This window comes from Pseudotabrizicola sp. L79 (assembly GCF_036553525.1).
Classification (GTDB): domain Bacteria; phylum Pseudomonadota; class Alphaproteobacteria; order Rhodobacterales; family Rhodobacteraceae; genus Pseudotabrizicola.
On the sequence record NZ_JAZHDA010000046.1, the window covers coordinates 225,911 to 336,030 of the forward strand.

Annotated in this window: 112 protein-coding genes (2 of these 112 running past the window's edge); 59 read left to right on the forward strand and 53 right to left on the reverse strand. The window is 62.7% G+C overall.

From position 1 onward, the window contains the following. The 7 genes from V3C85_RS09415 to V3C85_RS09445 form a co-directional block, all read right to left on the reverse strand. Positions 1-386: the 5' portion of a DMT family transporter gene (locus tag V3C85_RS09415; protein ID WP_331794829.1), read on the reverse strand. It extends 502 nt beyond the left edge of the window; 386 of the gene's 888 nt are visible here — the first part of the coding sequence; it begins with the start codon at positions 384-386; its stop codon lies beyond the left edge, outside the window. Positions 387-475: 89 nt separating this feature from the next. Beyond that, positions 476-1,564, reverse strand: a complete 1,089-nt coding sequence (locus V3C85_RS09420; protein WP_331794830.1) for a flagellar motor switch protein FliG — start codon at positions 1,562-1,564, stop codon at positions 476-478. Positions 1,565-1,637: 73 nt separating this feature from the next. After that, on the reverse strand, positions 1,638-1,793 hold the full coding sequence (locus V3C85_RS09425; RefSeq protein WP_331794831.1) for a hypothetical protein: 156 nt from the start codon (positions 1,791-1,793) through the stop codon (positions 1,638-1,640). A 28-nt stretch (positions 1,794-1,821) separates the two neighbouring features. Then, positions 1,822-2,355: a tetratricopeptide repeat protein gene (locus V3C85_RS09430; RefSeq protein ID WP_331794832.1), complete on the reverse strand. Its 534-nt coding sequence runs from the start codon at positions 2,353-2,355 to the stop codon at positions 1,822-1,824. Positions 2,356-2,458: 103 nt separating this feature from the next. Further along, the gene (purB, locus tag V3C85_RS09435; RefSeq protein WP_331795272.1) at positions 2,459-3,763 is read right to left on the reverse strand and encodes an adenylosuccinate lyase; all 1,305 of its coding nucleotides are present in this window, start codon (positions 3,761-3,763) and stop codon (positions 2,459-2,461) included. Positions 3,764-3,848: 85 nt separating this feature from the next. Further along, entirely contained in the window at positions 3,849-4,292 is a 444-nt protein-coding gene (locus tag V3C85_RS09440) for a GNAT family N-acetyltransferase (protein WP_331794833.1), read from the reverse strand. Between the two features lie 127 nt (positions 4,293-4,419). Continuing rightward, positions 4,420-5,805: a M20/M25/M40 family metallo-hydrolase gene (locus tag V3C85_RS09445; protein ID WP_331794834.1), complete on the reverse strand. Its 1,386-nt coding sequence runs from the start codon at positions 5,803-5,805 to the stop codon at positions 4,420-4,422. A gap of 129 nt (positions 5,806-5,934) precedes the next feature. Here V3C85_RS09445 and V3C85_RS09450 point away from each other — a divergent pair, with 129 nt between their 5' ends. The 4 genes from V3C85_RS09450 (at position 5,935) to ispG (ending at position 10,322) form a co-directional block, all read left to right on the forward strand. Beyond that, positions 5,935-6,357 carry a hypothetical protein gene (locus V3C85_RS09450; protein WP_331794835.1) on the forward strand — a complete coding sequence of 141 codons (423 nt, stop codon included), beginning with the start codon at positions 5,935-5,937 and terminating at the stop codon, positions 6,355-6,357. Positions 6,358-6,529: 172 nt separating this feature from the next. Next, complete coding sequence (gene hemA / locus V3C85_RS09455; RefSeq protein ID WP_331794836.1) at positions 6,530-7,759, forward strand: 5-aminolevulinate synthase; 1,230 nt, start codon at positions 6,530-6,532, stop codon at positions 7,757-7,759. Between the two features lie 116 nt (positions 7,760-7,875). Then, positions 7,876-9,096, forward strand: coding sequence for a helix-turn-helix domain-containing protein (locus tag V3C85_RS09460; RefSeq protein ID WP_331794837.1), 1,221 nt, complete (start codon positions 7,876-7,878; stop codon positions 9,094-9,096). Positions 9,097-9,200: 104 nt separating this feature from the next. Further along, on the forward strand, positions 9,201-10,322 hold the full coding sequence (gene ispG, locus V3C85_RS09465; RefSeq protein ID WP_331794838.1) for a flavodoxin-dependent (E)-4-hydroxy-3-methylbut-2-enyl-diphosphate synthase: 1,122 nt from the start codon (positions 9,201-9,203) through the stop codon (positions 10,320-10,322). Positions 10,323-10,399: 77 nt separating this feature from the next. Here ispG and infC read toward each other — a convergent pair whose 3' ends face one another. After that, positions 10,400-11,074 carry a translation initiation factor IF-3 gene (gene infC / locus V3C85_RS09470; protein ID WP_445942003.1) on the reverse strand — a complete coding sequence of 225 codons (675 nt, stop codon included), beginning with the start codon at positions 11,072-11,074 and terminating at the stop codon, positions 10,400-10,402. 98 nt (positions 11,075-11,172) lie between these two features. Between infC and V3C85_RS09475 the strand changes: the two genes are divergently transcribed. Beyond that, a complete protein-coding gene (locus V3C85_RS09475; protein WP_331794839.1) occupies positions 11,173-11,814 on the forward strand; it encodes a hypothetical protein in 642 nt (213 codons plus the stop codon). An 88-nt stretch (positions 11,815-11,902) separates the two neighbouring features. On the opposite strand, the gene V3C85_RS09480 is transcribed toward V3C85_RS09475, so the two are convergent. The 6 genes from V3C85_RS09480 to cobA all read right to left on the reverse strand — a co-directional run bounded on the left by V3C85_RS09480 (position 11,903) and on the right by cobA (position 16,762). Then, positions 11,903-12,736, reverse strand: a complete 834-nt coding sequence (locus V3C85_RS09480; protein ID WP_331794840.1) for a ferredoxin--NADP reductase — start codon at positions 12,734-12,736, stop codon at positions 11,903-11,905. Between the two features lie 120 nt (positions 12,737-12,856). Further along, positions 12,857-13,261, reverse strand: a complete 405-nt coding sequence (locus V3C85_RS09485; protein ID WP_331794841.1) for a DUF934 domain-containing protein — start codon at positions 13,259-13,261, stop codon at positions 12,857-12,859. Then, positions 13,258-14,007: a phosphoadenylyl-sulfate reductase gene (locus V3C85_RS09490; RefSeq protein ID WP_331794842.1), complete on the reverse strand. Its 750-nt coding sequence runs from the start codon at positions 14,005-14,007 to the stop codon at positions 13,258-13,260. Before V3C85_RS09490 ends, V3C85_RS09485 begins: the two co-directional genes overlap by 4 nt. Next, positions 13,997-15,667: a nitrite/sulfite reductase gene (locus V3C85_RS09495; RefSeq protein WP_331794843.1), complete on the reverse strand. Its 1,671-nt coding sequence runs from the start codon at positions 15,665-15,667 to the stop codon at positions 13,997-13,999. Before V3C85_RS09495 ends, V3C85_RS09490 begins: the two co-directional genes overlap by 11 nt. A 10-nt stretch (positions 15,668-15,677) precedes the next feature. Further along, complete coding sequence (locus tag V3C85_RS09500) at positions 15,678-15,983, reverse strand: DUF2849 domain-containing protein (protein ID WP_331794844.1); 306 nt, start codon at positions 15,981-15,983, stop codon at positions 15,678-15,680. Then, the gene (cobA, locus tag V3C85_RS09505) at positions 15,980-16,762 is read right to left on the reverse strand and encodes a uroporphyrinogen-III C-methyltransferase (protein ID WP_331794845.1); all 783 of its coding nucleotides are present in this window, start codon (positions 16,760-16,762) and stop codon (positions 15,980-15,982) included. Before cobA ends, V3C85_RS09500 begins: the two co-directional genes overlap by 4 nt. A 138-nt stretch (positions 16,763-16,900) precedes the next feature. Here cobA and V3C85_RS09510 point away from each other — a divergent pair, with 138 nt between their 5' ends. Continuing rightward, entirely contained in the window at positions 16,901-17,362 is a 462-nt protein-coding gene (locus V3C85_RS09510) for an Lrp/AsnC family transcriptional regulator (protein ID WP_331794846.1), read from the forward strand. A gap of 8 nt (positions 17,363-17,370) precedes the next feature. On the opposite strand, the gene V3C85_RS09515 is transcribed toward V3C85_RS09510, so the two are convergent. The 10 genes from V3C85_RS09515 to V3C85_RS09560 form a co-directional block, all read right to left on the reverse strand. Further along, positions 17,371-18,552 (reverse strand): cytochrome P450, encoded by a 1,182-nt coding sequence (locus tag V3C85_RS09515; protein ID WP_331794847.1) that lies wholly within the window; start codon positions 18,550-18,552, stop codon positions 17,371-17,373. Positions 18,553-18,620: 68 nt separating this feature from the next. After that, the gene (gene tpiA, locus V3C85_RS09520) at positions 18,621-19,364 is read right to left on the reverse strand and encodes a triose-phosphate isomerase (protein ID WP_331794848.1); all 744 of its coding nucleotides are present in this window, start codon (positions 19,362-19,364) and stop codon (positions 18,621-18,623) included. Positions 19,365-19,510: 146 nt separating this feature from the next. After that, positions 19,511-19,870 (reverse strand): HesB/IscA family protein, encoded by a 360-nt coding sequence (locus tag V3C85_RS09525; protein WP_331794849.1) that lies wholly within the window; start codon positions 19,868-19,870, stop codon positions 19,511-19,513. A gap of 27 nt (positions 19,871-19,897) precedes the next feature. Then, positions 19,898-20,635, reverse strand: a complete 738-nt coding sequence (locus V3C85_RS09530; protein WP_331794850.1) for a DUF3307 domain-containing protein — start codon at positions 20,633-20,635, stop codon at positions 19,898-19,900. Next, positions 20,628-21,275, reverse strand: a complete 648-nt coding sequence (locus tag V3C85_RS09535) for a hypothetical protein (RefSeq protein WP_331794851.1) — start codon at positions 21,273-21,275, stop codon at positions 20,628-20,630. Before V3C85_RS09535 ends, V3C85_RS09530 begins: the two co-directional genes overlap by 8 nt. Before the next feature lie 77 nt (positions 21,276-21,352). Next, on the reverse strand, positions 21,353-21,712 hold the full coding sequence (locus tag V3C85_RS09540) for an SUF system Fe-S cluster assembly protein (protein ID WP_331794852.1): 360 nt from the start codon (positions 21,710-21,712) through the stop codon (positions 21,353-21,355). Positions 21,713-21,781: 69 nt separating this feature from the next. Next, entirely contained in the window at positions 21,782-22,624 is an 843-nt protein-coding gene (locus tag V3C85_RS09545; protein WP_331794853.1) for an arginyltransferase, read from the reverse strand. A 121-nt stretch (positions 22,625-22,745) separates the two neighbouring features. Continuing rightward, positions 22,746-23,198, reverse strand: a complete 453-nt coding sequence (locus V3C85_RS09550) for an RDD family protein (RefSeq protein ID WP_331794854.1) — start codon at positions 23,196-23,198, stop codon at positions 22,746-22,748. Between the two features lie 57 nt (positions 23,199-23,255). Continuing rightward, the gene (locus V3C85_RS09555) at positions 23,256-23,765 is read right to left on the reverse strand and encodes a DUF2852 domain-containing protein (RefSeq protein ID WP_331794855.1); all 510 of its coding nucleotides are present in this window, start codon (positions 23,763-23,765) and stop codon (positions 23,256-23,258) included. A 91-nt stretch (positions 23,766-23,856) separates the two neighbouring features. Further along, a complete protein-coding gene (locus tag V3C85_RS09560; RefSeq protein WP_331794856.1) occupies positions 23,857-24,363 on the reverse strand; it encodes a YbaK/EbsC family protein in 507 nt (168 codons plus the stop codon). Positions 24,364-24,462: 99 nt separating this feature from the next. Between V3C85_RS09560 and V3C85_RS09565 the strand changes: the two genes are divergently transcribed. Together V3C85_RS09565 and V3C85_RS09570 are read left to right on the forward strand one after the other, a co-directional pair. Next, the gene (locus V3C85_RS09565) at positions 24,463-27,261 is read left to right on the forward strand and encodes a [protein-PII] uridylyltransferase family protein (RefSeq protein ID WP_331794857.1); all 2,799 of its coding nucleotides are present in this window, start codon (positions 24,463-24,465) and stop codon (positions 27,259-27,261) included. 17 nt (positions 27,262-27,278) lie between these two features. After that, complete coding sequence (locus tag V3C85_RS09570) at positions 27,279-27,548, forward strand: hypothetical protein (protein WP_331795274.1); 270 nt, start codon at positions 27,279-27,281, stop codon at positions 27,546-27,548. A 7-nt stretch (positions 27,549-27,555) separates the two neighbouring features. Here V3C85_RS09570 and eda read toward each other — a convergent pair whose 3' ends face one another. Further along, the gene (gene eda / locus V3C85_RS09575) at positions 27,556-28,194 is read right to left on the reverse strand and encodes a bifunctional 4-hydroxy-2-oxoglutarate aldolase/2-dehydro-3-deoxy-phosphogluconate aldolase (RefSeq protein WP_331794858.1); all 639 of its coding nucleotides are present in this window, start codon (positions 28,192-28,194) and stop codon (positions 27,556-27,558) included. Between the two features lie 159 nt (positions 28,195-28,353). Beyond that, on the reverse strand, positions 28,354-29,811 hold the full coding sequence (locus V3C85_RS09580) for an amidase (protein ID WP_331794859.1): 1,458 nt from the start codon (positions 29,809-29,811) through the stop codon (positions 28,354-28,356). A gap of 174 nt (positions 29,812-29,985) precedes the next feature. Here V3C85_RS09580 and V3C85_RS09585 point away from each other — a divergent pair, with 174 nt between their 5' ends. Genes V3C85_RS09585 through V3C85_RS09600 form a run of 4 tightly spaced genes read left to right on the forward strand, consistent with a single transcriptional unit; the run spans position 29,986 to position 33,353 of the window. After that, positions 29,986-31,221 (forward strand): flavin-containing monooxygenase, encoded by a 1,236-nt coding sequence (locus tag V3C85_RS09585; protein ID WP_331794860.1) that lies wholly within the window; start codon positions 29,986-29,988, stop codon positions 31,219-31,221. A gap of 30 nt (positions 31,222-31,251) precedes the next feature. Beyond that, complete coding sequence (locus V3C85_RS09590; RefSeq protein WP_331794861.1) at positions 31,252-31,668, forward strand: RidA family protein; 417 nt, start codon at positions 31,252-31,254, stop codon at positions 31,666-31,668. Positions 31,669-31,724: 56 nt separating this feature from the next. Further along, positions 31,725-32,399: a DUF1028 domain-containing protein gene (locus tag V3C85_RS09595; RefSeq protein ID WP_331794862.1), complete on the forward strand. Its 675-nt coding sequence runs from the start codon at positions 31,725-31,727 to the stop codon at positions 32,397-32,399. A gap of 27 nt (positions 32,400-32,426) precedes the next feature. Further along, a complete protein-coding gene (locus V3C85_RS09600) occupies positions 32,427-33,353 on the forward strand; it encodes a LysR substrate-binding domain-containing protein (protein WP_331794863.1) in 927 nt (308 codons plus the stop codon). On the opposite strand, the gene V3C85_RS09605 is transcribed toward V3C85_RS09600, so the two are convergent. Then, positions 33,350-34,147, reverse strand: a complete 798-nt coding sequence (locus V3C85_RS09605; RefSeq protein WP_331794864.1) for a helix-turn-helix transcriptional regulator — start codon at positions 34,145-34,147, stop codon at positions 33,350-33,352. The two genes, V3C85_RS09600 and V3C85_RS09605, sit on opposite strands and share 4 nt — an antisense overlap. Positions 34,148-34,259: 112 nt before the next feature. Between V3C85_RS09605 and V3C85_RS09610 the strand changes: the two genes are divergently transcribed. From V3C85_RS09610 to V3C85_RS09635, 6 genes are all read left to right on the forward strand, one after another. Continuing rightward, a complete protein-coding gene (locus tag V3C85_RS09610) occupies positions 34,260-35,315 on the forward strand; it encodes an ABC transporter ATP-binding protein (RefSeq protein ID WP_331794865.1) in 1,056 nt (351 codons plus the stop codon). Next, entirely contained in the window at positions 35,315-36,238 is a 924-nt protein-coding gene (locus V3C85_RS09615) for an ABC transporter permease (RefSeq protein WP_331794866.1), read from the forward strand. The genes V3C85_RS09610 and V3C85_RS09615 overlap by 1 nt, the downstream gene beginning before the upstream one ends. Beyond that, positions 36,235-37,035 (forward strand): ABC transporter permease, encoded by an 801-nt coding sequence (locus V3C85_RS09620; RefSeq protein WP_331794867.1) that lies wholly within the window; start codon positions 36,235-36,237, stop codon positions 37,033-37,035. The genes V3C85_RS09615 and V3C85_RS09620 overlap by 4 nt, the downstream gene beginning before the upstream one ends. A gap of 21 nt (positions 37,036-37,056) precedes the next feature. After that, positions 37,057-38,079 carry an extracellular solute-binding protein gene (locus V3C85_RS09625; RefSeq protein WP_331794868.1) on the forward strand — a complete coding sequence of 341 codons (1,023 nt, stop codon included), beginning with the start codon at positions 37,057-37,059 and terminating at the stop codon, positions 38,077-38,079. A gap of 70 nt (positions 38,080-38,149) precedes the next feature. Further along, positions 38,150-38,905 carry a nitrilase-related carbon-nitrogen hydrolase gene (locus V3C85_RS09630; RefSeq protein WP_331794869.1) on the forward strand — a complete coding sequence of 252 codons (756 nt, stop codon included), beginning with the start codon at positions 38,150-38,152 and terminating at the stop codon, positions 38,903-38,905. Positions 38,906-38,908: 3 nt separating this feature from the next. Further along, a complete protein-coding gene (locus V3C85_RS09635; RefSeq protein ID WP_331794870.1) occupies positions 38,909-41,008 on the forward strand; it encodes an oxidoreductase in 2,100 nt (699 codons plus the stop codon). Between the two features lie 6 nt (positions 41,009-41,014). Here V3C85_RS09635 and V3C85_RS09640 read toward each other — a convergent pair whose 3' ends face one another. The 5 genes from V3C85_RS09640 to V3C85_RS09660 are packed head-to-tail and all read right to left on the reverse strand — an operon-like array spanning position 41,015 to position 45,213. Beyond that, positions 41,015-41,803, reverse strand: a complete 789-nt coding sequence (locus V3C85_RS09640; RefSeq protein WP_331794871.1) for an ABC transporter permease — start codon at positions 41,801-41,803, stop codon at positions 41,015-41,017. Beyond that, entirely contained in the window at positions 41,800-42,573 is a 774-nt protein-coding gene (locus tag V3C85_RS09645) for an ABC transporter ATP-binding protein (protein WP_331794872.1), read from the reverse strand. The genes V3C85_RS09640 and V3C85_RS09645 overlap by 4 nt, the downstream gene beginning before the upstream one ends. Continuing rightward, positions 42,570-43,010, reverse strand: a complete 441-nt coding sequence (locus V3C85_RS09650; protein ID WP_331794873.1) for a hypothetical protein — start codon at positions 43,008-43,010, stop codon at positions 42,570-42,572. Before V3C85_RS09650 ends, V3C85_RS09645 begins: the two co-directional genes overlap by 4 nt. A gap of 2 nt (positions 43,011-43,012) precedes the next feature. After that, on the reverse strand, positions 43,013-43,981 hold the full coding sequence (locus V3C85_RS09655) for a YVTN family beta-propeller repeat protein (protein WP_445942012.1): 969 nt from the start codon (positions 43,979-43,981) through the stop codon (positions 43,013-43,015). Then, positions 43,981-45,213 carry an ABC transporter substrate-binding protein gene (locus tag V3C85_RS09660; RefSeq protein ID WP_331794875.1) on the reverse strand — a complete coding sequence of 411 codons (1,233 nt, stop codon included), beginning with the start codon at positions 45,211-45,213 and terminating at the stop codon, positions 43,981-43,983. Before V3C85_RS09660 ends, V3C85_RS09655 begins: the two co-directional genes overlap by 1 nt. A 100-nt stretch (positions 45,214-45,313) precedes the next feature. Here V3C85_RS09660 and pedF point away from each other — a divergent pair, with 100 nt between their 5' ends. From pedF to V3C85_RS09690, 6 genes are all read left to right on the forward strand, one after another. Beyond that, entirely contained in the window at positions 45,314-46,015 is a 702-nt protein-coding gene (gene pedF, locus V3C85_RS09665) for a cytochrome c-550 PedF (RefSeq protein ID WP_331794876.1), read from the forward strand. A gap of 4 nt (positions 46,016-46,019) precedes the next feature. Beyond that, positions 46,020-46,958, forward strand: coding sequence for a transporter substrate-binding domain-containing protein (locus tag V3C85_RS09670; RefSeq protein ID WP_331794877.1), 939 nt, complete (start codon positions 46,020-46,022; stop codon positions 46,956-46,958). 70 nt (positions 46,959-47,028) lie between these two features. Next, the gene (locus tag V3C85_RS09675; RefSeq protein WP_331794878.1) at positions 47,029-47,571 is read left to right on the forward strand and encodes a CoxG family protein; all 543 of its coding nucleotides are present in this window, start codon (positions 47,029-47,031) and stop codon (positions 47,569-47,571) included. A gap of 43 nt (positions 47,572-47,614) precedes the next feature. Then, positions 47,615-48,100, forward strand: coding sequence for a (2Fe-2S)-binding protein (locus tag V3C85_RS09680; RefSeq protein ID WP_331794879.1), 486 nt, complete (start codon positions 47,615-47,617; stop codon positions 48,098-48,100). Positions 48,101-48,111: 11 nt separating this feature from the next. After that, positions 48,112-50,490 (forward strand): xanthine dehydrogenase family protein molybdopterin-binding subunit, encoded by a 2,379-nt coding sequence (locus V3C85_RS09685; protein ID WP_331794880.1) that lies wholly within the window; start codon positions 48,112-48,114, stop codon positions 50,488-50,490. A 15-nt stretch (positions 50,491-50,505) separates the two neighbouring features. Then, positions 50,506-51,294, forward strand: a complete 789-nt coding sequence (locus V3C85_RS09690; protein WP_331794881.1) for an FAD binding domain-containing protein — start codon at positions 50,506-50,508, stop codon at positions 51,292-51,294. Positions 51,295-51,377: 83 nt separating this feature from the next. On the opposite strand, the gene tyrS is transcribed toward V3C85_RS09690, so the two are convergent. Then, entirely contained in the window at positions 51,378-52,628 is a 1,251-nt protein-coding gene (tyrS, locus tag V3C85_RS09695) for a tyrosine--tRNA ligase (protein ID WP_331794882.1), read from the reverse strand. Positions 52,629-52,685: 57 nt separating this feature from the next. On the opposite strand from tyrS, the gene V3C85_RS09700 reads away from it, so the two are divergent. After that, complete coding sequence (locus V3C85_RS09700) at positions 52,686-53,780, forward strand: anhydro-N-acetylmuramic acid kinase (protein WP_331794883.1); 1,095 nt, start codon at positions 52,686-52,688, stop codon at positions 53,778-53,780. Here V3C85_RS09700 and V3C85_RS09705 read toward each other — a convergent pair. Genes V3C85_RS09705 through glmU form a run of 4 tightly spaced genes read right to left on the reverse strand, consistent with a single transcriptional unit; the run spans position 53,767 to position 58,178 of the window. After that, positions 53,767-54,453: a DNA alkylation repair protein gene (locus V3C85_RS09705; protein ID WP_331794884.1), complete on the reverse strand. Its 687-nt coding sequence runs from the start codon at positions 54,451-54,453 to the stop codon at positions 53,767-53,769. The genes V3C85_RS09700 and V3C85_RS09705 overlap by 14 nt on opposite strands. Before the next feature lie 2 nt (positions 54,454-54,455). Then, positions 54,456-54,977, reverse strand: a complete 522-nt coding sequence (locus tag V3C85_RS09710) for a DUF3833 family protein (RefSeq protein WP_331794885.1) — start codon at positions 54,975-54,977, stop codon at positions 54,456-54,458. A 39-nt stretch (positions 54,978-55,016) separates the two neighbouring features. Further along, positions 55,017-56,831 (reverse strand): glutamine--fructose-6-phosphate transaminase (isomerizing), encoded by a 1,815-nt coding sequence (gene glmS, locus V3C85_RS09715; protein WP_331794886.1) that lies wholly within the window; start codon positions 56,829-56,831, stop codon positions 55,017-55,019. Beyond that, positions 56,832-58,178 carry a bifunctional UDP-N-acetylglucosamine diphosphorylase/glucosamine-1-phosphate N-acetyltransferase GlmU gene (gene glmU, locus V3C85_RS09720; RefSeq protein WP_331794887.1) on the reverse strand — a complete coding sequence of 449 codons (1,347 nt, stop codon included), beginning with the start codon at positions 58,176-58,178 and terminating at the stop codon, positions 56,832-56,834. It lies immediately after the preceding gene. Between the two features lie 85 nt (positions 58,179-58,263). Here glmU and V3C85_RS09725 point away from each other — a divergent pair, with 85 nt between their 5' ends. The 26 genes from V3C85_RS09725 to V3C85_RS09850 all read left to right on the forward strand — a co-directional run bounded on the left by V3C85_RS09725 (position 58,264) and on the right by V3C85_RS09850 (position 81,544). Next, positions 58,264-58,926 carry an HAD-IA family hydrolase gene (locus V3C85_RS09725; RefSeq protein ID WP_331794888.1) on the forward strand — a complete coding sequence of 221 codons (663 nt, stop codon included), beginning with the start codon at positions 58,264-58,266 and terminating at the stop codon, positions 58,924-58,926. A gap of 73 nt (positions 58,927-58,999) precedes the next feature. Next, complete coding sequence (locus V3C85_RS09730) at positions 59,000-60,229, forward strand: DegT/DnrJ/EryC1/StrS family aminotransferase (RefSeq protein ID WP_331794889.1); 1,230 nt, start codon at positions 59,000-59,002, stop codon at positions 60,227-60,229. A gap of 242 nt (positions 60,230-60,471) precedes the next feature. Next, on the forward strand, positions 60,472-60,837 hold the full coding sequence (locus V3C85_RS09735; RefSeq protein WP_331794890.1) for an NADH-quinone oxidoreductase subunit A: 366 nt from the start codon (positions 60,472-60,474) through the stop codon (positions 60,835-60,837). Next, entirely contained in the window at positions 60,828-61,361 is a 534-nt protein-coding gene (locus V3C85_RS09740; RefSeq protein WP_331794891.1) for a NuoB/complex I 20 kDa subunit family protein, read from the forward strand. Before V3C85_RS09735 ends, V3C85_RS09740 begins: the two co-directional genes overlap by 10 nt. A 9-nt stretch (positions 61,362-61,370) precedes the next feature. Further along, entirely contained in the window at positions 61,371-61,976 is a 606-nt protein-coding gene (locus V3C85_RS09745) for an NADH-quinone oxidoreductase subunit C (RefSeq protein ID WP_331794892.1), read from the forward strand. Positions 61,977-62,004: 28 nt separating this feature from the next. After that, the gene (locus V3C85_RS09750; protein WP_331794893.1) at positions 62,005-63,246 is read left to right on the forward strand and encodes an NADH-quinone oxidoreductase subunit D; all 1,242 of its coding nucleotides are present in this window, start codon (positions 62,005-62,007) and stop codon (positions 63,244-63,246) included. Next, a complete protein-coding gene (gene nuoE / locus V3C85_RS09755; RefSeq protein ID WP_331794894.1) occupies positions 63,246-64,385 on the forward strand; it encodes an NADH-quinone oxidoreductase subunit NuoE in 1,140 nt (379 codons plus the stop codon). The genes V3C85_RS09750 and nuoE overlap by 1 nt, the downstream gene beginning before the upstream one ends. A gap of 49 nt (positions 64,386-64,434) precedes the next feature. Then, on the forward strand, positions 64,435-64,947 hold the full coding sequence (locus V3C85_RS09760; protein WP_331794895.1) for a hypothetical protein: 513 nt from the start codon (positions 64,435-64,437) through the stop codon (positions 64,945-64,947). A 9-nt stretch (positions 64,948-64,956) separates the two neighbouring features. Beyond that, entirely contained in the window at positions 64,957-65,181 is a 225-nt protein-coding gene (locus V3C85_RS09765; RefSeq protein ID WP_331794896.1) for a DUF5337 domain-containing protein, read from the forward strand. Positions 65,182-65,194: 13 nt separating this feature from the next. Continuing rightward, positions 65,195-66,490 (forward strand): NADH-quinone oxidoreductase subunit NuoF, encoded by a 1,296-nt coding sequence (gene nuoF, locus V3C85_RS09770; RefSeq protein WP_331794897.1) that lies wholly within the window; start codon positions 65,195-65,197, stop codon positions 66,488-66,490. A gap of 5 nt (positions 66,491-66,495) precedes the next feature. After that, entirely contained in the window at positions 66,496-66,744 is a 249-nt protein-coding gene (locus V3C85_RS09775; RefSeq protein WP_331794898.1) for a hypothetical protein, read from the forward strand. Between the two features lie 107 nt (positions 66,745-66,851). Continuing rightward, the gene (locus V3C85_RS09780; protein ID WP_331794899.1) at positions 66,852-67,253 is read left to right on the forward strand and encodes a DUF5333 domain-containing protein; all 402 of its coding nucleotides are present in this window, start codon (positions 66,852-66,854) and stop codon (positions 67,251-67,253) included. After that, the gene (locus V3C85_RS09785) at positions 67,250-67,747 is read left to right on the forward strand and encodes a DUF3291 domain-containing protein (RefSeq protein WP_331794900.1); all 498 of its coding nucleotides are present in this window, start codon (positions 67,250-67,252) and stop codon (positions 67,745-67,747) included. The genes V3C85_RS09780 and V3C85_RS09785 overlap by 4 nt, the downstream gene beginning before the upstream one ends. 4 nt (positions 67,748-67,751) lie before the next feature. Continuing rightward, entirely contained in the window at positions 67,752-69,761 is a 2,010-nt protein-coding gene (nuoG, locus tag V3C85_RS09790; RefSeq protein ID WP_331794901.1) for an NADH-quinone oxidoreductase subunit NuoG, read from the forward strand. Positions 69,762-69,765: 4 nt separating this feature from the next. Then, a complete protein-coding gene (locus V3C85_RS09795; RefSeq protein ID WP_331794902.1) occupies positions 69,766-70,167 on the forward strand; it encodes a hypothetical protein in 402 nt (133 codons plus the stop codon). Positions 70,168-70,183: 16 nt separating this feature from the next. Beyond that, positions 70,184-71,221, forward strand: a complete 1,038-nt coding sequence (nuoH, locus tag V3C85_RS09800) for an NADH-quinone oxidoreductase subunit NuoH (RefSeq protein WP_331794903.1) — start codon at positions 70,184-70,186, stop codon at positions 71,219-71,221. 5 nt (positions 71,222-71,226) lie between these two features. Then, the gene (gene nuoI, locus V3C85_RS09805; RefSeq protein WP_331794904.1) at positions 71,227-71,721 is read left to right on the forward strand and encodes an NADH-quinone oxidoreductase subunit NuoI; all 495 of its coding nucleotides are present in this window, start codon (positions 71,227-71,229) and stop codon (positions 71,719-71,721) included. A gap of 5 nt (positions 71,722-71,726) precedes the next feature. After that, positions 71,727-72,149: a carboxymuconolactone decarboxylase family protein gene (locus V3C85_RS09810; RefSeq protein ID WP_331794905.1), complete on the forward strand. Its 423-nt coding sequence runs from the start codon at positions 71,727-71,729 to the stop codon at positions 72,147-72,149. Further along, positions 72,146-72,760: an NADH-quinone oxidoreductase subunit J gene (locus tag V3C85_RS09815; protein WP_331794906.1), complete on the forward strand. Its 615-nt coding sequence runs from the start codon at positions 72,146-72,148 to the stop codon at positions 72,758-72,760. The genes V3C85_RS09810 and V3C85_RS09815 overlap by 4 nt, the downstream gene beginning before the upstream one ends. A 79-nt stretch (positions 72,761-72,839) precedes the next feature. Beyond that, complete coding sequence (gene nuoK / locus V3C85_RS09820; protein WP_331794907.1) at positions 72,840-73,145, forward strand: NADH-quinone oxidoreductase subunit NuoK; 306 nt, start codon at positions 72,840-72,842, stop codon at positions 73,143-73,145. Between the two features lie 6 nt (positions 73,146-73,151). Further along, positions 73,152-75,305, forward strand: a complete 2,154-nt coding sequence (gene nuoL / locus V3C85_RS09825; RefSeq protein ID WP_331794908.1) for an NADH-quinone oxidoreductase subunit L — start codon at positions 73,152-73,154, stop codon at positions 75,303-75,305. Between the two features lie 18 nt (positions 75,306-75,323). Further along, the gene (locus V3C85_RS09830) at positions 75,324-76,862 is read left to right on the forward strand and encodes an NADH-quinone oxidoreductase subunit M (RefSeq protein WP_331794909.1); all 1,539 of its coding nucleotides are present in this window, start codon (positions 75,324-75,326) and stop codon (positions 76,860-76,862) included. 11 nt (positions 76,863-76,873) lie between these two features. Beyond that, positions 76,874-78,313 carry an NADH-quinone oxidoreductase subunit NuoN gene (gene nuoN / locus V3C85_RS09835; RefSeq protein ID WP_331794910.1) on the forward strand — a complete coding sequence of 480 codons (1,440 nt, stop codon included), beginning with the start codon at positions 76,874-76,876 and terminating at the stop codon, positions 78,311-78,313. A 10-nt stretch (positions 78,314-78,323) separates the two neighbouring features. Beyond that, a complete protein-coding gene (locus V3C85_RS09840; protein ID WP_331795275.1) occupies positions 78,324-79,061 on the forward strand; it encodes a biotin--[acetyl-CoA-carboxylase] ligase in 738 nt (245 codons plus the stop codon). Positions 79,062-79,094: 33 nt separating this feature from the next. Beyond that, entirely contained in the window at positions 79,095-79,868 is a 774-nt protein-coding gene (locus V3C85_RS09845) for a type III pantothenate kinase (RefSeq protein WP_331794911.1), read from the forward strand. Further along, complete coding sequence (locus V3C85_RS09850; protein WP_331794912.1) at positions 79,865-81,544, forward strand: ribonuclease J; 1,680 nt, start codon at positions 79,865-79,867, stop codon at positions 81,542-81,544. Before V3C85_RS09845 ends, V3C85_RS09850 begins: the two co-directional genes overlap by 4 nt. Before the next feature lie 73 nt (positions 81,545-81,617). Here V3C85_RS09850 and V3C85_RS09855 read toward each other — a convergent pair whose 3' ends face one another. From V3C85_RS09855 to edd, 3 genes are all read right to left on the reverse strand, one after another. Beyond that, positions 81,618-83,246 carry a DEAD/DEAH box helicase gene (locus V3C85_RS09855; RefSeq protein ID WP_331794913.1) on the reverse strand — a complete coding sequence of 543 codons (1,629 nt, stop codon included), beginning with the start codon at positions 83,244-83,246 and terminating at the stop codon, positions 81,618-81,620. A 156-nt stretch (positions 83,247-83,402) separates the two neighbouring features. Beyond that, on the reverse strand, positions 83,403-84,956 hold the full coding sequence (locus V3C85_RS09860) for a hypothetical protein (RefSeq protein WP_331794914.1): 1,554 nt from the start codon (positions 84,954-84,956) through the stop codon (positions 83,403-83,405). 125 nt (positions 84,957-85,081) lie between these two features. Beyond that, entirely contained in the window at positions 85,082-86,887 is a 1,806-nt protein-coding gene (gene edd, locus V3C85_RS09865) for a phosphogluconate dehydratase (RefSeq protein ID WP_331794915.1), read from the reverse strand. A 205-nt stretch (positions 86,888-87,092) separates the two neighbouring features. Between edd and V3C85_RS09870 the strand changes: the two genes are divergently transcribed. The 4 genes from V3C85_RS09870 to V3C85_RS09885 all read left to right on the forward strand — a co-directional run bounded on the left by V3C85_RS09870 (position 87,093) and on the right by V3C85_RS09885 (position 92,384). Further along, complete coding sequence (locus V3C85_RS09870; RefSeq protein ID WP_331794916.1) at positions 87,093-89,783, forward strand: CHAT domain-containing protein; 2,691 nt, start codon at positions 87,093-87,095, stop codon at positions 89,781-89,783. A gap of 123 nt (positions 89,784-89,906) precedes the next feature. After that, positions 89,907-90,584 carry a DUF6778 family protein gene (locus V3C85_RS09875; RefSeq protein WP_331794917.1) on the forward strand — a complete coding sequence of 226 codons (678 nt, stop codon included), beginning with the start codon at positions 89,907-89,909 and terminating at the stop codon, positions 90,582-90,584. Positions 90,585-90,627: 43 nt separating this feature from the next. Continuing rightward, entirely contained in the window at positions 90,628-91,845 is a 1,218-nt protein-coding gene (locus V3C85_RS09880; protein ID WP_331794918.1) for an RSP_2647 family RNA methyltransferase, read from the forward strand. Next, positions 91,842-92,384, forward strand: coding sequence for an RSP_2648 family PIN domain-containing protein (locus tag V3C85_RS09885; RefSeq protein ID WP_331794919.1), 543 nt, complete (start codon positions 91,842-91,844; stop codon positions 92,382-92,384). Before V3C85_RS09880 ends, V3C85_RS09885 begins: the two co-directional genes overlap by 4 nt. On the opposite strand, the gene V3C85_RS09890 is transcribed toward V3C85_RS09885, so the two are convergent. The 7 genes from V3C85_RS09890 to V3C85_RS09920 all read right to left on the reverse strand — a co-directional run bounded on the left by V3C85_RS09890 (position 92,381) and on the right by V3C85_RS09920 (position 98,316). Then, on the reverse strand, positions 92,381-93,076 hold the full coding sequence (locus V3C85_RS09890; protein ID WP_331794920.1) for a M48 family metalloprotease: 696 nt from the start codon (positions 93,074-93,076) through the stop codon (positions 92,381-92,383). The genes V3C85_RS09885 and V3C85_RS09890 overlap by 4 nt on opposite strands. A 15-nt stretch (positions 93,077-93,091) precedes the next feature. After that, positions 93,092-93,727 carry a DedA family protein gene (locus tag V3C85_RS09895; protein ID WP_331794921.1) on the reverse strand — a complete coding sequence of 212 codons (636 nt, stop codon included), beginning with the start codon at positions 93,725-93,727 and terminating at the stop codon, positions 93,092-93,094. Continuing rightward, positions 93,724-94,080: a hypothetical protein gene (locus V3C85_RS09900; protein WP_331794922.1), complete on the reverse strand. Its 357-nt coding sequence runs from the start codon at positions 94,078-94,080 to the stop codon at positions 93,724-93,726. The genes V3C85_RS09895 and V3C85_RS09900 overlap by 4 nt, the downstream gene beginning before the upstream one ends. Continuing rightward, positions 94,077-95,258 (reverse strand): vWA domain-containing protein, encoded by a 1,182-nt coding sequence (locus V3C85_RS09905; protein ID WP_331794923.1) that lies wholly within the window; start codon positions 95,256-95,258, stop codon positions 94,077-94,079. The genes V3C85_RS09900 and V3C85_RS09905 overlap by 4 nt, the downstream gene beginning before the upstream one ends. A 4-nt stretch (positions 95,259-95,262) precedes the next feature. Continuing rightward, on the reverse strand, positions 95,263-95,433 hold the full coding sequence (locus V3C85_RS09910; RefSeq protein ID WP_331794924.1) for a hypothetical protein: 171 nt from the start codon (positions 95,431-95,433) through the stop codon (positions 95,263-95,265). A gap of 53 nt (positions 95,434-95,486) precedes the next feature. Beyond that, positions 95,487-96,866, reverse strand: coding sequence for a DUF2927 domain-containing protein (locus tag V3C85_RS09915; protein WP_331794925.1), 1,380 nt, complete (start codon positions 96,864-96,866; stop codon positions 95,487-95,489). A gap of 610 nt (positions 96,867-97,476) precedes the next feature. After that, entirely contained in the window at positions 97,477-98,316 is an 840-nt protein-coding gene (locus tag V3C85_RS09920; RefSeq protein WP_331794926.1) for an AAA family ATPase, read from the reverse strand. A gap of 171 nt (positions 98,317-98,487) precedes the next feature. Between V3C85_RS09920 and dksA the strand changes: the two genes are divergently transcribed. Beyond that, complete coding sequence (dksA, locus tag V3C85_RS09925) at positions 98,488-98,910, forward strand: RNA polymerase-binding protein DksA (protein WP_331795276.1); 423 nt, start codon at positions 98,488-98,490, stop codon at positions 98,908-98,910. A 123-nt stretch (positions 98,911-99,033) separates the two neighbouring features. Then, positions 99,034-100,218, forward strand: a complete 1,185-nt coding sequence (locus V3C85_RS09930; protein WP_331794927.1) for an FAD-dependent monooxygenase — start codon at positions 99,034-99,036, stop codon at positions 100,216-100,218. Here V3C85_RS09930 and V3C85_RS09935 read toward each other — a convergent pair. From V3C85_RS09935 to hutI, 4 genes are all read right to left on the reverse strand, one after another. Further along, the gene (locus tag V3C85_RS09935) at positions 100,215-101,288 is read right to left on the reverse strand and encodes a YeeE/YedE thiosulfate transporter family protein (RefSeq protein WP_331794928.1); all 1,074 of its coding nucleotides are present in this window, start codon (positions 101,286-101,288) and stop codon (positions 100,215-100,217) included. The two genes, V3C85_RS09930 and V3C85_RS09935, sit on opposite strands and share 4 nt — an antisense overlap. A gap of 204 nt (positions 101,289-101,492) precedes the next feature. Continuing rightward, on the reverse strand, positions 101,493-103,178 hold the full coding sequence (gene hutU / locus V3C85_RS09940; RefSeq protein ID WP_331794929.1) for a urocanate hydratase: 1,686 nt from the start codon (positions 103,176-103,178) through the stop codon (positions 101,493-101,495). A gap of 15 nt (positions 103,179-103,193) precedes the next feature. Then, positions 103,194-104,735: a histidine ammonia-lyase gene (hutH, locus tag V3C85_RS09945; protein ID WP_331794930.1), complete on the reverse strand. Its 1,542-nt coding sequence runs from the start codon at positions 104,733-104,735 to the stop codon at positions 103,194-103,196. Continuing rightward, entirely contained in the window at positions 104,732-105,922 is a 1,191-nt protein-coding gene (gene hutI, locus V3C85_RS09950; protein WP_331794931.1) for an imidazolonepropionase, read from the reverse strand. The genes hutH and hutI overlap by 4 nt, the downstream gene beginning before the upstream one ends. A 69-nt stretch (positions 105,923-105,991) precedes the next feature. On the opposite strand from hutI, the gene V3C85_RS09955 reads away from it, so the two are divergent. Both V3C85_RS09955 and V3C85_RS09960 read left to right on the forward strand, forming a co-directional pair. Continuing rightward, positions 105,992-107,353 (forward strand): formimidoylglutamate deiminase, encoded by a 1,362-nt coding sequence (locus V3C85_RS09955; protein ID WP_331794932.1) that lies wholly within the window; start codon positions 105,992-105,994, stop codon positions 107,351-107,353. Then, on the forward strand, positions 107,350-108,048 hold the full coding sequence (locus V3C85_RS09960; RefSeq protein WP_331794933.1) for a GntR family transcriptional regulator: 699 nt from the start codon (positions 107,350-107,352) through the stop codon (positions 108,046-108,048). The genes V3C85_RS09955 and V3C85_RS09960 overlap by 4 nt, the downstream gene beginning before the upstream one ends. Before the next feature lie 23 nt (positions 108,049-108,071). On the opposite strand, the gene V3C85_RS09965 is transcribed toward V3C85_RS09960, so the two are convergent. Further along, the gene (locus V3C85_RS09965) at positions 108,072-109,670 is read right to left on the reverse strand and encodes a peptide chain release factor 3 (protein WP_331794934.1); all 1,599 of its coding nucleotides are present in this window, start codon (positions 109,668-109,670) and stop codon (positions 108,072-108,074) included. A 75-nt stretch (positions 109,671-109,745) separates the two neighbouring features. After that, positions 109,746-110,120 carry the 3' portion of a Hint domain-containing protein gene (locus tag V3C85_RS09970; protein ID WP_331794935.1) on the reverse strand. Its footprint extends 642 nt past the window's final position, so only the last 375 of its 1,017 coding nucleotides appear in the window; its start codon lies off the right edge, out of view; the stop codon is at positions 109,746-109,748.

Below are 110,120 nucleotides of genomic sequence, written 5' to 3' on the forward strand. Positions count from 1 at the left end.
ATGCGGCGCGGCCCCAGCTTTTCGCCCAGAAACAGCGCCGCCCCCAGCGTGATGAACACAGGGTTCAGGTCGGTCAGCGCCGTCGCCTCGGCCAGCCCGATATGGGGCAGCGAGGCGAAAAAGCAGCCCGTTGCGCCCAGTTGGCAGGCCGAACGGATCAGATGCTGCACCGGATAGCGGGTGCGCAACGCGGCAAAGACCGCGCCCCGCAGGATCAGGCCGACGATCAGCACCTGCCCCAGAAAGCGCGCCCAGACCACCTGCGGCACGGGATAGCGCTGGATCAGCCCCTTGGCCGCTGCATCCATGGCGGTAAAGCACAGAATCGCCAACAGCATCAGCGCGATGCCGCGGGCGGTTTCAGAGGCGGTGGGAAGGGGGGTCATCTGCGCGGCTCCTTGACCGGCGCGACGCTAGGCTGTGCGGCGGTCCGGGGCAAGGGGGCGGTTTTTGGGGGGCGATTATGGAACGGGGGTCAGTCGTCTTCGGTGATCAGGGCCAGTTCGCCCGCTCCCTCTAGCTGGCGGATCATCAGGATGATCTGGGTCATCGCCTCTTCGCCGTCTTTTTCCTTGGGCTTGCCACGGGCCTCGATCTCTTCGCGCAAGGATTGGGCCAGACGCTGGGACATGTTGGCCAGAAGGAATTCGGCAACCTCGGCCAAGGTTTCGTTGGCCAAGGCGGCGGCAAGCGCGGTGACGATCTGATCTTGCGGCACCATGCGCAGCACCTTGGGCACGTCGCGCGGCATCAGCCGGGCGGGGATATGTTTGAAGGTAAAGATGGCGCGGCGTACCAGTTCGGCAAATTCGGCATCCTCAGCCTCCAGCCCTTGCAGCACGTCATCGCGGGTGGCAGAGCTGGAGATGTTGAGGATGGCGCCCACCCGTTCGACGGGCCCGGCCTCAAAGGCGCGGGGGGGCTGGGCATCAAGCTGGGCCGAAAGCGACTGGCCGATGCGGCGCACGGTTTCAGGATCGACATTCGCGGTCATCGACATGGCATAGGCCACGCGGCGGGCGCGATCACCCGGCAGCTTGCCCAAAAGTTCGGCCGAGCGGGTGACAGGCATTTTCGACAGCATCACCGCGGCCACTTCGGTGCTTTCGGCCTGCAAGACGGGCAGCAGGCGTTCGGCGGGCAGTTTGGTCAGCCGATCCCAGGGGTCGGCCTTGGCCGAAGCGCCCGCAAGGCGGCGCAGGCGGCTGGCGGCATTGGGGCTGATATGGCCATCCATCATGGTCAGCGCGCCCTCGATCCCACCGGGAAAGGACAGGCCCACCTCCTCCAGCTCGGCCAGGAATTCTTCGACGACGGCGGACAGGGTGGTGCGGTCGATCAGGCGCATCTGGCCCATCTGTTCGGTCAGCGCGGCCTGCATATGTTCGGGCAGGCCCGCCAGCGGCACCTGCGTGCCCTCGGCCAGCAACAGCCGCACGATGATGGCGGCCTTTTCGCGGGGCGAGGGGTCGGGGCGGGCCATGGCACGACCGGGCGGCACCGCAACGGCACGTTGCACCGGGGTGATCCGGGCAAGCGGTTGTGATCTGGCGTCTTGTGGCATCCGAATCCCCTGCGGTTGGTTTTGACAGCAGGGGCAGGGTGGGCCCGGCCCGGTTAAGGCCGGGTTAGCAGCATCAGGTCGTGGGTTTGGCCACGCATTCGGCCTTGGCATCATCCCAGACCATGCCTTCGACGCAAGACGAGGCATGCTGGCCGGCCGAGCACATGGCCCAGATGGCCGAGGGGGCCAGCATCAGGGCAATGACGGCGGCGGTGACTTTGGTCTTCATGGGTCGTCCTTTCCTGTGGTTGTGTCGTTCAGTAGCTGAGCGTTTGCCCGGTGCCGACCGCCTGTGACAGGCTGGCCTCGGCCCAGGTTCCGGCGCCGCCCCGCGCACGGATTTCGTCAAGCTGGGTGCGGGCCATGGCAATTTCGCCCATCTCGACCAGCATCTGCCCCAGATAGCTGCGGGCCAAGATATTATCGGGGTTCACCTCCAGCGCATGGGCGTAATGGTCAAGCCCCTGTTCCAGACGGCCGGCCTTGCGGTTGGCAAAACCCTTGTAGGTCAGCACCCGGTCGGTTTCGCCTTCGGTCATGGCGGCCAGCACGATCAGCGCCTGTTCGGGTTGCCCGGCCCAAGCCAATTCGCGCACGGCCTGAAAGCGGGTGTCATCATCCAACTGGCCCGACTGCGCATTCACGCAGCTTTGGGTCTTTTCATCCCAGACCTGCGCGTCGGTGCATTTCGTGGTGGTTTCGGTGGGCTTGGGCGGTTCGGTGTCATCGCTGCCGGCGGCAAACGCGGCAAGGGGCAGGGCGCACAGAACGGCGGCAAGGGCAAAGCGCATGAAAAAACCTCATTCCCGGATACAGGAATGAGGCTAGCACGATTGCCCAGCTTTCAAGGGAAAAAACAGGCGGGGCAGCAGGGCCCCGCCGATCACAGATGCATCAGGCGCCGAAAACGCGGGCAAAGATCGTATCGACATGCTTGGTGTGATAGCCAAGGTCGAACTTTTCCTCGATCTCTTCGGCCGACAGGGCCTTGCGCACCTCGTCATCGGCCAGAAGCTCGGTCTTGAAATCGGCGCCCTTTTCCCAGACTTTCATCGCATTGCGCTGCACCAGACGATAGCTGTCTTCGCGCGACACGCCCGCCTGTGTCAGGGCCAAAAGCACGCGCTGCGACATGACCAAGCCTTTGAACTTGTTCATGTTGCGCAGCATGTTGTCAGGATAGATCACCAGCTTTTCCACCACACCGGCCAGCCGGTGCAGCGCGAAATCGAGCGTGATCGTGGTATCGGGGCCGATCGCACGTTCCACGCTGGAATGGCTGATGTCGCGTTCATGCCACAGCGCCACATTCTCAAGCGCGGGCACCACCGACATGCGCACAAGCCGCGCCAGACCAGTCAGGTTTTCGGTCAGCACCGGGTTGCGCTTGTGCGGCATGGCGCTGCTGCCCTTTTGGCCGGGGCTGAAGAATTCTTCGGCCTCCAGCACCTCGGTGCGCTGCATGTGGCGGAATTCGATGGCGATATTTTCAATGCTGCTGGCAATCACGCCAAGGGTGGCAAAGAACATCGCGTGACGGTCGCGCGGGATAACCTGGGTGCTGATCGTCTCGGGCACCAGCCCCAGCTTTTCGCAGACATATTCTTCGACCCGCGGGTCGATATTGGCAAAGGTGCCGACAGCGCCCGAGATGGCGCCGGTGCGGATTTCTTCGCGCGCGGCCAGCAGACGGGTGCGGCCACGGGCCATTTCGGCGTAAAAGCGGGCCAGCGTCAGGCCCATTGTCGTCGGCTCGGCGTGGATGCCATGGCTGCGGCCGATGCGGACGGTGTCCTTGTGTTCATAGGCGCGGGCCTTGAGGGCGGCCAGAACCCGGTCCACCCCGGCCAAAAGCAGATCGGCGGCGCGCACCAGCTGGATGTTCAGCGTGGTGTCCAGCACGTCTGAACTGGTCATGCCCTGATGCACAAAGCGTGCATCCTCGGATCCGATATGTTCGGCCAGATGGGTCAGAAAGGCGATGACATCATGCTTGGTCACGGCCTCGATCTCGTCGATCCGGGCGACATCAAAGGTCACATCCTTGGCCTTCCACACGGCTTCGGCATTGGCCTTGGGGATCACGCCCAGCATGGCCTGCGCGTCGCAGGCATGGGCCTCGATCTCATACCAGATGCGGAACTTCGTCTCGGGCGACCAGATGGCAACCATGTCGGGGCGGGAATAGCGCGGGATCATCTTGAACCTCTGGATCACTACGGGAATGCCGTCCCCTTAGACCGGGGGGGCTGTTTTCGCAAGGTCAGCGCGGCCCGATCTGGTGTCAAAGCGTCAGGCGATAGCGGATATGGCCGTCATCCTGGCAAAAGCTGTCATAAAGCCTGCGGGCGGTGGCATTGTCGTGATTGGTGTTCCAATATAGCCGATGCCAGCCGTTCTGGCGCCCGATGGCGATCAGATCGTTGATCAAGGCCCGGCCCACGCCCCGCCCCCGTGCCGCAGCATCGACGAACAGATCTTCGAGATACACATCATCGCCCGGCACCCAGGACGAGCAATGGTGGTGATGAATGGCAAAGCCCAAGGCCTGCCCGTCATCAAAGGCCAGGCGGCAGGTCATCCGGTGGGTGGGGTCGATGATCCGCGCCCAGGTGGCGGCGGTGGTGGATTCGGGCACGGGCTGATTGTAATAGGCCAGAAAGCCCTGCCACAGGCGGCGAAAGGCCGTCTCGTCGGCGGCGGTTGCGGTGGCGATGGTCAGCGTCATGCGCAGCATCCTTTGGGGCGGGGGCGCGGCTGGCCCCCCGTCTGGGCAGGGCACCGGCACCGGGCATGACCGGGCCGGAGTGAAGGGGGCCGGGGTAAGGGGGGGGCGCGGCTGGGCTGGGGCGGGGTCAGCCCGCCAGCTTGGCCAGAACCCGCGCCCAGGACCGGATGCCCTTGTGGAAACATTCGACGTCATATTTTTCATTCGGGCTGTGGATCTGGTCGTCGTCGCGGCCAAAGCCCAACAGCATCGCATCCATGCCCAGAACCGTCTGGAAATAGCCCGCAATCGGGATCGACCCGCCACAGCCGACATAGGCGGCGGGGCGGCCCCATTCTTCGGTCAAGGCGGTGCGGGCGGCCTCAAAGGCGGGGTGGTCGATGGCCATGATGCCCGCGGGCGAATTGCCGTGGCCGTGGAATTCGGCGGTGCAATCTGCGGGCAGTTGCGCCTGCACCCAGGCGCGAAACTGGCTGCGGATCGCCTCTGGGTCTTGGGTGCCGACAAGGCGGAAGCTGACCTTTGCATGGGCCTGGCTGGGCAGCACGGTCTTGAAGCCGTCGCCCGTATAGCCGCCCCAGATGCCGTTGATTTCGGCGGTGGGGCGCGACCAGATCATTTCCAGCGGGGTGCGGTCTTGTTCGCCTGCGGGCACCGAAAGGCCGACATCGCCCAGAAAGCGCGCATGATCAAAGGCCAGGGCCTGCCATTGCTGGCGGATGGCATCGGGCAATTCGGTGACGCCGTCATAGAATTGCGGAATGGTGATGCGGCCCTGATCGTCGTGCATCCGCCCCAGAATGCGCGTCAGCACCCGGATCGGATTGGCCGCTGCACCGCCATACATGCCCGAATGCAGGTCTTTTGACGGGCCGGTGATGGTGATTTCCTCGCCCAGCAGCCCGCGCAGCATGGTGACGATCGCCGGGGCCGTGTCTTGAAACAGGCCCGTGTCGCAGATCAGGGCGATGTCGGCGGTCAGTTCGGCGGCATGCTCTTTCATAAAGGGCACCAGCGAAGGCGAGCCCGATTCTTCCTCGCCTTCCAGAAAGATCGTCAGGCGGCAGGGCAGGGTGCCGTATTCGGCTTTCCAGGCCCGCAGCGCCTCGAGAAAGGTCATCAACTGGCCTTTGTCATCCGACGCCCCGCGCGCGCGGATCACGCGGCCCTTGGGGGTGTCTTGCACCTGCGGGTCAAACGGATCGCGGTGCCACAGGTTCAGCGGATCGACGGGCTGCACATCATAGTGGCCGTAAAACAGAAGATGCGGCCCGGCCCCGTCTTTGTCGCCGCCGCCATGGGCCACCACCATCGGATGGCCGGGGGTGGGGCGGCTGGCGGCGTCAAATCCCAGCGATTTCAGATCGTCAACCAGCCAGTCGGCGGCGCGGGCGCAATCGGCCTTGAAGGCCGGGTCGGTTGAGATCGAGGGGATTCGCAACAGCTCTATCAGCCGATCAAGCGCCTGCGGCACATCCGCATCAATGCGGTTCAGGACAGAGGACAAGGACATGAGACCCCCTTTGGGTTCGATAATTCGTGATCTGGGCCGTGACCCTAACAGGCGGTTGGGGACTGTCCAGAGGGCGGCGCGTGGTGTATGGCCGGGCCGGGGACTTTTTGAACGCGCAAAGAGGCTGTCATGACAGGATATGCAAAAACTGTGGGGCGGGGGTTGGCCATCGGGCTGATCTGTGCGGCTGCGACCGGGGCTGTGGCCGTGGCGCAGGCCATCGAAGTGGAAGAAGCCGTGCTGGGGGATGCAACGGTGCGGCTGTATCTGCATCCGTTTCTGACACCTGATGAGCTGACGACGCTGCGTCTGGTGATGACGAATGAACAGGCGCTGGCGCTGTTCGTGCCCAATGCCGATGGCTTTGCCGCCCTTGCCGCCGCCCCGGCCGAGGGCGTGATCCGCGAGGGCCAGCCCGTGGCCTCGGCCATTGCCCTGGCCGAATTGCCCGATGCGGCGGCGGCATCCAAGGCCGCAACCGCGGCCTGCGATCAGGCCAAGGCCGGGGGCGAGCCCTGTGTCGTGGTCTTGGAAGTTGCGCCTGCCCAGTAGTGGGGCGACATATTCATATATTGTGAATGTGAGATAAAGGGGGTGGCAAATTGCCTACTTTCCCCGCATCTTTAATTGACGCAAGTCAAGGCTGCCCGCGTTGGTTCTGGTTTAACTGCCACAAACCCGGGCAGCGCCCGCAACGCACCGGGCCAAGCCAAGGAGAAAGACGATGAACTTTGATGCCGCCCTCGACACCGCCCTGCAGCGTCTGCATGACGAAGGCCGCTATCGCACGTTCATTGATATTGAACGGCAAAAGGGCCATTTCCCCCATGCCACCTGGACGCGTCCCGATGGCAGCCAAAAGCCGATCACGGTTTGGTGCGGCAACGATTATCTGGGCATGGGCCAGCATCCTGCCGTTCTTGGCGCGATGCATGAGGCGCTGGAGGCCACCGGCGCAGGGTCGGGCGGCACGCGCAACATCAGCGGCACGACCGTCTATCACAAGCGGCTGGAAGCCGAGATTGCCGATCTGCATGGCAAGGAAGCCGCGCTTGTCTTTACCAGCGCCTATATCGCAAATGATGCCACCCTGTCGGTGCTGCGGGCCATTTTCCCCGGCCTGATCATCTATTCCGACGCGCTGAACCATGCCTCGATGATCGAAGGCGTGCGGCGCGGCAATGGGTTGAAGCGCATCTTCCGCCACAATGACGTGGCCCATCTGCGCGAACTGATTGCCGCCGATGACCCCGAGGCCCCCAAGCTGATCGCCTTTGAATCGATCTATTCGATGGATGGCGATTTCGGCCCGATCAAAGAGATTTGCGACCTTGCCGAAGAGGTTGGCGCGCTGACCTATATCGACGAGGTGCATGCCGTGGGCATGTATGGGCCGCGTGGTGCAGGGGTGGCCGAGCGGGATGGCCAGATGCACCGGATCGACATCATCAACGCCACTTTGGCCAAGGCTTATGGCGTGTTTGGCGGCTATATTGCTGCAAGTGCGAAGATGGTGGATGCGGTGCGATCCTATGCGCCAGGGTTCATTTTCACCACCTCGCTGCCGCCTGCGGTGGCGGCGGGTGCGGCCGCCAGCGTGAAATTTCTGAAGACCGCCGAGGGCCAGAAACTGCGCGACACGCAGCAGTTGAACGCCCGGATTCTGAAGATGCGGCTTAAGGGACTGGGCCTGCCGATCATCGACCATGGGTCGCATATTGTGCCTGTGCATGTCGGTAACCCCATCCATTGCAAGATGCTGTCCGACATGATGCTGGAACATTACGGCATCTACGTTCAGCCGATCAACTTCCCCACAGTGCCGCGCGGCACCGAACGGCTGCGCTTTACGCCCTCGCCCGTGCATGATGCCAAGGAAATCGACGCGTTGATCGGTGCGATGGACAAGCTGTGGCAGCAATGTGCGCTAAATCGCGCCGAAGCGAGCGCTTGACCCGATCTCGCATGTGCAAAAGGTCTTGAGCTATGTTACAGCTTGGCTCAAACGCAGGCAGATGAGTCGTATCTAAAGCGACTTGAGGGACACGGGGATCACATGAGGCAGGTCGTATGATCGGGCGGAGGAACAAACCTTCGACGACAGAATCCGACAAACCCAAGGGGTTTGACGATTATGATTTGCGTCTGGGCGATGTCATGCGCGGCGAGCGTGCCACGCTGGGCAAATCCCTGCTGGATGTGCAGCGGGAGTTGAAGATCAAGGCCGCCTATATCGCCGCGATCGAGAATGCCGATGTGTCCGCCTTTGAAACCCAAGGCTTCGTGGCTGGCTATGTGCGGTCTTATGCCCGCTATCTGGGCATGGACCCGGATTGGGCCTTTATGCGCTTTTGCCATGAGGCAAAGTTTGAAGTCGCCCACGGGATGAGTGCGGCGGCATCGTCCAGCACCAAGGCCGTGGCGCGGGCGCGCAGCACGCAGGAATTCCGCGATCCGCTGGGCAACCCCAATGCCACCTTTGTGCCGCGTGGCGAAAGCCTGTTTGCGCGGGTTGAGCCGGGGGCTGTCGGGTCTTTGGTCGTGTTGGTGGCCCTGATCGGGGCTATCGGATATGGCGGCTGGTCGGTGTTGCAAGAGGTGCAGCGCGTGCAATTGGCCCCGGTGGATCAGGCCCCCACAGTGGTGGCCGAGATTGATCCCTTGGGCAATGTGGCGGGGTCTGCGCCCTTGGTGCGCTCGGCGCCCGAGGCTTTGGGCGAAACCGATCTGGCCGCGTCTGATCCGGTAGCCCAGGCGGAACGGGTGGATCGTCTCTATCGTCCGCAGGCGCTGGATGTGCCGGTGATGACGTCGCGCGATGGCCCGATTGCCGGGATCAACCCGCGTGAAACCGGGGCTTTGGCAGGCGATATGACCAATGCCGTCGCCGCCGCCCTGACCGAGGCGCTGGAAGAAGCGCCGGTTCAGGTGGTGGCACAGGCCCAGCCGGGGGTAGAGTTGCTGGCCGTGCGCCCGTCTTGGGTGCAGGTCAAGGCCGCCGATGGCACGGTGCTGTTTGAAAAGATTCTGGATGCAGGCGAACGCTGGGCCGTGCCGCAGTTGGAAGAACCGCCGGTTTTGCGTGCCGGCAATTCGGGTTCGGTCTATTTTGGGGTGAATGGCAAGACCTTTGGCCCTGCCGCCCCCGGTGCGCAGGTTGTCAAGAATGTGGCCCTGTCGCCCGAGGCCTTGACCGAAAAGTTCGCCGAGGCTGATCTGTCGGCTGATCCAGAGTTGGCGGCCATCGTCAATGTGGCCGAAATGGCCGTGCCGGTGACGGTGACAGACTAAAGCCTGTGCTGTTTGATCATGCCAATGGCCCTCGCGCTGCGGGGGCCATTGCCGTATGGGCCGTCACGCTTTATCTATGCGCCACAGCGTGAAGGAACCCGCCGATGACCCATAACCCGATCCGCCCCTGGCGCAACATCCAGCGCCGCAAGTCGCGCCAGATCAGTGTGGGCAAGGTGCTGGTGGGGGGGGATGCGCCGATTTCGGTGCAGACCATGACCAATACCCTGACCACCGATGTGGCCGCCACCATCGAACAGATTCAGCGTGCCGCGATTGCCGGGGCCGATATCGTGCGGGTTTCAACCCCGGATGAGGACAGCACCCGGGCGCTGCGCGAGATTTGCGCCGAAAGCCCGGTGCCGATCGTGGCGGATATCCATTTTCACTACAAACGCGCGATCGAGGCGGCCGAGGCAGGGGCGGCCTGTTTGCGCATCAACCCCGGCAATATCGGCGATGCGCGCCGCGTGGCCGAAGTGGTGCGGGCGGCCAAGGATCATGGGTGCAGCATTCGGATCGGGGTGAATGCCGGATCGTTGGAAAAGCATCTGTTGGACAAATACGGCGAGCCTTGTCCCGATGCGATGGTCGAGTCGGGGCTGGACCATATCAAGCTGCTGCAAGACGCCGATTTTCACGAATACAAGATCAGCGTGAAAGCGTCGGATGTGTTCATGGCCGCGGCGGCCTATCAGCAATTGGCCGATGCCACCGATGCGCCCATTCATCTGGGCATCACCGAGGCCGGGGGGCTGATGTCGGGCACGGTGAAGTCGGCGATCGGGCTTGGCAATTTGTTGTGGATGGGCATTGGCGATACGATCCGCGTGTCACTGTCGGCCGATCCGGTGGAAGAGGTGAAGGTCGGCTTTGAGATCCTGAAATCCTTGGGCCTGCGGACGCGGGGGGTGCAGATCATTTCCTGCCCATCTTGTGCGCGGCAGGGCTTTGACGTGATCAAGACGGTCGAGGCGCTGGAAAAGCGGCTGGAGCATATCAAGACCCCGATGAGCCTGTCGATCATCGGTTGTGTGGTCAACGGCCCGGGTGAGGCGCTGATGACAGACATTGGCTTTACCGGTGGCGGGGCCGGGTCGGGCATGGTGTATCTGGCGGGCAAGCAAAGCCACAAGCTGTCGAATGAGGCGATGGTGGATCACATTGTCGGGCTGGTGGAACAGCGCGCCGCCGAATTGCAGGCGCAGGACGAGGCCGCGGAATAGGCGCAACGCCGGGGCCAGTGGCCAAAAGAAAAGGCGCGCAAAATGCGCGCCTTTGTCATGCCGGGGTGAGGGCGCGCCTAGCGGGGCGCGATCATCATCACCATCTGGCGGCCTTCCAGCTTGGGCATCGATTCGACCTTGCCAGCATCGCCCACATCAGCGGCAACGCGGTGCAACAGTTCCAACCCCAGATCCTGGTGGGCCATTTCGCGGCCCCGGAAGCGCAGGGTGACTTTCACCTTGTCGCCTTCCTCCAGGAATTTCATGACCGAGCGCATTTTCACTTCGTAGTCATGGGTATCCGTGCCGGGACGGAACTTGATTTCCTTGATCTCGATGATCTTCTGCTTTTTGCGCGCTTCGGCTTCACGCTTTTGCGTTTCATATTTGAATTTGCCGAAGTCCATGATCTTGCAGACCGGAGGCTCCGCATTGGGGCTGATCTCGACAAGATCAAGTCCAGCCTCTTCGGCCATGGCCATGGCGCGGGCCGGAGTCACGACACCGACATTTTCCCCATCGGCGCCAATCAGGCGGATTTCCGTGGCGCGGATGCGATCATTGATACGAGGGCCCGTGTCGCGTTGCGGCGGGGCGTTGTGAGGTCTGCGAGCTATGGTGATGGTCCTTCTGTCGCTAAGTCTTGCGGGTGCAAGATAGACGGGCGCGGCCCTGCATTCAATGGCAATCCGACAGGGAATCTGCGTCCAATTCGGCGGTTTTGAGCCCGTTTGGCGGTTTTTCCCCCCCAAGAGATCGCCGGAAAGCAGCGCAGGCCCTTTTCATCGCGGGGCTGGACTGCCATATCGGGTTCAGAACCGGGGAGCCCCCGGAAGATGGGAGTATGACTATGAACAAATCGGTTATCATTGGCGCCGTCGTGTTGGTTCTGGCTGCGGGTGGCTATTACCAGTTCAGCTATCTGCCGGCACAACAGGCCGCTGAAGAAGCTGCCGCCACAGCCGCCGCCGAGGCCAAAGCCGCCGAAGAGGCCGCCGCTGCCGCTGCTGCCGAGGCTGAAGCTGCTGCTGCCGCCGAGGCCGAGGCTGCCGCTGCTGCCGCCGCGCAGGAAGCCGAAGCTGCCGCCGCCGCGGCTGCTGCCGAGGCCGAAGCCGCGGCCGCCGCGGCTGCCGAAGCTGTGACAGATGCGGCCGATGCTGCGGCCACCGCCGCCACCGATGCCGCCAATGCGGCGGGCGATGCGGCTGCGGCGGCCACCGATGCCGCGACCGAGGCTGCGGGCGATGCGGCTGCGGCTGCCGGTGATGCGGCAGCTGCCGCAGGTGATGCGGCCACTGCTGCCACCGAAGGCGCTGCGGCCCTGCTGGACCCGGCGAATTTCAACGCCGATGCCGTCAAGGGCCTGATCGACAGCGCCTCGCTGGATGATGCGACCAAGACCACGCTGAAATCGGCGGTGGATGCTGCGGCCTCGAACCCGCTGCTGCTGGAGGGTGTGATCGCCCAGGTGAAGGGCGCGCTTGGCCTGTGATCTTGACGCAGAGCCAATGACAAAGGCCGCGCCCATCGGGTGCGGCCTTTTCGTTTTGGGTCTTGCCGGGCTGGTCTTGCGGGCGGTCTTAGATGCCGTCGCCGACAAAGGCCTTTTCGACCACATATTCCTTGGGGTCTGAATTGGCGCCTTCGCGCAGGCCAAAACCTTCAAGGATGGCTTTGACATCGACGTTGAAGGCAAGGCTGCCGCAAACCATGGCGCGGTCGGTTTCGGGGTTCATCGGCGGCAGATTCAGATCGGCAAAGACCTTGCCCGACGACAGATTGTCGGTGACGCGGCCCATATGGGGAAAGTCTTCGCGCGTGGTGGTGGGGTAATACAGCAGCTTGCCGGCCACCATTTCGCCAATCAGCGGATCATTTTGCAGGTTTTCCACCAGTTGGCGGCCGTATTCCAGCTCGGCCACCTCGCGGCAGGTGTGCATCATGATGACCTGATCATACTTCTCATAAGTCTCGGGGTCGCGCATCAGGCTGGCGAAGGGCGCGATGCCGGTGCCGGTGGCCAGAAACCAGATGCGTTTGCCCGGCAACAGGGCATCATGCACCAGGGTGCCGACCGGTTTGGGGCGCAGGATGATTTCGTCCCCCACCTTGATGTGTTGCAGCCGGCTGGTCAGCGGGCCGTCGGGCACCTTGATCGAATAGAACTCCAGCCCTTCGTCCCAATTGGGCGAGGCGATGGAATAGGCGCGCAAGAGCGGTTTGCCGTTGTCGCCCAACAGGCCGATCATCACGAATTCACCCGACCGAAAGCGCAGCGATTGCGGGCGCTCGACCCGGAAGGAAAACAGCCGGTCGGTCCAATGCGTGACTTCGGTGACGATGGCCGCATCGGGCAGATGCGCTTTTGCGGGTTTGGCGGCGACAGTTTCGGTCATAAGGCTCGCTTCGGTCATGTGAATGCACATCCGGCCTAAACCGGTGTTCCTTTTGTAGCTTTGATCCATATCAGATGAAAGGCGGCACTGCGCCGCCTGACCTATCAATCCAAGGGCGGTCGGCCTTTTCCAGCCGGGTCAGGCGCGCAGGCGGGCCTGATAGTGATGGGCCTGCCAGTCGGCGCGGAACTGCCATTGCGGGGCAGGTTGGCGGGCGGCCAGATCGTCAGAGATCTCGACCGAATCAAAGCCCACGCGCCGCGCCATGGCATATTGATCGGCAATCACCGGCCCCATGGCACGCAATTCGCCCGTATAGCCCATCATCCGCAGACGGCGCGCGACGGTAAAGGCGCGCCCATCTGAAAAGGCCGGAAAGGAGATTCGGATCAGCTGCACCTGATCAAGATGCGCGGCCAGTGCGGTGGGATCATCCGTATGGGCCAGATCCACCACGCCCTGATGCGCGGCCAGATCGGCCAGCGGAACGGCGCTGACGGGGGGGCTGGGCTGAAAGCCCTGATCGGTGACGATGACGCTCATGCTGCGTCCTCCTTTTTGATGCGAACGGCTTTGCCATCAATGAAATGGATGCCGCATTCGGTTTTCTGGCTGCCGCGCCAGCGGCCTGATCTGGGGTCTTCGCCGGGTTTGACGGCGCTGGTGCAGGGCGCGCAGCCGATAGAGGGAAAGCCCTTGGCTACCAGCGGATGCCGGGGCAGGCGGTTGTTGATCATGTAGTCGTCAAGGTCTTCGCGGCCCCAATGGGCCAAGGGGTTGACCTTGATCCGCAGATCGCCTTCGGCTTCGAAGAAATTCACCGCTTCGCGGGTGGCCCCCTGAAAGCGTTTGCGCCCGGTGATCCAGCCATCGAAACCGGCCAGGGCACGTTCCAGCGGTTCTACCTTGCGCACATGGCAGCAGGCATCGGTGTTGAACTGGTGCAACGTGCCGTCGGGGTCTTCGAACGCGACGCGGGGCTGGGCGGCGCGGATGGTGCGGATGTCGCACAGGGGCAGTTTCTCGGCCACCTCGCGCTGATAGGCCAGCGTTTCGGGGAACAGCATTCGCGTGTCGATGAACAGAACCGGGGTTTCGGGCGCGATCACCGACACCAGATGCAACAGCACCACCGATTCCGCCCCAAACGAAGACACCAGCGCCACACGGCCCAGATCATCGTCGCGCAAGGCATGTTCCAGCACGGCCGTGGCCGAATGGTGGCGATAGCGCGCGTTCAGCGCCGCCACACGTTCGGCCACATCGCCTTGGTGCAGGTCACGCGGCATCACGCGCACCTTCCTGCCCGTAAAGGGCGGCCTTGAACGGGTCCAGCCCAAGGCGGCGGACAGTGTGCAGGAAGGTTTCGGCAGGTTCCGACCGAAGTTCCAGATAGGCGCGCACGATCCGTTCGATGGCGGGCACGATGTCATCATAGGCAAAGCCGGGGCCCATCTTCTCGCCGATGCTGGCGGTTTCAGTGCCGTCGCCGCCCAGCGTGATCTGATAGTTTTCCACGCCTGCGCGGTCGAGGCCCAGAATACCGATATGGCCGACATGGTGATGCCCGCAGGCATTGATGCAGCCCGAGATCTTGATCTTCATCGGCCCCACCTCATGCTCCAGATCCAGCGCCTTGAAGCGTTCGGCGATCTGGGTGGCAATCGGGATCGAGCGGGCCGTGGCCAGGGCGCAATAATCCATGCCGGGGCAGGCGATGATATCAGAGATCAGGCCGACATTGGCCGTAGCAAGGCCCACCTGCGACAGCGCCGCATGAACGGCAGGCAGATCAGACTTGTGGACATGCGGCAGGATCACGTTCTGTTCGTGGCTGATGCGCAATTCGCCATGGCCATAGCGTTCGGCCAAATCGGCCATCAGGCGCATCTGGTCGCTGGTGGCGTCGCCCGGTGTCTGGCCATGCGCCTTGATGCTGATGGTGACGATGGCATATTGGTCGTTGCGATGGGCCGACAGGTTGGTATCGGCCCAGGACCGGAACACCGGATCGGCCTTGTAAAAGGCGTCATAGGCCTCGGTCGGGGCGTTGCGAAAGGCGGGCGCGGCAAAGGCCTCTTTGATCTCGGCCAGCAGCTTTTGATCATTGCCGCCAAACAGCGGGCGCAGTTCGGCGAACCGCTCTTCGATCATGCGGGAAAGTTCTTCCTTTCCCGTCTCATGCAGGGTGATCTTGATGCGCGCCTTATACTTGTTATCGCGCCGACCCAAGGTGTTATAGACGCTAAGCACAGCCTCGACATAGGGCAACAGATCGGCCACGGGCACGAAATCGCGCACCGCTTGCCCGATCAGCGGCGTGCGGCCAAGGCCCCCGCCCACCAGAACGGCAAAGCCCGTCTCGCCCTTGTCGTTCTTGACCAGACGCAGGCCGATGTCATGGGCCGCCGTCACAGCCCGGTCATGGGCAGCACCTGTGATCGCGATCTTGAACTTGCGCGGCAGGAACTGGAATTCGGGATGGTCGGTGGACCATTGGCGGAGGAGTTCGGCATAGGGGCGGGGGTCTTCCACCTCATCCGCGGCAGCACCGGCGAAATGGTCGGCGGTGACATTGCGCACGCAATTGCCGCTGGTCTGGATGGCGTGCATTTCGACATCGGCCAAGGCCGACAGGATGGCGGGCACATCGGGCAGTTTGGGCCAGTTGAACTGAATGTTCTGCCGGGTGGTAAAGTGGCCATAGCCCTTGTCCCAGGTGTCGGCGATATAGGCCAGTTGCCGCATCTGATGCGGGTTCAGCGTGCCATAGGGAATAGCGACCCGCAGCATATAGGCATGCAGCTGCAGATAAAGCCCGTTCATCAGGCGCAGCGGGCGGAATTCTTCTTCGGTCAGGGAACCGTCAAGGCGGCGGTCCACCTGATGGCTGAACTGGGCCACGCGGGCGCGCACGAAAGCTTCGTCGAAGTCGTTGTATTTATACATGGTTCAGCCCTCAGCTTGCCAGATCGGCTTGCTTGCCGTGGTTATAGTTCGAAGGCCCACGGGTGCGGAATTCTTCGCGGAAATGGGTAGGTTCGGGGCCCTTTGTCCCCGGTTTGGCATCGGCCAGATAGGGGCCGACCACCAACAGCTTTTGCGCGGCCGCATGCAGCAGGCGCAATTGCGCGTGGGCCTCGTCCTCGATCAGCTCTGCCTCGGCATGGATCTGCGTCCAGCGGTCATCGGCGGTCAGATAGACGACATCACCTTCGCGCAGACGGTTGGCGGTGACGACTTTGGGGGTGAAGCGGCGGCTCATGGACGGGCCTCTTTCAATTCTGCAAGGATCTGGTCGGGAAGGATTTGGGCAGCCTGGCGCGGGGCAAGGCCGAAAAGGATGACAGCAGGGCCAGAACAGCGGGCCGCAGCCTCGGGCAGGGTGGCCAGCGTGGCGGCGATGATCTGCTGATCGGCGCGGCTGACGTTTTCCACCAGCGTGACGGGCGTGGCCCCCGAGGCCCCGTGCATCAGCAGGCGGCCTTGCAAAAAGCGGCTGGATTTCTTGCCCATGTAGATGGCCGCCACCTCGCCGCTGCGGGCAAGGCCACGCCAATCCTGCTCGGCAAATCCGGCCATGTCATGCCCGGTGATGATGCGCAGGCTGGCGTTGCGGCCACGTTTCGTCAGGCTTTGGCCGATGTTGGCGGCAGCCACACTGGCCGATGTCAGGCCGGGCAGGATGCGAAAGCCGATGCCGGCGGCGTGCAGCGCGTCGATCTCTTCATCCAGACGGCCGAAAATGCCGCAATCGCCCCCCTTAAGCCGCACCACGCGCCGCCCGCTTTGGGCGTGAAAGACAATGGCCGCATTGATGGTCTCTTGCGTGGTCGAGGGGCCAAACCCCTCTTTGCCGACATCAACACGCTGCACCGTCAGCGGAATCAGGGCCAGAACCTCGGGGCCGACCAGACGATCATGGATCACCACTTCGGCCTGTTGCAGCGCCCGCAGCGCGCCCAGCGTCAGATGATCGGCGGCACCCGGACCGGCACCGACAAACGTAACGGGGGAAAGGCTGGAGGCGGGAAGGTCGGTCATCGCAAAACCCTGTGCTGTCTTGCGCTGAATATAGGATATTTTCCTGCGAATTGGCCATGACCCCTTGCAGATAAGGACGTTTGTTCTAATCTGCCGCCGGGATGATGCGTTCATTCCGTGAAACAGGGGATAAAGCGAATGGCCGCCCAACTGGATGAACTGGATCGGAAAATCCTTGCTGAATTGCAGCAGGATGCCAGCCAGTCGCTGGACGAAATCGCCCGCAAGGTGGGGTCATCCAAGACCCCGGTCTGGAACCGCATCAAGAAGATGAAGGATCTGGGCGTGATCACCCGGCAGACCGCCATTCTGGATGCCGAGGCCTTGGGGCTGGAGGCCTGTTTCTTCGTGCTGATCCGCACCAGCGAGCATGAGGCCGATTGGCAGCGCAAGTTCCTGAAGACCTTGCAAGAACGCCCCGAAGTGCTGGAGGCGCATCGCCTTGCAGGCGATATTGATTACATCCTGAAGGTGCGGGTCAAGAATGCGCGGGCCTATGACAGCTTTTATCAGGCCCTGATTTCTGAGGTGAAGATTTACAACGTGACAGCTTTGCTGAGCATGGAGGAGATCAAATCCACCACCGTCTTGCCGGTGTGACGGCGGGCCTAGCCCGCCACCATCAACCGCTCTAACCCGTGAAAATGATACAGATCGGCATAGCGCGGCTTGCCCACCAGATGCAGGCCGGGGCGGCGCTGAAACAGGATCGGCAGGGCGGTTTGCAATTCCAGCCGGGCCAAAGGCGCGCCAACGCAGAAATGCAGGCCCGCCCCAAAGGTCAGGTTTGCCCGATCGGGGCGCGCAGGCAGGAACTGATCTGGCCTGTCCCACAGGGCAGGGTCGCGGTTGGCGGCGGCCAGCAGCAGCGCCACCTGATCGCCGCGCTGGAACTTGTGGCCCATCACCTCAACCTCGTCATAGGCCCAGCGGGTGAACATGTGCAGCGCCGGATCATGGCGCAAAATCTCTTCCACTGTGCCTTCGATGCGGTCGGGTTCCAGCATCGCGGCGGGTGTCTTGGTCTGTAACAGCAGTTTGACGCCATTGCCGATGGTGTGAACCGTCGCCTCATGCCCCGCGTTCAGCAGCAGGATGCAGGTGGTGATCAGCTCATCGGTCGACAACCGCTCGCCCTCGGCTTCGGCGGCGATCAGTTGGGTGATCAGATCATCGGCGGGCTGGGCGCGGCGCTGTTCGACATAGCCGCGCAGAAAGTCGGAAAAATCGGCGGCGGCCTGGGCGGCATCAAGTTCCATCTGATGCGTGCGGCGGGCCTGATACATGCCGACCATCGCATTCGACCAGGCCAGCAGCTGATCTGCCATCGCTTCGGGCACGCCCAACAGGCGGGCGATGATGATGACCGGAATCGGCTGGGCAAAGGCGGTGATCAGGTCAACCTCGCCCTCGGGCATCCGGTCGATCAGATCATGGGCCAGTCGTGCCACCTCGGGCTGCATGCCTGCGATGCGGCGTGAGGTAAAGGCCCGCAGCACAAGGCTGCGCAGGCGGGTGTGCCGGGGCGGCTCCAACTCCAGCATCGAATGGGCCTCGACCGCGTAGAACGGGGCGGTATGCGGCGCGACGGGCCGGGCCTTTTCGGGCGGGGCCTCGCGGCCAAAGCGGCGGTCGCGAAAGATGGCGTTGCAGGCGGCTGCCGAGGGCGTGCAGATCAGCCCATAGTCTTGCCAATGGAAAAACGGGCCCAGTGCGCGGGCCTGTTCATAGAACGGATAGGGGTTCTGCACAAAGGCAGCGTCGGTCGGGGATTGGCTCAGGCTTTTCATGCCGCAGGCTTAGCGCCGATCGACGGGGCGGCGCAAGTGCGGCCAAGGGCCTTGCCGGGCCGGGGGCGTCAGGCGGCCGACAGGGCCGCGACGATGGCCCCGAAATCGGCCGCTTTCAGGCTGGCCCCGCCCACCAATGCGCCATCGACATGTGGCAGGGCAAAGATCTCTGCCGCATTCGACGGCTTGACCGAACCGCCATACAGCAGCCGCACCCCCGCAGCCTCGGCCCCGATGCGGGCGGTCAGGCGGGTGCGCAGAAACTGATGCACCTCGGCAATTTCTGCCAAGGTCGGGGTCCGTCCGGTGCCGATGGCCCAGACCGGTTCATAAGCGATCACGGTATTCGCGGCCGTGGCCCCGTCTGGCAACGAGCCGACCAGTTGGGTGCCGATCACATCCAGCGTCTGGCCCGCATCGCGTTGGGTCTCGGTCTCGCCCAGGCAAACCACGGCGATCAGCCCCGCAGCCCATGCGGCCTTGGTTTTGGCATGAACGGTGGCATCTTGTTCGCCATGGTCGGTGCGGCGTTCGGAATGGCCCAAAATCACATGGCTGGCCCCGGCATCGACCAGCATGGCGGCCGAGATGTCGCCCGTATGGGCACCCGAGGCTGCGGCATGGCAATCCTGCCCGCCGACCTGCACGGCGCTGCCCCGGGCCAGATCGGCCATCCGCGCCACCAGCGTGGCAGGCGGGCACAGCAGCATGTCGCAAGCGGGGGCGGGATGGGCCTGCATCAAGGCGCTTACCTCGGCCAGGCTTTCACCTGTGCCATTCATTTTCCAGTTGCCCGCGGCCAATTTGCGCATGTTCATTCCCCCAAAGCTTTCCCCATGGCTAGCGCCATCTGCCGCGAAACGAAAGCCCCGGCTGATGCCTTTAACCAAAATCCTCGCCAGCGGCATTCACGGCCATGGCGGGGCTATAGGGGCAGAATTCTGTCGCAGCCCTGGGTTCAGGCGGCGGGGGCATCCTTGAACTTGATCGACTCGCCGCAGCCGCAGGCCTCGGCCACATTGGGATTGCGGAACTTGAAGCCCGCATGCAGCAGATCGACTTCGTAATCAATCTCGGTGCCGATCAGAAACATCTGGGCCATGGGTGCGATCAGCACGCGGGCGCCGTCCTGCTCGACCACTTCGTCCAGCGGGTTCACCTCTTTCACATAGTCCATCGTATATTCCATGCCCGCGCAGCCGCCTTTCTTGACGCCGATGCGCAAACCCTGACTGCCATCACGCGCCATCAGCTTTGCAATCTGCCTGGTGGCGGCTGGGGTCAGGGTGACTGCTGCTTTGCCGGGAATGCCGAACATGAGAAAACCTCCGTGCTGGAGTCATATTTAGGGTGAAAGGTCGGGAATTCCAAGCGGTGGCAGGCCCGACATCAGTGCAACTGTCGCAAGCGTGACCGCAAAGGCCCAGCCGAATGAGGCCAAGGTGCCGATGATCACATATTCTGACAGCCGCGATTCTTCTTTGACGGCGCCAAAGCGCAAGACCGATTTGGCGGCGATCAGAAAGCCGATGCCTTCGGCCGTGCCCGCCAGCACCAGCAGAAAGATCAGCCCCCGTTCCAGATGACCGATGATGCGGCCCCCGCCGGGCAGGCCTTCGAGGGCGACATCGGCCCAAGGGCGCATGAACAGGCCGATGGCAAAGCCCCCGGCGCGGGTGGCAAGGATGGCCCCGGCCCCAAGGGCGGCAAGGCTGGGGGTGGCCGCGGGCAACAGGCCCGTGCCCCAGCCTGCGGTCCACAGGCCGGGCAGCGTGGCGGCCACCAGTGCAAGGCTGGCCAGATGCGCGGCCTGATCGGCGGCAAAGGGCCAAAAGCGATCTTGCGGGGCGCGGGTCTTGGCCAGATCAATCAGGCCATGGGCCAGCGTCAGCCCAGCAACCGCCATCAGCCCTGATGCATCTGTTGGGCGCAGGGCAACCAGCGCAAGGCCCCCCACCAGCGCCAGATGCAGCAGCAGGGCGGCCAGCCCCCCGGCAGCCTTGGCCTGTGCCATGCTTTTGGTCTGAAAGACGAAATCGGCCAGAACATGGGCCAGCAAAAGGGCTGCAAAGGTTTCAGTCATGCCACAGCTTTCGATTGGCCTGATCCCACAGATCCAGCGCGCCAAGGATGGCAGGATAGCCCGCAGCCGACAATCGTGCATTCACCGCCTGCACCGAAATGCCAAGGCGTGCCGCGACATCGGCCTGAATCCTTGTGCTGTGATCCAGCGACAGGGCCACAGCCTGCGCTTGCTCGGGCGACCATTTCTGCACCCGTTCCCCCAGCAGCAGGGCCACCGCCTGATGCAGCGGCGTGATGCCAGTGCCCGCAACCGCCAGCACCTGCCCGCGTGGCAGGGCATCAAGCAGGCGGCCCGAGGCGGTAAAGGCCGCGCCCGAGGCATCGGCCAGCGTGTCGGGGCCCAGCCTGTCAATGGTGCCAAAGCCAAGGGCAATGCGGCTGCCAAGGCTGCTTTCTTGCGCGCGCAGGCGGGCCAGCAGATACAGGGCTGCGCGCAGGGCTTGGTCTGGCTGGGCCAGCAGCGCCTGCCAGCCATCACCGCGATAGCGCGTCAGCCGTGCGCCACCCGATGTGGGCCACCATTGGTCAAATTGCGCAAAGCTGTGCGTCAGGGTGCGAAAGGTGGCGTCAACAGCGCCATCCGCCGCCCCCGAAGAGCCGAGCAGATCACCCGTCATGATGCAGAAAAGCTGGGACATCAGGCAAGCTTAGCGGAATTGCCCGAAAAATCAAGTCACAGTGTTTGATTGCGTAAAATCAAGCCGCAGGGGTTGATTTACATGAATCCAAGTTCCAGCCTTGCTTCGTCGCTCATCATATCCATGCCCCAAGGCGGGTCGAAGGTCATTTTCACCTCAACATGCTTGACGCCGGGCAGCGGCTCAACAGCATCGGCCACCCATCCCGGCATCTCGCCCGCAACGGGGCAGCCGGGGGCTGTCAGCGTCATGGTGATATCGACCGCGTTTTCGGGGCTGATCTCGATCGTGTAAACCAGACCCAGATCATAGATATTGACCGGGATTTCCGGGTCAAAGACCGTGCGGCAGGCATCAACCACCTGTTCATAGAGCGGATGGTCGGTGCTGGAGGGCTTGATCAGGGGGGCGCCCTCGACTTTCGCTTCGCTGGTCATCTCGGCCTCTTATATTAAGTTGACCGATTATATAGGGAAAGGCAGGGGCCGCGTCCAGACCGGGTGATGTCAACTGCCCTCACGCACGGCCCGCACTTCGGGCAGGTTGATGCGGGCAACCTGTTCGGCGATCGGGTCCATCGACAGGGGATGCAGTTCGGCGTCATGGTCATGGGGGTTGCCGATATCCTGCCAACGCCCGGCCTTATAGATCTCAAGCGCGGAAAATGCGGCCTTGTATCCCATCTTGCGGCTGCCCGGCACCCAATAGCCCAGATAGACATAGGGCAGGCCCGCCTCGCGCGCGATGGCGATATGATCAAGGATCACATAGGTGCCAAGGCTGAGGTCGATCAGATCAGGGTCATAAAAGCTGTAGACCATCGACAGGCCATCGTCGAACACATCGGTCAGGCAGACGGCTGTCAGGGGGCGGGTCTGGTCTTTCGCCTCGGCCGGGCGGGAATATTCGATGACGCGGCTTTTGATCGGGGTTTCTTCGATCATCGCGGCGAATTCGAAAATATCCATATCGGCCATGCCGCCATCGGCGTGGCGGGCGTCAAGATAGCGGCGGAACAGCGCGAACTGGTCTTCGGTGGCCCAAGGGCTGGTGGCATTGCGGCGCAGATGCGCCGCGCGTTTCATCACCTTGCGCTGGGTGCGGTTGGGTTTGAAATCGGCCACCCGGATGCGCGCCGAAAGGCAGGCCGAACATTCCGAGCATGAGGGGCGATACAGCACATTCTGGCTGCGCCGAAAGCCCTGCTTTGACAAGGTATCGTTCAGCTTCTGCGCCTGATCGCCCTGCAGCGCGGTAAACAGCTTTCGTTCCATGCGCCCATCCAGATAGGGGCAGGGCTGCGGGGCCGTCACATAAAACTGGGGCGCTATGGGAAGGGTGTGGCGCATAATGTCCGTGCTCAAACGCCAATGAGGTTAGCAAGGACCGTGCCACAGGCCAAGAACGAAAAACCGCAACTTCAGGGGCGAATTGCGGTTTTCTGCCGGGAAGCGTGGGGCCAGGGCAGACTTAGCGCATGGCCGGGCTGTTGATCGCGACCGAGCCGACCACAAGGTCGGTCAGGCCCTGCACACGCGGCGACAGAATCATCAGCACCGCTGACAGGATCTGGGGCAGCACGAAGGCCATCGATACAGAATAGCCGATGGTCCACAAAAGAGCTGTGGCCGAGTCAAACCGGCTGCCCTGACGATCCAGAAATTCGATGCTGACCAACCGCATGCCCCAGGTGGCCGACCGGCCCGACAGCGTCAGCCAGCGATAGACGAACCCCACCGTCAAAAACAGAACCGGCAGGAAGAACAACGCGGTAAAGGCTGTAAACGGCACGATCATCGCCGTGATGATTGCGATCAGAACAAGATCGAACAGCCAGGCCAGAAACCGTTTCATCAGAACGCCGTCGTAGAATTCGGCGTGACGCTCGGGGTCGGGCTGGGTGGAATACATGGTAAAGCTCATCGAACCGATCCTGAGACTGTGGGGAAGGGTGGCCCGCACAGGGGCCACCCGATGGGCTTAGTATTCGCCGCGCCGGTTGTCTTCGCCGCGTGGGGTGTCATCGGTGCCGGATGTCACGCCCTTGGCGCGGTCTTCCATAAAGGCGTCGAATTCCGATTTGTCCTTGGCGGCGCGCAGCCGATCCAGAAAGGCCTCGAACGCGCCTTGCTCTTCTTCCAGACGGCGCAGGGTATCGGCCTTGTAGGCATCAAAGGCCGAGTTGCCCGAGGGGCGGCCGACGCGGTGGGCGGTTTGCCAATCACGGGCGTGGCGGCGGTGGCTGCAGGTTCCGAACATGGTTTTGCTCCAACGGTTGGTCATGGTCATATAGGCGACGAAGAACAGGCCCAGCGGCCAGAAGGCGATAAAGCCAACGACCATCGCGGCGATCCAGGCCCCGCGCCCTTTGCGGTCAAGCCAGGCTTCGGCGCCACGCAGGCGGGCCGCGATCCCACCCCAGAACCCGCCGGCCTGCCGGTCCGAGGTCGGGCGGTCCGTTATCGGGGCGGTTGCAGAGTAGGTATTCATGGCGAAACTCCGTTCAAGGGTTGATGTGAATGTCTTTCACATGACCCAAGATGGGACGGGTGCGGGTCTTGCACAAGGGGTGATGTAAAACTTATTCACATTCTTTTCGTGCGGCGGTCGCACGGCCTTCTCCCTCGGTAAACACCGCCAGATGCGCGCCACTGGCCCGCTGCAATGCGGCGGGGGAACAGGGGAAGATGTGGCGCGGGGTGCCTGCGGCGGCCCAAACGGTGGCAAACTCCATCAGGCGCGGGTCGATCCATGTGGGGCAGGGTGTCAGGTGGCCAATCGGCGCCACCCCGCCGATGGCAAAGCCGGTGACGGCGCGCACGGTGGCGATTTCTGCCCGTGCCAGCGGTTCACCCACAAGGGCCGAGGCTTTGGCCGTATCAACCTGATTGCCGCCGGCGGTCAGGAACAGATACAGCTGCCCGCTTTGGCCCTGAAACAGGATCGATTTGACGATTTGATCCAGCGCACAGCCCGCCGCATCGGCTGCCTGCTGGGCGGTGCGCGTTTCGGTTGCGATCTCGATGGGTGTGCTGTCGATGCCGGCAGCGGCCAGGGCTGCATTCACGCGGGCAAGGCTTTTGGACATGGCGGGCTCCTGTATCAGGGGCAGAGTGACGAAAACCGAATGGCGCGACAAGCGCGCACGATTGACCCCGGCGCGGGCTTGGGGTCATCTGCAAGGATCATGACAGATTTCCGCACCCGCCTGACCCGCCAGCCTTTGCCCCATGACACCAGCCCAGCCGACGAGGCACGGGCCAGCTTTGCCGATCTGGGCCCCGAACTTGCGGGCCTGCTGGCGGGCACGGCAGGGTGCAGCCCGTTTCTAAGGGGGTTGATGCAGCGCGAGGCCGATTGGTTGCGCCCGGCCCTTTCAGGCGCGCCCGAAGCGGCGCTAGAGGCCGAGTTGGCCAGCCTTTCGGCCCTTGCGCTAGAGGATCTGGGCGCAGGCCTGCGCCGGGCCAAGCGGCGGCTGGCCTTGCTGACAGCACTGGCCGATCTGGGCGGCGTCTGGCCGCTGGAGGCGGTGACGGGTGCGCTGACGCGGCTGGCGGATACGGCGGTTGATCTGACGATGAAGCGGCTGGTGGCCGAAGAAATCCGGCGCGGCAAACTGCCGGGGGCCGTGGCCGAGGATGCCGAAACCGCAGGCGGCATGGTGGCGCTGGCCATGGGCAAGATGGGCGCGGGCGAGTTGAACTATTCGTCCGACATCGACCTGATCTGCCTTTTTGACGAAACCCGCTATCCCGGCGAAGAACAAGAGGCCCGTGCCGCCTTTATTCGCGTCACCCGCAAGATGACGGCGATGCTGCAAGATCTGACATCCGAGGGCTATGTCTTTCGCACCGATCTGCGTTTGCGCCCCGATGCCAGCGTGACGCCGGTCTGCCTGTCGATGGCGGCGGCTGAAGCCTATTACGAAAGCGTGGGCCGCACATGGGAACGCGCAGCCTATATCAAGGCACGCCCCTGTGCGGGCGATCTGGCGGCGGGCGCGCGGTTTCTGACGGAGCTGACGCCCTTCGTCTGGCGCAAGCATCTGGATTTTGCCGCCATCCAAGATGCCCATGACATGCGCCTGCGCATCCGCGACCATCGTGGCCTGCACGGCCCCATTGTGGTCGAGGGGCATAACATGAAGCTGGGTGCGGGGGGGATACGGGAAATCGAGTTCTTTACCCAGACCCGTCAGTTGATCGCCGGGGGCCGCGACCCCGACTTGCGCGACCGCACCACGGTGGGCGGGCTGGCGGCACTGGCCGCCAAGGGCTGGGTGCCGCCCGAGGTTGCCGAGGAATTGACGGCGCTTTATCGCGCGCATCGTGAGGTCGAGCATCGGTTGCAGATGGTGGGCGATGCGCAGACCCATGACATGCCGACCAGCGCCGAAGGTGTGGCGCGGATTGCTGATTTCTGTGGGCAGAGTGACGCGGATTTCCGCGCCGGTCTGCTGCAACGGTTGGCCCGCACCGACCATCTGACCGAAGGCTTTTTTACCCCCGCCGAAGCGGAATCCGGCCCCGAACTTTCGGAAACGGCGCGCGAGATCGTCAAGGGCTGGATGCATTATCCCGCCCTGCGCAGCGAGAGGGCGCAAGCCATCTTTCGCCGCCTGCGTCCGCAACTGCTGAAACAGTTGATGACGGTGGCCCATTCGGATGAGGCGCTGCTGGCGTTGGATGGTTTTCTGGCGGGCCTGCCTGCCGGGGTGCAGATCTTTTCGCTGTTCGAGGCCAACCCGACGCTGGTCGAGTTGATCGTTGATATCGCTGGCACCTCGCCCCAGCTTGCCCGGTATCTGTCGCGCAATGCGGGCGTGCTGGATGCGGTGATTGGCGGCAGTTTCTGGGCGCCTTGGCCCGGCATGGCGGGCCTGCGCGATGATTTGGCGCGCAGCTTGGCCGAGGTGCCGGATTACGAGAAAAAGCTGGATACCGCCCGGCGGTGGATGAAGGAATGGCATTTCCGCGTCGGGGTGCATCATCTGCGTGGGTTGATTGACGCGTTCGAGGCCGGGAAAAGCTATGCCGATCTGGCCGAGGCGGTGGTGGCCGCGATTTGGCCTGTCGTGGTTTGCGAATTTGCCCGCCGTTATGGCCCGCCGCCGGGCCGTGGGGCGGTGGTGTTGGGGATGGGCAGTCTGGGCGCGGCGCGGCTGAATGCCGGGTCTGACCTCGATCTGATCGTGATTTACGATGCCGCCGGTGTCGATCAGTCCGACGGGCCAAAGCCCTTGGCCGCACGGCCCTATTACGCGCGCCTGACGCAGGCACTGGTCACGGCGCTGACGGCGCAAATGCCCGAGGGGCGGCTTTATGAGGTGGACATGCGGCTGCGCCCGTCGGGTCGGCAGGGGCCGGTGGCGACCAGTCTGCAAAGCTTTACCAACTATCAGGAGTCTGAGGCCTGGACATGGGAGCATCTGGCGCTGACGCGGGCGCGGGTGCTGGCGGGCGAGGCAACGCTGGCCGCCGAAATCGAGGATTTCCGCCGGGATCTGTTGCCGCGCAAGGGGCAGGGGGCCACAGTGCGTGCCGATGTCGCCGCCATGCGCGACAGGTTGCAGGCCGCCAAACCCGCGCAAGGCAGTTGTGAGGCCAAGAACGGCCCTGGTCGTCTGATGGATATCGAACTTTGCGCCCAGATGTTTGCCCTGATCGCAGGCAGCCCCGCACGCGGGGTGGAACGGCAGATTGCGGCGGGCAAGCAGATTGGGGTGTCGCAAACCGATCTTCAGACCTTGGCCGATGCCTATAGACTGATGTGGCGGCTGCAATGCGGGTCGCGCCTGTTGACCGAAGGGCCGCTTGAAATGGACAGCCTTGGCGAAGGTGGGCGGGCCTTTTTGTTGCGCGAAACCGGGGTTGACGGCAGCGGGGCCTTGTCCGACCGTCTGGACGACCTTGTCAGCCGGGCCGAAATGGTGATTGCAGGGCAGATGACGGAGCAAACGTCGGGCGGCCCTGAAACAGGGGAATAAGCATGGGGAGACGTGCAATGCGGGTTGAAGAGGCGGACCCCAAGGGGCTGGTGCGCGAAAGCTATCGGATCGACGGCATCACCTCGGGCGAATGCCGTTCGATCTTTATTGATTGGGCGCTAAGCCTGCCCGTGGGGGCCGATCAGGCCGATGCGCTGCGCTCGCTGATTGCCCATTACGCGATGGACCTGCCTGACCACCCCATGAGTGTGGTGTTGCAAGACGCGCTGGTGCCTGCCGAGGCCCCACGCCGCAAAGGCGGGCGTGCGGCCCGGATGGGGCTGTAAGCGGCGCTTAGCGCAGGGTGCGGGCTTGGGCGGCAAGGGCGGTGATGGCCGCCCAATCGCCCTTGGCCATCGCCTCTTTGGGGGCGACCCAAGACCCGCCCACGCACAGGATGTTCTTCAGCGACAGGTAATCGGGCGCGGTTTTCAGGCTGATCCCGCCCGTCGGGCAAAAGCTGACCTGCGGCAAGGGCGAGCCGATCGATTTCAGAAAGGCCGCGCCACCCGACTGCTCGGCCGGGAAAAACTTTTGCACCGTATAGCCCTTTTCCAGCAGGGCCATGATCTCGCTTGCCGTAACAGCGCCGGGCAGCAGGGGCAGGCCGAATTCACAGCAGGCGTCGATCAGCGCGGGCGTTGCCCCCGGCGAGACGCCATAGGTGGCCCCCGCCTCTTTCGCGGCCTTGACGTCGGCGCGCGTCAGCAAGGTGCCGGCCCCAACATGGCCGCCTTCCACCTCGGCCATGGCGCGGATCGCATCCAGCGCACAGGGGGTGCGCAAGGTGACTTCCAGCGCGGGCAGGCCACCTGCCACCAAGGCCTGCGCCAAGGGTTTGGCATGGGCCAGATCTTCAATCACAAGAACCGGCACCACGGGGGCAAGCTGGCAGATGTGCAGGGCGGCTTTGGACTGTTCTGCGGGCGTCATGGCGCATTCCTGATTGTCGATAGTGTTTGTTCATGTCACTGTTAGCGCAATCGTGACAGTCCGTCCACTGCTGCGGGTTGGGCAATACTGCCTTGATCTCCTGAGAACCGAGGCCCAAGGCGACTGCGCCTTTTTCACCCTGGGGTCTGCGACCGGGCATCAGCACCGGTTACCCCAAGTGTCGGGGGCCGGGGGCGGTTGTCGGCCTGGCCAGTCGGTGGCCAGATGATAGCAGTGTCCCATGGCCAGAATCTGCGCATCCGCGCCCGCCGGGCCGATCAGTTGCATCCCCATCGGCAGGCCCGCCGCGCGGCCCGGTGCCGCCCCCGTGGGGCCAAAGCCGCAGGGCAAGGCAAGGCTGGGCAGGCCGATCAGGCTGACAGGCACCACCACCTCCATCCAGCGGTGATAGCTGTCCATGGCTTGCCCATTGATCGCCTGCGGCCAGCGCCAATCAGCCGGAAAGGGCCAGACCTGCGCCGAGGGCATGACAAGCGCATCATAGTGGCGAAACAGTTTGGCCGCCCGCGCATACCAGCGCGACCGGATGGTGGTGGCCTGATAAAGCTGCGCCGCCGTCACATGCTGGCCCTGTTCGATTTCCCACAGCGTTTCGGGTTTCAACTGGGCGCGGGTCTTTGGGTCGTCGTAAAGCGCGGCCTTGCCCCCGGCATTCAGAAACGCGCGCAGGGTCAGCCACGCCTGCCACAATTGCGCGGCGGGAAAGGGCGGTGCAACGGCCTCGACCACTGCGCCTTGATCGGTGAACACACCCAAGGCTGCCTCGCACAGCTGCAAGATCCCGGGCTCGGTCGGATAGGCCCCGCCCCAGTCGCCCAGCCATCCAATGCGCTTGCCCCGCAGATCGGTGGTCAGCATCTCGGCATAGGGCTGGGGCGCGCGGGGGAAAGGCACTTCGGGGTTTTCCCCCGCCAGAACCGACAGAAAGCGCGCGATATCTTCAATGCTGCGGGCCATCGGGCCTTCGGTGGCCAGCGTTGCCATATGGGTGTCGCCCACGGCATCGGCGGGAACCAACCCCCAGCTGGGGCGAAAGCCATAGACGTTGCAAAACGCCGCGGGGTTCCGCAGCGACCCCATCATGTCGCTGCCATCGGCCAAGGGCACCATCCGGCAGGCCAGTGCCGCCGCGGCCCCACCCGACGACCCGCCCGCACTGCGCGCAAGGTCATAGGGGTTGCGGGTCACGCCAAACACAGGGTTGAAACTGTGGCTGCCATGGCCCCATTCGGGGGTGTTGGTCTTGCCGGTGAAAATCGCCCCCGCCGCCCGCATCCGCCGCGCGATCAGATCATCCGCCGGGGCGATGGCATCGGCAAAGAGGGGCGAGCCATAGGTGGTGCGCAGCCCCTTGACCGCAACCAGATCTTTCACGGCCAGCGGCATCCCATGCAGCCAGCCCCTGCGCGGCGCATCATCGGCAGCGCGCGCCTGATCCATCAGCGCCTGAGGCTCGGGTGCCGAGATGATGGCATTGACCGCCCCGTTGCGCTGGGCCACACGGGCCAGATGCGCCTCCATCACCTCGGACGGTTTCACCTCACGCGTTGCGATCAGGCGCGACAGGTCACTGGCGGTAAGATCAAGCAGGGACATCTGGCCTCCGGTCCTTTTGGCAAGGCGGACATGGTTTGCCACGCCAAGGCAAGGGCTTTTGGCTTTCATTCCTACTGATTAGGCGTAAGATAATCAGTGGCGATATAATTCGTACTTTGAAACTAACCTTTCGCATCTCATCCTGCGCGGGACAGACAGCACAGGGGAAACCGCATGGCAGAGCAGGTGAATACGGTGATCGTCGGGGCAGGGCAGGCCGGTATCGCCATGAGCGAGCACCTGAGCCGCGCCGGGATTGACCATCTGGTGCTGGAACGGTCGCGCATTGCCGAACGCTGGCGCAGTGAGAGGTGGGATTCGCTGGTGGCCAATGGCCCCGCTTGGCATGACCGCTTTCCGGGGCTGGAATTCCCCGGCTACGGCCCCGATGATTTTCCCGGCAAAGAGGACGTGGCCGCCTATTTCGAGGCCTATGCCGCCCAGATCAAGGCCCCGGTCCGCTGCGGGGTTGAGGTGACCTCGGTCACCAAGGCCGAGCATGGGTTTCTGGTCGAGACATCGCAGGGCCAGATTGCAGCGCGCAATGTGGTGGCGGCAACGGGCCCGTTTCAGAAACCGGTGGTGCCCGATGTGGTGCCCGCCAGCACCGGGATCACCCAGATGCATTCCACCGCCTATCGCAACCCCGGCCAACTGCCCCCCGGCGCGGTGCTGGTGGTGGGGTCGGGGTCGTCCGGCACACAGATCGCGGACGAGTTGAACCGCGCAGGCCGCCGCGTCTTTCTGTCGATCGGGCCGCATGACCGCCCGATGCGGCGCTATCGCGGCAAGGATTTCGTCTGGTGGCTGGGAAAGCTTGGCAAATGGGATCTAGAGGCCCCCATGCCGGGGATGGAGCATGTGACCATCGCTGTCAGCGGTGCCTATGGGGGGCGCACCATCGACTTTCGCACCCTGGCCGCCGAGGGCATCACGCTGTTGGGGCGCACAACGGCCTATGCCGATGGCAAGCTGACGCTGGCACAGGATCTGAAAACCAACATCCACCGCGGCGATGGCTATTATCTTGCGCTGCTGGACGAGGCAGATGCCTTTGCCGCAGCGCAGGGGCTTGACCTGCCGTCTGATCCCACAGCGCGCGACATCGGCCCCGACCCGGTCGATGTAACCCAACCGCGCCTGACCCTTGATCTGGCAAAGGAAGGGATCGGCAGCATCATCTGGGCCACTGGCTTTACCCAGGATTTCGGCTGGCTGCGCGTTGATACCTTTGATGCCAAGGGCCGGCCCGATCATCACAAGGGGATTGCCAGACTGCCCGGCCTGTATTTCCTGGGCCTGCCGTGGCTGTCACGGCGTGGGTCCAGCTTTATCTGGGGGTGCTGGCAGGATGCCCAGCACCTTGCCCAGCACATTGCCACCGTTCGCAACACCCAGACACCGGCCTGACGCGCCGCGACCCTTATCGGAGATTTTAGCTTGGCCCACACACGCTATCGCCCCTTCAACACCAAAGACACCTATCCCGAACAAAAGCTGGACACAGACCTGTGTCAGGTCGTCGCCACGCGGGGGGGCACCACCCTGTGGATGCGCGGTGCCTGCCCGCAAGACCTGGATACAGCCGTCAATCTGGCCAGCCACGACCCGGTCGAGCAAACCCACAAGGTGATGCAGAACATCCGCCAATTGATCGAAGAGGCCGGCGGGCAGATGGAGCATCTGGTCAAGCTGGTGGTCTATCTGACAGATGTGCGCCATCGCGAACCGGTTTATCGCACCATGGGCGAATATCTGAAGGGCGTGCATCCGGTCTGCACTGGCCTGACGGTTGTGGCGCTGGCCCGGCCTGACTGGCTGGTGGAAATAGACGCCACTGCCGTTATCCCTGACTGACGCCACCGCCTTCACGCCCCCCGAATACCCCGCGGCCCGCGACAGGAGCATCGCCCATGACCTTTTCCCTTGTTGCCCGCTGTGCGCAAACCGGACAGTTCGGCATCGTGATTTCGTCATCATCGCCCGCGGTGGCCGCGCGCTGTGCCCACGTTCGGGCCGGGATCGGGGCGGTGGCCAGCCAGAATGTCACCGATCCGGCGCTGGGCCCTATGCTGCTGGATGCGCTGGCGTCTGGTCAGGGGGCGACAGCGGCCTTGGCGCAGATCACGACGGGGCGGGCGCATATCGACTATCGCCAGTTGCTGGTGGTGGATGCAGAGGGCGGCACCGCCATTCATTCGGGCGCGCAGGTTCTGGGGCTGTGGGGGCAGGCGCAGGGCACAGATTGCGCTGCGGGGGGCAATCTGCTGGGCGATGCCGATGTGCCCGCCGCCATGGTGCGCAGCTTTGAGGCCGCCAAGGGCCATCTGGGCGATCGCCTGATACAGGCGCTGCACGCGGGCTTGCAGGCCGGGGGCGAGGCGGGGCCAGTGCATTCGGCCGGTCTCAAGATCGCGGACAGGCTATCGTGGCCCTTGGTCGATCTGCGCATCGACTGGGCCGAACACGGCCCCGTTGCGGCGCTTGCGCAGGCTTGGGCAGTGTATCGGCCGCAGATGGCGGCCTATGTGCAGCGCGCCGAAGACCCGACCAAGGCCCCGTCCTATGGGGTGCCGGGCGATGCCTGACCCGGCCCGGATCTGACGGGAAACAGCATGGCCCTGCGCTTTACACTGCGCCAGTTGGAATATCTGATCGCCGTTGGCGACTGTGGCTCGGTTGCCGAGGCGGCCGAGAAGGTGGGTGTGTCGTCGCCGTCGATTTCGGTGGCCATCGCCCAGATCGAGGCCCAGTTGGGGCTGGCGTTGTTCATCCGCCGCCATGCGCAGGGCGTCTCGCTGACCCAAGCCGGACGTCAGGTGCTGGATCAGGCGCGGGTCGTTCTGGCGGAAGCCGCCCGGATGACCGAGATCGCCAGCCAGATCAGCGGCGTGGTGCGCGGCAGTCTGCGGGTGGGCTGTCTGCTGACCTTTGCCCAAGTGATCTTGCCGCAACTGCGACGGGGCTTTGTCACCCGCTTTCCCCAGGTCGAGTTTCAGCAAAGCGAAGGTGATCAGGATGATCTGTTCGATGGCCTGCGACGGGCGCGGTTCGATGTGGTGCTGACCTATGATCTGAACATTCCCACCGATCTGCGGTTTGAAGCCTTGGCCACCCTGCCGCCGCAAGCGGTGCTGCCCGCCGATCATCCTTTGGCCGGGCGGGCGTCGCTGGCCCCGGCTGATCTTGCGCCCTTTCCCATGGTGCTGCTGGATCTGCCGCACAGCGCCGATTATTTCCTGTCGCTTTTTGCCAGCGCCGGGGTCAAGCCGATCATTGCCGAACGCACGCGCGATATTCAGGTGATGCGCAGCCTTGTGGGCAATGGCTTTGGCTATTCCATCGCCAATATCCGCCCGCTGTCGGACCGCGCCCCAGATGGGATGCCGCTGAAGACGGTGCCGCTGTCGGCCGGGGTGCGCCCGTTGCGCATCGGGCTTTTGCAGGCCGAAGGCGCAGGGCAGGTGCAAACCGTGCGCGCCTTTGCCGATCATGCGCGCCAACAGATCGCAGCCGGCGTGCCGGGGTTGATACAGCCCTAACCGCCAAGCGATTGCAGCAAGGGCAGCATCAGGGCAAACAACTCGGCCTGTGACGAAATCCGGCAACGGCTGTAAAGTTGTTTGCGAAACACCTTGACCGTTTGCGGCGACAGGCCCAGCCGCAGACCGATCGACACGGTGGAATGCCCGCGCAGGATCAGCAGCGCCACTTCGGCCTGACGCGGCGAAAGGCTGATCTGGTGCCGGGCGTCGGCTGCGCGGGCCAACATCAGGGCGGTATCTTCGGCCGGGCCGCTGGCGCGTGTCAGGCCCGCCCAATGCATCTCGGCCAAAGCCACGATGACGGGGGCCAGTCGCTGGCAAGCCTCGATGTCGCGCGGGCCAAAGCCCTGGCCCGATCCGGCATCGCGCCCAAGGCACAGGTTCACCGATACCCCCGATGCCGGATAGGCGACAAAGGTGATTTCATCGGTCAGCGTGGTGGCTTCGTAATACTCGATGAAATAGCGGCTGCGGTGAAAGGCATCGGGGGCGATGTCACGCAGCCGGTAGGCGCCGGCAGCGGCGCGGCTGAGATGCAGGTCAAAAAACGGATCAAGCCGGTAAGCCCCGGCAAGATAGGTGTCAGTCAATGCGGCAAACACCTGCGCCGTATCGGCGCGCCGATACAGAACCTGCGGTGGCCCCGCATCGCGATAGGCCAAAAGGATCAGGTTGTCAGGGGCGGCAATGGCGCGGAACAGATCCCATAACGCGGCCTCAAACCCCGGCTGGCCCTGATGCCGGATCGCCGCCGCCAGTTGGCTTTCGGCAAGGTTGGGCAAGGGCGTCATCGGGCCATTCGCATGGGGCTGCCCCTGTGTTGATACCTCTCTGGGGGTATATACCCCCTGAACGGGCTGGGTCTAGGCTGGATTTGTGTCAACTGGGGGTATGGTCCGCGCCATGAGCATTGCTGTCGATATCCGCTCTGCCGTCAAGCGATACGGCACGTTCACTGCCCTGCACGGGGTGTCCTTGGCCATTGATGACAATGAATTCTTTACCCTGCTGGGGCCATCTGGTTGTGGCAAGACCACCTTGCTGCGGATGATCGCGGGGTTTGAGGGGATCACCGACGGCGAAATCCTGCTGTTTGGCCAGACCATTGCCGGGCTGGAGCCGAACCACCGCCCCGTCAACACCGTGTTTCAGCAATATGCGCTGTTTCCGCATATGACGGTGCAAGACAACGTGGCCTTCGGGCTGAAAATGAAGGGCTTGTCCGCCCCTGAACGCCGTGCCCGCGCCGGGCAGATGCTGGAAATGGTGCATCTGTCGGCCTTTGCCGACCGCCTGCCGTCACAGCTTTCCGGGGGCCAGCAACAGCGCGTGGCCTTGGCCCGCGCCCTTGCGCCCGCACCAAAGGTGCTGCTGCTGGATGAGCCGCTCTCTGCGCTGGATCTGAAATTGCGTCAGGCCATGCGGGTCGAGTTGAAGCAATTGCAGGAAGACACGGGCATCACCTTTATCTTTGTCACCCATGATCAGGAAGAAGCCCTGACGATGAGTGATCGCATCGCGGTGATGAGTGCGGGCCGCGTGCAGCAGGTGGGCACGGCCCGCGACATCTATGAAGCGCCGGTGAACCGCTTTGTTGCCGATTTCATTGGGGAAACCAATCTGTTGGAGGTGGATGTTCAATCTGTCTCGAACGGGGTGGCGCAGGTGACATTGCCGGGGGGGCACCGCTTGGCCTGCTCGGCTGCCACCGATGCGCTGGGGCGTCATCATCTGTCGATCCGGCCCGAGCGGGTGTCGCTGGTGGCCGGGGGCGATGTGCAGGCCGTGGTGCAGCGGGTGGTTTATCTGGGCAGCGATCTGCAACTGGTGGCGCGGCTGGAGGGCGGGCAGGAGGTGCAGATCCGCCTGCAAAACGCCGCCAGGACCGAGGTTCCCAGCCCCGGCAGCCACGTCGGCCTGATGATCGAGGCAGGTGCTGCGCGCCTGTTGGCCGACTGATGGCGGGGGGGGCGATTGATCCGGGCACCAAGGGGGGCGAAGGCTATCGCGGCCTTGTTGGCCCGCTGTTGGTGCCGACCTGGGTGATGATTGGCATCTTTCTGGTGCTGCCGGTTGGGCTGATGGCGGTTTATTCGTTTCTGACCAAAGAGTTCCGGGGCGGTGTTGAATGGCAATTCTCGCTTGCGGCCTATGACCAGTTCTTTCTGAACCGTGGCCTGTTCGGGGATGAGCCCCCGACCCTGGAATGGACCTATATCGCGATATTCTGGCGGTCGATCTGGCAGGCGGGGTTGGCGACCTTGATCTGCCTGCTGGTGGGCTTTCCTGCCGCGTGGTTCATCGCCACGCGGCCCCCCGCCAGCCGGGGTGTGTGGCTGTTCTTGATCACCATTCCCTATTGGGTCAACCTGTTGATCCGCACGGTCAGCCTGAAATTCCTGATCCGCGACAACGGCCCGCTGAACGAGGCGCTGATGGCCATTGGCCTGATCGACGGGCCGCTGCCGCTGGTCAACACCAATCTGGCGGTGCAATTGGGGCTGTTCTACAGCTATCTGCCGTTCATGGTGCTGCCGATCTATGCCGCCGTGGAACGCTATGATTTCGCCTATTCCGAGGCGGCGGCCGATCTTTACGCCAATCGCTGGGTGGTGCTGCGCGAGATCGTCTTGCCCATCGTCAAGCCCGGCATCGTGGCGGGCTGCATTCTGGTGTTCATCCCCTCGCTGGGGGCCTTTCTGGCGCCCGATCTGCTGGGCGGGGCCAAGACCTTCATGATTGGCAGCCTGATTGAAGAACAGTTCAAGGGCAGCCTTGGCAACTGGCCCTTTGGCGCGGCGGTTTCGATGATCTTGATGGCCTTGGTGATGCTGGCGCTGATGGTCTATGCACGTCAGGCCGCCAAGGGGGGTGGGCAATGAAGGGTCTGCGCCATTACCCCGGTTTTCTGGGCCTGACCCTGATCTGCCTTTTGGTGCTCTATGCGCCGCTGCTGGTGGTGACGGTTTATTCCTTCAACGGATCGGCCAGCATCACCAGTTGGGGCGGGTTTTCGCTGCAGTGGTATGCCGATGTCTTTACCGGCCCCGAGGCGCCGCGCTTTGCCCAGGCGGCATGGAATTCGCTGACCATTGCCACGATGGCCGCCACCGCAGCCACCCTGATCGCAACCGCTGCGGCTGTGGCGATGCTGCGCGGCGGGCGCTTTCGCGGGCGTCAGGCCACCTTTGCGCTGATCAACCTGCCGCTGATGGTGCCCGAGATCGTGACCGCCGTGGCCACGCTGATCTTTTTCACCCTGCTGGGCCTGACGACAGGCTATCTGACGATCCTGCTGGCCCATATCACCTTTTGCATCCCCTTTGCCTATCTGCCCATCGCGGCCCGGCTGCAGGGGATTGATGCGGCTTACGAACAGGCGGCGCGTGATCTTTATGCCAGCCGCTGGCAGGCCTTTCGGCTGATCTTGTTGCCGCTGATGGCGCCGGGGGTGGTGTCTGGCTTTCTGTTGGCCTTCATCATCTCGCTGGATGATTTCATCATCACCAATTTCGTCAAGGGCGCGGGAATGGAAACGCTGCCGACGGCGATTTTTGGTTCGGTCAAACAGGGCATCAAGCCCAATATCATGGCCATTTCCACCCTGATGCTGGCCGTTTCGGTGCTGTGCGTCAGCCTGTCTTACATCCTGACCCAAAAGGGCCGCAGAAGCCCATAACCCCAACCTGGAGTGTTGCAGATGAGAAAGTTCCTGATCCCCACGGCCCTGTTGATGGCCAGCCCGGCCTTTGCCCAAGGCGAGCTGAAGGTCTATCATTGGTTCGAATATATCCCGCAAGAGTTGGTGGACAAATTCACCGCAGAAACCGGGATCACGGTGACCATCGACACCTATGACAGCAACGAATCCATGCTGGCCAGCCTGAAGGCCGGCAAACTGGGCCAGTATGATGTGGCGGTGCCAGCCGATTACATGGTGCAGATCATGGCCGGTGAAGGCATGCTGGATAGTTTTGCCGCCGAAGACCTGCCGAATTTTGGCAATATTGCCCCGCAGTGGCTGGATGTGCCGTTTGATCCGGGTCGCCGCTCCTCTATCCCTTATCAGTGGGGGTCCACTGCGTTCAGCGTGAACCGAGATGTCTATCAGGGCGATATTTCGTCTTTGTCGATCATCTTTGATCCGCCTGCCGAATTGAGTGGCAAGATCAATGTGCTTGACAGTCAGGGCGAGGTTTTGGCGCTGGCGTCGATGTATCTGGGCATGCCGCAATGCAACACCGACCGCACCCAGCTTAAGGCCCTGTCCGATATGCTGGTGGCGGCAAAGCCGCATTGGGCCAGCTTTGGGTCGGACACGGCCAAGGATGTGCTTGTTTCGGGCGATGCGGCGGCAGGCATGATCTATAACGGGTTTTCTGCCAAGGCCCGGGCCGAAGGGGCCAATGTCGAATATGCCTATCCCAAGGAAGGCTATGTGGTCTGGATGGATAACGTCGTCTTGCTGAAAGACGCCCCCAACCGTGACAACGCGCTGGCCTTCATGAATTTCCTGCTGCAACCCGAAAACGCCGCAGCCGTCACCAATTACGCGGCCTATACGGCAGGTGTCACCGGGGTAGAGCCGTTCCTGGACGAGGCGATCAGAACCAGCCCCGAAAACAACCCGCCCGCCGATGCCCCCGCCGGCAGCTTTGTCGCGGTCTGTGATGAGGCGACCCAAAAGCTGTATGATGCGATCTGGATCAACCTCAAGAAGTAACCTTGGGGGGCCAGCGTTGCGGCTGGCCCCTTTGCCGTGGCAAAAATTTCAGGGGGGGCGGGGCATCACCATGCGCATCGCCATTTGGCAAGGGCAGTCGCCCGCATCTGATCTGACATCGGCCATCACCCAGGCAGAGGCAGCCCTGCGGGCGGCGGGGGCCTTGGGGGCATCGGCGCTTGTGCTGCCGGAAATCTGGTTGCAGGGCTATAATCAACCCGATCTGCGCGCCCGCGCCTTGGCGCAGGACGATGCGGTGTTCGATCGGCTGGCGGCGGTGGCGCAACAGGCCGGTTGCGGCCTTGTCATCGGCTATGCCGAGACGGCAGGGGGGGCCTTGTTCAATGCGGCGGCCTATCTGGCGGCCGATGGTCAGACGCGGGCGCATTATCGCAAACTGCAGCTTTATGGCCCGCGCGAACATGCCCTGTATCAGCCCGGGGCCCAATATGTGACCTTTGCCCTGGGGCATCTGACGGCGGCCATGTTGATCTGCTATGATGTGGAATTCGCCCCCCATATCGCGCGGCTGGCGGCGATGGGGGTGGATCTGCTTTTGGTGCCAACGGCCAATATGCAGCCCTTTACCCATGTGGCAGACCATACCGTGCCCGCGATGGCCGCAAATCATGGTCTGGCCATCGCCTATGCCAATTATTGCGGGGCCGAGGGTGATCTGACCTATGTCGGCGGCAGTCTGATCGCTGGCCCGCATGGCGAGGTTCTGGCCAAGGCCGGGCACTTTCCGGCGCTTTTGCTGGCCGAAATCCCGTTGCCCGATCCGGCCCGGATCTCAACACAAGCCAAAGATCTGAGGGAAATCTGACCCATGGCGAAAGACAGCCAGACCAGCCGTTACGACATTCTGTTCGAACCCATGCGGATCGGCCCCAAGCTGGCCAAGAACCGCTTTTATCAGGTGCCCCATTGCAACGGGGGCGGCTATCGTGACCCGTCGGCCGTGGCCGAGATGCGGCGCACCAAGGCCGAAGGCGGTTGGGGGGTGATCTTCACGGAACAGACCGAAATCCACCCCAGTTCCGAAATCACACCCTTTATCGAGCAGCATCTGTGGGAAGATAAGGATATCCCGGCCCTTGCCGCCATGACCGAGGCGATGAAATCGCATGGTGCGCTTGCGGGCATTCAACTGGCCTATTCCGGCATCAACGGGCCAAACCTTTACAGCCGCGAGGTGCCGCTGGCGGTGACGGGGGGGCCGATCCTGACCTTTACGTCAGACCCGGTTCAAGCCCGCACGATGGATCGTGAAGACATCCGCGATCTGCGCCGCTGGTTCCGGGCGGCCTTTCGCCGGTCGCAGGCGGCGGGGTTTGATCTGATCTGCCTTTATGGCGCGCATGGCTTTGGCATCTTGCAACATTTTCTGTCACGCGCCACCAATCACCGCACCGACGAATATGGCGGCAGTCTGGAAAACCGCAGCCGGTTCTTGCGCGAAATCATCGAAGATGCGCGCGAAGAAACCAAGGGAGAGTTGGCCATCACGCTGCGGCTGTCGCTGCACGAGGCCGGCAGCTTTGGCTTTTCCAATGCCGAACTGCGCGATTTCATCGAAATGCACGGCGATCTGCCGGATTTGTGGGATCTGGCCCATGGCACATGGGAGGCCTGTTCCGGCACCAGCCGCTTTGCCGCCGAGGGCGCGCAAGAAGACCTGGTGCGCGGCATCAAGGCGCTGACGTCAAAGCCGGTGGTGGGGGTGGGGCGCTTTACCTCGGCGGATGCGATGGTGCGCCAGATCACCTCGGGGGTGCTTGATTTCATCGGGGCGGCGCGGCCCTCGATTGCCGATCCGTTCCTGCCCAAAAAGATCGAGGAAGGCCGGTTTGACGATATCCGTGAATGCATTGGCTGCAACATCTGCGTGTCGGGTGACATGACCGGGGCGATCAGCCGTTGCACCCAGAACACCGCCTTTATGGAGGAATGGCGCAAGGGCTGGCACCCCGAACGCCCGCGCGCCAAGGGGGCGTCCGACACCGTGTTGGTGGTGGGGGCGGGGCCTGCCGGGCTTGAGGCGGCCTTGCAGGCGGCGCGGCGTGGGTATCAGGTGACGCTGGCCGAAGCGGGCACGACCCTGGGCGGGCGGGTGGCGCGCGAGCGGGGCTTGCCCGGCCTGTCGGCCTGGGGGCGGGTGGCGGATTATCGGATCGGCCAGTTGGCCCCGCTGACCAATGTGCAGATCTATCGCGACAGCCCGTTGACGCCCGAGGATGTGCTGGGATTGGGCGCGCAGCATGTGGCGATTGCCACCGGGGCAAGCTGGCGGCGCGATGCGGTGGCGCGGCTGCATCTGCACCCCATCCCCACCGATGCAAGGATGCCAGTCTTTACCCCCGATGATGTGATGGCGGGCCAAGGGCCGACGGGTGGGCGGGTCATGCTTTATGATGACGATCACTTTTACATGGGGTCAGTGATTGCCGAAGCCTTGGTGGCGCAGGGCTGCACGGTTGACTTCGTCACGCCCGCGGCGAAACTGGCCGAATGGTCGGAAAACACATTGGAACAGGCCATCATCATGCGCCGATTGCTGGGCTTGGGCGTGCGGGTGCAGTGCAACACCGCGCCCGAGGCGATTGGTCCGGCAGAGGTGACGCTGGCCTGCACCTGGACGGGGGCCACCCACAGGATTGCCGCGGATGCCGTTGTCATGGTGACGGCGCGCCAGCCGCATGATGCGCTGTTTCAGGCGTTGAAAGCGCGCCAGCCCGACTGGCAGGCCGCCGGGGTGATCAGCGTCAAGCTGATCGGCGATGCCGCTGCGCCGGGGCCGATTGCCTGGGCCACCTATGCCGGACGACGCTTTGCCGAAGAGATCGACACGACCGATGATCGGGGCGACACCCCCGCCTTTCGGCGCGAGATCGCGGGGCTGGAGCCGGGGCCAAGCCGATTGCCATAGGGGGGGTCAGGCCTTGGCCTTCATCTGACCGCGGGCCGGATCATACCCCCAGACCGCACCCGCGGCGAAAATGGCCAAGGCTAGGCCCGTCCACCCCAAGGCGGGCAGGTTTAGCTGGCCATAAAGCGCAAAGCGGATCAGTTCGACCGATTGGGTAAAGGGGTTAAGCGCGCAGGCGCGGGCCAGATGCGGCGAGGCCTCGGCCATTTTCCACAAGGGGTAAAGGGCCGAGGACAGAAAGAACATCGGGAAGATGACGAAGTTCATCACACCGGCAAAATTTTCAAGCTGGCGAACCAGCGACGACAACAGCAACCCCAGCGCGCCCAGCATCAGACCGGTCAGCAGCAGGGCGGGCAGCGCCAGCAAGATGCCGGTGGCGGGCAGGTTCACCCCCCACAGCAGGGCCGTTGCGTAAAAGGCAAGGCATTGCAGCAGCGACACCAGAGTGCCCGCCAACAGCTTGGCAAACAGCAGCCACCAGCGGGGCAACGGCGCAGTCAGCAACAGCCGCATCGACCCCATCTCGCGGTCATAGACCAGGGACAGAGAGGATTGCATGCCATTGAACAGGCAGATCATCCCCAGCAACCCCGGCACGATATAGGTGTCATAGGTGACATAGGTGGCATAGGGCGGGGTGATCGACAGGCCAAGGGCCGCGCGAAACCCGGCGGCAAAGATGAACAGCCACACCAAGGGGCGCACAAGGGCGGCAACCAACCGGCCTTTCTGGCCTATAAACCGCAGCGCCTCGCGGTGCAGGATGGCCCTCAGCGCGGTCAGCCAGATCATGTCGGGGCCTGTGTGGGCTGCGGGGATGCCCGCGGGGATGATGATGCGCCCGGTGCGGCGTGAACAGGCGCAGCGGTCAGCGCAAGAAAAGCCTGTTGCAGGCTGGCCGGGGGGGCGATGCTTTCGGCCCGGGCATCGGCCAAAAGGCGGCCCTGATGCAGGATCAAGAGATGATCGGTGGCGCGCACCTCATCTGTCAGATGGGTGGCCCACAGCACGGTCAGCCCGTCTGCGGCCAGATCATGCACATGGGCGACGATGGATTGGCGGGCGGCCGCGTCAAGGCCCACGGTGGGTTCGTCCAGCAGCAAGACAGCCGGTCGGTGGATCAGGGCGCGGGCGATTTCCATGCGCCGCCGATGCCCCCCGTTCAGGTTGCGCACGGGTTCGGCCGCGCGTTCGGCCATGCCAAGGCGGGCCAGCGCTTCTGCCGTGCGGGTTTCCGCCGTGCGGCCGGAAAGGCCATGCAGCGCTGCAAAATACAGCAGGTTGCGCCGCACCGTCAGATCAAGGTCAAGCGTGGGTTGCTGAAACACCACGCCCATGCTGGCCAGCGCCGCGCGGGGGCTGCGCGCCAGATCATGCCCGGCCACCGTGATCTGCCCCTGCGGCGCCGTGAACAGCCGTGTCAGCAGGCCAAACAGCGTCGATTTCCCTGCGCCATTTGGCCCCAGCAGCGCGGTAAAGCCGGGCGACAGATCAAAGCTGACCTGATCAAGCGCCTGTTTCGCACCATAGCGAAACGACAAGGAATGCACCGAGAGGGTCACTCGATCACGATGTCCAGCCGTTGCAGATCGCCCGTGGTGCCCGGCACTTTCAGTTCATAGCGGCCGGGCTTGATCGCGATAAAGCCGATTTCCATTTCTCCGGCTTCGTCAAATTCGATCGAGTCGAGTCCAAGCGGGCGGATTTCCAGGCCTTCGACCACGATCTCATCAATCCAGATGGCGCGGAAAAACTCGGCCCCCGCCAGACCGAGTTCCTGGCTGCCATCACCTTCGATGGTGAATTCGTAATACCGGCCCGACTTCAGGGCCCATGGTGCCGGGGCCAACGGCTGGCCGGCGGACAGGGTGATGGGGGGCAGGTCGATCTTGTTCTGGGCCGACAAAAGGCCTGCAAGCCCCAGTTCGGGCGCCGCTGTCTGGGCGGTTGCGGCCAGGGGCAGGGCGGCCAGCAGGGCGGCAGTGAAAAGGTGCTTCATGATTATTCCTTTGGGCTGGGGCGCAGGGCCGCGCCCCAGGGGAAGCGGCCGACCTTGATGGATTTGATTGCCTGACGGGCGGCGACATCGATCACCGTTACGTCGCCGGAAACGCCGTTGGTGGTGAACAGTTTGGAATGATCTTTCGAAAAGGCCATGTGCCAGACGCGGCGGCCGACCAGAATGTAATCCTCGACCTCATAGGTTTCGGCATTGATCACCGCCACATGGTTTGACGGGCCAAGGGCCACGAAGACGGTCTTTTCATCAGGGGTGAATTCAAACCCCACGGGTTGCACCAGATCAGAGTTCACGCCCTGAATGGCAAAGCGGATCTTGGCCTTTTCGGTCTGGGTTGCGGCGTCAAAGACCGACACCGTGCCGCCGATTTCGGCACTGACCCACAATTCATTGGTGGCCTTGGTGAATTCGGCATGCCGGGGGCGGGCATCCACCAGGGTATTGGCGAAGATCTGGTTCGTTTCGGTGTCGATCCAATGCGCCATATTGGTTGTTTCAGAGGTGGTCACCACGATGCGCCCATCCGGCGATACGCCCATGCCCTCTGGCTCGATCCCCACGTTGATCTGGCTGACGACCCTGCGGGTTTCGGTATCAACCACCGTCGTCACCGCATCATCTTCGTTGGCGATATAAAGATGGCGGTTGTCAGGGTGCAGAACGAATTGTTCCGGATCTTCGCCCGAGGGCAGATCATGCAGGATTTCGCCGGTATCGGGGTTCATCACCTGCACGGCATCGCTGTCGGAGGCGCAGATATAGACCACCGAGTGATCCTTGGAAAAGGTGATGCCGCGCGGGCGTTCGCCGGTGGGGATGGTGCGCGTCACTTCCAGCGTGGCGACGTCGATCACGCTGATCGTGTCATCCTTTTCGTTGGTCACCCAGATTTCTTCGCCCAAGGCGGGCAGGGCAGTTGCGCACAGCAACAGGGCAAGGGGCAGGCGCATCATTCGGTAAACTCCGTGCAGGCGCTTTCGGGCTGGTCAAGGCCAAGGCTGTCCATCTCGTTGCGTTGGTGCAAAAAGGCGGGCAGCGGCGCGAGGGTGACAAGGGCGCGGTCATTGACTACGGCGATCGGCTGGCGCAACTGGCCGTTCCAGTGCCGAAAGCTAAGGGCACGGCCCTTGAACCCATCAAGGGTGAAGTCCGGGCCCAGCATATAGCTGCGCAGGCTGGCCGGATCGGCGCTGTTGGTGCGGGTGACGGCCTCGCCAATGGCCCGGATGGCGGCCCAAGCGGCATAATCCTGGCCTCGCATCGCGCGGCGGGCATGATCTTCGAACCGGTTTTGCAATTGCACCGCCCCCCAGGCCTCGATCACCGGGGCCCAAGCCTCGGGATGCAGGCCTTCGGTTCCGGCGACAGGGCGGGGCAGCCAGGTGTTGTGTTCGACATAGCGGCCGAAATCATCGGTCGGGTCGGCCACCAGCATCACATCGTGGTCGGGGAAGTCTTGGGTAAAGCGCGGGATCTCTTGCATGGTCGAGTCGCGCAGATCGGTGTCAAAGGTCCAGGCCTTTTCGGCGTCAATCGACAGGCCGAATTTGGTGGCCGACCGGCGCAGATGATCGGCAAAGGCCTGATCATCGGCAGTTGCCCCCACGATCATCACCAGACGCTGCCACTGTTTTTCGGCCAGCACCTGCATCAGCGCATCGGTGCGGGCGCTGTCTTCGGGCAGGGTGTGCAGCAGGTTGGCGCGGCAATCGGCGCTGCGCAACGCTGCGGCCCCCGAAGCGACATTGAACAAAAGCGCGCCCTGTGCCTCGGGCAGATCGGCCACGGCAAGGATCTGGGGCGCGGGCGCATCAATCAGGATCAGCCGCGATTGCGCCAGCGCACTGCGGGCAGCGGCCAGCAGATCACCGCCGGGTTCGACAGAGTGCACCGCCATTTGATAGTCATGGCCCAGAAACTGCCCCGTGGTCTGATTGTCTTTCAGCGCCACCTCGGCCCCGGCAAGGCCAAGGTCTTCGGGAATGGGGTCAAGGTTTGACAGAACCGGGGGCCGGTCCACCTCGGCCCGCAGATAGGTTATGGCCACAGGTGCTTCGGCCAAGGCAATCTGTGGGGCAAGGGCCAGCACGGTTGCGGCCATCAACGTCAGCCAATGTGTCATTGTCATCCTCTCGCTGGCCGACAGCTTTTCTGTTCCGCCGCCCGGGCGAAATACGACCATGGTCTGACACCCCGGGCGCATGGACCTGCACCATGGTCGAATGGCCCCGATCTGTGGCGGCGGCTATCCCTGACGTCGAACAGGATGGAGGAGAGCCCTGATGACCCGTTTCCGCAAGATTGAGCTGATCCGCTCCAGCCTTGGCCTTGGTCTTGTGGCCGCGTTGGCCTGGGGCGGGCTTGCCAATGCCCATGGCGATGTCGCCCCACAGCCGGTGAACACCGATGCCCTGCCCGAAGTGGGCGAAGAGTGGTTGACCGAGAACCCATACCGCGCCGAAGCGGTTGGCGAGGAAATCTGGTGGCAGGCGGTGCTGATTGGCGATTCCGGCTATAACCAGAACTGCGCGCGCTGCCATGGCCTTGGCGTGGTGTCGGGCGGGCTGGCCCCAGACCTGCGGTTCCTTGAGGCCGAAGAATACGGCGATGAATGGTATGTCGAGCGGTTCCAGCACGGCTACACGCAGGATGGCACCACCAAGATGCCGGCCTTTGGCGAAATCCTAGGCCAAAAGGCGGGCTGGGCGATCCGCACCTATATCGAGACGCGGCCCGAAGACGGGGCGCTGGACAGCCATGCCGCGCGCCTTGGGGCCATCCGCGACGAGTTGGCGGCAGGCGGGGGCGATGATGCCGTGCTGAAAGCCGAGTTGATGGAGATTGCCACCCAAGTCGCCACGGCATCGGGGGCGCCAAAGGCCGATTCAGCGGCGCTGCGGGCGGCTTTGGCGCTGGATGGCAGCGATATGGCGAAAAAGCACGCGTCGGAAATGCTGACCATCGGCTTGTCAGCGGCGCATTGATCCGATGCGGCGCGGTCTTGCCCTGACCCTGTGCCTGTCGCTGGTGGCTGCTTTGGCCCCGGGCGTGGCACAGGCGCGCTGCGAAGGCTTTGTGCCCGGCCAGCGCCCGCAAAACACCACGACGCAGGATATGGGAACAACGCTGGATGATATCATCGACCGGGGCTGGATCGAATTCGCCGTCTACGAGGATTTCCCCCCCTACAGCTGGAGCGAAGGCAGTCAGCCGCGCGGCATTGATATCGGCATCGGCAAGATCATTGCCGAAAGTCTGGGCGTCAATCCGCGCTTTCGCTTTGTGCAGGCAGGAGAGACGCTGGACGCGGATCTGATGAACTATGTCTGGAAGGGTGCGGTGATTGGCGGGCATGTGTCGAATGTGATGCTGCGCGTGCCCTATAACAGCGACTTCACCTGCCGGGTCGAACAGGTGGTCTTCACCGGGCAATATGCCGACGAGCGGGTCGCCATCGCCTGGGCGCGGGGGGCCTATCCAGATGCGGATGGGGTGGCCCCCGACAGTGACGGCCGGGTAGATGGCGCGCCGGTGCCGGCCTTTTTCCGCTTTGATACCGTGGCGGTCGAGAATGACTCGATTGCCGATTTTTACCTGACCAGCCTGCCGGGCGGTGGTCTGGCGGACAAGATCAGGCGCTATCCGACGATGGCGGCGGCGATGGCGGCCCTGCGGGCGGGTGAGGTGATGGCCGCGATGGGCCCGCTGACCCAGTTGCAGGCGGGGGCCGATGCAGGCATCGGGGTGCATACCCCGCCGATGCCGGGCTTTGCCGCCGGGCGCTGGACGCTGGGGCTGGCCGTCCATACCCAGCACCGCGATCTGGGCTATGCGGTGGATGATGCTGTGGCCGCGGCGCTTGCCGATGGCCGCATCAAGGCGCTTTATGATGAATTCGGCGCAAGCTTCCTGCCGCCCCAGCGCTGACCTACGACTTTTGTTCCATAGCGGGGCCGCAAGACGCGCCCTAAGCTGCCACCTTAAGGGAGACCCCATCATGCAGATGTCCGATAGCCGCGAGATCAAGGCCAGCCCAGAAACCGTCTGGGCCGCGATCCTGAACCCCGAAGTGCTGAAGGAATGCATTCCCGGCTGCACCGAAGTAACGGGCAGCGCGACGGATGGCTATGAAGCCTCGGTCACGCAAAAGATCGGGCCGGTCAAGGCCACGTTCAAAGGCGCGGTCACGCTGTCGGATATTGACGAGGGCCGCAAGGTTACGCTGTCGGGCGAAGGCAAGGGCGGGCCTGCGGGCTTTGCCAAGGGCGGGGCGACCGTCACGTTGGAGCCGGTGCCCGCGGGCACGTTGCTGACCTATGATGTCGATGCCTCGGTCGGTGGCAAGCTGGCGCAGTTGGGCAGCCGGATCATTGATGGGGTGGCCAAGAAAATGGCCGATGAATTTTTTGGGCGGTTTCAGCAGGTGGTCGAAGGCCCTGCCGAGCCTGCCGAGGAAGAGGCCGCCGACGCCGTCGCCCAGACCGGGGATGGCGCGGAAGGAGAAAAGAAAAAGGGCTGGCTGAAGCGGATGCTGAGCTAAGCCTTGTGACAAAAGACCTAGGGAATTTCCAAGGGAGGAAACCATGACGAAAGTCACGATGACCGTGAACGGCAAATCCGTTTCGGCCGAAACGGAAGGCCGCACCTTGCTGGTGCAATACCTGCGTGAGGGGTTGGGCCTGACCGGCACCCATGTCGGCTGCGACACCTCGCAATGCGGGGCCTGCGTTGTGCATGTCGATGGCAAGGCCGTGAAGTCGTGCACGGTTTTTGCCGCCGATCTGCAAGGGGCCGATGTGCGCACCATCGAGGGCATGGCGAATGCCGATGGCAGCCTCGGCGTGGTGCAGCAGGCGTTTCAAGACCATCACGGCCTGCAATGCGGGTTCTGCACGCCCGGCATGGTGATGGCCTCGGCCGCGTTGCTGGCCGAAAACCCCAAGCCGACCGAAGCCGAAGTGCGCCATTATCTTGAGGGCAATATCTGCCGGTGCACGGGTTATCATAACATCGTCAAGGCGGTTCTGGCCGCCAGCGGGCAAGACATGCCTGCCGTTGCAGCCGAATAAGGGGGGTTGAAATGCCGAAAGATACCGGAATTGGCGCCTCGTCAAAGCGCCGCGAAGACATCCGCTTTCTGACTGGAAAGGGGCTTTATACCGACGATCTTAGCCTGCACGCCCAGGCCCATGCGGTGATGGTGCGTTCCAATGTGGCCCATGGCCGGATCGTGTCGATCGACACGGCCACCGCTGCAGGGATGCCTGGCGTTCTGGCCGTGTTCACGGGCGAGGATTTTGCAGCCGTTGGTGGCAACCCGGCGGGCTGGCTGATCAACAGCCGTGATGGCACCCCGATGCGCGAGCCAAAGCGCCCGGTGCTGGCGCATGGCAAGGTGCGCCATGTGGGTGATGCCTATGCGGCGGTGATTGCCGAAACCTATCAGCAGGCCAAGGACGCAGCCGAGCAACTGGCCGCCGATACCGAGATCGAGGAACTGCCCGCGATTGTCGATATGAAGGCCGCTCTTGCCGATGCAGGCAACCGCGTTCATGACGAAATCCCCGACAACCTGTGCTTTGACTGGGGCTGGATCGAGGACAACCGCGCGGCTGTGGATGCCGCGATGAAGGCCGCACCGCATGTTGTCACGCTGGAGTTGACCAACAACCGCCTTGTGCCGAACGCGATGGAGCCGCGTGCCAGCATCGGCGAATACAACACCGGCACGGGTGACTACAAGCTGACCACCACCAGCCAGAACCCGCACCTGACGCGCCTGCTGATCGCGGCCTTTGTCATGGGGATTCCGGAAAACAAGCTGACGGTGGTTGCCCCCGATGTGGGCGGCGGGTTCGGATCGAAGATCTATCACTATGGCGAAGAAGCGCTGGTTCTGGCCGCGGCCAAGAAACTGGGCCGCCCGGTGCGCTGGACGGCGGAACGGACCGAAAGCTTTTTGTCGGATGCCCATGGGCGTGACCATGTGACCAGGATCGAACTTGGCTGCACCAAAGATGGCGAGATTCTTGCCATCCGCACCGAAACCCATGCCAATGTCGGCGCCTATCTGTCGAACTTCTCGACCGCGACGCCCACCTTCCTGCATGGCACGCTGATGGCTGGCCCCTATAAGGTGCCGCATGTCTATGTGAACGTGAAGGCGGTCTTTACCAACACCGCCCCGGTTGACGCCTATCGCGGGGCGGGCCGGCCCGAAGCGACCTACAGCCTTGAGCGGGTGATTGACAAGATGTGCCGCGAGCTGGGCCTTGACCCGTTCGAGGTGCGCCGCAAGAACCTGCTGACGCCCGACCAGTTCCCCTATACCACGCCGGTGGGTCTGGTGTATGACACCGGCAATTATCAGGCCACGCTGGACAAGGCGGTGGATCTGGGCGACGTGGCCGGGTTTGACGCCCGCGTGGTCGAGTCAAAGGCGCGGGGCAAGCTGCGCGGCATGGGCCTTTCCACCTGGATCGAGGCTTGTGGCATTGCGCCGTCAAACCTTGTCGGCATTCTGGGCAGCCGGGTTGGTCTTTACGATGCCGCAACCGTGCGGGTGAATGCCACCGGCAATATCAGCGTGATGGTCGGGGCACATAGCCACGGGCAGGGCCATGAAACGGTCTTTGCCCAGATCGTGGCCGACCGTCTGGGCATCCCGGAATCCTCGGTTGAGATTGTGCATGGCGATACGTCGAAAATCCCCTTTGGCATGGGCTCTTATGGCTCACGCTCGCTGGCGGTGTGCGGCAGTGCGATGAACAAGGCCGTCGACAAGATCGTGGCCAAGGGCAAGAAGATCGCCGCCCATATGCTGGAGGCGTCAGAAGACGACATCACCTTTGACGATGGCAAGTTCAGCGTGGCAGGGACCGACAAGGCCAAGACCTTTGGCGAGATCGCGTTTTCTGCCTATGTGCCGCATAATTACCCGCTGGAAACGCTGGAACCGGGGCTGGAAGAAACCGCCTTTTATGATCCGGGCAACTTCACCTATCCGGCTGGCGCCTATATCTGCGAGGTAGAGGTGGATCCTGACACCGGCAAGGTGGATGTGGTGCGGTTCACCGCTGCAGATGATTTCGGGAATGTGATGAACCCGATGATCGTCGAAGGCCAAGTGCATGGCGGTGTGGGCCAGGGTATCGGGCAGGCTTTGTGTGAAAACACCAGCTATGATGAAAACGGCCAGCTTTTGACCGGATCGTTCATGGATTATGCGATGCCACGCGCCGATGATGTGCCGTTCTACACGGTCGATCATTCGTGCAGCACGCCCTGCACGCACAACCCCTTGGGGGTCAAGGGCTGCGGCGAGGCCGGGGCCATCGGCACCCCGCCTGCGGTGGTGAATGCGGTGCTCGATGCCCTGCATCGCGGAGGCATCAGCCATGTCAGCCATATCGACATGCCGGTTTCGCCGGGCCGTGTCTGGCAGGCGATCAACGGTTAATCAGGGGGAAAGACCATGCATAATTTCGAATTTGTCAAACCCTCGTCGATTGCCGAGGCGGCCAAGGCCCTGTCATCGGATGGCGCGCAAGCGCTGTCGGGTGGGCAGACGCTGTTGCCGACCATGAAGCAGCGGCTTGCAGCCCCCGAAGTTCTGGTCAGCCTGACCGGGATTTCCGAGATGCAAGGCGTGTGCATGGGTGATGGTGGCCTGCATGTCGGCGCCGCGACCCCCCATGCCGTGGTGGCGCGTGACGCTGCGGCCCATTACCCGGCGCTGGCCAGCCTTGCGGGTGGCATCGGTGATCCTGCTGTGCGCAATCGGGGAACGATTGGCGGATCGGTCGCCAACAACGACCCGGCCGCCTGCTATCCGTCGGCGGTTCTGGCCTCGGGGGCGACGGTGGTGACCAACACCCGCAAGATCGCTGCGGATGACTACTTTCAGGGTCTGTTCACCACGGCGCTGGAGGAAGGGGAGTTCATCACCAGCGTGATCTTCCCGGTGCCGCAAAAGGCCGCTTATGTAAAGTTCAACCAGCCTGCCAGCCGCTTTGCGCTGACGGGGGTGTTCGTGGCCAAATATGCAGATGGCGTGCGCGTGGCCGTTACGGGTGCGTCAAATGAGGGCGTGTTCCGCTGGACCGAAGCGGAAACGGCCTTGGCTGCGGATTTCTCGCCTTCGGTTCTGTCGGGGTTGACGGTGGATGCGGGCAATCTGATCAGCGATCTGCACGGAACGGCCGCCTATCGCGCCAATCTGGTCAAGGTGCTGACAGGCCGCGCTGTGACCAGCGCGCGCTAAGCCCGCACCCCACGGTCTTGAACCACGCCCGGCCCCTGAGGGGGGCCGGGCTTTTTCATTTGCAAGACAAAGGGGCGCGGCCCTTAGCCCAGAGTGACCAGCGCGTGGCGCTTTTTGCCGGCCGTCAGCTTCAGCGGTTCGGCCAGATCGCCCGCGCCAAGGCGCAAGCCGGCATCGGTGATGATCTCATCATTGATCCGCGCCCCGCCTTCGGAAATCAGGCGCTTGGCATCCTTGCCACTGGCCGCAAGCCCCGCCCGCACGAACAGTTGCACGATGCCAAGGCCCTCGGCCATTTCGTCTGCCGCGATGGTGACGGTGGGCAGATCGTCGCCGATGCCGCCCTTTTCAAACACTTCGCGCGCAGTGGCTTCGGCGGCCTGTGCCGCCTCGGGCCCATGCAAAAGGGTGGTCACGGCATTGGCAAGAATGATCTTCGCAGCGTTGATCTCAGACCCCTGCAGCGCGCGCAGACGGTCGCAATCTTCAAGCGGCAGTTCGGTGTAGAGTTTGAGAAAACGCCCCACATCGGCATCGGTGGTGTTGCGCCAGAACTGCCAGAATTCATAGGGCGAATACATGTCGGCATTCAGCCAGACAGCCCCGTTCTGCGACTTGCCCATCTTCTTGCCATCAGATGTGGTCAAAAGCGGCGAGGTCAGGCCAAAGACCTGATGGTCGATCACGCGGCGGGTCAGATCGACGCCGTTGACGATATTGCCCCACTGATCCGATCCGCCCATCTGCACAAGACAGCCATAGCGGCGGTTCAGTTCCAGAAAATCATAGGCTTGCAGGATCATGTAGTTGAATTCGAGGAAGGACAGCGATTGTTCGCGGTCAAGCCGTGACTTCACCGATTCAAACGACAGCATCCGGTTGACGCTGAAGTGCCGGCCAATATCGCGCAGGAAACCGATGTAATTCAGGCTGTCCAGCCATTCGGCATTGTTGACCATGATGGCATCGGTCGGCCCGTCGCCAAAGCTGACATAGGGCGCGAAGGCGCGTTTGATGCCGGCGATGTTGTCGTCGATCTGGGCATCGGTCAGCAGCGGGCGTTCATCGGCACGAAAGCTGGGATCGCCGATCTTGGTGGTGCCGCCGCCCATCAGCACAATCGGCTTGCCGCCGCATTTTTGCAGCCAGCGCAGCATCATGATCTGGATCAGCGATCCGACATGCAGCGACTTGGCCGTGGCGTCAAAGCCGATATAGCCCGGAACCACACCGTTCAGACAGGCCTCGTCCAGCGCCTGATAATCCGTGCAATCGGCCAGAAAGCCACGGGTCATCATCACGCGCATGAAATCTGATTTCGGGTGGTAGGTCATTGCGGCCTCATGTCATAGAATGGGGCGGGTATAGCGCCACGGCGGGGTCTTGGAAAGATGTTGAAGGGTGGGCCGGTTTGGGCTTTGGGGGCGATGTCGGGCACATCGCTGGATGGGGTGGATGCGGCCATGGTGCTGACCGATGGCATCAGCATTCTGGAATTTGGCCCCCATGCCTATCGCCCCTATTCCGCACCCGAGCAAGAGGTGATCCGGGCGGCCTTTGGGGCCTGGCCGGGGGATGCGGCCGTGGCGGCGGCGGCGGATGTGGTAGAGACGGCGCATGCCGAGTTGTTGTCGCGGTTTTCCGGGGCAGAGGTCGTGGGATTTCACGGCCAGACCTTGGCGCATGATCCGCGCGGTCGCGGCACGCATCAGGCCGGAAACGGGGCGCTGCTGGCCGAGGTGCTGGGGCTGCCTGTGGTCTGGGATTTTCGCAGCAATGACATCACCATGGGTGGGCAGGGGGCGCCGCTTGCGCCGTTTTTCCATTTTGCCTGCGCCAGATGGGCGGCACTTGATCAGCCCGTCGCCTTTTTGAATCTGGGCGGCGTGGGCAATGTCACTTGGGTTGATCCGCGTCAGTCAGGCCCCGAGGCACATGGGGCGCTGATGGCCTTTGACACAGGGCCTGCCAATGCCCCGGTCAATGATCTGATGCTGGCGCGGCGCGGGCTGGCGCTGGATGAAGGCGGGGCCTTGGCGTCCGTCGGCCGAGTGGATGAGGACGTGGTCGCGCAGTTTCTGCGCCAGGCCTATTTTTACAAGATGCCGCCAAAATCCCTGGACCGGAATGATTTTCCGGCGCTGTCTGGTTTGGTGGCTGGCCTGTCTGATGCCGATGCTGCGGCCACTTTGCTGGCCTGCGCTGCCGCCGCCGTTGCCAAAGGGGCCGAGCATTTCCCGACCCCGGTCTCGCGGGTTCTGGTCTGTGGCGGGGGCCGGCACAATGGTGCGATGATGCAGGCCCTGTCGCAGCGCCTGCCAGCCGATGTGCAGCCGGTTGAGATGATTGGCCTGAATGGCGATATGCTGGAGGCGCAGGCCTTTGCCTATCTGGCGGTGCGGGTGATGCGGGGCCTGCCCACCAGCGCGCCGCTGACCACTGGGGTGCCCGCGGCGGTGGGGGGCGGGCAGATCAGTCGTCCGTAAGATATTGCGCAGCTTCCTTGCGGGCAAAGGTCTTAAGGTTCTGGCCGGGGCCATACAGAAAATCCCGCACCCGGCCCGCATCGTGTTTTGACAGGTCACGCAGCCACCAGGCCACGACTTTCTGGATGAACCAGTCACGGTCGGGCACATAGGCCTCGGCCCAGGCCAGCACCCTTTCACGGATCTCAAGATCTTGTGGTTTGGGGTTGTTCATCTTGGCCCATGGCAGGGTGATGACCAACGCTGCGCGGCGGGTCCACAGGTTTTCGCTGGTGGTCCACCCTTCAACCTGATCCAGTCGTGACGGATCGGCCACCACCCGTTTTTGCCCCGCGATCGTCGCATGATCGGCCAGGGCCCAGGCGTCAAAGCCCTGCGCCCAGGCGGCGATCAGATCCCACGCACCTTGGTCGGGGCGCATACGCGCCTGCGTCAGCAGTTTGGCCGCCGCAACGCGGGCCTCGTGCACGTCACTGTCCCACAGACCGCCCGCCAACGCGACGCGGTCTTCAACCGACAATTCGGCCCGCCAGGCGGCAACATGCAGCTCGATCTGCGGCACGGAAAGGCCCAGATAGGGGCGCGGTGCCTTGTGATAGGCCGCCATTTCGGCGGCCTTTTCGGCATTGGCTTCTGCTTGCAGGGCCAAAAGGGCGTCTTGGGCCGTGATCATCGCTATCCTCGGATTTCGAACCTGACCGCAGCTACAGGGATTCCGGCCCGCGATACAATGGCATCATTGACGATCACCCCATCGTCGCGCAGGTAAATCACATCTTCAAAGCCCAATCGGTTGACACCCGAGGGTGATTTGAAATCAGCCGTATAGCGCAAACGGATTTCGCCGTTGGCCTCGATCACCTCGGCCTGTCCGACCGTGTCTTCGCGCCGCCCGGTCCAGCGGCCGGGGCCGGTGCGATCGAACACCCAGGTCAGGCGGTCTTGCTGACCATCGTCGTATAGAAAATCCTCGACCACCGTCAGGCGGTTGCCGCCCTGCGACAGGGTGCCATTCAGCCGGGCGCTGAAGCGGCGTTCATCGCCGGTCAGCCAGACCCTGAAATGGCCCCTGCCGGTCTTACGGCCCAGAAACGCCTGGTTCAGCGTGACGGGCCGCGTGGCAATGCGCGGGGAAGGTGGGGCGCTGGCGCAACCTGCCAGGGCAAAGGCACCAAGAAGAAAGAACCGTCTGTGCATGTCAGCCTCCGAGACCATGATCCCGAAAGCTAGGGCGGATCATTCCACCGTCACGGATTTTGCCAGATTGCGCGGCTGATCGACATCGGTGCCTTTGGCGATGGCGGTGTGATAGGCCAAAAGCTGCGCAGGCACCGAATACAGGATCGGCGCAAAGGCGGCGGGCACCGGGGGCATCGCAATGGTTTTCCAACAGTCCTGCCCGGCCTCGGCAATGCCGGTGGCATCAGACAGCAGCAGCACCTTGCCATTGCGCGCCATCACCTCTTGCATGTTCGACACGGTCTTGTCGAACAGGCCATCACGCGGCGCCAGCACAATCACCGGCACGCGGTTGTCGATCAGGGCGATGGGGCCGTGCTTTAGTTCGCCCGATGCATAACCTTCGGCGTGGATGTAGCTGATTTCCTTCAGTTTCAGCGCGCCCTCAAGGGCAAGGGGGAACATCGGCCCGCGCCCCAGAAACAGCACATCCTGCGCCTCGGCCAAATCTTCGGCGATGTCCTTGATCTTGTCTGACAATTGCAACGCAACATTCATTAGGCCGGGCAAGGCGCCCAGTGCCTCGATATGCTCGGCCACTTGTGCGGGCGTCAGGCGGCCACGATCAAGGCCCGCTTTCAGCGCCATCAGTGCCAGCACCGTCAGTTGGCAGGTAAAGGCCTTGGTCGAGGCAACGCCCACCTCGACCCCGGCGTGAATGGGCAGGCTCAGATCAGATTCCCGCGCGATGGACGAGGTCGGCACATTGACCACCGATACGACCTTGGCCACCTTTTCGACCACATGGCGCAGGGCGGCCAATGTGTCGGCAGTTTCGCCGGATTGGCTGACAAACACGGCCATGGCTTTGGGTGACAAGACGGGGTCGCGATAGCGGAACTCGCTGGCGATGTCGATCTCGGCGGGCAGGCCTGCGATTTGTTCAAACCAGTATTTTGCCACATGGCACGCATAACTGGCCGTTCCGCAGGCCACCAGAACCACGCGATCAATATCCGTGAAGTTCAGCGTGTCGGGCAGGTTCAACTGGCCGTTCTGGGTATAGCCTTTCAAGGCATCGGCGATCACGGCCGGCTGCTCGGCGATTTCCTTGGCCATGAAATGCTTGTAGCCCGCCTTTTCCACGCGCGTGGCATCAATCTGGATGCGTGTCTCGGCCCGGTTGGCGCGACGGTCGGCCGCGTCATAGATTTCGGCACCCTTGCGGGTGATCACGGCCCAGTCGCCTTCCTCCAGATAGGTGATGCGGTCGGTCATGGGGGCCAGGGCAATGGCATCAGACCCTACAAACATCTCGCCATCGCCATGGCCGATGGCCAAGGGGCTGCCTTTGCGGGCGCAAATCAGCAGATCTTCTTCGCCGTCGAACAAAAAGCACAGCGCAAAGGCCCCATGCAGACGCTTGAGTGTCTGGCGGGCCGCCTCGGTTGCGCTGGCACCTGTGGCCATCGCCTGCTGCATCAACAGGGCAATGGTTTCTGTGTCGGTCTGGCTTTCCTGCACAAAGCCCGCATCGGCAAGCTCTTGCCGCAGATCGCGAAAATTCTCGATGATGCCGTTATGCACCACGGCCACGGGCCCGGCCTTGTGCGGGTGGGCATTCACCACCGAAGGGCCGCCATGGGTGGCCCAGCGGGTATGGCCGATGCCAGCCTTGCCCGGCAGCGGATCATGCACCAACAGATCAGACAGGTTGACCAGTTTGCCCACGGCCCGGCGCCGATCCAGTTTGCCGTTGTGCACCGTGGCGATGCCGGCGCTGTCATAGCCGCGATATTCCAGCCGCTTCAGCGCCTCGACCAGCAGGGGGGCAACTTCATGGTTGCCCAGAACGCCAACGATTCCACACATTTACTTACCCTTTTTCGCTTTGATCGCGCGCAGACGATCAAACAACTTGGTGGCCAGACCGGCCTTGTTCACCTGCGGCGCGCGCGCAATGGCCAGATCTTCGGCAGGAACGTCATTGGTGATGACCGACCCGCTGGCGGTCAGCGCGCCGTCGCCCACCCTGACCGGGGCCACCAGCATCGTGTCCGAGCCGATGAAAACCCGTTTCCCGATGGTGGTGCGGTGCTTCATCACGCCATCATAATTGCAGGTGATGGTGCCCGCGCCGATATTCGTATGCTCCCCCACATCGGCATCCCCCAGATAGGTCAGATGGCCGACCTTGACGCCCTCATCAAGGATCGCATTCTTGATCTCGACAAAATTTCCGACATGCACATCCTCGGCCAGTTCGGCACCGGGCCGCAGGCGGGCAAAGGGGCCGACAGTTGCACCACGGCTGATGTGACAGCCCTCAAGGTGGCAAAAGGCGCGGATCTCGGCCCCTGACTCGACCGTGACACCGGGGCCAAAGATGACATTCGGCCCCACGATGGCGTCGCGGCCAATCACGGTGTCGAACCCAAAGAACACCGTTTCGGGCGCGGTCAGGGTGATGCCGTTCTCCAGCGCCTCTGCCCTTGCGCGGATCTGAAATTGCCGTTCCGCATCAGCCAGTTGCGCGCGGGTGTTCACGCCCAGTGTCTCGGCCTCGTCGCAGATCACAACCCCGGCGGTATGGCCACGGCCGCGCGCGATTTCAATGATATCGGTCAGGTAATATTCACCAGCCGCGTTGTTGGGTTGAACAGCGGCCACCAGATCAAACATCAGCTTGGCATTGGCGCAGATAACCCCCGAGTTGCAGAGGGTTATGCCACGTTCCTGATCCGTTGCATCCTTGAACTCGACGATTCGGTGCAACGCGTCACCTTGGGTGATCAAGCGGCCATAGCGCCCCGGATCAGCGGCATGAAATCCCAGCACCACGATGTCATGGCGCTGGCGGGCATCCTGCATCGCTTGCAGGGTTTCGGGGCGCACAAAGGGCGTGTCGCCATACAAGACGATGACATCGCCCGCCGCATCGGCCAGAAGGGGGGCGGCCTGTGCAACGGCATGGGCGGTGCCCTTTTGCTCGGTTTGTTCGACGATCAGGGCGGTGTCGTCAAAGGCAAGCGCGGCCTTGCCCACCAGATCAGCCCCGTGGCCCACGACGACCACGGTCTGATCGGGGTCAAGGCTGCGACCGGCCTGCATGGCATGGTGCAGCAGCGGGCTGCCCGCGACGTGATGCAAGACCTTGGGCAGATCAGAATTCATCCGCGTGCCCATGCCTGCGGCCAGAAGTACCAAAGAAACCGCCATACTGCCTCTTTCCTTATGCTTGCGCCCGTTTTACCCCGTGGGGGCGGGGCCGCAAGGGGTGGCCGCCTCACACAAGGTGACAGAAATGAAAACAGTGGTCTTTGACCTTGATGGAACCTTGGCAGATACCAGTGGCGATCTGCTGGCCGCCGCCAATGCCTGTTTCCGCGATCTTGGGCATGGCGACATGCTGGGCCCCGACGATACGCTGACGGCCTTTCATGGCGGGCGGGCCATGCTGCGGCTGGGGTTTTCGCGGTTGGGCGGCTGCACCGAGGCGCAGATTGACGCCTATTACCCCAAACTTCTGGCCGCCTATGCCGATGCGATTGACACACATACCCGCCTGTATCCGGGGGCGGTCGAGGCGGTTCAGGCGCTGCGCCGCGATGGGTTCAAGGTGTCGATCTGCACCAACAAGCCCGAGGGGCTGGCCCAGACGCTGACGCAGCGGCTGGGGATCCGTGATCTGTTCGGCGCGCTGATCGGGGCCGATACCCTGCCCACCCGCAAGCCCGATGCCGCACCCTATGTCGCGGCGGTTGAGCGCTGTGGCGGGGCAGTGACGCAATCCATGCTGATCGGTGACACCGAGACAGACCGTAAGACGGGCCTTGCGGTCGGCGTTCCGGTGGCTTTGGTGACCTTTGGACCCGAGGGGCGGGGGGTGCAGCGGTTGGACCCCGAGGCGCTGCTGGACCATTATGATGATCTGCCGGAATTGGCGCGGCGTATGCTGGTTCGGTGAATGCGGCTTACCGGTTTTCTAAAGCGTCTCTGGGGCCGTTGACCGGATGTATCAGGCAGTCAAAGGTGTGGGTATGGAACGATTTACTGGCAGCTTTACCCAACAAGAGCCGATCCCCGAGGCGGGGATCGAGGCTGCGATTGCCGTGCTGCGGCACGGGCGGTTGCACCGTTACAACACTGCGCCGGGCGAGATCGCCGAGACCGCCCTGCTGGAAGAAGAATTCGCCGCCTATACAGGGGCGAAATTCTGCCTTGCCGTGGCCTCGGGTGGCTATGCCATGGGATGTGCCTTGCGCGCCTTGGGCGTGGTGGCGGGGCAGCCTGTCTTGACCAATGCCTTTACCCTTGCCCCGGTTCCCGGCGCGATTGCCGCCCTGGGCGCGCGCCCGGTCTTTGTGGAAACCACGGCCAATCTGACGATTGATCTGGATAATTTAGCGGAAATGGCTGCCAAATCCGGTTCAAAAATCCTGATGCTAAGCCATATGCGCGGCCATCTGGCCGATATGCATGCGCTGATGGCGCTGTGCAACCGGCTGGGCATCAAAGTGGTTGAAGATTGCGCCCATACGATGGGGGCGGCGTGGGATGGCATTCCGTCGGGGCGGTTTGGCGTGATGGCCTGCTATTCGACGCAGACCTACAAGCATATGAATTCGGGTGAGGGCGGATTTCTGACAACCGACGATCCCCAACTTGCGGCACGCGCGGTTTTGCTGTCGGGCAGCTATATGCTGTATCCGCGCCACCGCGCTGCGCCGCCGCCCGAGGTGTTTGAGACGATCCGTCTGGATGTGCCCAATGTCTCGGGGCGGATGGATAACTTGCGGGCGGCCATCTTGCGACCGCAGATTGCAATGCTGGATGATCGTCGGGCGCGCTGGAACGCGCTGTATCAGGTGATGGAACAGGGGCTGGCGGGCACCGAAGGGTTGGTGCTGACCAGCCGGCCGGCGGCAGAAACCTATGTGGCCAGCAGCTTTCAATTCCTGTTGCCTGACTGGTCGGCAGATCGGGTGCGGGCCTTTGTTGCGCGCTGTGCGGCGCGCGGGGTTGAATTGAAATGGTTTGGTGCGCCGGAACCTGTGGCCTTTACCAGCCGATACGAACATTGGCGCTATGCCGATCCGCAGCCCCTGCCGCAAACCGACCGGGTGCTGGCCGGGCTGATCGACATGCGCCTGCCGCTGACCTTTGGTCTGACCGACGCCGCGCTGATCGCGCGGATCATCCGTGACGAGGTGGGGCAGGTGGCGCAGGCCAATGATCTGACGGTTGAGGCCGTGCCGCTGGCTGACTAGGCGACTCAGCCGCGCCGTGCCTGTCGGGGTGACGCGCTTCCTTGGGGCATGCGGGCTATGGTCGATCATCTGCATTTTCAGTATTCGGCAGCATACAAAGGGTGAAGCCCTTTGCCGCATCTGCACAATTCCCTCCCGGTTTGCGTTGACCCCGACCGGGGGGCAGAGTAAACGGAACGACAAGAGTGCAAGCGGATCGCCAGCATCCGTAGCTCGCCATTTGCCAGCCGAAGGAGCGTCTCGTGGACCCTTTCCTCCGAGAGTATCTTCCCATAGTCATCCTGCTTGCGATTGCGGTGGGTCTTGGGCTTGTCCTGATCCTTGCTGCCGCGGTTCTGGCCGTGCGCAATCCCGACCCTGAAAAGGTGTCGGCCTATGAATGCGGGTTCAACGCTTTTGACGATGCGCGGATGAAATTCGACGTCCGTTTCTATCTGGTGTCGATCCTGTTCATCATCTTCGACCTCGAAGTGGCCTTCCTGTTCCCTTGGGCCGTTGCCTTTGGCGAAATCAGTATGGCGGCCTTTTGGTCGATGATCGTGTTCCTGGGCGTGCTGACCATCGGCTTTGCCTATGAGTGGAAGAAGGGGGCCCTGGAATGGGAGTGATGACAGGTGCCAACACGGCGGGCGGCGACAACGAGGTTGCTGTTCAGTCGCTGAACCGCGAATTGCAGGACAAAGGCTTCTTGCTGACTTCGACCGAGGATATCATCAACTGGGCGCGCACCGGCAGTTTGCACTGGATGACCTTTGGTCTGGCTTGCTGTGCGGTCGAGATGATGCACACCTCGATGCCGCGCTATGATCTGGAGCGTTATGGCACCGCCCCGCGCGCGTCGCCGCGGCAGTCGGATCTGATGATCGTGGCCGGAACGCTGACCAACAAGATGGCCCCGGCGCTGCGCAAGGTCTATGACCAGATGCCAGAGCCGCGCTATGTGATCAGCATGGGCAGTTGCGCCAATGGGGGTGGCTATTACCACTACAGCTATTCGGTGGTGCGGGGCTGCGATCGCGTGGTGCCGGTTGATATCTATGTGCCCGGGTGCCCGCCCACGGCCGAGGCCCTGCTGTATGGAATTTTGCAGTTGCAGCGCAAGATCCGCCGCACCGGCACAATGACTCGCTGAGGAATGACCATGTCTGACGCCCTGAACGAACTGGCCGCCCATATTGAATTGAAGCGCCCCAACGACGTGGTTTCAACCAGCGTGGCCTTTGGTGAATTGACGGTTGAGGTTCTGCCCGGCCGGATCGCGGATTTCGCCGAATTTCTGCGGGTTGACGGGGCGTGCCGGTTTTCCTCGCTGGTCGATATCACGGCCGTCGATCACCCGACGCGCGAAAAGCGCTTTGACGTGGTGTATCACTTTCTGTCGATGTATCAGAACCACCGCATTCGGGTTAAGATGGCGATCGGCGAAGAGGATATGGTGCCCTCGATCATCGAGGTTCATCCCTCGGCCAACTGGTTTGAGCGTGAGATTTTCGACATGTTCGGGATCATCTTTGCCAACCACCCCGACCTGCGCCGCATTCTGACCGACTACGGCTTTCGTGGGCATCCGTTGCGCAAGGACTTTCCGACAACTGGCTATACCGAGGTGCGCTATGACGAGGCGCAAAAGCGCGTGGTCTATGAGCCTGTAAAGCTGGTGCAGGAATATCGGCAGTTCGATTTCATGTCGCCCTGGGAAGGTGCGCAATATGTGCTGCCCGGCGACGACAAGGCGGGGGCAAAGTGATGGCCTGCGACCCTAAGGGAGCTTTCTGATGGACGGCGATATCCGCAAGAACACCTATGATGACGGCTCGAAAGATTTCGAGACCGGCGAGCAGAAGATCCGCAATTTCAATCTGAACTTCGGGCCTCAGCACCCTGCGGCGCACGGCGTGTTGCGCCTGGTGCTGGAGTTGGACGGCGAGATTGTCGAGCGTTGCGATCCGCATATCGGTCTGCTGCATCGTGGCACCGAAAAGCTGATGGAAAGCCGCACCTATCTGCAAAACCTGCCGTATTTCGACCGCCTCGACTATGTGGCGCCGATGAATCAGGAACATGCCTGGTGTCTGGCGATTGAAAAGCTGACTGGCACAGTGGTGCCGCGCCGCGCCAGCCTGATCCGGGTGCTTTATTCCGAGATCGGCCGGGTGCTGAACCACCTGCTGAACGTGACCACGCAGGCCATGGACGTCGGCGCGCTGACGCCGCCGCTGTGGGGCTTTGAAGAGCGTGAAAAGCTGATGGTGTTCTATGAGCGTGCCTGTGGCGCGCGGCTGCACGCGGCCTATTTCCGGCCGGGCGGGGTGCATGTCGATCTGCCGCCCGCGCTGATTGATGATATCGAAATCTGGGCCGAGGAATTCCCGCGGGTTCTGGATGATATCGACGGCCTACTGACCGAAAACCGCATCTTCAAGCAGCGCAATGCCGATATCGGCATCGTGACCGAGCAGGATATTCTTGATTGGGGCTATTCGGGCGTCATGGTGCGTGGCTCGGGTCTGGCGTGGGATTTGCGCCGGGCACAGCCCTATGAATGCTATGACGAGTTCGACTTCCAGATCCCGGTCGGCAAGAACGGCGATTGCTATGATCGCTATCTGTGCCGGATGCAGGAAATGCGCGAGTCGACCCGCATCATCCAGCAAGCCTGCGCCAAGTTGCGCGAACCTGCGGCCCAGACCGATGTGCTGGCGCGCGGCAAGATCACCCCGCCCAAGCGCGGCGAGATGAAGACCTCGATGGAAGCGTTGATCCATCATTTCAAGCTTTATACCGAAGGGTTCCATGTGCCTGCCGGTGAAGTTTACGCCGCCGTCGAGGCACCAAAGGGCGAGTTCGGGGTGTATCTGGTGGCCGATGGCACCAACAAACCTTATCGCGCCAAGATCCGTGCGCCGGGCTTTTTGCACCTGCAATCCATGGATTACATCGCCAAAGGCCACCAGTTGGCCGACGTATCCGCCATCATCGGCACGATGGATGTCGTGTTCGGGGAGATCGACCGCTAATGCTGCGCCGTTTGCACAAAGACCAACCTGCCTCTTTTGAATTCACGCCCGCCAATCTGGAATGGGCCAAGGGGCAGATTTCAAAATACCCCGAGGGGCGTCAGGCTTCGGCGATCATTCCGCTGCTGTGGCGTGCGCAGGAACAGCACGGGTGGCTGACCCGCCCGGCGATTGAATATGTCGCGGGCATGTTGGGCATGGCCTATATCCGCGCGCTGGAAGTGGCGACGTTCTACTTCATGTTCCAGTTGCAACCGGTGGGTTCGCTCGCCCATGTGCAGATCTGTGGCACCACAAGCTGCATGATCTGCGGGGCCGAAGACCTGATTGCCGTCTGCAAAGAGCTGATCGCCCCCGGCCCGCATCAGGTGTCGGCCGATGGCAAGTTCTCGTGGGAGGAAGTTGAATGCATGGGGGCCTGCGCCAATGCACCCATGGCCCAGATCGGCAAGGATTATTACGAAGACCTGACGGCCGAGAAGCTGCGCGAGTTGATTGCACGGTTCTCGAAGGGAGAGGTGCCGGTGGCAGGCCCGCAGAATGGCCGCTATGCCTCTGAGCCGCTGAAGGGGCTGACCAGCCTGAAAGAATTTGAAAACGGCAAGGCGCAGTATAACGCCTCGGCCCAGTTGGCTGTGGATATTGGCGATACGGTCAAGCGCATCGATGGCACCGAAGTGCCCCTGACGATGCCCTGGCTGGGCAAGCCTGCCAAGGCCACCCCCGCCAAGGCAAAGCCGGCCGAGGCCAAACCCGCTGCAAGCCTGCCTGCCGACGGCACCGGTGTCACGGTGCAAGAGGCGCCTGCCGTATCCAAAGCCAAGCCCGAAGGTGAAGCCGTCGCCGAGGAAGGCGTCAAGCCTGCCGGGCTTTCGGCTGCGCGCGGCGGCAAGGCCGACAATCTGAAAGAAATCAAGGGCGTTGGCCCCAAGCTGGAAGAGCTGCTGCACAGCCTTGGCTTTTTCCACTTTGACCAAATCGCTGCCTGGACCGATGCAGAATTGGCTTGGGTGGACAGCAATCTTGAAGGGTTCAAGGGCCGGGCCAGCCGCGACGCTTGGGTTGAACAGGCCAAGGTTCTGGCAGCGGGGGGCGAGACAGAGTTCTCAAAGCGCGTTGACAAGGGTGAGGTTTACTGACGGTCAGAGGCTGGCCCAGCACGACGGGCCACGGGTGGAGTAGCGTAAGATGCCGCAGGTGAAGATGAAGAATGCGCCCAGTCTGGATGCTTGGCTTCTGGCAGCGCCTGCTGGTTTCATGGCCTTTGCCGTTGCGTGGCGTGTAGGCGCATTGGATCTGATGCCATCGGCCTTCATCTCGGCCTTGGTATTTCTGGGTGTCGGCATGGTGTTGACGATTGCTTGGGGCGGGTCGGAAAGCTCGGTTCAGGCGGGATCGGCATCTACGGCGCGCGGCGATGCTGGGCCCGTCACTTTGCCTGCCCCACGCGGGGGCGTGGCGGATGATCTGAAGGTGATCGAAGGCATCGGTCCGGCATTAGAAAAGCTGCTGAATGGTCTGGGGGTCTATCACTATGACCAGATCGCCCGCTGGACCGAAGCAGATGTGGCTTGGGTTGACGACAAGATGACGGGCTTCAAGGGCCGGATCAGCCGGGATAACTGGGTGGAACAGGCCCGGATCATTGTGAAAGACGGGCCGGAGGCGTTGCGCCTGCGGACCAAGACGACGGACGAATGAGGGTGGTGAATGGCGCATCCTGACCCGGAACGTGAACGGCATCTGGCACGACAGGCCCGTCTTGTGGCCTTTGTGATCGCCGGCACCATGATCCTGTGGATGGGCGCGCAATGGCTGGGCGGGCGTTTGGGGTTGGAACCCCGTTATGCCATTCTGGCCGATTTTGCTGCTATGGCCGCGTTCTTTTGGGCGCTGGTGGTGACGTATCAGATCTGGCGCAAGCGTCAGGGTTGAAGGAGAAGGGCATATGCTCAAGGATCAGGACCGCATCTTCACGAACCTTTACGGCATGCATGACCGCAGCCTGAAAGGCGCCATGAAGCGCGGCCATTGGGATGGCACGGCCGAGATCATCGCGCGTGGGCGCGACAAGATCATCGATCAGATGAAGGCATCGGGCCTGCGGGGCCGGGGCGGTGCGGGCTTTCCCACCGGTCTGAAATGGTCATTCATGCCCAAGCAGTCGGATGGTCGCCCGGCCTATCTGGTGATCAACGCCGATGAATCCGAACCCGGCACCTGCAAAGACCGCGAAATCATGCGCCACGATCCGCATACGCTGATCGAAGGGGCCTTGATCGCGTCTTTCGCGATGAACGCCAACACCTGCTATATCTACATTCGCGGCGAGTATATCCGCGAGCGTGAGGCCCTGCAGGCGGCGATCGACGAATGCTATGACGCCGGGATGCTGGGCAAGAACGCGGCCCAATCGGGTTGGGATTTCGACCTCTATCTGCATCACGGGGCAGGGGCCTATATCTGCGGCGAAGAAACGGCGCTTTTGGAAAGCCTTGAGGGCAAGAAGGGCATGCCGCGGATGAAGCCGCCGTTCCCGGCTGGTTCGGGCCTGTATGGGTGCCCGACAACGGTGAACAACGTGGAATCGATTGCCGTGGTGCCCACCATTTTGCGCCGTGGGCCTGAATGGTTCGCCAGCTTTGGCCGCCCGAACAATGCGGGGACCAAGCTGTTTGGCATCTCGGGCCATGTGAACAACCCTTGCGTGGTCGAAGAGGCCATGTCGATCCCGCTGAAGCAGTTGCTGGACGAGCATTGTGGCGGTGTGCGCGGCGGCTGGAAGAACCTGAAGGCGGTCATTCCCGGTGGCTCTTCGGTGCCGTTGCTGACGCAATCGCAATGTGATGATGCGATCATGGATTTCGACTGGCTGCGCGAACAGCGTTCGGGCCTTGGCACGGCGGCTGTGATCGTGATGGATCAATCGACGGATGTGATCAAAGCGATCTGGCGCCTGTCGAAATTCTACAAGCACGAATCCTGCGGCCAGTGCACACCCTGCCGCGAAGGCACCGGCTGGATGATGCGTGTGATGGATCGCTTGGTGCGCGGCGAGGCCGAGGTCGAGGAAATCGACATGCTGCTGAGTGTCACCAAGCAGGTCGAAGGCCACACGATCTGTGCGCTGGGTGATGCGGCGGCCTGGCCTATCCAGGGCCTGATCCGCGCGTTCCGCGACGAGATCGAGGACCGCATCAAGGCCAAGAAGACGGGCCGTATGGGCGCGATGGCGGCGGAGTGAAACGGATGGCCGCAACCCTGACCCTTGCACTGGCAGCCGCTGGCTGTGTGCAGACGGCGCCGCGCGCGCCGGGGCCCGTTGCGGCTGTGCCTTTGCGCGTCACCAACAATGGCGCGGCCTTTGCCAACCATCAGGGCGCCGCAGCGCGCCGGGTGGCCGCCGCCGAATGTGCGGGGCAGGGCAAGGTTTTGCGCAGCAGCATCTATGACCGTTTCGAAGCCGGAGCATGGGTTTTCGTCGAGGGGTGCGTCTGATGCCTTACCCTCTGTCAGCCCACAACCGCGTGAATGACCGGTCTTGTCATCGCATAACAGCCACTGCTGCGCCTATGTCCTTGGCATGGAATGCCAAGGAGGCCCTGATGAAACTGATCCCCCTAGCCCTTGCCGCCCTGTTGGCTGCCGCCCCCGCCTTTGCGCTGGTGCCAATCAACAAGGAAGAGCATATCAACAAGACCCTGTTGCAGGGCTTTATCGGTGATGCGATCGCCGACAACTGCCCCACCATCGAGGCCCGCACGCTGCGCGCCTTGGGCGAGTTGAACAAGTTGAAGAATTACGCGCTGAAGCAGGGCTATACCTCGGCCGAGGTGCGCGCCTTTGTCACCGACAAGACCGAAAAGGCGCGCGGCAAGGCCGAAGCGGCGGCCTGGTTGGCGACCAAGGGGGCCGTTCCAGGCAAGCCCGACGCCTATTGCCGGATCGGTGAGGAAGAGATCGCGAAGAACACGTTGATCGGCTATTTGCTGAGGTCAACGAAATGACCAAAGGCTTGCATCTTGCCGAACTGAATGTCGGGCGCCTGCTGGCCCCGACAGACGACCCTCGGGTTGCCGAATTCATGGGTGCGCTTGACCGTGTCAACAGCATGGGTCGGCGGATGCCGGGCTTTGTCTGGATGATGGAGGGATCGGGCGAACCCGGCACCGGGAACACCGAAACCAAGATTGGCGGCGATCCGCAGTATGTCTCAAACCTGACGGTTTGGGAAAATGTTGAATCGCTTGAGCATTTCGTCTGGAACACGGTGCACCGGACGTTCTATGAGCGGCGGGCCGAGTGGTTCGAGGTTCTGGGCACGATGCATTTCGTAATGTGGTGGGTGCCTGCCGGGCATCGGCCAACGCTGCAAGAGGGGCTGGATCGTCTGGCCCATCTTACGGCGCAAGGGGACAGCGATCAGGCCTTTGGCTGGTCGTATCTGAAAGAGGCACAGTTGTGGAAAACCCATGCCTGCGCCCGGATGGCTGCGGAGTAAGCAGATGACGAACCTGAAGAAGATCAGCATTGACGGCATCGAGGTCGAGGTGGATGGCGCGATGACCATCATCCAGGCGGCCGAAGTGGCAGGCGTGGAAATTCCGCGCTTTTGCTATCACGAGCGTCTGACGATTGCCGGGAACTGCCGGATGTGTCTGGTCGAGGTCGTTGGCGGCCCGCCCAAACCCGCGGCCAGTTGCGCCATGCAGGTGCGCGATCTGCGCCCCGGCCCGAATGGCGAAGCGCCGGTGGTCAAGACCAACAGCCCGATGGTCAAGAAGGCCCGCGAAGGCGTGATGGAGTTTTTGCTGATCAACCACCCGCTGGATTGCCCGATCTGCGATCAGGGGGGCGAGTGTGATTTGCAGGATCAGGCCATGGCTTATGGCATGGATTTCAGCCGCTATCGCGAACCCAAGCGCGCCTCGGAAGATCTGAACCTGGGGCCACTGGTAGCCACCACGATGACGCGTTGCATCTCGTGCACCCGCTGTGTGCGTTTCACGACCGAAGTGGCCGGCATCACCCAGATGGGCCAGACCGGTCGTGGGGAAGATAGCGAGATTACCAGCTATCTGAACGAAACTCTGGCCTCGAACCTGCAGGGCAACATCATCGACCTGTGCCCGGTGGGCGCGCTGACCAGCAAACCCTACGCCTTTACCGCCCGGCCTTGGGAGTTGACCAAGACCGAGAGCATTGACGTGATGGATGCGCTGGGGTCGAACATTCGTGTCGATACCAAGGGCCGCGAAGTGATGCGGATCATTCCGCGCAACCATGATGGCGTGAACGAGGAATGGATTTCCGACAAGGCGCGCTTTATCTGGGATGGCCTGCGCCGCCAGCGTCTTGACACGCCCTATATCCGGGAAAACGGCAAGTTGCGCAAAGCGGGCTGGGGCGAGGCTTTGGCCGCGGCTGCGGCGGCGATGAAGGGCAAAAAGGTGGCCGGTCTGGTCGGCGATCTGGCCCCGGTCGAGGCCGTGTTCAGCCTGAAGCAATTGATCGAAGGTCTGGGCGGCAAGGTCGAGTGCCGCACCGATGGCAGCAAACTGCCCGCGGGCAACCGGTCGGCCTATGTCGGCACGGCGGCGATTGAAGATATCGACGCAGCCAAGGCGATTGTGTTGATCGGCACCAACCCGCGCGACGAAGCGGCGGTGCTGAATGCGCGCATCCGCAAGGCCTGGGCCAACGGGGCGACGGTGTCGCTGATTGGTGCGGCGGCCGATCTGACCTATGACTACAGCCATTTGGGCACTGATCGCGCCGCGCTGGTCAAAGCGGCGGCAGAGGCCAAGGAAACCGAAGCTGCGCTGGTCATTCTGGGGCAGGGCGCGGTGAATGAGGCCGATGGCGAAGCCGTGCTGAGCCAAGCGATGAAACTGGCCGAAGCCATGGGGGCCAAGCTGTTGGTTCTGCACACGGCAGCCGCGCGCGTGGGCGCGATTGATGTGGGGGCGGTCACGGATGGTGGCCTGACGGCGGCGCTGGACGGGGCCGAGGTGATCTACAATCTTGGCGCCGATGAGGTGGAAATCGCTGCAGGCCCCGTGGTGATCTATCAGGGCAGCCATGGCGATCGGGGCGCGCATCGTGCTGACATCATTCTGCCGGGTGCTGCCTATACCGAAGAAAACGGCCTGTTCGTGAACACCGAAGGCCGCCCGCAACTGGCCCTGCGCGCAGGCTTTGCGCCGGGTGAGGCCAAGGAAAACTGGGCGATCCTGCGGGCGTTGTCGGCCGAGTTGGGGGCAATCCTGCCGTGGGACAGCATGGCCGGCTTGCGGCGTGCCCTTGTGGCTGCGCATGCGCATCTGGGCCAAGTGGATCAGGTGGCAGAAAACGATTGGGTTCGGGTGCCTTTGCGCGACCCGGCCAAGGCGACCTTCCGGCCTGCGGTCAAGGATTTCTACCTGACCAACCCGATTGCGCGCGCAAGTGCGGTGATGGCCGAATTGTCGGCCATGGCCAAGTCGCGGGCGGCAAGCCCGCTTGCGGCGGAGTAAGCCGATGCGCCACGCCTTGCCTCTTGCGCTGCTGATCCCCGCTTTTGCGGCGGTGTCTGCTTGCGCGGCGGGGGGAGAGGTGGCACAGGGGGACGCGAACCCCGCCTATCAGGGCATCCAGACGGTGCTTTTGGATGGCGACATGGTCAGCTTTCGGGTGGCCATGACGGGGGCGCGCGATGAACGCGATGTCGAGGCCTATGCGCGCTGTGCGGCGGCCCAATATGCGCTGATCCGGGGGGCCGGGTTCGCGCGCCATGTTCGAACGAACGTGGCAAAGGATGGAAACATTTGGCGGGGCGATGGGGTGTATCTTATCTCGGCAGCCTTGCCACGCGGGTTCAAGACGATCGACGCCGAAGTGACGGTGCGCGATTGTGGTGAGCAAGCGATACCGACGGTCTGAGGATGAGGACTAGAAGATGACGGACTTTCTGGCGACACCCATGGGGACGGCCGTGCTGGTCATAGCGCAGGCCCTGCTGGTGGTGGGCTTCGTGATGATCTCGATGCTGTTCCTTGTCTATGGCGACCGCAAGATCTGGGCCGCCGTGCAGATGCGGCGCGGCCCCAACGTGGTGGGCCCCTGGGGCCTGTTGCAGACCGTGGCCGATGCCGCGAAATATGTGTTTAAGGAAATCGTGATCCCGGCCGGGGCCGACCGCCCCGTGTTCTTTCTGGCCCCGATGTTGTCCTTTGTTCTGGCCATGATGGCTTGGGCGGTGATCCCGTTTGATGACGGCTGGGTTCTGGCGAATATCAACGTGGCGATCCTGTTCGTCTTTGCCATGTCCAGCCTTGAAGTCTACGGCGTGATCATGGGGGGCTGGGCGTCAAACTCGAAATACCCGTTCCTCGGCTCTTTGCGCTCGGCCGCCCAGATGATCTCTTACGAGGTGTCTTTGGGTCTGATCATCATCGGCATCATCATCTCGACCGGCAGTATGAACCTGTCGAATATCGTGATGGCGCAAGAGGGCGACTGGGGCCTGTTCAACTGGTATTGGCTGCCACACCTGCCGATGGTGGTGCTGTTTTTCATCTCGGCCTTGGCCGAAACGAACCGCCCCCCCTTTGACCTGCCCGAAGCAGAATCGGAACTGGTGGCCGGGTTCTTCGTCGAATATTCCTCGACCCCGTTCCTGTTGTTCATGGCGGGCGAATATATCGCCATCTATCTGATGTGCGCGCTGATGAGCATTCTGTTCTTTGGCGGCTGGCTGTCGCCCATCCCGTTCCTGCCGGATGGCTGGTGGTGGATGATCATCAAGATGGCCTTCTTCTTCTTCCTGTTCGCGATGGTGAAGGCCATCGTGCCGCGCTACCGCTATGACCAACTGATGCGGATTGGCTGGAAAGTGTTCCTGCCCTTGTCGCTGGCTTGGGTCGTGCTGATTGCGTTCCTTGCGAAATTCGAAGTTCTCGGCGGCTTCTGGGCCCGCTGGGCGATTGGAGGCTGAGGCTGATGGCCAACATCGACTGGACCCGCGCGACGCGCTATTTCCTGTTGCAGGATTTCATCAAGGGCTTTGCCCTGGGGTTGAAATACTTTTTCGCCCCCAAGGCGACGCTGAACTATCCGCATGAAAAGGGGCCGCTGTCGCCCCGGTTTCGGGGCGAGCATGCGCTGCGCCGTTACCCCAATGGCGAAGAACGCTGCATCGCCTGCAAACTGTGCGAGGCCGTCTGCCCGGCACAGGCGATCACCATCGATGCCGAACCGCGTGAGGACGGCAGCCGCCGCACCACGCGCTATGACATCGACATGACGAAATGCATCTACTGCGGGTTCTGCCAAGAGGCCTGCCCGGTGGATGCCATCGTCGAAGGCCCGAATTTCGAGTTTTCGACCGAGACGCGGGAAGAGTTGTTCTACAACAAGGACCGACTGCTTTCGAATGGCGAGCGTTGGGAAGCCGAAATCGCCCGCAACCTTGAAGCCGACGCCCCCTACAGGTGAGCCAGATGACCGAAGCCTATACAAAGATGATCCAGCAGATGATGGAAAGCTCGCAAGAGATGATGCGGACGTTCAATCCTGCGCTGGAGAACATCAAGGCGGCGGGCTTTGACAAGATGTTTCCGACCATGTCGAAGGACATGATGGAAATGTGGTTTGGCCGCACCTTCAACCGCGAAGGGCTGGACGCCAAGACCCGGCTGTTGGTCACGGTGGCGGCTCTGACGGTGTTGGGGGCCCAGGCCGAACCACAGTTGAAAATGACTGTGCGCCACGCCTTGGAGGCGGGGGCCACGCAACGCGAGATTGCCGAAGTGATCTGGCAAATGAGCATGTTCGGCGGTTTGCCCGCCATGCAAAAGGCACTGGAAATTGCCCAGACCGTCTTTGCAGAGACCGCTACGAATTCTGGGGAGAAAGACGTATGACCGTCGCTGATATCGCCTTTTATGCCTTTGCCGTGGTGACGGTGACGGCGGGGCTTATGGTCACCATCAGCCGCAACCCGGTGCATTCGGTGCTGTGGCTGATCCTGACCTTCCTGTCCTCGGCGGGGCTGTTCGTTCTGCTTGGGGCTGAATTCGTGGCCATGCTGCTGATCATCGTCTATGTCGGCGCGGTGGCAGTGTTGTTCCTGTTCGTCGTCATGATGCTGGACATCGACTTTGCCGAACTGAAGGGCGAAATGGCGCGTTACATGCCGCTTGGCCTGCTGATTGGCGTGGTCCTGATCATGCAATTGTCTTTGGGCGTTGGGGCCTGGGTTCAGGCAGATGGCGCGCTGGGGCTGCGTCAGGCGGTGGCGCCCGATGCCAGCCAGGTGGAAAACACCAAGGCCATCGGTCTGGTTCTGTATGACAAATACCTGCTGCTGTTCCAATTGTCGGGTCTGATCCTGCTTGTGGCCATGATCGGGGCCATTTTGCTGACCTTGCGGCACCGCAAGGACGTCAAGCGCCAGAATGTGATGCAGCAGATGTGGCGTGACCCGGCCAAGGCCATGGAACTGAAGGATGTGAAGCCCGGTCAAGGCCTGTAAGGCCGGTCGGGCAGGGCGGGGAACCGCCCGCCGAATGGAATGAAAACGGGCGCGAAAGTCGCCTACGAGGGAACGTGAGATGGTTGGACTGGAACATTACCTGACGGTGGCGGCGGCGCTGTTCGTCATCGGCATTTTCGGGATCTTCCTGAACCGGAAGAACGTGATCGTCATCCTGATGTCGATCGAACTGACGCTGCTGGCGGTGAACATCAACATGGTCGCCTTCTCCAGCTATCTGGGCGATCTGGTCGGACAGGTCTTTACCATGTTCATCCTGACCGTCGCTGCCGCCGAGGCGGCCATCGGCCTTGCGATCCTCGTGGTGTTCTTCCGCAACCGCGGAACGATCGACGTCGAAGACGTCAACGTGATGAAAGGCTAAGGCACCATGGCAACGATCATCCTTTTCGCACCCCTGATCGGGGCTTTGATCTGTGGCTTTGGCTGGCGCATCATCGGCGAACGGCCCGGCCAGATCATCACCACATCGCTGGTCTTTCTGGCGGCCTTTTTGTCGTGGATCATCTTCCTGACTCATGACGGCGAAACGCAGCACATCCACCTGCTGACCTGGATTCAATCCGGCGCGCTGGATACCGAATGGGCCATTCGCGTCGATCGCATGACGGCGATCATGCTGGTTGTGGTCAACTCGGTCTCGGCGCTGGTGCATCTGTATTCGTTCGGCTACATGGCCCATGACGATAACTGGGGCCACCATGAGCATTACCGCGCCCGGTTCTTTGCCTATCTGTCGTTCTTTACCTTTTCGATGCTGATGCTGGTGACGTCTGACAACCTGGTTCAGATGTTCTTTGGCTGGGAAGGTGTGGGGGTGGCGTCCTATCTGCTGATCGGCTTTTACTACAAAAAGCCTTCGGCCAATGCGGCGGCAATCAAGGCCTTTGTCGTAAACCGTGTGGGGGACTTTGGCTTTGCCCTTGGGATCTTTGCGCTGTTCTATCTGACAGATTCTGTGCGCTTTGATGATGTCTTTGCCGCGGCCCCTGCACTGGCGGAAACGAACCTGTCGTTCCTGTGGACGGAATGGAACGCGGCCAATCTGATTGGCGTGCTGCTGTTCATCGGGGCCATGGGCAAATCGGCGCAGTTGTTCTTGCACACCTGGCTGCCTGACGCGATGGAGGGGCCGACGCCTGTGTCGGCACTGATCCACGCCGCAACCATGGTGACGGCGGGCGTGTTTCTGGTGTGCCGGATGTCGCCCATTTACGAATATGCCCCGCAAGCCACGGCCTTTATCACCGTTCTGGGGGCGACGACGGCGTTCTTTGCCGCGACCGTTGGTCTGGTGCAGAACGACATCAAGCGCGTGATCGCCTATTCAACCTGTTCGCAGCTTGGCTACATGTTCGTGGCGGCCGGCGTTGGTGTCTATTCGGTCGCCATGTTCCACCTGTTCACGCATGCGTTTTTCAAGGCCATGCTGTTCCTCGGCGCTGGCTCGGTCATCCATGCCACCCATCATGAGCAAGACATGCGTAACTATGGTGGCCTGCGGAAAAAGATTCCGCTGACCTTTGCCGCCATGATGATCGGCACGCTTGCGATCACGGGTGTTGGCATTCCTCTGACGCATTTCGGGTTTGCCGGTTTCCTGTCCAAGGACGCAGTGATTGAATCGGCTTATGTGGGGTCTCACTATGCTTTCTGGCTGTTGGTGATCGCCGCGGGCATGACCAGCTTTTATTCGTGGCGTCTGATGTTCATGACCTTTTACGGTGAAAACCGCGCCGGAACGGTGGGCCACGGCCATGGCCACGGCCATGACGATCACGGCCACCACCATGAGCCGCATGAAAGCCCGATGGTCATGCTGATCCCGCTGGGCGTGCTTGCGCTGGGGGCCGTCTTCTCGGGTATGATCTGGTATAACGTGTTCTTTGGCGACGAAGCCAAGGTGCGCAATTGGTTTGGCATGGAAGCCGCGCAAGAACACGGGGCCGAGGCCGCCCATGGCACCGAAGCTGCGCATGACGCGGCCCCGGCTGCGGGTGACGGTGAAGGTGAGGCTGTTGCCGCCGAAGGCCATGCCATGGCTGACGAAGGTCACGCCGCGGCTGTGGCGCCCAAAGGCGCGATCTTCATGGGCCCGGACAACCATGTTCTGCATGAGGCGCATCTGGTGCCGAAATGGGTCAAGGTTTCGCCTTTCGTGGCGATGCTGCTGGGGCTGGCGTTGTCGTGGCTGTTCTACATCAAGGACACGTCACTGCCCCGCCGCCTGGCCGAGGCGCAGCGCCCGCTGTATCTGTTCTTGCTGAACAAGTGGTATTTCGACGAACTCTATGACTGGGTCTTTGTCCGCCCCGCCAAATGGCTTGGCAGCTTCCTGTGGAAGAAGGGCGACGGGGCCGTCATCGACGGATCGATCAACGGCGTGGCCATGGGCATCGTTCCCATGCTGACGCGCCTCGCCGGTCGGGCGCAGTCCGGCTATGTGTTCCATTATGCCTTCGCGATGGTGATCGGGATCGTCGTCCTTGTGACTTGGATGATGCTTTCCGGCGGCAGCCACTAAGGGGGCGAGATAGAGACCATGGACAACCTACTTTCCATCATCACCTTCATCCCCGCAGTGGCCGCGGCCATCATGGCCCTGTTCCTGCGTGGCGATGATGCCGCCGCCCAGAACAATGCGAAATGGCTGGCCTTGCTGGCCACCACCGCGACCTTTTTGGTGTCGATCTTCGTGCTGGTCGGGTTTGACCCGGCCGATACCGGCTTTCAATTCGTCGAGGAATACGACTGGATCCTGGGCCTTAAATACAAGATGGGCGTTGACGGGATCTCGGTCCTGTTCGTCATGCTGACCACGTTCCTGATGCCGCTGACCATTGCGGCCTGCTGGGATGTGGAAAAGCGCGTCAAGGAATACATGATCGCCTTTCTGATGCTGGAAACCCTGATGCTGGGCGTGTTCTGCGCGCTGGATCTGGTGCTGTTCTACCTGTTCTTCGAGGCCGGTCTGATCCCGATGTTCCTGATCATCGGCATCTGGGGCGGCAAGGAGCGCATCTACGCGGCCTTTAAGTTCTTCCTCTACACCTTCCTCGGCTCGGTTCTGATGCTGGTGGCGATGATTGCCATGTATATGGATGCTGGCAGCACCGACATTCCGACGCTGCTGAACCACAGCTTTGGGTCTGAAACCTTCAGCCTGATGGGGTTCCAGATCGTTGGTGGCATGCAGACCCTGCTGTGGCTGGCGTTCTTTGCAAGCTTTGCGGTCAAGATGCCGATGTGGCCGGTGCACACCTGGTTGCCCGATGCCCACGTTCAGGCGCCCACGGCCGGGTCTGTTGTTCTGGCGGCCATCTTGCTGAAGATGGGGGGCTATGGCTTCCTGCGCTTTAGTCTGCCGATGTTCCCCGTGGCATCTGATCTGCTGGCGCCCTTTGTTTTGTGGCTGTCTGCGATTGCCATCGTTTACACTTCGCTGGTGGCTTTGGCGCAGCAGGATATGAAAAAGCTGATCGCGTATTCGTCTGTGGCCCATATGGGCTATGTGACGATGGGGATTTTCGCGGCAAACCAGCAGGGCATTGATGGCGCGATCTTCCAGATGATCAGCCACGGCTTTATCTCGGGCGCCTTGTTCCTGTGCGTTGGCGTCATCTATGACCGGATGCACACCCGCGACATCGACGCCTATGGTGGTCTGGTGAACCGGATGCCGGCCTATGCGATGATCTTCATGTTCTTCACCATGGCCAATGTGGGCTTGCCGGGCACCAGTGGCTTTATCGGTGAATTCCTGACGCTGATGGGCGTGTTCCAGGTGAACACCTGGGTTGCCGCTGTGGCGACCACGGGTGTCATCCTGTCGGCGGCCTATGCTTTGTGGCTCTATCGCCGCGTGGTGATGGGCGAATTGGTGAAGGAAGCGTTGAAATCCATCACCGACATGACCCGCCGCGAGAAGGCCATCTTTGCGCCTCTGGTGGCCATGACCCTGCTTTTGGGCGTCTATCCGTCGCTGGTCACCGATATCATCGGCCCCAGCGTCAGCGCCCTTGTCACCGACTATCAGGCCGCGTTGCCCGCCGTTGACGGCGCGCAGCTGGCCCAGCACTGAGGACCAGATCCATGACCGCTGCAGATTTCAATACCGTCCTGCCGGAACTGGTGCTGGCGATTTATGCCATGGCCGCGCTGATGTTTGGCGTTTACACCGGCAAAGACAAGACCGCGCCGATGCTGGTCTGGGCGACCTCGGGCCTGTTTCTGGCCCTAGCCTTGTTCATCGGCTTTGGCGGGGCAGGGGCGCGCACGGCCTTTGGCGGCATGTTCGTCGATGACCCCTTCGCCCGCTTTGCCAAGGTGGTGATCCTTGTTTCGGCCGCAGCCGTGATGATGATGTCGCAAGACTATATGCAACGTCGCGGCCTGCTGCGCTTTGAATTCCCGGTTCTTGTCACCCTTGGTGCGGTCGGGATGATGATGATGGTCTCGGCCGGTGACTTGATGGCGCTGTATATGGGGCTAGAGCTGCAATCGCTGTCGCTTTACGTTGTGGCCGCCATGCGGCGCGACAGTGCCAAGTCCTCTGAAGCGGGGTTGAAGTATTTCGTGCTGGGGTCGCTGTCGTCGGGCCTGTTCCTCTATGGCGCGTCGCTGACCTATGGCTTTGCCGGAACCACGCAATTTGCGGGTATCTTGTCAACGCTGGGGCATGGCGAGCTGCCTGTGGGCCTGATGTTTGGCATGGTGTTCATGCTGGCGGCACTGGCGTTCAAGGTCTCGGCGGCGCCTTTCCACATGTGGACGCCCGATGTTTACGAAGGCTCGCCCACTCCGGTGACGGCGTTCTTTGCCACCGCGCCCAAAGTCGCGGCCATGGCGCTGATCGCACGTCTGGTGCATGACGCCTTTGGTGGCATTCCGGGCCAATGGGGGCAGGTGCTGGCGGCTTTGGCCGTGATCTCGATGTTCCTTGGGGCCATTGCCGCCATCGGACAGCGCGACATCAAGCGCCTGATGGCCTATTCCTCGATTGCCCATATGGGCTATGCGCTGGTTGGGCTTGCCTCGGGCACGGCGCAGGGTGTGCAGGCGATGCTGGTTTACATGGCGATTTACGTCACCATGAATATCGGCACCTTTGCCTTCATCCTGTCGATGGAACGGGATGGCCGCCCGGTGACGGATATCCAAAGCCTGAACATGTTTTCCAAGAAGGAGCCGCTGAAGGCGCTGGCCGTGCTGGTGCTGATGTTCAGCCTTGCCGGCGTGCCGCCGATGGTTGGCTTTTTCGGTAAGTTCTATGTGCTGAAAGCCGCCGTTGACGGGGGCATGGCCTGGCTGGCGCTGGCGGGGGCTGTCGCCTCGGTGATCGGCGCCTTCTACTACCTGCGCATCGTGTTCTACATGTATTTCGGCAAGGATCAGGACCCGGTCGAAAGCAACATGGTGCCGGTGCAATGGGTGCTGATGGTGGCCGTGGCCGTGATCATGGTGCTGGGGGTGGTCAACCTGTTTGGCATCGAACCCGTCGCTGCCGTGGCGGCCGAAGCTCTTGTCCGCTGACACCTGGCCTATGGGGGTGGGGCGTGTGCTCCTCCCCTCGGTCGACTCGACCAACGCCGAAGCCTTCCGCCGGGCCCCGGATCTTTCGGGGCCTTGCTGGATTCTGGCGGCCGAGCAGACCGCAGGCCGTGGCCGCCGCGCGCGGGCATGGTCAAGCCCGCAGGGGAACTTTTACGCAACCTTGGTGATGCACCCGCACGAGGCCCCGCAGATCGTAGCCTTGCGATCCTTTGCCGCGGCGCTTGCCCTGCGTGACGCGCTGGCCGGTGCCACGGGAACGGGGGCGGGGCTGGCCCTGAAATGGCCCAATGATGTGCTGATGAACGGTGGCAAGGTGGCTGGCATCTTGCTGGAAAGCCATGGCTCGGGGCAGGGGGTGGCGGCGCTGGCCATCGGTATCGGTGTCAATCTGATCGCACATCCTGACCCCCACCTGATCGAGCAGGGGGCCGTGCCGCCCGTCAGCGTCTTGTCAGAAACCGGCGTGCGGCTGACGCCCGAGGCGTTGCTGAACCATCTTGCCCCCGCCTATGCGCGGTGGGAAGCGGTGTTCGCAACACAGGGCTTTGCGCCCCTGCGCACGGCCTGGCTGGCCCATGCGGCACGGTTGGGCGAAAAGATCATCGCCCGCACGGGCACGCAAAGCCGCGAAGGCCTGTTTGAAACGATTGATGCCGAGGGCAATCTGATCTTGCGCATGGCGCAGGGGCCGCTTGCCATTCCTGCGGCAGAGGTGTTCTTTTCATGACTGCCCGGCAGACCAGAACGCGAAAGGTGTTCCATGCTTTTGGCCATTGATTGCGGCAATACGAATACCGTGTTTTCGATCTGGGATGGCACAAGGTTCATTGCCACCTGGCGCTGTGCCACAGATCACAAGCGCACGGCGGATGAATATTTCGTCTGGCTGTCGTCCTTGATGACCGTCACGCGAACCGAAGCCACGATCACCGAGGCGATCATTTCCAGCACTGTGCCGCGGGTGGTGTTCAACTTGCGTGTGCTGTGCAACCGTTATTTCGAATGTCGCCCACTGGTGGTGGGCAAGCCGGAATGTGCGCTGCCCGTGATGCCGCGGGTGGATCAGGGCACGACTGTGGGGCCTGATCGTCTGGTCAATACCGTGGGCGCGCATGATCGCTATGGCGGCGATCTGATCGTGGTCGATTTCGGCACAGCCACCACCTTTGATGTGGTCGATACGGATGGCGCCTATGTGGGGGGCGTCATTGCGCCGGGTGTGAACCTGTCGCTTGAGGCGCTGCACATGGCCGCTGCCGCCTTGCCCCATATCGATGTGGCCAAGCCCATAAAGGCCATCGGCACGAATACGGTGGCTTGCATGCAATCGGGCGTGTATTGGGGATATATAGGCCTTGTAGAAGGCATCGTGCGTGAGGTGCGCCGTGAACGCGAACGCCCTTGCAAAGTCATCGCAACCGGTGGACTTGCGTCATTGTTTGCCCAAGGCACCGACCTATTTCATTCGATCGAGGATGACCTGACCATGCATGGTCTTGTCCTGATCAACGACTACAACAAGGAAACCGCATGAGCGTGAAACAACGTCTGATCTACCTTCCCCTTGGCGGTGCGGGCGAGATCGGGATGAACTGCTATGTTTATGGCTATGGTCCCGAAGGCAAGGAACGGCTGATCGTTGTCGATCTGGGCGTGACCTTCCCCGATATGGACAGCAGCCCCGGCGTCGATCTGATCATGGCCGATATCAAATGGCTGGAAGATCGGGTGGACCGCGTCGAGGCGATCTTTATCACCCATGCACATGAAGACCATATCGGCGCTTTGGGCCTGTTGTGGCCCAAGCTGAAGAAAAAGGTCTATGCCCGTCGGTTTACCGCCATCGTGGGCCGGTTGAAGCTGGATGAGCAGGGCCTGCCGCTGGATACATTGACGACGGTCGATCCTTGGCCCGCCCGCGTCACGGCTGGCCCGTTCGAGGTTGGCTTTGTGCCGGTCAGCCATTCGATCCCGGAATCGAGCGCTCTGGTGATCGACACGCCAGCAGGCCGGTTGTTCCATTCGGCTGATTTCAAGATCGACCCCGAACCCGTGGTGGGCGAGGCATGGGATGATGCGCTGATCAAGTCGATTGCCGAAGAACGCCCGATCAAGGCGCTGATGTGCGATTCCACCAACGTGTTCTCGCTGCATGCGGGCCGGTCGGAAAGCACGCTGAAAGACCCGATCCGTGATCTGATCAAGTCAAAAGGTGGCATGGTTGTGGCCACCACCTTTGGCTCGAACGTCGCGCGTCTGAAGACGCTGGCCGATGCGGCCCGCGCGGCGGACCGGTCGGTTTGTGTGCTCGGCCGGTCGATGCGCCGCATGCTCTCGGCATCAGAGGAAGCAGGCGTCTTGCCGAACTTTCCGCGCACAGTCGCCCCGGAAGAGGCGCTTGAAATTCCGCGCGGCAATCTGATGCTGCTGGTGACCGGCAGTCAGGGCGAACGGCGCGCGGCTTCGGCACAGCTAAGCCGGGGCAAGTATCTGGGCTTGCAGATGAAGCCCGGCGATACATTCCTGTTCTCGTCCAAGACCATTCCGGGCAACGAACGCGATGTGCTGAAAATCATGAACGCCTTTTCGGAAATGGGCGTGGATGTGATTGATGACAGCAACGGGCTTTACCATGTGTCTGGCCATGCCAACCGCCCCGATCTCGAGCATGTGCATCGGCTGTTGCTGCCCGACATGCTGATCCCGATGCATGGCGAACATCGCCACCTGCGCGAACATGCCCGCATCGCGACCGAAGCGGGGATCGCGGCCGAAGTGGCCACCAACGGTATGATGATCGACCTGACGGGCGAAGAGCCGCAGGTGGCCGAATATATCGAAACGGGCCGGCTGTATCTGGATGGATCGGTGCTGATTGGCGCGCTGGACGGCGTGGTGCGTGATCGCATTCGCATGGCGCTGAACGGCCATGTCATGGTGACAGTGATCCTTGACGAACAGGATGAGCCATTGGGCGAGGCTTGGGTTGAAATCTCGGGCCTGCCGACGGTGGGCCGCGGCGAACGTCTGCTGGCAGAAACGCTGGAAGCCGATCTGACCGATTATCTGGACAAGGCCGGGGCCAAGGTTCTGCGCGACGATGAAAAGCTGGACGAGGCGCTGCGCCGCGTGGTGCGTCAGGTGGCCGTTGAAGAAATCGGCAAAAAGCCCGAGGTGACGATCGTGGTCAGCCGGTTGCAGGCCGAATAAACCCCTTGGGTAAGAAATGCAAAAGGCCCCGCAATTGCGGGGCCTTTTGTCGTTTCACCTGTCGTGCTGACGCTTACGCATCGCTGCTGGCAGCAACCGCGTCATCGGCATCATCCTGCTCGGTGGCAGGGGTCGAGATCTTGAAGCTGCGCAAAATGAAATCTGGCACATGATCGCCCATCCCAACAACGCCCGAGTCGCGACGATCATCCCGGCGATAGTCATTCCGGTCTTCGCGGCGGTCACGGCGATCATTCCGCTCGCCGCCACGCTCGTCCCGGCGCTCGCGCCGATCGTCGCGGCGCGGTTCACGCGCCTCGCGCTGTTCGGCGGCGGCGATCACCGGCATGGTGGGTTCGGGCTGGCTTGGCTCGGCCACCACGGGCTGGCTGATCGGTTCCATGCTGGCGGGCGGCATCGATTCATCACGCTTGGGCTTGCGATCACGATCCCGTTCGCGCCCCCGGCTGCGGCGTTCGCCCCGCTTGGTATCGGTGCCATCACGGCGGTCGGTCCGGCTGCGGTCGGCGCGGTCTTCCAAACCATCCAGCGCCCCTTCGGGCAGGGTGCCGCGCGGGATGTCTTGTTTGACCAGGCTTTGGATGTTGGTCAGATACTTGTCATCGGCGGTGACGGCGATGGTAAAGGCCTTGCCCAAACGCCCGGCGCGGCCAGTGCGGCCAATCCGGTGGACGTAATCTTCGGGGTGACTGGGCACGTCAAAGTTGAACACATGGCTGACGGCCGGAATATCAAGACCACGGGCCGCAACATCCGAGGCCACCAGAAACTTCAGGCTGCCATCGCGGAAGGCATCCAGCGTTTTCATGCGCTGCGATTGTTCCAGATCGCCGTGGATGGGGGCCGCATCAAAGCCATGCGCCTTCAGCGACTTGGCCACCACATCCACATCCATCTTGCGATTGCAGAAGATGATGGCATTGGTGCAGCTTTCGCCCTCTTGCTTGATCAGCGCCCGCAGGACGGCGCGCTTTTCGGTAAAGCTGCGGTCCTTGCGGCTGGGGGCGAATTGATACAGCAGTTGTTCGATGGTCGCCGATGTAGAGTTCTGGCGCGCCACTTCCACCTTGGCCGGATTGGACAAGAAGGTTTTGGTGATCCGCTCAATCTCGGGGGCCATGGTCGCCGAGAAGAACAGGGTTTGGCGGGTAAAGGGCGTCAGTTGGAAAATACGCTCGATATCGGGAATGAACCCCATGTCCAGCATGCGGTCGGCCTCATCCACCACCATGATCTCGACGCCCTGCAACAGCAGTTTGCCGCGCTCGAAATGGTCAAGCAGGCGGCCCGGTGTGGCGATCAGAACATCAACGCCACGGTCGATCAGCTTGTCTTGCTCGCCAAAGGCGACGCCGCCAATCAGCAAGGCCTTGGTCAGCTTGGTGTGCTTGGCATAGGTGTCAAAGTTTTCCGCCACCTGGGCGGCCAGTTCGCGCGTGGGCGCCAGCACCAGGCTACGCGGCATCCGGGCGCGGGCCCGGCCACGGCCAAGGCGCGTGATCATCGGCAGCGTAAAGCTGGCGGTCTTGCCTGTGCCGGTCTGGGCAATGCCCAAGACATCGCGGCCCTCAAGGGCGTGCGGGATGGCCTCGGCCTGAATGGGGGTGGGGGTTTCGTAGCCTGCTTCGGCGACGGCTTTCAAAACGCGCGGGTCAAGCGCGAGGTCGGAAAATTTGATCATGTGCGTCCTAAACGGCAGGATCGGCCTGCGTGGAATCGAGGGACGCAATGTTCCGGGCGCCCCGGCGTCGGCGGTCTGTTGCCAAACCTTCGGTTGGGTTAGCCGAAAACCGCATCACCGTCAAGCCGCGCGCAGGCGGCAGCGGTTTTGCCCCGGTCAGCCCGCCTTTCGCAGGTGTTTTTGCGGGAACAGTTCACCGTGGCGCTGCTCGGCCTCTTCGACACGGCTTTGCGCCAGCGGATAAACCTCGGCATCGGGTGACCATTCAAGACCAAAGGGAATGGCCGCAAGATCAGGGTCGATGCGGAACAGCACATCATCCACGGTGCGGCCCGACAGCCGATAGGCATCGTCGAACCCCAGGGCCAAGGTCATCAGACGCCGTGAATTGAACGGCGAGAGGTAGAAGCAATGCCAGTTCGCCGGAAAACCCGACCCAAGGCTTGCCGAGTAAAACACCTCTAGGAACATGAAATCGGGCTGCTTTTCCAACGCATTGCGGGGCAGGGTTTGCAACCAGTTGGTGAAAAGCGGGCGAAAGCGGTTGGCAACCTCTGTCGTGAAATGTTCGATCGGAACCGGAAACAGCTTGCGCATCTGCCAGTGAAAATCCTTCCACTTGGCCTTGTTCGTCCAACTGACGTAAACCGCGCGCAAAAGATCGGTCTGGTGACCGCGCAGCACAACGGCCCCGGGCCGGATCATCGCTTGCACGCCCAGGCTCATTTCATTTGGGGCCGATGTCACGACCCCGGCTGCGATCTGAAAGGCGCGCTGGTTGCGTTCTGCGCGCTGAATGTCACGCGGGCGGCGCATTGGGCGACGCATATGCACCTCATGCGGCACGCCCAACTTCTGGCTGATGTCGCGTGCCACCTCGGCATCGCGGCGGGTGCCGGCATTGGTGACATGGGTAAAGAACTGGCTGATCTTGTCACGATGCGGCCCGGCCATCGCCAAAAGCAAACGGCTGTCGCGGCCCGCCGACAAGGGCATCACGCAATCATGCGCAGCGGCCAGCGCGCCGATATTATGGCGGGTGATCTTGATGATCTGGTCAACCGCACGGCCATAGTCCTTGGGCGAATGTTCAAACACTTCCTCGCGCGGCCAATGCCGGGTTTCGTGGAAATTGGCCAGATCCAGATAGAAATTCGGGTTCATCCGGGTGACTTCGGCGTCGATCGTGGTGAACAGGGTAAAGCGGCCCCCATGTTCGCGCAGCGCGTCGAAATCATACAGCGGGTTTGGCATCACCTCGCGGTCGATGCACAACAACGGAGACGAGGCCACGCGCCGGGTTTGCGGGTTATAGACAACGCCGTTCATCCCGACCGGATCGCAATAGACGCGCTGCTCATCGGCCATATCCAGCACAATCGTATAGCGCCCGGCCAGATCGATCAGCCAGCTTTCGAATTCATCAAGGCAGTCATCGCTGCGGGCCGAAAGGCGCGGCACCATATGGCTGGCCCCCAGCGCGCCTTCGGGCGCGACGGCGACACCCAGCAAAAGGCCGATGGGGGCACCTTCGCAATCCAGCAGTTCAGTAACGGGCAACGCCTGACCGATATACAGATGAAAGCGGCCAAACCGTCGCCGCGCCATGCCGGTGATCGCAACCTGTTGTCGCGAGATAAGATACTGATAGCGAAAGATCTCGCTGAACGGCAGGCGTTCAGCGCGGCATTGGCGCTCGGCTTCTGTCATGGTCTGCTCGTATTGGTTTTTCTTTTTATACGAACAGGGTGCGGAATTCTTCAGACTCTGTAAAGAAATGCCGCAGGCGGGCGACGCCCCCTGCGGCCATTGTTGCAAAATTACACGGTCGCGCCTTACAGCACCACGGCCGCGCCGGTATCTGCCGTGCCCACATTGCGGCGGAACGCCTCAAACAACTCGCGCCCGATGCCATGGCTGTTGGCCGTCAGATCTGCGCCGATGGGTTCACGATGCGCGAAATCATCGGCCAGAACCGACAGCGTGCCCGCCGCTGCATCCAGCCGCACGATGTCGCCATCGCGCAGACGCGCCAAAGGGCCGCCCTTGGCCGCCTCGGGGGCGACGTGGATGGCCGCTGGCACCTTGCCGCTGGCGCCCGACATGCGGCCATCTGTGACCAAGGCAACTTTCAGGCCGCGATCTTGCAGCACAGACAAAACCGGCGTCAGCGAATGCAACTCGGGCATGCCATTCGCTGATGGGCCCTGAAACCGCACGACCACCACGGTGTCGCTGGTGAATTCACCCGCCTTGAAGGCGGCCTTGACGGCATCCTGACTGTGGAAGATGCGGGCCGGGGCCTCGATCACATGGCGGTCGGGGGCCACTGCCGAAATCTTGATGACCCCGCGCCCCAGATTGCCGGTCAGCTGTTTCAACCCACCCTGCGGCGCAAAGGGGGCCGAGGCGGGGCGGGCAATCTTTTCGTTCAGGCTGGTGGTCGGGCCGGGCTTCCAGCCCAGTTTGCCGCCCTCAAGCGTGGCCTCTTGACGATAGGCCGCCAAGCCTTCGCCGGCCACGGTCTTGGCATCTTCGTGCAACAGCCCGGCATCCAGCAACTGATTGATCAGGAACTGCAAGCCGCCCGCGGCATGGAAATGGTTCACATCCGCCAAGCCGTTGGGGTAAACCTTGGCCATCAGCGGCACCACATCCGACAGATCCGCGAAATCCTGCAAATCCAGCAGCACGCCCGAGGCCCGCGCCATGGCCGGCAGGTGCAGCACCAGATTGGTTGACCCGCCCGTGGCCATCAACCCGACAATGCCGTTCACATAGGCGCGTTCATCCAGAATTTCCCCCGCCGGGCGGAAGTCATTGCCAAGCGCCGTGATCTGCGCCGCGCGCTCGACGGCGGCTGTGGTCAGCGCCTCTCGCAACGGGGTGCCTGGGTTGACAAAGCTGGCCCCCGGCAGGTGCAGGCCCATGAACTCCATCAGCATCTGGTTGGTGTTGGCAGTGCCGTAAAAGGTGCAGGTGCCGGGGCCGTGATAGCTGGCCATTTCAGCGGCCATCAGCTCTTCGCGGCTGGCCTTGCCTTCGGCATAGGCGTTGCGCACCTTGGATTTTTCATCATTGGGCAGGCCACTGGGCATCGGGCCTGCGGGCACGAACACCGCCGGAATATGGCCAAAGGTGCCTGCGGCCATGATCAGCCCCGGCACGATCTTGTCGCAGACGCCCAGATAAAGCGCCGCGTCAAAGGTATTGTGCGACAGTGCCACACCCGCCGCCAAGGCGATCACATCGCGCGAAAACAGCGACAGCTCCATCCCTGGCTGGCCTTGGGTCACCCCATCGCACATGGCCGGAACGCCACCCGCCACCTGCGCGGTGGCACCCGCCTTGCGCGCGGCGGCGCGGATCAGGTCGGGGAATCGCTCATAGGGTTGGTGGGCCGACAGCATGTCATTATAGGCGGTGACAATGCCGATATTGGGGGCCCGCACGGCGGCAAGGGTATCTTTATCGTCGGTCATCGCAGCATAGGCATGGGCCTGATTGCCACAAGACAGATGGCCGCGCGCAGGCCCTTGGGCCACGGCAGCATTCATCCGCGCCAGATAATCGCCGCGGCTGTCACGGCTGCGCTCGCGGATGCGGTCGGTAACACGGGCAAGGGTCGGGTGCAGGGGCATGATATCCTCATCGGCTTTGACGGTGCGACGGGCGGGCCGTCACCTCGGGCGTCACATTCTGGTGTAGGTCTGATTGACGCCAACCATATTCTGTTAGCGCTAACGAGGCAAGCGAAAGCGCAAACCGGGCCTGCGCCAAGGCTGACGGCATTTGTCATGCGCCATCGTCTTTACAGAAGGCCGCCCGGCAGCCGATACTAAGCCCATGTTCAAGACACTGCCAGTTTTTCTGTTTGCCGTCACGCTTGGTCTGGCCCCCCCGCTGGCCGGACAAGAGCTGTTTCCGCTGGATCTGCCCGCGCAGGTGCAGCAAGACCGCGACATTCTGGCCCCGCTGATGCAGGAGGGCAATTGGCAGGCGGCGCTGCCAGTGCAGCAGCGGATCGCGGCGGCGGTGCAGGCGGCGGGGGGGCCTGTGCATATCCGGGCACTTCGGGAAAACACCATTTACCTGCGCCTGCTGGACAACACCGGCCAGACCGAGGCGGCGCTTGACGGGGCCTTGGCGCAATGGCACCGGGTGACAGAAAACTATGCGCCCTATGCGCCCCAGCGGATGGAGCCGGGGTTGCTGGTGGCCGAGTTGCTGGCCAAGTCAGGCCGCACGGCCGAGGCGCTGCCCATAGCGCTGGAAATCGCCCGCAACTCGGAACAGGGGCTGGGGGCGCAATCTTCGCTGACGGCGCTGGCCCGGTTTCAGGCGGTGCAGGTGCTGGACAGGATGGGTTATCTTGACGAGGCCGTTGTCGCCTATGCCGATCTGATCGCCGCGTTGCAGCGTGATGGGTCCGAGGATGCTTTGGGCATTGCGGCCGGGGTTGCCGTGCGCCGTGGCTTTGCGCTGTCGCGTTTGGGCGACTATGCCGGGGCGGCGGTCGAATATGCCACGGCAGATCGCCTGAACTCCCGCGTCAAAGGTGCGCTGCACCCGGAAACCATCGCCAGTCGCCGCCTGTTGGCGCGGGCGCTGTTTGATATCGAAGACATGCCCGGCATGAAGGCCATTCTTGACACCAATTTTACCGCGGTAGAGCAGGTCTTTGGCGCCGATAGCGTGGAATATGCCGATTGGCAGCGCCTGCAGGCCCGGTGGGAACAGGTGGCAGGGCAGGGGCCCGAAGTGGCTGTTCCGATCATGCGCGCCGCAGTGGCACGAATGGAGGCGCGCTTGCCCGAAGGTGACCGCTTTCTGGCCGAGGCGCAGCGCGATCTGGCCGGGCTGCTCAGCTTTGTCGGTGCCTTTGATGAGGCCTATGCCGCCTATCAGAAGTCAGAGGCCGGTCTGCCGCCCAACCGAAAGCTGGCGCTGGATCTGATCGGCTATATGGAAGATCAGGGGCAGCTGGACGCAAGGGCAATGGCGGATCAGGTGGTGCCTGTGTTGCAAGACACCGCCTGGGGGCGGGCGCGGGGCGCGGTGGATGAGCAGACAAAGCGCGCCATGCTGTCGTCTGATGCATCGCGCGCCTTGTATCGCCAGATTTCGGATTTGGCCGAACGGCGCGCGGTGGTCGAGGCCGATCTGTCCGATCTGGCCACCCGACCCAAAGCCAATGGCGACCCCGCCCGCGAAACGGCGCTGCGGGGCGAATTGGCACAGATCGCCAGCCAGTCGCGTGATCTGACCCAAAGCCTGACCGAGTCTGATCCGGCCTTTGCCGGCATTGCCGGGCTGGTCGATTTGGATATTCCTGCCATTCAGGCGCTGCTGTCCGAAGATGAGGTTTTTGTCATCATCGACCATCAGCGCCATGATGAGGAATGGTCCTATGCCGTGGCTGTCACGCATGACCGCGCGATGGCGCGCAAATTCTGGGTGCCGGTGGCCGATCTGACGGGCTGGGTGAATGACATCCGCGCGTCAGTTTCCCTGCGGCTGGGGGTGCGGGGGGCGGCGGCGCTTGAGGGGGCGGCCCCAGAGCGGCCCGAGGATTTCCCCTATCAGGCGGCATGGCGGGTTTATGAAAATTCCTTCCTGCACGTCTGGGAATTGTTTGACGACAAGCCCCATGTGCTGGTCGATCTGCGCGGCCCGATGACGGGTTTGCCCCCGGCGCTGTTGTTGGCCTATGAACCGCGCCCCGAAGAAACGCTGGAAACGGCCCCGTTTCTGGTGCGAATGAAATCGCTGACCGTGCTGCCGTCGGTTTCGGGTCTGCGTGTGGCGGCCCTGTCGCGCGAAAGGGCCGCGGCCCCCAAGGCCTTTGCCGGTTTCGCCGACCCGGTCTATGACGCCGATGCGGCAGGCGCGCTGCTGCTGGCCGATGCGGGCGGGCAGCCTGCCACGCTGCTGCGCGGCGCGCTGGCGCCTTTGCCCGAAACCGCGCAAGAGGTGGCGCAGGTGCGCGCCGCGGTGGCAGGCACTGATCCGGCCCGGATCTGGCAGGGCTTGGGCGCGACCGAGGCTGCGGTGAAATCTGCCGATCTGGACGCCTATCGGATGCTGTATTTCGCCACCCATGGCCTTGTGGCGGGGGATCGGGCGGGCACCACACTGCTGACAGAACCGGCCCTGGCCTTGACACCGGGGGCGGGGGAAGATGGCTTTCTGACCGCCAGTGAAATTGCCCGGATGCGCCTGAATGCCGATTGGGTGGTGCTGTCGGCCTGCAACACCGCCGTGGGCGAGGTGCCGGGGGCCGAGGCCCTGTCAGGGCTGGCGCAGGCGTTTTTATATGCAGGCGCGCGCGGCATGCTGGTCAGCCATTGGCCGGTGGAAAGCCGCTCGGCGGTGCAGTTGATGACCGATACCTTTCGCATCCGTGCCGAAAGCCCCGATCTTCCCGCCGCCGAAGCGCAGGCCCGGGCCATGCTGGCCATGCTTGAAGGGCCAAATCCGGCCTGGCATCACCCGGCTTTTTGGGCGCCCTTCGTTCTGGTGGGGCGGCCCGACTAAGCGGCCACCACTGCCATAATTGCCCCAAAAGCTGTCCAGAGCTTCCCGCATTTGAACGCAATCTCGCCGCTTTTTCGGGCGACCGTCACTCTATCGGAAAGAACTTCCGCAGAGGATTGCCCCATGACCCGCATGATGATCACGATGCTTGCCGCTGCAACGCTGTTGTCGGCCTGCGTTGCCAGCGATGACGTTAGCCGTTCGGTGAACCCGATCACCGAAAGCAGCCAGTTCAACGCAGTCGAGTCCAATCTGCCCAAGGTCATGGTGGGGCAATACAGCGTGCAGGCGGTGAATGTTTCCGTTCCCAGATCGCTGCGGGTGTCCGAGGCCAATATGTTCTACCCGATCGCCGACATCGTGTGGCGGGGGGATGTGCGGGGGGATCGCCATGCCCAGATCAAGTCGATTTTTGACGAGGCCGCTGCCAAGGTCTCGGCGGTGATGACCCAAGGCCAAGCTGCCATTGTCGATGTCGAGGTGTTGCGTTTCCATTCGGTCACGGAAAAGACCCGCTACACCGTGGGCGGGGTGCATGATGTCAAATACATCCTGACTGTGCGCGACGCCCAGAGCGGTGCCATTCTGGACGGCCCGCGCAAAGTGCATGCCGAGGTCAAGGCCGCTGGCGGGGCACAGGCCGTTGCCGAAGAACAGGCCGGCCGCACGATGCGCGTGGTGATTGTCGAGCGTCTGGTCAATTCCTTGCGCGCCGAGCTGAGCGCACAGGTCACAGACCCGCTGTTGGTCAGCCAAGCATTGAGCGGCGTTCCGTCGGATTTCACGACCAACGCGAATTAAGGGGCATTCCCCAGCATATCAAGATCGGGTAAGGGGGGGCATGATGACCTCCCCTTTGCCCCATCCCGATCAAACCCGCCCCGTTGTTCGCCTGCGCCCCAAGGCCGAGGCCCGTGCCATCCGGCATGGGTTTCCTTGGGTTTATGCTGACGAACTGGTAACCGACCGCCGCACCCAGGGTCTTGCCCCCGGCACGCTTGCCGTGCTTGAGGATGCCGAGCGCCGCCCGCTTGGGTTGGTGACGGTGAACCCGAAATCCAAGATCATCGCCCGCATGCTGGATCGCGACCCCGAGGCGTCGATTGATCAGGCGTGGTTTGCGCAGCGGCTGGCGCGCGCGCTGTCGTTGCGCTCGGTTATGTTTGACGCGCCCTTTTACCGGCTGGTTCATGCCGAAGCGGATGGCCTGCCCGGTGTGGTGATCGACCGTTTTGGCGATGCGGCCGTGGTGCAACCCAATGCGGCTTGGGCCGAGGCGCATCTGACAGATCTGATCGCTGCCCTTGTGGCCGTGACCGGGGTGACGGCTGTGGTCAAGAACGGCTCGGGTCGTGCGCGCGGGTTGGAAGGCCTGGCCGAAGAAGTGGTGCTGGCGCAGGGCCAGATCGCAGGGCCGATTGCCGTGCCGATGAACGGCGCAACCTATATGGCCGATCTGCTGGGCGGCCAGAAAACCGGCCTGTTCTATGACCAGCGCCCCAACCACGCCTTTGCCGCCCGTCTGGCGCGCGGCGCGCGGGTGCTGGATGTGTTTTCCCATGTTGGTGGCTTTGGTCTGGCCTGTCTGGCCGGGGGGGCGGCGTCGACGCTGTGTGTCGATGGTTCGGCCCCGGCACTGGATCTGGCCGCGCAAGGGGCAAAAGCCATGGGGATGGAATCGCGCTTTGCCGCGCGTCAGGGCGATGCCTTTGCCGTGCTGGAAGCCCTGGCCGAGGAAGGGGCGCAATTTGACGTGGTCATCTGCGACCCGCCGGCCTTTGCCCCGGCCAAACCGGCGCTGGAGGCAGGGCTGCGCGCCTATGAACGCATCGCACGTCTGGCCGCACCTTTGGTGGCGCCGGGTGGCTATCTGGGCCTATGCTCTTGCTCTCATGCCGCTGATCTTTCAGCCTTTCGCAATGCCAGCGCCCGTGGCATCGGGCGCGGCGGGCGGCGTGGGCAGATCATCTACACCGGCTTTGCTGGCCCCGATCACCCCGTTCTGCCGCAACTGGCCGAAGGCGGCTATCTGAAGTCGCTGTTCTTTCGGCTGGATGGATGAAGGCGGTTCTGGATGCCTGCGTTTTGTATCCCACGGTGCTGCGCGAGATCTTGATCGGTTGCGCAGCACAGGGCCTGTTTCAGCCCCTGTTTTCCGAGCGCATCCTGGGCGAATGGGTGCGCGCCACGGCCAAGCTTGGCCCCGGCGCCCCGGTGATTGCCCAAGGCGAGGCGGCGCTGTTGCGCGCCCAATTCCCCAAGGCGATGGTTCGCGCCCAGGATGCCATCGAGGCGCGGCTGCATCTGCCCGACCCGAATGACGCGCATGTGCTGGCTGTGGCCATCGCGGGCCATGCCGATTGCATCATCACCTTCAACGCCAAAGATTTCCCGCGCCATACCCTGGCCGAAGAGGGCGTGGATCGCCGCGACCCGGATGGTTTCTTGTGGGAGTTGCAGTCGCGCCATCCTGATCAGGTGGGGCAGGTGGTGGCCCGCGTGCATGCCACCGCCTGTCGGCTGTCGGGGCAAGAGATTGCGCTGAAGGCGCTGCTCAAGCGCGTCAAGCTGAACCGCCTGGCGCGGGCCATGGTGGGCTAGTCGCCGCGTGCCAATGTCCAGCGGGCCTCGGCAGCCTCGATCGCGGCGATGCGGTCTGCCGTTTTCGGGTGGCTAAGCAACCAGGCCGGAATGCCCGCACCTGCGCTTTTGGTCAGTGCATCCAGTTTGCGAAACAGCGATTTTTGCGGCGCCGTGCCAATCCCCGCCTTGGTCAGCAAGGCGCTGGCATAGGCATCGGCCTCAAATTCATCGCGGCGCGACAGGCGCGCCATCAGGGCAGATGAAATCAGGCTGGCGATCCAGACACCCACAACCGGCAAAAACCGGTTCAGCAAAGCCGACAGCATCACAAACACGGCATTCTGCCCGGTAAAGTCGATGATCCGCCGCCGGGTATGGCCAAGCGCGACATGACCCAGCTCATGCGCGATGACGCTGGCCATTTCCTCGGCCGAAACCTCGCCCCGCGCCTTGCGGTTCAAAAAGCCGCGGGTCAGGAAGATGCGCCCATCGGCCACGGCCAAGCCGTTCACTGCCTCAATCTCAAAGACATTCACCTTGATCTGCGGCACATCCAGCGCCTGTGCCATCTTGTCGGTCAGCCGCAAGATCGCCGGGTCGGTCAGCGGCGTGCTTTGCGCATCCAGCATCTTTGACGTGCGCCAAACCGAAAAGCGCCACATCAGCAGCGCATAGCCTAGGGCCAGAAAGATGGGCAGAAATTTGATCATGGGCTATAGATAGGGTCAGTCCTGCGCTTCGGAAAGGCCCCGGCGCGCTTTGCGCTGCGCATGTTCCTTGCGCGCCAGCAGCAGCAGCCACCAGCCCAAACCCAGCACCGCCGTGCCCGACGCGACAAGGCCAAGGATCGAGCCCAGCATATCGGACGCTGCCGACAGATTTCCGGCAAAGCCCCGGCCCATCAGCACATAAAGAGAGCACCAGACCACCTCTCCCAACGCGGCCCACAGGGTAAAGCGCAGCCAGTTGTGCCGCATCGCGCCCGAGATCACGTTGACATAAGGCCCAAGCGGGCTGAACAGCCAGCGCGACAGAAAGACGGCGATGCCCCCCTTGGCCTCCATCGTGCTGCGGGCCTTGGTGACGACCTTGGCCCGCGACGGGGCCTTGGCGATACGGTCAAGAAACGGTCCGCCGCCCATGCGACCTGCGCCATAGCCGACCTGATCGCCGGCCAATGCCCCCGACAGGGCCGAGACGACAACCTGCCACAGCACCAGATCGCCCGCCGCCGCAAAGCCGCCCGCTGCCAGCATGATCACCGACGCCGGAATGGGCAGCGCAAGGCACGAGGCAAAGGTGGTGCCTGCGATCAACCAAAGCCCATAGGTGGGCACAAGTGCCAGCAGCCAGTCTGTCATGGGCGCGGTGCCAGATGTGCGTCGCGCTCGGCCTGCAATTCGGCCACGGTCACTTCGACCAATGCGATCACCACCGCAAGGGGCATGCCCTGATCCTCGGCGATCTGCTCCAGCGTCAGGGGGCGCCCCCCATCGGGCGGCGGCAGGCCGGCCCGCCGATCAATCTCTCGCGGGGGCACGCCCCAACTGCGGCCGACATAGCCAATGGTCATCCAGCCCGCGATGGGTTCTTCGCGGTGCTGCGCCCAGTACACGGTGCGCACCACGATCCGCCCGGTCAGGAACAGGGACAGCGCAAGGGCCAGAACAAAGGCCCCGACCAGAATGGGGTGTCGCCGGGCCAGACCTATCATGTCAGTTCCTTGATCCCGCGCGCGATGCCATCAAGCGTCATCGGCACCATGCGGTTGGTAAAAATCCCCTGGATCAGGCGGGTGGACTGGGTATAGGGCCAATGCTGTTCGGGCACCGGGTTGATCCACAGATGTTTGGGCCATTGGTCACAGGCGCGTTGCAGCCATACCTGTCCGGACTCGGGGTTCCAATGTTCATTGGCCCCGCCGGGATGCAGGATCTCATAGGGGGACATACTGGCATCGCCCACGAAAATGCATTTGTAATCAGACCCATAGGTGCGCAGAACCTCTTGCGTCGGGGTCTGCTGATCCCAGCGGCGATGGTTGTCTTTCCACACACCTTCATAAAGGCAGTTGTGGAAATAGAAGTGCTGCATATGCTTGAATTCTGCCTTGGCGGCAGAGAACAATTCTTCCATCACCTTGACATAGGGGTCCATCGACCCGCCGATATCCAGAAACAGCAGCACCTTCACCGCATTGCGCCGCTCGGGCCGGGTTTGCACGTCCAGATAGCCGTGATCGGCTGTTGCGCGGATCGTGCCATCCAGATCCAGTTCTTCCCCTGCGCCATCGCGCGCCCATTTGCGCAGACGGCGCAAGGCCACCTTGATGTTGCGTGTGCCCAGTTCCACCGTGTCGTCCAGATTGCGAAACTCACGCTTGTCCCAAACCTTGACGGCGCGCTGGTGGCGGCTTTGGTCTTGGCCGATGCGCACGCCTTCGGGATTGTAGCCATAGGCGCCAAAGGGGCTGGTCCCCGCTGTGCCCACCCATTTGTTGCCCCCCTGATGGCGGCCCTGCTGTTCGGCCAGCCGCTGGCGCAGGGTTTCCATCAGCTTGTCAAATCCGCCCAAAGCCTTGATCTGGTCGCGCTCCTCGGCGCTCAGATGCTTTTCGGCCAGCTTTTCCAGCCAGTCGCGTGGCAGATCAACGGCTTGCAGCACCTGTTCGGCGGTAATTGCGTCAAGCCCTTGAAAACTGGCGGCAAAGGCGCGGTCAAAGCGATCCAGATGTCGCTCATCCTTGACCATCGCGGTGCGGGCCAGAAAGTAGAACGCCTCGGGATCATAGGTGGCCAGCCCGGCGGCCATACCTTCTAGAAAGGCCAGGTATTCGCGCAGACTGACCGGCACGCCCGTTCTTCGAAGGGTTTCGAAAAAGGGCAGGAACATGCGATCAGCCCCGCAGCATGGTATCAAGGATCAGGGTTGCAAACAGGCCCAAAAGGCCAAAGGCGATGGCAAAACCCGCAGCATATTGCGCCATATCCAACGGCTTGCCGCCGCGCTTTTTCGCCAACAATGCCCCGCCGAGTGCGCCAAACACCAGACCCGCGATCACGATCATGCCTTATCCCTTGCCTGCCTTGTGGCGGAAAGGGACAAAGCCCAGCCCCGCCGTTACCCGCGCCGACCGCGGGCGGCAAGCGATGCGATATCGCCCATCCGTGCCCGCACCTGCGTGTCCGAACCGAAGGCATAGCGCGCCCAGCCCAGACTGTCGAGACGGGCCGACCGTGCCTCGGCGTCGCGGCCCGTGGCCTCCAGCGCCTCGGCCCGCATGGCCAGCAACGACGACAACAGGGACGCATTCTGATGGGTGCGCGCCACGGGAACAGCGCGGTCGGTCATGCGAATGACCTCGTCGAACTGGCCCGACGACAGGGCAAAGGCCGAAAGCTGCATGTCAACATGGGCGACATGAATGGCGGCACCGGGCGTGTTGCGCCAGATCCGTGCGGCCTCGTTATAATCGGCGATCGCGCCCGATGTATCGCTGCCCGTCTTGGCACGGGCGCGGGCAAAGTAGCTAAAGGCCAGGCGGCCATCGTTCCACCCCTGCGCCCGGGCAATGCCGATCAGGCGATCTGCCATCGACAGCCGCGCCCCGGAACGGCCCGCAAAGGTTGCCTCGACCGTTGAAATCCAGCTGCGCGGTGTCATTGCCTTGGGGCCTGTGCCGCGGCCCTGACCTGCGGGGTTCAGCCGGGCCAGAATGGCGGGCAGGCGTGCCGCGACTTCGGCCTCGTTCATGCCTGACCGCAATTCAGGCGCATAGTGAACGCGCAGCATCAGCATGTCAAAGCCGGTCAGCACGGCATGGAAGTTGTCGTCGTTAAAGACCGAATCAGGTAGGCGGAACAGATCGTTCAGCGGGCCCATGGCTTGGGCCAGTTCTTCATGCAGGCAGTCACGCACCTCCTGCGGGCTGGTGTCGCTGGGCACGAAAATGGTGGCCTGCTTGCGGTGGGTGATCCGGCCCCAATCCGTCGCGGCCGTGCCGCGCGCTTTCATATATTCGCCAAACGACCCGACATTGGGCACCACGAAACAGGCGGCAGACGGCACGGCCCGGCGCAGGGTGGATTTGGGCATGAATTCGATGGTGATGCTGGGCTGCGTTCCGGCAGAGGCCATCGAGACGTCAAGGCCCGCCTCGTTGCGCATCCGGCCCAGAACACGCTGCAATTCGCTGGTGGCCACGGGGGGCACATCGCCGCGCAGACCAATCGTGATCGGGCCGTCAAACCGGGTCAGAACGGGCAGGGCGCGGCCACTTTCCATCCTGAACTCTAGGTCCAGAAAGTCGGCGGCCATTTCGGCATTGCCCCGCGTCACCCCAATGGGCTGCGCCGGAACAAAGGCTTGCATCACGGCAAGACCCTGATCGGTGGTTCGACCGTCAATGAACCCTTTTGAAACCTCGGCCGGTGGCGTCGCAACGCATGCGGTCAGGAAACTGGTAAGGGCAAGGCTGGCAAGCAGCGAAGGAAGGCGCATGAGAGTGGCAGCTCTTTTGCACGAGGGAGGGCCAAGGGCCGCCCCGGTTTCAATGGACGCAGGCGGACCGGGCAGAACCGGTCCAACACAGCACGATGCAGTCTACGGGATCCCCCCAGATCCCGCCCCCTGATCCACGGCCTGCTTGCGCGACCGCCGGGCAGAGAGAAGTCAGAGCATGCAACCACGGCCCCCGCCGTGATCTTGCCCCCGCCAAAACCGACAATCGTGCCCACAGGGCCATGCGCCGCGCCAAAAAGGCGGCGGATCGCGTCTGGTCCAAAGGGTGCACCTGATGCCATTCGAGAGGCCTTGTGTCGGGTTTCGGCAAATTTCAATCAACAAGTCTGCAATGTCTGCAAAGGGGCAGCATTGTGTCAATCTTGTGGATTCCGCATCTTCAAGGCGAGTCTATGGGTGGCAGGCAACCAAGGCCAAACCACCGCATCTACGATCACTCTATCACGCAATATTGCGGTATATTTCAGAAAATCGGTGTTTCGTGATCGGTTTGTGGCAGAACTGTGGCTAAACCATGGCAATCACGCCCGATTCGAGAATCTGGAAACAGTCGATTGTGACTGTTCCAGAATCTGAAACAGGCGGGCCGTCAGCGACCAGAGCGCGCCATGAAGGCAAGACGCTCGAACAGATGCACATCCTGTTCGTTCTTAAGCAGCGCCCCATGCAGCTTTGGCAGCATGGCCTTGCCATCGCGCTTCAGGTCTTCGGGGCCCAGATCTTCGGCCAAAAGCAGCTTCAGCCAATCCAGCACTTCGCTGGTGGATGGCTTTTTCTTAAGCCCCGGCATGTCGCGCAGTTCATAGAACTGGGTCAGCGCCGTGGTCAGCAGCGCCTCTTTGATATGGGGGAAATGCACGTTGACGATGGCGCGCATGGTGTCGGCATCGGGAAAGCGGATGAAATGGAAAAAGCAGCGACGCAGAAAGGCGTCGGGAAGTTCTTTTTCGTTGTTAGAGGTGATGATGACGACAGGGCGGTGCCTGGCGCGGATCGTCTCGCCGGTTTCATAGACATGGAATTCCATCCGATCCAGTTCCTGCAACAGGTCGTTGGGAAATTCGATGTCGGCCTTGTCCACCTCGTCAATCAGCAAGACCACCCGCTGTTCGGCCTCGAACGCTTGCCACAGCTTGCCCTTGCGGATGTAATTCTTGACGTCATTCACCCGCGCATCGCCCAACTGGCTGTCGCGCAGGCGGCTGACGGCATCGTATTCATAAAGGCCCTGTTGTGCCTTGGTGGTTGATTTCACATGCCACTCGATCAGCGGCAGGCCCAGGGCCTGCGCCACCTGCCGGGCCAGTTCGGTCTTGCCGGTGCCCGGCTCTCCCTTGACCAGCAGGGGGCGCTGCAAGACGACAGCGGCATTCACCGCCACCGACAGGTCTTCGGTTGCCACATAGGTCTCGGTCGAGGTGAACTTCATGCCCGGCTCCGGTCTTTACACGCTTTTGTGGCGTGACCCTAGTGCGGGCCACAAAATCTCGCAACGCCTAGTGACATTAGAACGAAAAGGGGCTAACTGCACCGCCAGCAGGAGTGCGCCATGACAGAAGCCCACCTGTCGGCCCGTTCCGACACGAAGGAGAGTGCTGCTATGAAGCAAGAAGCGTTCTTGCCGGATGACTACCGGCCCGCTGAAACCGAACCTTTCATGAATGCAAGGCAGCTGGAATACTTCCGTCGCAAGCTGTTGAACTGGAAGGCCGAGCTGCTGGACCAAAGCGCCGAGACGCTGGACAACCTGACAGACAGCGGCCGCAATGTTCCAGATATTGCCGACCGGGCCAGCGAAGAAACCGACCGTGCGTTGGAATTGCGCACCCGGGATCGCCAGCGCAAGCTGATTGCCAAGATCGACGCGGCGCTGCGCCGGGTCGACAACGGCGAATATGGCTATTGCGAAATGACGGGCGAGCCGATCAGCCTTAAACGCCTTGATGCGCGCCCGATTGCAACGATGACGCTGGAAGCGCAAGAAAAGCATGAGCGGCGCGAAAAGGTTCACCGCGAGGATTGATCCTTTCGTCGCAGGCCCGCCGGCAGTCCTATGCTTGCCGGGGGGATGCGACGACGACAGTATCGCGCCGGGCCCAAGGGTCCGGCGTTTTCATTCCTGACTGCCCATCAAAGGACCACGGCCATGAGCCTGATCGGACAAAAGGTCACCCTGCTTGGGGCTGGTATTGCAGGCCTTGCTGTGGCGCGTGCCTTGGCGTTGCGCGGGGCTCAGGTCACCATTCTGGAACAAGCTGATGCCATCCGCGAGGTCGGGGCAGGCCTGCAGGTCAGCCCGAATGGCGCGGCGGTGCTCAAGGCGCTTGGATTGGGCGATGCGCTAGAGTCACGGTCGCTGCGCGCGCAGGCGGTGGAACTGCGCGACGGATTGGGCGGGGATGTGGTCACCCGGCTGGACGTGGCGCGCCTGCGCCCTGACCAAGGCTATCATTTTCTGCATCGGGCCGATCTGATTGATCTTTTGTTGCTAGGCGCGCGTGAGGCTGGCGTCGAGATGCGCCTGTTGCAGCGGATCGAGCATGTTGATCTGTCTGGCCCGAAGCCCCGCTATACCACGGCCCAGGGTGCCGAGGCCGAGGCCGATCTGCTGATCGGGGCCGATGGGCTGCATTCGCGCCTGCGAGAGGCGCTGAATGGCAAGGTGGCGCCGTTCTTTACCCGGCAGGTGGCGTGGCGGGCGTTGATCCCGGCCGACGGGTCGGATGCGCCGGTGGCCGAGGTGCACATGGGGCCGGGGCGCCACATCGTCAGCTATCCCTTGCGGGGCGGCACGCTGCGCAACATCGTGGCGGTAGAAGAACGCAACCGCTGGGTCGATGAAAGCTGGTCGCTGCGCGATGACCCGATGGAATTGCAGGTGGCCTTTGAGCAGTTTTCGCCACGGGTGCGGGGGTGGCTGGGCCAGATCAAGGATGTCTGGCTGTGGGGCCTGTTTCGCCATCCGGTTGCGCGACGCTGGCATGCCGTCACCCCGCACGGGGCCGCCGCTCTTTTGGGGGATGCGGCGCATCCGACCCTGCCGTTTCTGGCGCAGGGGGCCAGCATGGGGCTGGAGGATGCATGGGTCTTGGCCCAAAGCCTTGGCACCCATGACAGCCTGGCTGCGGGGCTTGCCGCCTATCAGGCCGCCCGTGCCCCGCGCTGTGCCCGCATTGTCGAGGCTGCAAACCGCAATGCGCGGGCCTATCATTTGTCAGGCCCGCTGCGCGATGTGGCGCATCTGGGCCTGAAGTTCGGCGGGTGGGTGGCCCCGCAGATGGCGCTGAAGCGCTTTGACTGGCTCTATGGCCATGATGTGACGGTGGCTTAGGCCACAGCCGAGGCGGACCCGGCCTTGGATGCCCCCGCCAGCACAAGGTTTGCACCCATGGCCCCCGCAATGATCGCGCCCAGCGCCAGCAGGGCTGCGACCGACAAGGTCGCGCCGCCCGCAAGGCCAGCCCCCACGGTGCAGCCCCCGGCCAGCACACCGCCGACCCCCATCAGAACCGCGCCCAACGCATAGCGCAGCGTCTGTTCGGGTGTCTCAAAGCTTTGCAGATGCAGCTCGCCCCGAAACAGGGCCGACAAGAAGGCCCCGCCAAGAACACCGCCGACAAAGCCGACGCCAAAGGTGGCAGGCAGGGCGGTCGAGGCGATGGTCCAGAACAGCGTTTCGGTCCAGGTCAGGGTAAAGGCCACGCTTTGAACGGGCAGGGGGTCAAATTCGTCAAGCAGCAGCACCGAAGTGCCGGCCCAGCCGGCGGCAACGACAAGGCCAATTAGGCCCCCAAGGCCAAGGTGAAACAGGCTTGCGCCCGACCGCCATGCCAATACCAACAAGGGCAGCGCGACAACGGGCGCCCAGAGCGCAGCCCCGCCCGGCAGATCCGCCAGTGTTGCCACGGGGCTGGTCACCGTCACCGCGACCAGCGCCTCACGCAGGGGCGACAGAACGCCTTTCAGCATGGCATGGGCGATCACGGCAAAGACCACGATCACAGTCAGCGCCCGCAGGTTGCCCGAGGCCCCCAGAACTGTCAGCCGTGACATGCAGCCCCGCGTCAGCACCATGCCCACGCCAAAGGCCAGACCACCCAGCACAATGGCCACAATCGGCAAGTCGGCGCTGATCCAGCGATGGCCCGACAGATCGGCAAAGCCCAAGGCCCCAGCCCCCCACAGCGCCAGCACCCCGGCTGCAAAGGCCGCCATCCAGACGCCTGCGGCCGCCTGACGATCACTTGCCCCAGTGCGATCACTTGCGCCAGTGTCGATGGCGCGGCGCAGGCAAAACTGAGAGATTTGCGCAGCGATGCCGAACAAAAGGCCAAGGGCCAGCCCCAGACCGATATGCAAAACCCGTGGGTCGATACCGAAATCATAAAGTTCAAGCAGCATCCGCGACTCCTTAGCCAGACCAGGATGATCGCCTAACGCGGCTCAGCGCGCGCCGTCAAATCGCCGGGGGGGAACAGTGTTCTGCCCCACAGTCGATTTGCAGGACAAAGGGGCGCTTTGCGGGGGTGCTGGTTTTTCTTCAGACCAGATCGGGGCCGAACCGGGCAATCCCGGTCCTTATTTGCAAGGGCTGGGCGGCCGGTATCAGTTTCCCAAGATCCCCGGCAGCCGCAGGCCATGGTCGCGCGCACAGTCCAGCGCGGTTTCATAGCCCGCATCGGCATGCCGCCAGACGCCCGAGGCCGGATCGTTCCACAGCACCCGCTCCAGCCGCCTTGCGGCCTCGGCTGTGCCATCGGCCACGATCACCACACCCGCATGTTGCGAAAAGCCCATGCCCACGCCGCCGCCATGGTGGATCGACACCCATGTCGCCCCCGAGGCCGTGTTCATCAGCGCATTCAGCAGCGGCCAGTCCGACACCGCATCCGATCCGTCTTTCATCGCCTCGGTCTCGCGGTTGGGGCTGGCGACCGAGCCTGCGTCAAGATGGTCGCGGCCAATCACGATCGGGGCCTTCAATTCACCACTGGCAACCATGTCATTGAACATCAGCCCGGCGCGGTGCCGATCGCCAAGGCCGATCCAGCAGATCCGGGCGGGCAGGCCCTGAAAGGCGATGCGCTCGCCCGCCATATCCAGCCAGCGGTGCAGATGGGCGTTGTCCGGGAACAGCCGTTTCATCGCGGCATCGGTCTTGCGGATATCTTCGGGGTCGCCCGACAGCGCGCACCAGCGAAAGGGGCCAATGCCCTTGCAAAACAGCGGGCGGATATAGGCGGGCACAAAGCCGGGGAAGGCAAAGGCGTTGTCAAAGCCTTCGTCCTTGGCCACCTGCCGGATGTTGTTGCCGTAATCCAGCGTGGGCACACCGGCATTCCAAAAGCCCACCATCGCCTCGACATGGGCGCGCATGGCGGCGCGGGCGGCGGCCTGGACCTCGGCGGGGGCAGTTTCCTGTTTGGCCCGCCAGTCGGCCACGCTCCAGCCTGCGGGGCAATAGCCGTGCAGCGGGTCATGGGCGCTGGTCTGGTCGGTGACGATATCGGGGCGGGGGCCACCGGCCTGCATCCGCGCCAGAAGTTCTGGGAAAACCTCGGCCGCATTGCCCAAAAGGCCCACGGATTTCGCCTGTCCCTTGGCTTTCCAGTCGGCGATCATGGCCAAGGCTTCGTCCAGCGTCTGCGCCTTGGCATCAAGATAGCGGGTGCGGATGCGAAAATCGATGCGGGTTTCGTCCACCTCGACCGCAAGGCAACAGGCCCCCGCCATAACAGCCGCCAGAGGTTGCGCGCCCCCCATGCCGCCCAAACCCCCGGTCAGAATCCAGCGCCCGGTGAGATCGCCGCCGTAATGCTGGCGGCCGGCTTCGGCAAAGGTTTCATAGGTGCCCTGGACGATGCCTTGGGTGCCGATATAGATCCAGCTTCCCGCCGTCATCTGGCCATACATCATCAGGCCCTTGCGATCGAGCGCGTTGAAATGCTCCCATGTGGCCCAATGCGGCACCAGATTGGAATTGGCGATCAGCACGCGCGGGGCATCGGCATGGGTGCGGATGATGGCGATGGGTTTGCCTGATTGCACAAGCAGCGTCTCATCTTCCTCCAAATCCTTCAGCCCCGCCACGATGCGGTCGAAATCTTCCCAAGTGCGGGCGGCGCGGCCGATGCCGCCATAGACCACCAGCTCGTGCGGGTTTTCGGCCACATCGGGGTGCAGGTTGTTCATCAGCATCCGCATCGCCGCCTCGGCCCCCCAAGTCTTGGCGGTTTTTTCCGGGCCTGTGGGGGGGAAGATGTCGCGCAGGTTGTGGCGGGGATTGGTCATGGCGTGTCCTTTGGGTCAGACGACGGAAGTCAGGGCGGGCAGTGACAGCCCAGAGGCTGTGGTCAAGGCACCGGCGCGGACAAGGTCTGCGGCGGCCTCGATATCGGGGGTCAGGGCGCGGTCGGCGCTCAAGGTGGCAATGCGGGCACGGATCACCCGCATCACCTGTTGCAGCGCGGGGCTGGTTTGCAAGGGGGCGCGGAAGTCGATGCCTTGCGCTGCGGCCATCGCCTCGACCCCCAGAATGACGTTCAGATTGGTGTTCATCCGTGCAAGGCGGCGGGCGGCATGGGCGGCCATGCTGACGTGATCTTCCTGATTGGCCGAAGTTGGGGTGCTGTCGGTCGAACAGGGCGTGGCCAGATGCTTGTTTTCACTCATCAGCGCCGCCGTGGTCACTTCGGCGATCATCAGGCCCGAGTTCAGGCCGGGGTCCGGCGTCAGAAAGGGCGGCAGGTCATGGCTAAGCGTCGGGTCCACCATCAGGGCAATGCGGCGCTGCGCGATGGCCCCGATTTCTGACACGGCCAGCGCGATCTGATCGGCGGCAAAGGCCACATATTCGGCATGGAAATTGCCGCCCGAGACGATTTCCCCGGTTTCGACCAGCACCAGCGGGTTGTCCGTGACGGCATTTGCCTCGACTTCCAGCGTGCGGGCCGCGTGGCGCAACAGATCCAGCGCGGCACCCATCACCTGTGGCTGGCAGCGGATGCAATAGGGGTCTTGCACGCGGGTGTCGCCGTCGCGGTGGCTTTCGCGGATCTCCGAACGCTCCAGCAGGCGCGATTGGGCGGCGGCAAAGTCGATCTGGCCAGGATGGCCGCGCAAGGCGTGGATCGCCGGGTTCAGCGGCGCGGTCGAGCCCATGATCGCATCGGTGGACAGCGCGCCGGTGATGGTGGCGGCGGTCAGGTTGTCCCACGCCCCCCAAAGGCCGGCCAGTGCGGCGGCGGTGGAAAACTGGGTGCCGTTGATCAGGGCCAGCCCCTCTTTCGGGCCAAGGGTAACCGGGGAAAGGCCCGCCTGTTGCAGGGCCACGCGGCCCGGCAGACGCTGGCCGTTCAGCAGCGCCTCTCCCTCGCCGATCATCACCGCCGCCATATGGGCCAGCGGGGCCAGATCGCCCGAGGCCCCGACCGAGCCCTGCGACGGGATCACCGGGGTGACGCCTGCGTTCAGCATGTCCTCGATCAACTGCACCGTGGCCCAGGCCGTGCCACTGGCCCCGCGGCCCAGCGACAGCAGTTTCAGCGCCATCATCAGCCGGGTTGTGGGTTCCTCCATCGGCGCGCCCACACCACAGCAATGCGACAGGATCAGGTTGCGTTGCAGGGTGGCGGTGTCTTTGGCCGGAATGCGCACCGAGGCCAGTTTGCCAAAGCCCGTGTTCACGCCGTAAACCGCAGCGTCGCCGCTGGCCGCGCGGGCCACAAGGGCGTGGGCGGCGTCGATCCCGTCTTTGGCCGTGCGGTCAAGCCGGACCTGCCCACCCTTGCGCCACAGGGTTTCCAGCGTGGCAAGTGGGGTGGTGCCGGGTGTCAGGGGATGGGTCAAAAGGCACCTCCGAAGATGCGCTGGGATAGGGGGTTGAAGCCGATCCGGTAGGACAGTTCCGCCGGGTGGCCGACATTCCAGATCGCCAGATCGGCGCGCAGGCCGGGGGCAAGCTGGCCGCAATCGTGCAGGCCAAGGGCGCGGGCGGCATGAAGCGTGGTGCCGCGCAAGGCCTCTTCCGGGGTCAGGCGGAATTGGGTGCAGGCCATGTTCATGGCCAGCAGCAGCGAATTCAGCGGCGAGGTGCCGGGGTTAAGGTCTGTCGCCACCGCCATCGGCACATTATGGGCGCGAAAGGCCGCGATTGGCGGCATTTGGGTTTCGCGCAAGGCATAGAAAGCACCCGGCAGCAGAACCGCAACGGTGCCCGATTGCGCCATGGCTGCGGCATCGGCCTTGGTTGCATATTCGACGTGATCGGCCGACAGCGCCCCATACTGGCAGGCCAGTTCTGTGCCGCCAAGGTGCGACAATTGCTCGGCATGCAGCTTGACGGGCAAGCCCAATGCACGCGCTGCGTCGAACACGCGGGCGATCTGGGCCGGGGTAAAGGCGATGCCTTCGCAAAACCCATCGACCTGATCGACCAGCCCTTCGGCATGGGCGCGGCTTAGGGCCGGCAGGCAGATGTCGGTCAGGTAGTCATCGGCCCGCCCCTTGAATTCGGGGGGGATGGCATGGGCGCCCAGAAAGGTGGTGACGATGCGCATGGGGCGCAGCTGCGCCAGCTTGCGGGCGACACGCAGCATTTTCAGCTCGGTCTCGATATCCAGGCCATAGCCGGATTTCACCTCGACCACCGCCACGCCTTCGGCCATCAGCGCATCCAGCCGGGGCAGGGCGGCGTCCAGCAGGGTGCTGTCACTGGCCTGACGGGTGGCCGTGACGGTAGAGAGGATGCCGCCCCCGGCGCGGGCGATGTCTTCATAGCTGGCCCCCTGCAGCCGCATCTCGAATTCCTGGGCCCGGTTGCCGCCATGGACCAGATGGCTGTGGCAGTCGATCAGGGCCGGGGTGACCAGCCGGCCGCCCAGATCGTGCCGCGCGCCCCTTGCATCCTTGGGCAAGGCAGCGGCGGGGCCAACCCAGTCGATCAGCCCGTCGCGCAACACCAGCGCGCCATCTGCGATCAGACCATAGGGCTGATCACCGGTCAGCGTGGCAAGGGTGGCGCCTGTCAGAATCATTGCTTGGCCTTGTCATATGCACTGGCATCGGTAATAAGTGCATACATATTATCGGGTCAAGAGGCGATCATGACAGAGCTTTGGGCGGATTGGGCCTTGCTGCCAACAGGCTGGGCGCGGGATGTGCGGGTCACCTTGGCGGCGGGGCGGATCGCCAGTGTCATGGCTGGCAGCGCACCGTCGGGCACGCGCGTCGGGGTGCTGTTGCCCGCGCCCGCCAATGCCCATTCCCATGCCTTTCAGCGCGCCATGGCCGGGCTGACAGAAGGCCGGGGCCCAAATCCTCGCGACAGTTTCTGGACATGGCGGCAGTTGATGTTCCGCTTTCTTGACCAGTTGAACCCAGACCAGATTCAGGCCATCGCCGCCTTTGTGCAGATGGAGATGCTGGAGGCGGGCTATGCCTGCAATGTCGAGTTCCACTATCTGCATCATGACCCCGGCGGTGTGCCCTATGCCGATCTGGCCGAAACCTCGGGCCGCATCGCTGCGGCGGCGTCGCAAACCGGTATCGGGCTGACGCTGTTGCCGGTGCTGTATCAGTTTGGCGGGCTGGATCAGCGGCCCTTGGCCCCGGGGCAGATCCGTTTTGGCAATGATCTTGGGCGGTTCACGGCGCTGCATGCCGCCGCCAAGGCTGCGGTTTCCACTGTGGGGCCGGATTCCTGCACGGGTGTTGCGCCCCATTCCCTGCGGGCTGTCCAGCCCAAGGATCTGCTCGCCTTGCGGGGCATGGCGGACGGGGGCCCCTTTCACATGCATCTGGCCGAACAGGTGGCCGAGGTTGAGGAGGTTCAGGCCCAGACCGGCCAGCGCCCGGTAGAGTGGGTGCTAAGCCATCTGGCCCCCGGCCCGGATTGCTGTTTCATCCATTGCACGCAAATGCTGCCGACCGAGACCGAGGCGCTGGCGCGCTCTGGCGCCGTGGCGGGCCTGTGTCCGATCACCGAGTCGTCGTTGGGCGACGGAATCTTTGATGGCTTGCGGTGGTTTGACGCCGGGGGCGTGATGGCGATTGGGTCAGACAGCAACATCCGCATTGCCCTGGCCGAGGAATTGCGCACCCTTGATTATTCGCAACGCCTGCGTGATCACAGCCGCGCAGCACTGGCCACATCTGATCTGTCCACCGGGCGGCGGCTGTTTCAGGCCGCTTGTGCGGGCGGGGCGCAGGCCGCGGGGCGGCACAGCGGCCAGATCGCGCCGGGCCTTTGGGCCGATCTGATGGCGCTGGAGGCAGATCATGTTGACCTTGCCGGGCGGCAGGGCGATAGGCTGCTGGATGCATGGATCTTTGCGGGGGATGACCGGATGGTGACAGATGTCTGGTCTGCGGGGCGGCATATGGTGCAGGGCGGTCGCCATGTGGCGCGGGCGCAGATCGTGGCCGCCTATCGCCGCGCGGTGGCGCCCCTGATCAGCGCCCTATGACGGACGGGGCGAACACATGGCAGGCCGTGCAGGCCGAGGTTCTGCGCCGCATCCGGTCGGGGCAATGGGCGCCGGGCGGGGCAATCCCGCATGAGGCGGATCTGGCGCAGGAACTGGGATGTGCCCGCACCACGGTGAACCGGGCGCTGCGCGAGGTGGCCGAAATGGGCCTGATCGAGCGGCGCAGGCGCGCAGGCAGCCGGGTTGCCATGCGCCCGGTGCGACGCGCGACGCTGGATATTCCCGTGCTGCGCGATGAGATCGAGGCGCGCGGCGCGGCCTATGCCTTTACGCTGCAAAAGCGCGAAATGGCCCTGCCACCTGTTTCGGTGCAGGCGCGGCTGGCGCTGGGGGCGGATCGGGCTTTGCTGCATGTGGTTGGCCTGCATCTGGCCGACGGTCATCCCTATGCGCTAGAGGATCGCTGGATCGACCCAGAGGCGGTGCCACAGGTTCAGGACGCGGATTTCACCACACTCAGCCCGAATGAATGGCTGGTGCTGACCATTCCTTTCGAGGGCGGCGATATTGCCTTTTCGGCCCATGCCGCGACACAGGGCGAAGCGGCAGCCTTGCGCTGCCCTGAGGGGGCCGCGCTGTTCGTGGTCGAGCGGGTGACGTGGCGTGGCGAGGCGCGCCTGACCTGCGTGCGCCTGACCTTTGCGCCGGGTCACCGGCTGGTGACGGTGATCTGAGCGTGAGTCGGGCTGAAGCTCGATTACACCATCATTTCCTTGGTCGCGGTCAGCTTCAGCTCGGGGTAGTCGCGGATCACCCGGTCAATATCCCATTGCAGGCGCGTCAGAAACACCGTGTCGCCGTCATTGTCGATGGCGATATGCTGTTTGTTGACGTTGATCAGCTTGTCCATCTCGGCCTTGGGGCCCTTGATCCAGCGGGCACTGCTGAACTGCGAAGGCTCAAAGCGGACGGGCAGGCCGTATTCCTGCTCGATCCGGCTGGCCAGCACTTCAAATTGCAGCGCGCCCACGACGCCCACGATAAAGCCCGAACCGATCATCGGCTTGAACACCTTGGCCGCGCCTTCTTCGGCAAATTGCATCAAGGCCTTTTCCAGATGCTTGGCCTTCATCGGGTCGCCCGCGCGCACACCTTGCAGCAGTTCCGGCGCAAAGGACGGAATACCGGTAAAGCGCAGCGCCTCGCCTTCGGTCAGGGCGTCGCCGATGCGCAGTTGCCCATGGTTCGGGATGCCGATGATATCGCCCGCCCAGGCCTCTTCGGCCAGTTCGCGGTCGGCTGCCAGAAACAGCACGGGGTTTGACACCGCCATCGGTTTCTTGCTGCGCACATGCAGCAGTTTCATGCCGCGCTCAAAATGGCCCGAGGCAAGGCGGACAAAGGCCACACGGTCGCGGTGCTTTGGGTCCATGTTCGCCTGAACTTTGAAGACAAAGCCGGTAACCTTTGATTCTTCTGGGGAAATTTCGCGCTCGGTCGCCTTTTGCGGCTGCGGTTCGGGGCCGAATTCGCCCATACCGTCCATCAGTTCCTTGACGCCAAAGGAATTGATGGCCGAGCCGAACCAGATCGGCGTCATCGAGCCGTGCAAAAACGCCTCGCGGTCAAAGGCGGGCAGCAATTCACGCGCCATTTCAAGGTCTTCGCGGAACTTCTTGAGAAGATCTGCGGGCACATGATCTGCCAGTTTCGGATCATCCAGACCAGAAATCTTGATCGATTCCGCCACCTTGTTGCGGTCGGCGCGGTCCATGATTTCCAGCCGGTCATGCAGCAGATCATAGGCGCCGATAAAGTCGCGCCCCACCCCGATGGGCCACGAGGCTGGCGTCACATCAATCGCCAGATTTTCCTGAATCTCGTCGATGATTTCAAACACATCGCGGGATTCGCGATCCATCTTGTTACAAAAGGTCAGGATCGGCAGGTCGCGCAGGCGGCACACTTCGAACAGCTTTTGCGTCTGGCTTTCCACACCCTTGGCCCCGTCGATCACCATGATCGCGGCATCAACCGCCGTCAGCGTGCGATAGGTGTCTTCGGAAAAGTCGCTGTGGCCGGGGGTATCGACCAGATTGAAGCGGAACTTGCCATATTCAAACGACATGGCGCTGGCCGAAACCGAGATCCCGCGCTCTTGCTCCATCTTCATGAAGTCTGACCGGGTGCGCCGCGCCTCGCCCTTGGCCCGCACCTGACCGGCCATCTGAATGGCGCCGCCGAACAGCAGGAACTTCTCGGTCAGCGTGGTCTTGCCGGCATCGGGGTGCGAAATGATCGCAAAGGTCCGACGACGGGCGATTTCAGGCGGGAGGGAGGGGCGATTGTCCAACATGGCGCGTGAGTAGCGCAAAGACAGGCACACGTCCACTGGCGCTTGCACCGCAAATCGCGCCTTTCCATGGGGTTGTCAGCGGGGGCTGTCCTTGCGCGGTTGGGGGCGGCCCAGAATCGTCTCGCGCCCGACCGAATCAAGCAATTGGCGGCTGGCTTCGGTGCCGAAATGCTGCGACTGCGCCAAGCCCGGAAAGCGCGAGCGCACTTCGCTGGCCAGTTCTGAGGGCAGGCGGCTGATCGTGGCATCGCTGACCATCAGGCTTTCAGCGGGCACGCCTTCGGCATAGATGATTTCGTGCTGATCAAAGACCAGACTGAAATAATCCATAAACCCGCCCTCACGCTGGAAAACCTGGTCATCATCGACCAGATGCTTGGCCTGAATCAGGATTTCGGCCGTTTCCAGCCCCGGCTTGCGGTTGCGCTGATACAGGAAAATCCGATGATG

Excerpts from the sequence above, each read along its gene's own strand:
- V3C85_RS09540 (WP_331794852.1), bottom strand. The coding sequence starts at position 21,712 with ATGACCAGCGAAGCGAAAGTCGAGGGCGCCCCCCTGATCAAGCCCTCC.
- V3C85_RS09420 (WP_331794830.1), bottom strand. The coding sequence starts at position 1,564 with ATGCCACAAGACGCCAGATCACAACCGCTTGCCCGGATCACCCCGGTG.
- V3C85_RS09480 (WP_331794840.1), bottom strand. The coding sequence starts at position 12,736 with ATGACCGAAGCGAGCCTTATGACCGAAACTGTCGCCGCCAAACCCGCA.
- ispG (WP_331794838.1), top strand. The coding sequence starts at position 9,201 with ATGACCCATAACCCGATCCGCCCCTGGCGCAACATCCAGCGCCGCAAG.
- V3C85_RS09490 (WP_331794842.1), bottom strand. The coding sequence starts at position 14,007 with ATGCCGCGTGACCTGCACCAAGGCGATGTGGCCGAACGTGTGGCGGCG.
- V3C85_RS09440 (WP_331794833.1), bottom strand. The coding sequence starts at position 4,292 with ATGACGCTGACCATCGCCACCGCAACCGCCGCCGACGAGACGGCCTTT.
- V3C85_RS09905 (WP_331794923.1), bottom strand. The coding sequence starts at position 95,258 with ATGTTCCTGCCCTTTTTCGAAACCCTTCGAAGAACGGGCGTGCCGGTC.
- V3C85_RS09725 (WP_331794888.1), top strand. The coding sequence starts at position 58,264 with ATGAAAACAGTGGTCTTTGACCTTGATGGAACCTTGGCAGATACCAGT.
- V3C85_RS09915 (WP_331794925.1), bottom strand. The coding sequence starts at position 96,866 with ATGCGCCTTCCTTCGCTGCTTGCCAGCCTTGCCCTTACCAGTTTCCTG.
- V3C85_RS09620 (WP_331794867.1), top strand. The coding sequence starts at position 36,235 with ATGAAGGGTCTGCGCCATTACCCCGGTTTTCTGGGCCTGACCCTGATC.
- V3C85_RS09690 (WP_331794881.1), top strand. The coding sequence starts at position 50,506 with ATGCATAATTTCGAATTTGTCAAACCCTCGTCGATTGCCGAGGCGGCC.
- V3C85_RS09745 (WP_331794892.1), top strand. The coding sequence starts at position 61,371 with ATGTCTGACGCCCTGAACGAACTGGCCGCCCATATTGAATTGAAGCGC.
- V3C85_RS09845 (WP_331794911.1), top strand. The coding sequence starts at position 79,095 with ATGCTTTTGGCCATTGATTGCGGCAATACGAATACCGTGTTTTCGATC.
- V3C85_RS09875 (WP_331794917.1), top strand. The coding sequence starts at position 89,907 with ATGACCCGCATGATGATCACGATGCTTGCCGCTGCAACGCTGTTGTCG.
- cobA (WP_331794845.1), bottom strand. The coding sequence starts at position 16,762 with ATGACCGACCTTCCCGCCTCCAGCCTTTCCCCCGTTACGTTTGTCGGT.
- V3C85_RS09795 (WP_331794902.1), top strand. The coding sequence starts at position 69,766 with ATGCGCCACGCCTTGCCTCTTGCGCTGCTGATCCCCGCTTTTGCGGCG.
- glmS (WP_331794886.1), bottom strand. The coding sequence starts at position 56,831 with ATGTGTGGAATCGTTGGCGTTCTGGGCAACCATGAAGTTGCCCCCCTG.
- glmU (WP_331794887.1), bottom strand. The coding sequence starts at position 58,178 with ATGGCGGTTTCTTTGGTACTTCTGGCCGCAGGCATGGGCACGCGGATG.
- V3C85_RS09840 (WP_331795275.1), top strand. The coding sequence starts at position 78,324 with ATGGGGGTGGGGCGTGTGCTCCTCCCCTCGGTCGACTCGACCAACGCC.
- V3C85_RS09560 (WP_331794856.1), bottom strand. The coding sequence starts at position 24,363 with ATGTCCAAAAGCCTTGCCCGCGTGAATGCAGCCCTGGCCGCTGCCGGC.
- V3C85_RS09830 (WP_331794909.1), top strand. The coding sequence starts at position 75,324 with ATGGACAACCTACTTTCCATCATCACCTTCATCCCCGCAGTGGCCGCG.
- V3C85_RS09870 (WP_331794916.1), top strand. The coding sequence starts at position 87,093 with ATGTTCAAGACACTGCCAGTTTTTCTGTTTGCCGTCACGCTTGGTCTG.
- V3C85_RS09450 (WP_331794835.1), top strand. The coding sequence starts at position 5,935 with ATGACAGGATATGCAAAAACTGTGGGGCGGGGGTTGGCCATCGGGCTG.
- tpiA (WP_331794848.1), bottom strand. The coding sequence starts at position 19,364 with ATGCGCAAATTGGCCGCGGGCAACTGGAAAATGAATGGCACAGGTGAA.
- V3C85_RS09615 (WP_331794866.1), top strand. The coding sequence starts at position 35,315 with ATGGCGGGGGGGGCGATTGATCCGGGCACCAAGGGGGGCGAAGGCTAT.
- V3C85_RS09850 (WP_331794912.1), top strand. The coding sequence starts at position 79,865 with ATGAGCGTGAAACAACGTCTGATCTACCTTCCCCTTGGCGGTGCGGGC.
- nuoN (WP_331794910.1), top strand. The coding sequence starts at position 76,874 with ATGACCGCTGCAGATTTCAATACCGTCCTGCCGGAACTGGTGCTGGCG.
- V3C85_RS09680 (WP_331794879.1), top strand. The coding sequence starts at position 47,615 with ATGACGAAAGTCACGATGACCGTGAACGGCAAATCCGTTTCGGCCGAA.
- V3C85_RS09515 (WP_331794847.1), bottom strand. The coding sequence starts at position 18,552 with ATGAAAAGCCTGAGCCAATCCCCGACCGACGCTGCCTTTGTGCAGAAC.
- V3C85_RS09635 (WP_331794870.1), top strand. The coding sequence starts at position 38,909 with ATGGCGAAAGACAGCCAGACCAGCCGTTACGACATTCTGTTCGAACCC.
- V3C85_RS09475 (WP_331794839.1), top strand. The coding sequence starts at position 11,173 with ATGAACAAATCGGTTATCATTGGCGCCGTCGTGTTGGTTCTGGCTGCG.
- V3C85_RS09495 (WP_331794843.1), bottom strand. The coding sequence starts at position 15,667 with ATGTATAAATACAACGACTTCGACGAAGCTTTCGTGCGCGCCCGCGTG.
- nuoI (WP_331794904.1), top strand. The coding sequence starts at position 71,227 with ATGGCCAACATCGACTGGACCCGCGCGACGCGCTATTTCCTGTTGCAG.
- V3C85_RS09730 (WP_331794889.1), top strand. The coding sequence starts at position 59,000 with ATGGAACGATTTACTGGCAGCTTTACCCAACAAGAGCCGATCCCCGAG.
- V3C85_RS09535 (WP_331794851.1), bottom strand. The coding sequence starts at position 21,275 with ATGTCCCAGCTTTTCTGCATCATGACGGGTGATCTGCTCGGCTCTTCG.
- nuoE (WP_331794894.1), top strand. The coding sequence starts at position 63,246 with ATGCTGCGCCGTTTGCACAAAGACCAACCTGCCTCTTTTGAATTCACG.
- V3C85_RS09660 (WP_331794875.1), bottom strand. The coding sequence starts at position 45,213 with ATGGTCGTATTTCGCCCGGGCGGCGGAACAGAAAAGCTGTCGGCCAGC.
- V3C85_RS09630 (WP_331794869.1), top strand. The coding sequence starts at position 38,150 with ATGCGCATCGCCATTTGGCAAGGGCAGTCGCCCGCATCTGATCTGACA.
- V3C85_RS09650 (WP_331794873.1), bottom strand. The coding sequence starts at position 43,010 with ATGAAGCACCTTTTCACTGCCGCCCTGCTGGCCGCCCTGCCCCTGGCC.
- V3C85_RS09605 (WP_331794864.1), bottom strand. The coding sequence starts at position 34,147 with ATGACGCCCTTGCCCAACCTTGCCGAAAGCCAACTGGCGGCGGCGATC.
- V3C85_RS09895 (WP_331794921.1), bottom strand. The coding sequence starts at position 93,727 with ATGACAGACTGGCTGCTGGCACTTGTGCCCACCTATGGGCTTTGGTTG.
- V3C85_RS09810 (WP_331794905.1), top strand. The coding sequence starts at position 71,727 with ATGACCGAAGCCTATACAAAGATGATCCAGCAGATGATGGAAAGCTCG.
- V3C85_RS09675 (WP_331794878.1), top strand. The coding sequence starts at position 47,029 with ATGCAGATGTCCGATAGCCGCGAGATCAAGGCCAGCCCAGAAACCGTC.
- V3C85_RS09530 (WP_331794850.1), bottom strand. The coding sequence starts at position 20,635 with ATGACTGAAACCTTTGCAGCCCTTTTGCTGGCCCATGTTCTGGCCGAT.
- tyrS (WP_331794882.1), bottom strand. The coding sequence starts at position 52,628 with ATGACCTACCACCCGAAATCAGATTTCATGCGCGTGATGATGACCCGT.
- V3C85_RS09685 (WP_331794880.1), top strand. The coding sequence starts at position 48,112 with ATGCCGAAAGATACCGGAATTGGCGCCTCGTCAAAGCGCCGCGAAGAC.
- V3C85_RS09880 (WP_331794918.1), top strand. The coding sequence starts at position 90,628 with ATGACCTCCCCTTTGCCCCATCCCGATCAAACCCGCCCCGTTGTTCGC.
- V3C85_RS09935 (WP_331794928.1), bottom strand. The coding sequence starts at position 101,288 with ATGCTGCTTGAACTTTATGATTTCGGTATCGACCCACGGGTTTTGCAT.
- V3C85_RS09760 (WP_331794895.1), top strand. The coding sequence starts at position 64,435 with ATGCCGCAGGTGAAGATGAAGAATGCGCCCAGTCTGGATGCTTGGCTT.
- edd (WP_331794915.1), bottom strand. The coding sequence starts at position 86,887 with ATGCCCCTGCACCCGACCCTTGCCCGTGTTACCGACCGCATCCGCGAG.
- V3C85_RS09445 (WP_331794834.1), bottom strand. The coding sequence starts at position 5,805 with ATGTCCTTGTCCTCTGTCCTGAACCGCATTGATGCGGATGTGCCGCAG.
- V3C85_RS09600 (WP_331794863.1), top strand. The coding sequence starts at position 32,427 with ATGGCCCTGCGCTTTACACTGCGCCAGTTGGAATATCTGATCGCCGTT.
- V3C85_RS09430 (WP_331794832.1), bottom strand. The coding sequence starts at position 2,355 with ATGCGCTTTGCCCTTGCCGCCGTTCTGTGCGCCCTGCCCCTTGCCGCG.
- V3C85_RS09565 (WP_331794857.1), top strand. The coding sequence starts at position 24,463 with ATGACAGATTTCCGCACCCGCCTGACCCGCCAGCCTTTGCCCCATGAC.
- V3C85_RS09855 (WP_331794913.1), bottom strand. The coding sequence starts at position 83,246 with ATGATCAAATTTTCCGACCTCGCGCTTGACCCGCGCGTTTTGAAAGCC.
- V3C85_RS09930 (WP_331794927.1), top strand. The coding sequence starts at position 99,034 with ATGAGCCTGATCGGACAAAAGGTCACCCTGCTTGGGGCTGGTATTGCA.
- hemA (WP_331794836.1), top strand. The coding sequence starts at position 6,530 with ATGAACTTTGATGCCGCCCTCGACACCGCCCTGCAGCGTCTGCATGAC.
- V3C85_RS09765 (WP_331794896.1), top strand. The coding sequence starts at position 64,957 with ATGGCGCATCCTGACCCGGAACGTGAACGGCATCTGGCACGACAGGCC.
- eda (WP_331794858.1), bottom strand. The coding sequence starts at position 28,194 with ATGACGCCCGCAGAACAGTCCAAAGCCGCCCTGCACATCTGCCAGCTT.
- V3C85_RS09585 (WP_331794860.1), top strand. The coding sequence starts at position 29,986 with ATGGCAGAGCAGGTGAATACGGTGATCGTCGGGGCAGGGCAGGCCGGT.
- nuoK (WP_331794907.1), top strand. The coding sequence starts at position 72,840 with ATGGTTGGACTGGAACATTACCTGACGGTGGCGGCGGCGCTGTTCGTC.
- V3C85_RS09525 (WP_331794849.1), bottom strand. The coding sequence starts at position 19,870 with ATGTTCGGCATTCCCGGCAAAGCAGCAGTCACCCTGACCCCAGCCGCC.
- dksA (WP_331795276.1), top strand. The coding sequence starts at position 98,488 with ATGAAGCAAGAAGCGTTCTTGCCGGATGACTACCGGCCCGCTGAAACC.
- V3C85_RS09625 (WP_331794868.1), top strand. The coding sequence starts at position 37,057 with ATGAGAAAGTTCCTGATCCCCACGGCCCTGTTGATGGCCAGCCCGGCC.
- V3C85_RS09670 (WP_331794877.1), top strand. The coding sequence starts at position 46,020 with ATGCGGCGCGGTCTTGCCCTGACCCTGTGCCTGTCGCTGGTGGCTGCT.
- V3C85_RS09485 (WP_331794841.1), bottom strand. The coding sequence starts at position 13,261 with ATGAGCGTCATCGTCACCGATCAGGGCTTTCAGCCCAGCCCCCCCGTC.
- V3C85_RS09555 (WP_331794855.1), bottom strand. The coding sequence starts at position 23,765 with ATGAATACCTACTCTGCAACCGCCCCGATAACGGACCGCCCGACCTCG.
- V3C85_RS09510 (WP_331794846.1), top strand. The coding sequence starts at position 16,901 with ATGGCCGCCCAACTGGATGAACTGGATCGGAAAATCCTTGCTGAATTG.
- V3C85_RS09710 (WP_331794885.1), bottom strand. The coding sequence starts at position 54,977 with ATGCACAGACGGTTCTTTCTTCTTGGTGCCTTTGCCCTGGCAGGTTGC.
- V3C85_RS09550 (WP_331794854.1), bottom strand. The coding sequence starts at position 23,198 with ATGAGCTTTACCATGTATTCCACCCAGCCCGACCCCGAGCGTCACGCC.
- V3C85_RS09595 (WP_331794862.1), top strand. The coding sequence starts at position 31,725 with ATGACCTTTTCCCTTGTTGCCCGCTGTGCGCAAACCGGACAGTTCGGC.
- V3C85_RS09750 (WP_331794893.1), top strand. The coding sequence starts at position 62,005 with ATGGACGGCGATATCCGCAAGAACACCTATGATGACGGCTCGAAAGAT.
- V3C85_RS09955 (WP_331794932.1), top strand. The coding sequence starts at position 105,992 with ATGACAGAGCTTTGGGCGGATTGGGCCTTGCTGCCAACAGGCTGGGCG.
- V3C85_RS09965 (WP_331794934.1), bottom strand. The coding sequence starts at position 109,670 with ATGTTGGACAATCGCCCCTCCCTCCCGCCTGAAATCGCCCGTCGTCGG.
- V3C85_RS09500 (WP_331794844.1), bottom strand. The coding sequence starts at position 15,983 with ATGAGCCGCCGCTTCACCCCCAAAGTCGTCACCGCCAACCGTCTGCGC.
- V3C85_RS09920 (WP_331794926.1), bottom strand. The coding sequence starts at position 98,316 with ATGAAGTTCACCTCGACCGAGACCTATGTGGCAACCGAAGACCTGTCG.
- nuoH (WP_331794903.1), top strand. The coding sequence starts at position 70,184 with ATGACGGACTTTCTGGCGACACCCATGGGGACGGCCGTGCTGGTCATA.
- V3C85_RS09705 (WP_331794884.1), bottom strand. The coding sequence starts at position 54,453 with ATGATCACGGCCCAAGACGCCCTTTTGGCCCTGCAAGCAGAAGCCAAT.
- V3C85_RS09780 (WP_331794899.1), top strand. The coding sequence starts at position 66,852 with ATGAAACTGATCCCCCTAGCCCTTGCCGCCCTGTTGGCTGCCGCCCCC.
- V3C85_RS09890 (WP_331794920.1), bottom strand. The coding sequence starts at position 93,076 with ATGATCAAATTTCTGCCCATCTTTCTGGCCCTAGGCTATGCGCTGCTG.
- V3C85_RS09655 (WP_445942012.1), bottom strand. The coding sequence starts at position 43,981 with ATGCGCCTGCCCCTTGCCCTGTTGCTGTGCGCAACTGCCCTGCCCGCC.
- hutU (WP_331794929.1), bottom strand. The coding sequence starts at position 103,178 with ATGACCAATCCCCGCCACAACCTGCGCGACATCTTCCCCCCCACAGGC.
- V3C85_RS09640 (WP_331794871.1), bottom strand. The coding sequence starts at position 41,803 with ATGATCTGGCTGACCGCGCTGAGGGCCATCCTGCACCGCGAGGCGCTG.
- V3C85_RS09740 (WP_331794891.1), top strand. The coding sequence starts at position 60,828 with ATGGGAGTGATGACAGGTGCCAACACGGCGGGCGGCGACAACGAGGTT.
- V3C85_RS09775 (WP_331794898.1), top strand. The coding sequence starts at position 66,496 with ATGGCCGCAACCCTGACCCTTGCACTGGCAGCCGCTGGCTGTGTGCAG.
- V3C85_RS09580 (WP_331794859.1), bottom strand. The coding sequence starts at position 29,811 with ATGTCCCTGCTTGATCTTACCGCCAGTGACCTGTCGCGCCTGATCGCA.
- V3C85_RS09610 (WP_331794865.1), top strand. The coding sequence starts at position 34,260 with ATGAGCATTGCTGTCGATATCCGCTCTGCCGTCAAGCGATACGGCACG.
- V3C85_RS09460 (WP_331794837.1), top strand. The coding sequence starts at position 7,876 with ATGATCGGGCGGAGGAACAAACCTTCGACGACAGAATCCGACAAACCC.
- V3C85_RS09815 (WP_331794906.1), top strand. The coding sequence starts at position 72,146 with ATGACCGTCGCTGATATCGCCTTTTATGCCTTTGCCGTGGTGACGGTG.
- V3C85_RS09570 (WP_331795274.1), top strand. The coding sequence starts at position 27,279 with ATGCGGGTTGAAGAGGCGGACCCCAAGGGGCTGGTGCGCGAAAGCTAT.
- V3C85_RS09700 (WP_331794883.1), top strand. The coding sequence starts at position 52,686 with ATGTTGAAGGGTGGGCCGGTTTGGGCTTTGGGGGCGATGTCGGGCACA.
- nuoG (WP_331794901.1), top strand. The coding sequence starts at position 67,752 with ATGACGAACCTGAAGAAGATCAGCATTGACGGCATCGAGGTCGAGGTG.
- pedF (WP_331794876.1), top strand. The coding sequence starts at position 45,314 with ATGACCCGTTTCCGCAAGATTGAGCTGATCCGCTCCAGCCTTGGCCTT.
- V3C85_RS09885 (WP_331794919.1), top strand. The coding sequence starts at position 91,842 with ATGAAGGCGGTTCTGGATGCCTGCGTTTTGTATCCCACGGTGCTGCGC.
- V3C85_RS09910 (WP_331794924.1), bottom strand. The coding sequence starts at position 95,433 with ATGATCGTGATCGCGGGTCTGGTGTTTGGCGCACTCGGCGGGGCATTG.
- V3C85_RS09545 (WP_331794853.1), bottom strand. The coding sequence starts at position 22,624 with ATGCGCCACACCCTTCCCATAGCGCCCCAGTTTTATGTGACGGCCCCG.
- purB (WP_331795272.1), bottom strand. The coding sequence starts at position 3,763 with ATGATCCCGCGCTATTCCCGCCCCGACATGGTTGCCATCTGGTCGCCC.
- nuoF (WP_331794897.1), top strand. The coding sequence starts at position 65,195 with ATGCTCAAGGATCAGGACCGCATCTTCACGAACCTTTACGGCATGCAT.
- V3C85_RS09900 (WP_331794922.1), bottom strand. The coding sequence starts at position 94,080 with ATGATAGGTCTGGCCCGGCGACACCCCATTCTGGTCGGGGCCTTTGTT.
- V3C85_RS09425 (WP_331794831.1), bottom strand. The coding sequence starts at position 1,793 with ATGAAGACCAAAGTCACCGCCGCCGTCATTGCCCTGATGCTGGCCCCC.
- V3C85_RS09785 (WP_331794900.1), top strand. The coding sequence starts at position 67,250 with ATGACCAAAGGCTTGCATCTTGCCGAACTGAATGTCGGGCGCCTGCTG.
- hutI (WP_331794931.1), bottom strand. The coding sequence starts at position 105,922 with ATGATTCTGACAGGCGCCACCCTTGCCACGCTGACCGGTGATCAGCCC.
- nuoL (WP_331794908.1), top strand. The coding sequence starts at position 73,152 with ATGGCAACGATCATCCTTTTCGCACCCCTGATCGGGGCTTTGATCTGT.
- V3C85_RS09960 (WP_331794933.1), top strand. The coding sequence starts at position 107,350 with ATGACGGACGGGGCGAACACATGGCAGGCCGTGCAGGCCGAGGTTCTG.
- V3C85_RS09860 (WP_331794914.1), bottom strand. The coding sequence starts at position 84,956 with ATGACAGAAGCCGAGCGCCAATGCCGCGCTGAACGCCTGCCGTTCAGC.